Genomic DNA, 96,947 nt, shown 5'->3' with positions numbered 1-96,947 from the left:
CTGGGAGCCCACTAAGCCGACCACAACCGCCCGAGCGGCTTGACAGCATCATTGAGACTCCCTTCACGGACTCAGTGGGCGCGCAGCAGCGGCTGGGTGGAGCAGCGGAACGCGCCACCGAACAGTCGGGAGACCGAGAAGTCGAGATATTCGACGGTGATGCCACGGGCCTGCAATGCGGTGCCGACATCGGTGAATTCGGCGTCGAGGATGTAGGTCTGGGGATCGATGGGAAGGCCATTGGTGGCCATCGCGGCCGCCTGGTCCTCGCTGACCTCGATCTGTTCCCAGCCCCGTAAGACTTCCGGAAGCCCGGAGGGCAGCCGTTCCGGGCAGGCGATCAGCAGCCCCTCCCGCACGAGTCCGATCGCGCAGTCCAGGTGCAGGACGTGTTCGGGCAGATCAACGGGCGTCACGGTGTAGCCGAAGGGTTCGAGGTACTTCGACAGCCAGGCAACGCCGAGGTCGTTGGTGGCCATGCCGGAGTGTCCGACGAAGACATGCGAACCCAGTACCAGCACGTCGCCGCCCTCGAGGAATGGGCCCGGACCGGGGTGACCCAGCGGCGATTTCGCCGGTTGCAGCAGCGACACGTACTTCGCGGGAGTCGGCATCACTCGTTCGAGCAGCAGGTCGCGGGAGGTCAGCACTTCCATCCGCCGGTGCGGGAACTGCAGTACCCCTTCGATGACGTGGTCACCGACGGTGAACCAGGGATCACGGACGAAGAAGTTGGCGTAGCCGCCACGATCGGACGCGGCCTTCTCATCCTCGTTGAACAAGCGCGGACGCAGTACCTCCACCCCGTACCGGGTCAGTACCGCGGCGAGTGCGTCACGTTCGGCTTCCCACGCCTTCTGCTGAGCGGGGTAGACCTCGCCGAAGTCCTTGCCCCACACGGCCTCGAGGATTTCCACCGCGCTCTCTTCGACCGGCATCGAATGGCCCAGAATCGCCGCCTCGGCAGGCGCGCGGAATTCGCTCTGGGAGACAACCACGGTCCGTAGCGGGGCGAACTCACTCTCGACGTACACGCGAGAATTCTGTGCAGTCATGGATGTGAACGATAACGCAGAACAGAAGCCGATCGAATCGTCTGAGGGGACTATGTCACCGACCGAAATATGGCGATCACCGGCCGAAAGCAACGACAGCCTTAATTGTCTGGCCGATTTTGTGATGCACTCTCCACCGTCGGCAGACCTTTCCGTTACCGACGCCGGATGTCTACTTTTGGCAACCGGAGTCACCGCCGCCCGCACCGTGAACGTCCGCGCCGCCGCGGAACGGCTCGAACTCGACGATTTTGGCGTCCTCGAACCTGACAAGATCGCCGATCGGCTGCGTGCCCATGGGTCGACTCATACCCGACTCTGCGATACCTGATTACGTCCGACCCCGGTCACGAAGGTTTGATTTGCATCAAACGCACGATAATGCCGGGACCCGCGCGATTCGAACGCAGGTCAGTGGTCCTGGTTGTTGGTCGCTGCTCCAGACGATAGGGGAGCGGTTCGCGACTTTGCTTGGCCTGCCATCGGCCCGGAATGTCGGGATGTAATGGGAACCGCAGTGCCATTTTGAGTGCCATTTTGCGGCCGGAATGGTGGGAATCCGGGGGTTTCGGCTGGAATGGGTGGGAGGCGTTGGGATGGCGAAATGCCAGGTCAGAATAGATAGAACCCCCAAGATCGCCAGGTTAGCGGCCGATTTTGGGGGTTCTACGAAATGATGAAAAAGGACTAGCTATTTCTGCAGTTCAGGGCGTCGCGGACTGCTGGAACGGGCCGAAAAATGTAAGTTTGGCCGGATCCAGTAGTTCCATGACCGCGGCGTTGTCGACTGCCGCCATGCGGCGAATGCCCTGGTGGATGTAGTGCCGCTGGGCCATCGACTTGTTGCCGTCCATATGTCTTAGCTGAGCGCTGACGCGTTCATCGTCACCCGTCGCCGTTACGACGTGGGTGGCCACTGTGTCTGGATGGTCCGACAAGCGAAATGTCTTGAACTCACTCCGATTTCGCACGGCATAGACGGCCATGCGGGCGTTGGACATGCTTACCCATGCCCCTGCGGCGCTCCTGGGACCCTGAAGGACTGGCAAGGTATCGACGGCGGGGGATGCTTTTTCCTTCTCGGCATCCAGCTCGGTTGCGAGCCAGTCGGGCAGCACGAGTCTGTACTCGTTGCCGCTCTTCCTCCCGGCGGAAGCTTCACTATGAGCACACCCTGTATGCACCCGACCACATCGCCCTCCAGCATGGGCCTTCCGATCAGGCGGTCTGGTTTCTCCTGGCCGGACTCCTGAGCGTCATGGTTGCTGTGCTGTGGTTCGTTGCCGGGGTCCCTGCCACTGACGTTGATCGGAGTGGGTTTCTGGAGTCTGCAATTGCTGCTGGTACTACTCCCCGCGAGCCGTGAATACGTCGCCGAGCTCACCAACGCCTCGAATCAGCGTCCTCGAGGAGGGACTCGACCAGATCGTGCGACAGATCCGCAACATCCACCGTCGATTTCCTCTGCTGCTACCGCTGGCCGGGCCCTCAACGACCGAGGCGGTCGGCTAGGTTGCGAAATGTGCTGCTACCTATCGTTCCTTGGATGGCTCATGCTCTCGTCTGCCGGTGCGTTGCGAAGTCGCAGTTGGGCAGGAACCCTTGCGTTACATGGGAATTCGGCGCACTCCGTTCGTTCTGATCTCGCGCGCAAGCGGACTGGCGCTTGACACTGCTCACCACACAGTTTCTGGGCCACGTCCGATCCTGTGGCCGCCACACGCATACCGCCACCAGCAATGGCTGCTCAAGCCGTGCAAGCACAAGGGCGAGGTGGTCATCGTCTCGGCGGCGAATGGTCTTGCGGGTTCATCATCCAGTCGGTTCACTCCGAGCTCTGCCTTGCAGCCGATGAGAGCTTCCAAGACCATGCCAAAGAACACTGGTCGCCGTACTTGGCAGGACGCCATCCGCAGTCCGCGCAGGAATGGCTCGTTGCGCTGCCGTTCGGCGATCGGGAGCGGTTTGCCTAGGCTGACCTGCAACTATCAAGTCACCATGGCATCGTGTTGTTGTCAATAGCGGGGCCTCAGCGGATTCTCAGCGCGGTTTGGGCAGGCTCGCGTGCATGGAATCGATAACCGACGATCTGGTGTGGTTGTTGCTGGACGACGCGACCGGGGAACCGGCGGATTTCCGGGTTGATAGCGCTGCTGGCGTCGGTCGACGCGCTGGCCCTACAGGTCCCTGGCATTGCAGCTACGGAGATCGAGGCACTGGGTGTGCGGTTTCTGGCTTGCCGGAGTGACTGCCAGGACTTGACGCGACAGGTGCGTGAAGCGATTTGCCATGATTACGCTCGGTCGTTCTGTGGCGCAGCGTAACGGTGCGACGGATTCCGGCGCAGGCATCGGGTCACGGTCGAGGTGATGGGCGGTCGTTCGTGAGTTGCTGGTCGTCAAACTACCTGTAGCAGAACCTATTTGAAAAACTATGCTCCGCTACGCGGGTGACTGGAGGACCGACTGGTTTCGCTGAGAGTTCTCTCAGGAACCTGGGTTGGCAATGGCTCCGGAACGGCACCCGAGAATCTCGTTGAAAACGATGGCTACCAGGAGCTTTCCGTCAGGAGGGGGCGATGATCGATGGGGGAGAGGATTGCCGTGCATCGTTCGATCACTGTCCACGGCCGGGGCTCAGCGCGCCACGTTGCTCTGCTGGACAGTGTTGTGTAGCTTCGGTTTTGAGTTGTCAGGGCAAGGTACGCCTGACTGGAGGGGGCACTGTGGTTGGGGATATTGCCGATCTGTTGGTTCGTTCCCGAGAGTTGCTGGATTCGGCGCTCTCCAGGATGGATGCTCCGGTCGGCGACGCCGACCAGACCGCGGATATCGAGAAGGTGACGCCTCGGGAGAACTGGGGTGAGACGCTGCAGCAAAGCCTTCGGGGGGTCCAGGAGGAGGTGACGATCGCGATCTCGGATCCGATCCGCGCGCGTCGAGAGTATCTCGCCGGGGATGCTCTGATCCGGGAGTTGATCGATGACGGTAAGCGGGTGCGGGTTCTCGCTTCGTCGCGTTACGCAGATGAACACGATCTGGAGGAACTGCTGCACGACTACTCGTTCAGTGATCGAATCCGAGTCACCCACGCCAAGTTCCACAACACCATGGTCATCGACAACCGTCTCGCGGTGGTGTGGACGCATCTGGACGGACAGGCCCAGGCATACTTCGCCAGTGAATTCACCCTGATGGGCGCCATTCAACAGTTCGTCACGCAGACCTGGGAGACCGCCCTGCCGTTGCGAGACCATGTCGCCCTGCGTCAGCGCGGGTTCGATGAGATGGGCATCGCGGTCTTGCGCTTCCTGAACGCCGGCGTCACCGACGAGGTTGCGGCGCGCCGACTTTCAGTGTCGACGCGCACCTATCGTCGCTATATAGCCGACATCATGATCCGTTTGAACGCCACGACTCGCTTCCAACTCGGCTCTCGCTCCGCCGAGCTCGGTCTACTCACGCATGAGGATCGCGCGGATGCCTGAAAGTGGTTGTGAGCTACTGGCCAGGCATCCGCGCGAACCTGTTTACCGCGGTGAGCGCCTCAGTTCGGCGTTCTCCGCGGCGTGCTTCTTGGCGGCGGGGTAGTTGGCCTTGCCGCTGGGTTGGCGCATCATCTGCTCGACGATCCAGTAGCCGCGCGGTGCCTTGTATCCGGCGACTTTGGTGCGGACATGCCCGTCGAGGGCGGCGAGGTCGAGCTCGACCTCGCCGCGCGGCTGTACCAATGCCGCGACCGAGTTGCCGAAACGCTCATCCTTGACGCCGATCACCAACGCGTCGAAGACATCCGGATGCGATTTGAGCGCGCCCTCGACCTCTTCCGGGAAGACCTTCTCGCCACCGGTGTTGATGCACTCCGATCCCCGCCCGAGCAGGGTGACGGTGCCGTCGTCCTCGTAGCGTGCGTAGTCGCCGGGCACTACGTACCGGGTTCCGTCCACCTCGACGAAGATCGTCTTCGTTTTCTCTGGATCCTTGTAGTAACCGAGGGGCACATGCCCCTTGCGTGCCATCCGGCCGACCGCACCGGCTTTGGGCTGTACCAGCTTGCCGTCGTCGTCGATGAGCACGGTCTGCGCGTTGTACTTCACTCGCGGTCCTTGAGAATGATCGGAATCCTTGGTGACCACGGCCAGACCAGTGCTGCCGCTCTCCGAGGATCCGATCACATCGGTGATGAACAGCTTTGGGAAGAGCTCGAGGTACTGCTCCTTGAGCGACTGCGAGAACAACGCGGCATGGCTGCTGAACGCCCACAATGACGACACGTCGTAACTGTTCCCACGGTAGGCGTCCAACAGTGGCTTGGCCATGGCGTCGCCGACCACGGTGAGCACGTTGACCTGCTCCCGCTCTACCGTCTTCCACACCTCGTTGGCGTCGAACTGTGGCACGAACACGACAGTGCCGCCGGAGTTCAGCGTGAGGAACGCCGCCCACTGCGCAGCTCCATGGATCAACGGTGAAAGTGGTGCCATCACAATGCCGTTCGGCGCGGACTTGGCGTTGTTGGCCAATTCCCATTCGTCAGCGACGTATTCGCCGGTGACATGGTTGATGCCACCGCCGAGCGTGCGCCACACGTCCTCATGGGTCCACATGACGCCCTTGGGGAACCCCGTCGTGCCACCGGTGTAGAGGATGTAGAGGTCATCGGACCGGCGTTCGTCGAAGTCGCGGGCAATGGACTGCCCGGCACGCGCCTGGTCGTAGGAGATGCCGTTGTAGCGCGTGTAATCCCCGTCGGTGCCGTCCTCGACCACGATGATGTCGGTCAGCTGCGGGGTTGTCGGCGCGACCTCGGCGACGATATCGGTGTACGCGCGCTCGTGGACCAGGGCCTTCAGGTCGGCGTTGTCGACGATGTAGCGGACTTCCTCGGACACATACCGGTAGTTGACGCTCACCGATACCGCCCGCAGTTTGTAGGCGGCGAGCATCGTTTCGAGTGCCTCGATGGAGTTACGCGAGTACACCCCGACGTGGTCGCCCTTACCGATGCCCCGTGATGACAGGTGATGCGCGAGCTGGTTTGCGCGCTCGTCGAGTTCCCGGTAGGTCACCCGGCGATCACCGCAGATGACGGCGGTGCGGTCGGGAACCGCGTCTACCGCGTGTTCGAAGAGGTCTGCAACGTTGAAAGCCATGCGACACAAACTAGAACCGGTTTCAGTGTGTGACAACGAAAGTTCTTGCCGACCATTGGCAAAAAGCTGACAGCAGTCGGCTGGGCTCAGTACGGCGTCAGTACGGCGTCGCCGTGCTCGCCTGCGAACCGTTTGGCCCACGCGTAGTTCGCCTTGCCGGTAGCGTGCCGCTGTACATCGGCTACCAGCCAATAGCCGCGAGGAGCCTTGTATCCGGCGATCGTCTGGCGGATGTGCGCGTCCAGCGCGGTGATATCGATCGCGTCGCTTGTCCGCGGCTGCACGACAGCGCCGACACGCTGTCCATACCGCTCGTCAGGGAGCCCGATCACCAGGGCGTCGAACACATGCGGATGTGATTTGAGCGCTCCCTCTACCTCTTCCGGAAACACCTTCTCCCCACCGGTATTGATGCACTCGGATCCGCGCCCGAGCAGCGTTACTGTGCCGTCCGACTCGTAGCGCGCATAGTCGCCGGCGACCACGTAGCGCGTGCCGTCGAGTTCGAGGAAGATGCTCGCGCTCTTGACGGGGTCGTTGTAGTACCCGAGCGGAAGGTGCCCGGTCCGTGCCACCCGACCGATGACACCTGGTGCGGGCGACAGCCTTTCGCCGTCCTCGTCGATGAGGATCGCCTGGTCGATGAAGTTGACCCGCGGGCCCTGTGAATGGTCGGAGTCCGCGGTCACCCTGCCGACTCCGGTGAGCCCGCTTTCCGAGGAGCCGATGGCGTCGGTGATGGCCAATCCGGGCAGTGTGGAGAGGAACTCTTGCTTCACCGACTGTGAGAACAAGGCCGCGTGGCTGTTCAAGATGCGCAGCGAGGACGCGTCATAGTCGCCGCCGCGATAGGCGTCGAGCAGCGGCCGGCCCATGGCATCGCCGGTGATCGCCATCGCCGCAATCCGATGCTGTTGCACAAGATTCCAGATTCGATCGGGCTCGAAGGCGGGTGTGAGGACGACGGTGTTGCCGTTGAACAAGGCTCCGAGTACGGACCATTGCGCGGCGCCGTGAATCAGTGGCGAGATGGTCAGCCGAACGACGCCGGTGCCGACGGCGGCACGCTCGGATTGCTGCCATTCGTCGGCAGCGTATTCGCCTGTGGCGAAGTCGATTCCGCCTCCGAAGACTCGCCAGACATCGTCGTGCCGCCACATCACACCCTTCGGGAATCCAGTAGTGCCGCCGGTGTAGACGATGTAGACGTCGTCTGGGCGGCGCGGCGCGAAGTCGCGCCCGGTCGGCTGTTCGGCTATCGCCTGCTCGTAATCGGTTCCGCTGTAGGGGATGTCGGTGCCATCCTCGATCACTACGGTGTGCCGAAGCCGCGGGGTCGTTGCTCTTGCGGCGGCTACCTTCTCGCTGTACTCCCGTTCGTGCACCAGCACGTTGAGATCCGCGTTGTCGAACAGGTATCGCACTTCTTCGACGACGTAGCGGTAGTTGACGGCGACCGACACCGCCCGCACCTTGTAGGTCGCGAGCATCGTTACGACTGTCTCGATCCGGTTCCGGGCGTAGATGCCGACGTGGTCTCCGGGCCTGATTCCGTTGGCTGCCAGGTGCTTTGCCAATCGGTTGGCTTGCTCATCCAGCTCACGGTAGGTGAGTTGGCGATCCTCGCAAATGAGAGCGATCCGCTCCGGCACAGCGTCCGCGGTGTGTTCGAAGAGGTCAGCGACGTTCAATACCATGGCCGCAACGTAGACCGCCCTGTCTGGGCGGAACAACGGGTTGTCAGCAACCGGACTCACGGGCTCGTGAACTTGGCAACTTCTGACCAACCCCTGACCTTGCCTCCAAACTGGAACCGGTTCTAGGGTTGGAGGCACACGGGAGGAGGGGGAAAATTTCAATTCGCAGATTCCCAATGCAGCCTTATCCGGCCAGTTGGTATCGCGTTGCGGACTCGATCGACGTGGTGCCAGAGAGCATAAATAGACTGCACTACTTGGGGCGGGATCTGATCGCTTATCGGACGCTCTCGGGGCGAGCGGTCGTCGCCGACGCTCACTGTCCGCACCTAGGTGCCGACCTTGCCGACGGTCGACTCGAGAACGGTGACCTGATCTGTCCTTTCCACGCTTGGCGTTTCGGTGAGTCCGGCCGCTGTGTGAATATTCCGTACTCGGAGAAGATCCCGGTCGCCGCGACGCTGCGCGCATATCCGGTGCGCGAGTTCGATGGTGTGATCACGATCTATTGGGATGAAACCGGGCGTGCACCTACATGGGAGCCACAGGGATTCGCGGACGAAGGTCAATCAACCTGGACGCCGTTCGCGCGCAAGATGTGGCGGATCAGCACTCATATTCAGGACATCGTAGAGAACGTGCCGGACGCAGCGCACCAAGCTGTCATTCACAATGCGGTCGGGATACCGACCTTCGAGTTCGAGGTCGCCGAGCATCGGATTTCCGGTGTGACGACCGGTACTTATGCTTTTCCGGGCGGCCCGCCCGCAGGTGTGCAGGTCACGGGCCATTTCGAGAATCTCGGATTGGGCGTGACCAACATTCGGCTTGTCGATCGAAGTGGCGACGTCGAGCTGCACCGTCAGCTCCAGCTGTGTCGCACCCCGGTCGCTGGTGACCTGGTGGAGGCTACTATCGCCCAGCGGACGAGGGGATTCGGTGACCCAGAGGCTGACGCGGCGATGAACTCCAAGATCGTGCATGCCACGTGGGAGGATTTCGAGCGCGATATCCCGATCTGGGAGAAGAAGATCTACCGGGCACTCCCGAGTCGGCTTGAATTCAATCGCGGTGAACGGGCAAGTGCACTGTGCGACGGCGAAGGTGTGATCGTTCAGTTCCGGCATTGGTCGCGGCAGTTCTACACGAACCACGATTGTGGTGTCTGAGGGGCAGACAGTGTGCTCGGAACGAAAATCGGTGATTCTCGAACTGTTCGGCGATCGTGACTGGTTCGCAGGCGTGGGCAAGAAGCTGGCGGTAGTCGACCTGTGTCTGCCTGATCTACGTGCCCTGCGGCGAAGGCTACGTGATCGTCGACTCGAGTGGAGTGAGTTAATCGAGAAATGGCCTGACCACGCAACGAACGCCGCACGCACGGGTGGACGGCAGTTTCGCATCTTTCTCCTCACGAGGATCGACGCGAATTCCTGACCTGGCGAACCGATTAATCATCCCGACCACAGAAAATGAATATGGCATTCTTCGAGCGAACCGCCGACGGGTTCGATCCCCTTCCACATGCTGCCAGCCAGTGGTCGACGCAGACGATCAACGGCGCCGCTGTCGCCGGCCTGGCCGCCTATGCGGTCGAGACCGAGCACGGCGAATCCGGCCTGGTCCCTGCACGATTCACCATCGATCTGTTCCGGCAGCCACTGTTCCGCACCCTCACGGTGCGCACACTCCGAATCCGTGACGGCCGCACCCTGCGGGTCGCCGACGTCTGGGTCGAACAGGACGACAAGCCCGTCGCCCGCGCGACCCTGGTGTCTGCGCGACCGACCGCGCAACCGCTGGGAGCCAGATGGACACCGCAGCCTCTGCCGAAATATCCGCGGACGGAAGAGTTTCCACCGCTCGCCGAACCGGGCGGCTACTGGGGCAGCGACGCCCATCCGTCGGGCTGGAGCCGCAGTATGGCCGATCATCAGAATGCGAGCCGCAAGCGGCTCTGGATTCATCAGACCGATGTTCTGGCCGATGAACCGTCCTCGCCCTTCGTGCGGGCGGCGTCGGTCGGCGAACTCACCAATACCCTCGCCAGCTGGGGCGATCGCGGCATCGGGTTTATCAACCACGATTTCACGATGTTGTTGTCGCGCAACCCGATCGGCGCCGAGATCGGAATCGAGGCCGACAATCACACCTCCGACCACGGCATGGCCGCCGGTGCCGCCACGCTCTACGACCGCGAGGGCCGGTTCGGGCTGTGCGTGGTAAGTGCCGTCGCCCACGCGATGGCGGGGCTGGACCTGTCCGAATTCATCGAAAACGAGCACTGGAGCGGAACCCGTGACGGGACAGCCGCATCCGATATCACAGAGACGAGGTAAGGCAATGATCGAAATACAGCAATGGAGCCGCGACCGCATCACTGCGGTGGTCGTCGAGGAGTTCAAAACCTTCGCCGCCATGGTGCGAGGCCTGTCCGAAACCGATCTCACGGCCCGTACCAACTGCGACGGATGGTCGGTGCACCACGTCATCGGCCACATCATCGGATCGGGAGCCGACATCGTGGACAACGCCATCGGCAGCCGCACCCCGGACGAGCAGGCGAATGCCTACCTGGGACTCGAGGCCGATGTCGCGGCCGATATGCTCGACGGCATCGCCGAACGGATGGGTGAGCATCTGAGCTCGCTTCCCGACGCAGTGTGGCAAGGTGGCGTCGAAGGCGTTCCCGGACAGACCTTTTCGCTCGGCGTTCTAACGCTCGCGCATGAACTGACTGTTCACACAGACGATATCGACACCGCATTGGGGCGCAACACGATCGCCGATCAGCGGTGGAAGCTCTGCGCCCAATGGCTGGTTGTCGAACTCGGCCGACTTGAATTCGAGCCCCTCAGCCTCGAGTTGACCGGTCTGCCTCGCTACATCGTGAACGGTGGCGGCGGTCCGGTGATCGCCACCGATCCGGTCACTTTCGTCCGCGCCGCGACCGGTCGCAGCGAATCTGCCGCTGTCGGCGTTGATTTCGATCTGAATATCTATGGCCGCGACCGCCGTCACATCGGAGTCTGAGATGGAAGCCGACACCTGTCCACGCGTCGAACGCGGCATCTCCCCGGCTGGCGACCCAGCCTGGATTGTGCGCGACTACGCGACCATCAAAAGGCTGCTCACCGACTCACGCATCAATCGCTTCCCGGATCCGGCGGTCGTCGACCCGCCGCGCTTCACGATGGCCGAGATCTTGCAGTTCAAACAGGTCAACCCCGACGCGCCACCGCCGCCGGACGATCTGGTCCGGCGCATGGTCGCTACGTCCTTTTCGCCTCGTCGAATGCGCGCGATCGAACCAGCTGTCAATGCCATCACGCGCGAACTCATCGCGGACATGCTCCGCGTGGGCCCGCCGACGGACATCCGCACCGCGCTGGCCGAACCGCTGTCATCCCACGTGATCAGCGAACTGCTCGGCATCCCCGCCGAGGCACGGGCCGCAGTGCGCGAATGGTCCGACGCCTCGGTCGATCTGGCCGACCGGGCCCGGTCCGTGCGGGCAGATCGGGAGCTCAAGGCGTTCATGAACGACCTGGTCGAGGCCAAGGCGCGGCAGCCAGGCGAGGACATCCTCTCGGACATGGTGCGATTCAGCGCGGACGAACCGCAGTTGGCGGGGCGGGACCTGGTCATCGGAATGGCCGCGGGGCTGCGCTTCGCGGGCCAGATCAATACCGTCACGCTCATCGACCGCGGTCTGTATTTGTTGCTGACCAACCCAATCGAGCGCGCGGCACTCACCGACCCGAAAACACTCGACCGGGTTGTCGAGGAGATCCTGCGATTCCCGCACCCGGTGCAGCGTCGCATCGCAGGTGTGCCTCGCTATGCCCGAGCCGATATCTCGCTGGGCGACATTGTGATCGGTGACGGAGACCTCGTGATCCTGGAACTCGACGACGCGAACCTGGATCCGAGCGTGTTCGTCGAGGCGGAGTCGTTCCGTCCCGAGCGTAACGACAACCCTCACCTGTCGTTCGGTTACGGCCCGCACTACTGTGTCGGCGCGTCCCTGGCGCGCATGGAGCTGAAGTCCGTGTTCGGCAACATCTTCCAACTGCTGCCCGACCTTCGCATCGACGGCGACCCCGGTGCACTGGAACCGCGCCGCCACCAACTTTCCGGCGGTGTCATGGCACTGCCAGTCACTTGGACGCAGGGATAGGGTGCCATGTCCGAATGCCCGATATTCCACTATCCCTCCGATACCGCGCGCAGCCTCGAACTGGACCCGGTTCTCGTCACCGTGGCCGAGGCTGGCGGCATCGCGAAACTGCAACTCCCACACGGTGATCCGTGTTGGGTAGTGACCGGCTGGGCCGATACCCGGACTGTCTACTCGAGCAAAGCCTTCACTCGCGTCGGGATGGCAGACGAGGCCGCGCCACGGCTGACCGCCGGGCTGTTGCTGTCCGGCGCCATCGGCGGCCAGGAGGACGCGGTCCACGTCAAACTGCGCCGGGCCATTCAACGAGAACTGACTGCCGAACGCCTGGCAGGGTTGCGCACACGCGCCGAGGCAATAATGGCCGAGCTGCTCGAGGCTATGACCCTGTCTGCCGGTGGCGACTACGTCTCCATGGTGGCCAAACCCTTTGCGATGCGGGTGCTCTGCGAACTGCTCGGCGTGCCGGACCAAGACCGCGACCAGTTGGTCGCCTGGGTATCGGCACTGCTCACCGGCGCCGCCGAGGGCACCGACCCCGACACCATCGGCACCGCCGCCAAGGATGCCGGACGGTACATCGTCACCATGATCCGCGAACGTCGTGTCACACCCGGTCCAGATCTGGTCTCCGCGTTCGCGGCCCGTTCGGACGAGCTCGATACCCGTGAAGTTGCGACCATTGTCTTCGCGCTGGTGATGGGCGGCTTCGAGACGACTGCACACATGCTGAGCAAACTGGTGCTCCGGCTGTTGCAACGCCCGGACTTGGCGCGTGCGTTGCGCGAAAGCCCGGAGTTATTGCCGTCGGCAACCGAAGAACTCCTGCGCACTACCGCGATCGCGGGCGGTGAAGGAATTCCCTGGCGGGTGCGTGAACCCATCATCCTCGCCGGTGTGACCATGATGCCGGGCGAGTACGTGCTGCCCGCCGTCGGGGCCGCGAACTTCGACCCCACGGTCTTCGCTGACCCGGACGAAATTCATCTGGACCGAAACGGAAAGACGCACTTGACATTCGGTCATGCTGCTCACTTCTGCATCGGCTCGCAGATCGCCCGCATGGAACTCGAGGTCGGACTGGGTGCGCTCCTGCGCGTCTGCCCGGAGGCCTCACTGGCCATCGCCCACGAGGACGTCGCCTGGCACAGCACGTCAGCAGTGTGGGAGTTGGCCGAGTTGCCACTGAAGCTCACCCGCGTCGAGGAACCGGCGCTATGAAAACTCGGAGGATTGAAGATGGCCATTCGGTCGTTGGGCTACATGCGGATTCAGGCGACAGACGTCGAAGCATGGCGAGAGTACGCCTTGAAGGTGCTCGGAGTGGTCGAAGGTAAGGGGCTCGATCCCAGTGCCCTTTACCTCCGCATCGATGAATTCCCGCACCGCCTGGTGATCGTTCCCGGAGAGTCCGATGTTCTGCTGCTGTCGGGGTGGGAAGTCGCGACCGCCGCGGAGCTGCAGGAGATTCGGGATCGCCTCAACGTGCACGGCGTGAAGTATGTCGAGGGCACACCCGACGAGCTTGCGGAGCGAAAGGTCGAGGAACTCATCCGGTTTGATGATCCCTCGGGTGGCGTCCATGAGGTCTTCCACGGCATCGCTCTGGTGCACACCCGCGCGGTGAGCCCGTACGGTCACAGGTTCGTGACCGGCGAGCAGGGGCTGGGCCACGTAGTGCTCACCACCGATGACGATGCTGCTGCATTGGTGTTCTGGCGGGATGTTCTCGGATTCCGGCTACGAGACTCCATGCGGGTGCCTGCGGTCATGGTTGGCGGCGGTTCTGGGGATCCCGATGTCTGGCTGCGTTTCCTCGGCACGAACCCGCGCCACCACAGCGTCGCATTCATGCCGTATCCGCCCGCGGCGCCTTCCGGCATCGTTCACCTGATGCTCGAGGTGGAGAACTCCGACGATGTCGGTCTCTGCCTGAACCGTGCCCGGAAGCGGAATGTCAAGATGTCGGCCTCCATCGGCCGCCACGTAAACGACAACATGCTGTCCTTCTACATGAAGACCCCCGGCGGTTTCGATATCGAGTTCGGTTGCGAGGGATTGGAAGTCGATGACACTACCTACACTCCGCGAGAATCGACTCGAGCATCTGTCTGGGGGCACGACTTCATGATCGGGTTGACAGAGAACTGAAAGCGGCTGGACGGTCGGTCGCATCGGCCACGATTCGCCCAATGTCGTTCGATCGCGGTCGTTTGTAAGAAGCGTGTAGCCAATCCGCGCCTGCTCCGACGGAGCAGGCGCGGATTTGTCTTCCGGCGAGATGTTCAACTGTGGATAGTCCGCATTTGAGCAGGCTTCTGAGGGATGCGTGACGCGCTGCTATGGCGTTCGGGAGGGGCGGCCTGGATGGCCGCAAGGAAATGTTTCAGCGATGCTGCGTCATGTGAAATATGTTGCAACAGAATGTATTATGGCGCTTTCATGTGATCTCGAGAGACTTGACCGGAGTTGTGCTGCGTTCTACCGTTCTGTTCGGATCAAGGTCGATCCGAGGCAGTGAGCGTGTGCTGAGGGTGGGGATATGAACCAAATGGAAAAATCGTCTTTGGAATTGGGTACAAACGGCGGCGGCAAGAACTTACGGACAGAATTCGGCGAACTCGGCCAGCCGGCGAGAATATCCATCGAGATGCTGCGCGTAGCGGACTCTCCGCGACTCGACGGCGTAAACATGGACCACGTCCAGCGCCTGGCCTCCATCGATGCGACGCTACCCGCCATAATCGTGCACCGATGTTCCATGTCAGTAATCGATGGAGTCCATCGGCTGGAAGCAGCGAAGCTCCGCGGAGACAACTCGATTCTCGCGGTATTCTTCGATGGACCGGACACTGATGCCTTCGCGATCGCTGTCATGGCGAATGTCGCGCACGGACTACCCCTGACGACGGCAGATCGGCGCGCAGCAGCGATACGCTTGTTGATATCGCATCCCGATCGATCCGATCGGATCCTGGCCAAACACTCGGGGTTGTCAGCGAAAACAATCTCGACTTTGCGTGCTCAGATGACTGCGGACCTGCCGCAATCCGATCGACGGCTGGGAAGCGATGGCAAGCTGAGACCGGTCGACGCGACCTTGGGTAGAACTCGGGCAGCCGAACTGCTCCGGGAAAATCCAACAGCCTCGCTGCGAGAGGTCTCGCGGGCCTGCGGTATCTCGCCAGCCACGGTCAGGGATGTTCGTGTTCGGCTGGAACAGGGAGATGATCCCGTACCGATCCGTACGCCGCGTTCGCCGGGTATGGCCGACGGCCTCTTCGATACCGAGAACGTCCGTACGTTGCCGTCGGTGAATTTGTTGGACTCATTGCGCAGGGATCCATCTCTGCGCCAGACCGATGCAGGCCGGACATTGCTGCGGTTGCTCAGCTGGCAGGAGCTGGAGCCAGACGTTCGGGAGCGGCTGCTGCTCAGCGTACCGCCGCACTGCCGCGGCATGGTTGCGCGGGCCGCGCGTGAATGCGCGGTGAGCTGGCAGATATTCGCGACAAAACTGGTCGAAAACCATGACGCAGCGATCGCATGACGTCACACGAGGAAGTGGAAATAGTGATTCCTGATCAGACCGCCGAGGACCGCCCGCTGCGGGTTGCTATTATCGGCGCCGGTCCGGCTGGCATCTACGCCGCGGATGCCCTGATGAAGTCGGAGACTCCGGTCAGTATCGACTTGTTCGAAAAGATGCCGGCACCCTTCGGTTTGATTCGCTACGGCGTGGCACCGGACCATCCGCGGATCAAGGGCATCATCACCGCGCTACACCGCGTCCTGGACAAGCCTCAGGTTCGGCTGCTGGGAAACATCGATTACGGCGTGGATATCACGTTGGACGACTTGCGCAGGTTCTACGACGCGATCATCTTCTCGACCGGTGCTGACACCGATCGGGCTCTCTCGATTCCCGGTATCGAGCTGGACGGAAGCTATGGTGCTGCGGAGTTCGTGTCTTGGTATGACGGGCATCCGGATGTGCCGCGCGGGTGGCCATTGGGGGCCGAGAAGGTGGCTGTGCTGGGTGTCGGCAATGTCGCTCTGGACGTGGCGAGGGTACTGGCCAAGACCGCGGAGGATCTGCTGCCGACCGAGATTCCGGAGAACGTGTACGAAGGGCTACGCCGAAACAAGGCCGTCGAGGTACATGTATTCGGCCGTCGTGGCCCCGCACAGGCCAAGTTCACCCCGGTGGAACTGCGCGAGTTGGATCACTGTAAGACGATCGAGGTCGTCGTGGATCCTGCCGATATCGACTACGACGAGGCGTCCGAGGCGGCGCGGCGCAGCTCCAAAATCGTCGACATGGTGGCTGGCACCATCCAGGACTGGGCGATCCGGGATGTCGGCGATCGGCCGCACAAGATCTTCCTGCACTTCTTCGAGAATCCCCATGAAGTACTCGGCGACGATGGCAAGGTTGTCGGGTTGCGCACCGAGCGGACCACCCTGGATGGCACCGGAAATGTAAGGGGGACTGGCATTTTCAACGACTGGGAGGTGCAGGCGGTCTATCGTGCCGTCGGCTACCGGTCCCAGAACCTTGACAAGCTCCCGTTCGACGACCATGGCGGTGTGGTGCCCAACGAGGCAGGCCGGGTGCTGATGGATGACACTGTGGCCGACCCGGCGTACCGGTTCATGCCCGCCACGTACGTGACCGGCTGGATCAAACGCGGACCGGTCGGGCTGATCGGCCACACGAAGGGGGATGCGAATGAAACTGTGGCGTGCCTGCTGGCCGACCGACCCGGATTCACCCCTGCGGCGGAGCCCACGCCGAGCGCGATTGTCGACTTCCTCGAGGCCAAGGGCATACCGTTCACCACTTGGGAAGGCTGGTATCGGCTCGACGCCCACGAGCGTGCGCTGGGGGAATCCCAGGGCCGTGAGCGCGTCAAAGTCGTTGAACGCCGCGACATGCTAGCTGCCAGTGAACCAGCCTAGACATAGTGCGCGCGCTGTTGAAGGCACAGCGGATTTCGACATGAAACAATAATTCGTCCTCACGGGTAGGCGCATGGGAGATTCCCATGCGCCTACCGGCGTTATTGGCACGAGTGGTGTGCAATCTGGGCTATGGAAAAGCTCTGATATTCCTCATAGGATCTAGCTCAGGTCCCAATTGACGTGACCGATTATAAAATCTCCGTGAAGGAAAATTATGACTACAGCCATGTCAAAAAATGGCGTTGCCACCCACGTTGATAGGGAAATACCGAAGGTGCCGATTCGGGACTTCGGCTGGTTGCGTGCGGCCAGGAAGCAGTTCGGCGGCGAAGTTCTCGAGAAAATGTTCGACCGCTATGGCGATACCTTCATGATGACGGTTCCGCCCGGTCTCGATCCCATGGCAGGGCTCCGCCGGATCGTCTTCTTCCGCGACCCGTCCGTCGTCAAACAGCTCTTCACGGCCAGCGAAGAGGACATCGACCTCGAGACCGGGAATACATTTCTCGAGTTCATCCAGGGCGACCGGGCGCTCGTGACGCTGAGCGGACAGGAGCATCGGCGAGTTCGGAAGCCTCTGGTGCCGCGGATGCGCGGTGGCGAACTGACGATCTGGGCGGAGGACATCGAAGCCCGTTCACGGCAGTTGGCACAGTCGTGGATCGGAGCTGGCACCTTCCATCTCAAGACACCGTTCACCGACCTCACGCTCGAGACGATCCTGCAGATGGTTGTCGCACCGGAGCCCGGCGTGCGGGATGTATGGAAGCACACCGTCCACAATCTGCTCGAGACCTGCACCTCGGACGGGTTCATGCTGCGCTACTTCCTGCGACGCGTCGGCGGGCTGGCCACGTGGCGGTCGGCCCACAAGGTGCGCAGAATCAGCGATTCGTTGATCTACAACGAGATTTCGCGGCGTCGCTCCGAAGGCATGGTCGAACGGATGGACCTGCTGGATCTATTGATGCGGGTCGACGGCGCGACCGACCAGGACATCCGGGACCAGCTGATCTCGCTGGTGATCGCGGGCCACGATACGACGGCCAACCTGCTGACGTGGACGGTCGATTTCATGCTGCGAAACCCGGAGGTCATGGCCAAGGTAGTCACCGAGGCCCGCACCCCGGGCGGTGGCGACACCTACCTCGAGGCTGTGATCAACGAGAGCCTTCGTATGCACGCGGTCGTCCCGTTCGTACTCCGCGTGACCCGAAAGCCGTACCAACTCGGTGAGTTCGTGATTCCCGCCAACACGTTGATCGTTCCGATCATCACCAGCATCCATCACCGGCCGGAGCTCTATCCGGAACCTGAGAAGTTCAAGCCGGAACGCTTTCTCGGAGCCAAACCCGGGACATACGAGTTCATTCCGTTCGGTGGCGGGCCGCACCGGTGTTTGGGTGATCGGCTGGCGTTCTTCCAAGCCAAGATCGCTCTCCAGACCATCCTGCGCGAGGTCGACCTGCACTACGAGTCGGGCCGACCGGACACCAGCGGCGTAACCCTCAACATCTTCAACGACATTCACGTTTCAGCGACCCGGCGGTAAGGGGAGATAGCCATGACTGCAATGCCTGTCGATTTGAACCTGTTCGGCATGCTCACCCCGGTGGCACCGGGGGAGACGTTCGGGCCTTTCGTCGCGACGATGCGACGGCTGCAGGATCTCGCCGTCTCGGTCGACGCGCCCGACAGAATTCTCGAAAGCGCAATGGCACATGCCAACTCGATGATCGAGGTCCTCGAGCCCTACGAGGCACCAGAAGGAGTCGGACCCGCGGGCCGGGCGCACGAGCTTCCAGGTCGCGGTCTGTTGTTGCTGCCCGACTGGAATATCGAACGTGTGACGGCCGGTGGAATCCAGATGAGCGGAGTGCTGCGGCGCTACCACCTGGGATTGTTCGGTATCGCTCACGGCGGAATCATTCCGCTGATGTTCGACGAGTACCTCGCCGCCGCGCTGTCGACGTCCGGGTATCCGCCGCACCGCACCGCATACCTGAACGTGAACTTCCGCAGGCCCGCCCCGATCGGAGCTCAGCTCAAGGTCGATGCGACAGTCGATCGTGTCGAAGGCCGAAAGTGCTGGGGTAGTGCGCGTTTGACAGATTCGGACGGCATCCTCCTGGCCGAGGCCGATGCACTTTTTATTTCTCTCGTGCCGAAGTAAGGCCGAGTTTTCACCAGGAAACACCAGACCCTGATGACCCCGGGCGCCACCGTCGTCGCTCTGCCATCGGGGAATCACGATGTCGAGCAGTTCGGCCCCGGTGCCGAACTGCTCGACATCAACCGCCATCCGATATTTCATGAACTGCCAGTGAGGATGTAGAAGTGGTCGTTAGCAGCAAGGTCGAGCAGGTGTCGGCCGGAGTCCAAGAGCTTTTGCCCGCCTTCAGGGAACGAGCCCAAGATACCGAGGATATGCGGAGCATCCCGGATGTGTCGATGAAGATGCTCGCGGAGACCGGATTCTTCAAGCTGATGCAGCCCAAGCGTTATGGCGGGCTCGAAGCGGACCCGGTGGCGTTCTACACAGCAGTCCGGGACATCTCCTCGGCGTGCGGGTCGACCGGATGGGTCGCGGGAATCCTGGGCGTTCACCCTTGGGTCGTGGCGCTGTTCGATGACAGGGCACAACAAGAGGTGTGGGGCGAGGACACCGACGTCCGGATCGCCTCGTCGTTCGCGCCGATGGGCAAGTCCGAAAAGGTGGCCGGCGGGTACCGGCTGTCCGGCCGATGGAAGTACTCGTCCGGTGCCGATCACTGCACCTGGGTGTTGTTGGGCGGCCCGGCATTCCACGAGGGTAAGCCAGTCGACTTCTGCACGTATCTGGTCCCGGTCAGCGACTACAAGATCGTCGATGTGTGGGACACCGTCGGTCTCCGGGGGACCGGATCGAATGACATTGTGGTTGAGGACGTCTTCGTTCCGGAGCATCGTGCGGTCAGTTTTGCGGCCATGGGTCGATGCGAGGTGCCTGGCCAGGCCGTCAACGAGGGACCGCTGTACCGGATGCCGTTCGGATCGGTACAACCGATGGTCATCGGCACACCGGCTGTAGGGATGGCACTGGGAGCCTATGACGCCCATGTCGAGTATCAGCGCCAGCGGGTGCGTGATGCGTATCTGGGCGAACGGTCGATCGAGGATCCGTTCGCCATGGTGCGCATCGCCGAGGCTGCGACAGAGATCGACGCCGCTTGGCTCCAACTGACAGGCAATATCGGTCAGATATGGGACCTCGCGCAACGGAGCGCGCCGATTCCCCTGGAACTGCGCATGAAGCATCGCCGTGACCAGGTGCGGGCCACGGAGCGCGCCATTTTCGCGATCGATCGGCTGTTCAACAACTCCGGTGCTCATGTGCTGAGGCAGGGCAACCCGATCCAGCGATTCTGGCGTGATGTGCATGCTGCCCGTGCCCACGCGGCCAACGATCCAGAGCGGGTCTACAAGGCTTACGGTGCAGTCGAATTCGGAACCTACGACGGCAGCGGAATCTTCTGACGCCTCGCCACCTGAGTCACGACGCCACTGGCCCGGGAAAGCTGGGCATTACCGGCTGCGCCGCGCGCAGCCGGTGAGCGCGTTCTCCCGGAACCAACATGGTTGAGCGGGGAGGTGGCGATTGTGCCCTGAGCTCAAGTAGTGGGGAGGGCTCTAACCCGGTGCGCGATCTGTTCTACCAAGCACTTGGCGGCATCTTCCGAGACGATGCCACGGTGGTAAACGACATCCAGATTGAGTTGGCCCCCCGGGCTGGTGGCGAAGATCGCGGGGTGCGGGACCGGGCTCGTCACGATGAAGCGAGTGTTCTCGAAAGCGAGACCTTCGGGTGCCTGCGGCAATTCGAGGCGGCCGAGGTTCGACAGGCTGATGGAGTTCGTACGCCACGTGTCGGAAACGCCATTTGCTGTGGCCCGCTGCGGTGCTCGAGCGGCGATTGCCTTGGCCAGTCCCTCCTGGATCGCACCGGCGTAGCAACGCAAGTCGGGATCAGGCGGCGTTTGCAGAACGACGCTCCAAGCGGCTACGCAGCAGAGCTCGGCGTCTGGAGCCAAGGGCGGATCGATTCTGGTGCGCAGATCGATTGGATAGCCGATTCCCAACGGAATCGGATGCGCCGAATCGAATGAATTCCGTAGCGCAGCCAGTGTCACCGCGCTCAGTAGGCTGTTTACCGAGACACTCCACGCCAGCGCGAGCGACTCGAGTCGGCTTGTCTCGACACGACCGAATCTGAGGTTCTTTATCTCGAATCCCGCCCTTTCCGAATGGGTTTCAGGTTCAGGTGGAGACAGGCGCATGACATCAGTCGAGGGGGCTGAGCATTCGGCGACGCCATCGCCGCGGAAGTGCTCCAGTCGATGCTCTAACGGCAATTCGAAGTGTGACCGCGAGTTTCGCCGCGGTGGCGTGCCTGATGCCACCAGCGTGTAATAGTGGGCGAGCTTATGCAGGAGTGTGACCGCTAGCCGCCCGTCGGCGAGGGCATGATGTACGGCGACGATGATCATGCAGGAATCACTGTCTCGCACGAGGACTGCCTGTGCGACCGAATCACCGACCTTCCAGGCTCGGTGCACGATTGCACTGAGCGTGCCCGCCTCCGCAGCGAGTTCTGTTGGTGGCGGGGCCACGTCGTCGATCGCAACGACGTAGTCGGCATCTTCGTTGATAATCCGGCTGCGTAGCAGCGGATACTCCGCGGCTAGAAGGTCCCACGCACTCGTGAGCGCCCCTGGTTCGACGATGCCTCGCGCTTCCATGACCGCGAAGATCGGACTGGTGCCGGAGCGGACGGTCGCAGACTCTCCGTGGGTCAGAGGACGCCGAAGCGCGGACATGAGAACTCCTGATGGGATGTTGGTATGCGGGACACGCGATTCGGCCCGGACCAACCGTAGTGGCCTGCGGCGGCACACCCCGGGGACGTCACCGATTGGGAAACAAGTTGCCATTCTTCGTCTCATGATGTCCGGTAACTGTCAGCATGTCCCATTGTCAGGTATGGGAACGCGTTCTAATTTTGTAGATGTGGATACAACCTATGAAGCCACGAGACGCGAAGTGGTCACGGACTCCGGTGTTTTGCGCTATCACGAGGCGGGTGACGGGCCACCGCTGTTGATGTTGCACGGTTCCGGGATCGGGGTGAGTGGTTGGCGGAATTACCGGGGTAGCTTGGCGGCGTTCGCCAAGGAGTATCACTGCTACGTTCTGGAATTCCCCGGGTTCGGGGTCAGTGATCCCGTCGAGGGTAATCCGGTATGGACCGCACTGGATTCGGTGCTGCGCTTCATGGACGATCTGGGCATCGAATCCGCTGCCGTCATCGGGAATTCGCTGGGTGGGGTGGTTGGGTTGAACCTGGCGATTCATCACCCGAGCCGTGTCGACAAGCTCGTCTGTATCGGTGGGATCGGGCCCAATCTCTTCACTCAGCCCCTCAGTGAGGGATCTCAGATCTTGCAGGATTTCACCGAGCAGCCGACCCGGGAGAACCTGCTCCGCTGGCTGCGGTGCATGGCATACAGTCCCGAGATCCTCACCGAGGAGTTGATCGAGGAGCGCTGGCAGACGGCGCTGGATCCGGCTGCGCTGGAATCGATCAAAGCGATGTACGGCAAGGAGGCTTTCGCGGCCCGCCAGCGTCTGCTGACCGACACAGACCGGCCACCGTACTGGGCAATGATGCACAAGGTCGTGTGCCCCACGCTGCTCGCCTGGGGTCGCGATGACCGCCAGACCCCGCTCGATATGGCCTTGCTGCCTATGCGCAGCATCCCGAACGCCGAGCTGCACGTGTTTCCGAATTGCGGTCACTGGATCATGCTCGAAGCCAAGGAGGCGTTCGAACGGATCACCTTGGAGTTCCTGCAACGCTAGCTAATTGGGTTGGCAGCTCGGTCTGAAGCGAACGTGACTGGCCCGGTCGAGGGATCGGGTTGGTTCGTCGGAACGTGTGCTGATCGCCGAGCGGGAGTCCCTCATCACTCACGCTCGGCGACCAACTGGCAACTATATTAGGGTAACCAAACTAAACATCAACGCTGTTGCAGCGCAACGTGTTCGAGATCCATTGAACGTGTTGGTGATGTCTTCGAAGCGGCGGTGAGTATGGGATGCGCCGGGCCTTGCGCGGTGATGTAGACACGGTCGTTGACGGCAGGCGGAGTGCTCTCGGCGCTGGTGTAGACGATCAACGGTGATGGCAAGGCGTTGTCTTCGGCCGCGAGTTCGATACGGTGGTCGCCGCCGCGGAAGGTCGCGCGAGTGACGCGGCAGGGCAGGGATCTGGCAACCGCGTGGGTGTGGATCTGCAGTTGGTGCGGGCGTATCGGCCTGCAGGGTAAGGAAGTTGGCCTCGCCGAGGGTGCGCGCGACGTCGACACCCTCCGGCGCGACCACAGAGGTGATGTGGGCCTCACTTGCGGCCGGTGTCTGCGTAGATCACATCGACCATCCGCGCGCATCCGCGGAGGCATGGATGCGAGAAATCCGATCACGTAGTGGGTCATGGTCGCACTCCGGTGAATTCGCTGTAGACCGGGCGGGTGATGGCGATGCGGCCTCGGGTCGTGCAGCGTCAGCGAGCCGGACCCTGCGGGTTCGTGAAGCCACCGGGTGGCGAATCCGGTTGTCAGCGTGGGAGGAAACCGCTGAGCAAGAGCTCGGCGACGTGTTCTCCGATCGTGTGCGGATCGGTGTGCCGGCTTCGCGCGAATCGCAGTGTCAACCGGAGTGTGCCCACGATGGCCTGGGGAAACAGTTCCGACGGGAGGTCCGCGCGCAGCCTTCCTTCACGTTGGGATCGTTCGACCAGGTCCAGGATCGTTCGCTGCAAGCTGCGGGTGGCCGGCGGTGGGGTCGGCCGACGGGCGCTCGAGGGCAGTGGTTGCAGATCGGTGCCGACCAGCAGCAGTGGGTAGCGGGTGGCGACGGCGGCCATTTCGATGATCAACTCGCGCAGCGCTCGCACCGGATCTTCCGCTGCGGGATCGAGTGCGAGCCGTGTTTCGGTGGCGGCGGTTTCGAAGATGGCGCGCCGCAACGCATCTCGGTTCGGATAACGCCGGTACACGGTGAGCCGGACCACTCCGGCCTCGTCGGCGATGCGCTGGATGGTGGCGTGTGGATCCTCCGCCAGCACCCGGGCTGCCGCTTCCAGGATCAGCCGATCGTTGCGTTGTGCATCGGATCGGTGGTTGCGTTGGCGCACCCGCTTAAGTGTTACACATGCAGCACAATTAAGAATCTACCGTCGAACTATGAACGTCATTCCCACAGGTGAGACCGGCATCGTGGTCTTCAATGTCTTCACCGTCCGTCCTGGCAATCAGCAAGCGCTGATCGACTGCATCACTGCCGACGCCGATATCTCCGATATCCCGGGCCTGCTCGGCATGCGGTTGCTGCGCAGCATCGACGGCACTCACGTGATCAACCACATGTGTTGGGAGAGCGAAGAAGCCATGCACGATGCTTTGAACAATGATCCGCGGATCGCCGACACCCGCCGCCGGGTAGGGCAATTGATCGAAGGCGCACAACCCATCCGGTGTGAGGTTGCCGCGATCCTGAAGTAGTTCGCTACCCGGGCGATAGCCCCAACGCCCACTCATGCCTGCGGCCTCACGCGGTCATCGCAACACTTCCTCGAATGCTTCTGATGGTGTGCGGAATCCGAGGGTTTATCGAGGCCGTTCGTTAAGTTCGTCGGCGATGGCATCCAGATCGGCTTGGCTGTGGGGCACGACGCGATCGAGGGTGAATCCGGCGCTGTCGAGCAGCCGGCGGAACTCCTCTTCGGTGCGTTCCATTGTGCGCCCTGCGATGTGGCGCGCCGCACCGTCACCGCGTAGCCGGACGGCCCCGATTTGTCGGGGCTCCCATCACTGCGGTACATCGCCGTACCGTTCGGTGCGTGTCGGGGTCGGTGAGGGGAGAACGAAGATGACCGTTCGAATTCGTTGCTGCACAGCACTTGTGGCAGGACTGATCGCGCTGATATCCATGGTCGTGGCAGCAGTGCCGGCGTCGGCGGATATGGCCGTACCGCTACCCGGTGACGACCCGTTCTACCGCGGTCCCGATGGTTGGCAGACCAGTGCGCCCGGTGCTGTATTACAAACGCGCACAATATCTCTCGCTCCGACCGGTGTGCAGCTACCGGTAGCGGCCACCCAGCTGCTGTACGCCACGACCGATCAGTTCGGGAAACCTGACGCTACTGTCGCCACGGTGATCCGACCGCCCTCTGCGTCCGGCCCACTTCGAATGGTCTCCTACCAGACTGCCTACGATTCACTGAGCGCCGGCTGTGATCCGTCCTACGCACTGCGGGGAGGCGGTGAAGGTGCACCGCAGGACGCGGTGATCATCGCCGGATACCTGGCGGCCGGGCTGACGGTTGTCGTGTCCGACTACGAGGGAAGCAAACTCGCCTACGGAGCCGGACGTCTGTCGGGTAATGCCACGTTGGACGGTATCCGCGCCGCTCTCCATGTGCTCGGCGCTCCTGCCGCGACGCCCGTGGGGATGTCCGGCTTCTCCGGGGGATCCATCGCCACCGAGTTCGCCGCGGAACTCGCTCCGACCTACGCACCCGAATTGAACGTCGTCGGCGTCGCCGCGGGTGGCATGCCCGTCGATATGGCCGCGACCATCGACTATGTCGATGGCAGCCCGGATTGGGCGCTGGTCCTGCCCTACGTCATGCAGGGTGCCGCCCGCGGATTCGACCTCGACTTGAACCCTTACCTCTCCGATTACGGTCGCGACGTCATGGCCCAGATCGCCGACCACTGCGTCAGCAACGGACCGCACTTTCCCGGACTGCGCATGTCCCAACTGCTGCGCCCCCAATACCAGGATTACCGTGCGATCCCTGGTTTCTCCCGCATCCTGACCGAGAACCGTATGGGTGACACCGGCACTCCCAGCGCACCCATGCTGTTCGGTGCGGGCAACGCCGACGGGACCGGCGACGGCGTCATCGTCGCCGCGGGCGAACGCACGCTTGCCACTGAGTACTGCCATCGCGGCGTCTCGGTCGAGTACAAGGAATACCCGGGCAGCAATCACCTGCTCGCAGGTGTTCTGTTCGTTCCCGCCGCACAGGCATTCCTCATGGACCGCTTCTCCGGCACCGGCCCGGACTCAACTCATTCCTGCGCCGCGTCGGCGTAGCAGGTGGTGTCGGTGGGCGGGAGGGTTCCGGTGCTGAGGTAGGCGTTGATGGTGGTGTCGACGCAGGTGCTCAGGTCGGGGCGGAAGGTCATGTGGATGCGGACGTTCTGCAAGGTGACCAGGCGGGATGCCGTCAGGTGCTGGTGCAGGCGAACGCCGTGGGCGTAGGGGGTGCGGGCGTCGCCGGTGGCTTGCAGGATCAGTGCGGGGACGGAATTCCTTACGAGAGTGGCCGGTTCGGCCGGGGCGGGCCAGAATCCGCAGGGCTGGATGTTGTTCGCGAGCGTTCCGAAGACCGGCTGGGTGGTGCGGGTGGCGGCGATATTGGCCGCGTACCAGGCGGGGTCGGTGGGCGCGGGGGCGTCGCCGCAGGCGATCTGGGCGAGGGTGGAGTTCTCCTCGGATTGCAGGACCTGCAGGGTGCCGCGCAGGCGTGGCGAGCGGGCGGCCACCGGCGGACCGCCTGCGGCGTCGGCGATTTCGCGGACGATGTCGGCGAGCGGCTGGTTGCGGCGAGCGTCGGTCAGCAGATTGTGCAGCAGGAACGGGAGCCAGTGATCGTCGATCGGGAAGCTCTCGATGACGATCGGGCGGCGGGCCGCGGCCGCAAGCAGATCGACCACCGTCGCGCGCACGTCGGTCGCGGTGGCTCCGAAGTGATACGTATCGTCCTTCGCCGCAGCCCAATTCGCCCAGTCGTCGAGCGCCCGCTCATCGGCATCGCCCCAATCCTGAACGAGCCCTTCCCAATATCGATCCGGATCGATCGCGCTGTCGAGGACGATCCGGTCGCTGCGCTGCGGGAACATCTGGGTGAAGACCTCACCGAGATAGGTCCCGTATGAGGTGCCGTAGTAGCTGATCTTCTCCTCGCCCAAAGCGATTCGAACAATGTCCATGTCACGGGCGGTGTTCCGGGTGGTGAGCTGACGCACCTTCTCCGGATCGCCGGAGACACAGCCCGTCGCCATGCGTGCGGCCTGCCCGGTTTCGCGCGCGAACCCCTGCGGATCGATACCCGCGGAGTGAATCATTTCTCCCACCGGCCACCCACACCGCGGAGTCCGCCCCGACCGACCGACCCCGCGCGGATCCATCCCGATCAGATCGAAGCGCGCCCGTACCTCGGGCGAAAGCACATCTCCGAGCAAATCGACACTGTCCAACCCCTCCGCGCCGGGACCGCCCGGATTGGACAGCAGCACACCGACCCGCTTGCCCGGATCGGTCGCCTTCACCCGAGAAATCGCGACCCGCACAGTGCGCCCGTCGAGCCGCTGGTAGTCCAATGGCACCAGCACATCGGCACATTCAGCCCCGGCCGCATCCAAATCCGCTGCACCGCAAGCCTTCCACCGCAAGCTCTGATGAAAGAACCGTGCCCCCGGATCAACCTGCGACCCAGCCACCACCAGCATCGACAAGGCCACCGCCACCAGCACCAAACACCGAACCACCCTCGCAGACAACCCGATCCCTCTCGCCACGCCGCTACTGCACGGTAACCGACCGCACCCGAGCGACCGTATGGCGGCGATCACAGCTTGAACAGCCGTGGTTTTCCTTGGCGTGACGAGATCGTGGTGGCGGCCATCGATGACCTCACCGCGCGAGGAGCTCATCGACTGAGATACCGATCGGTCTGCTGAAAGTGCCTGCCATTGCACCGTATTCGGCACCGTGGGACAGCGGTCAGGGCATGTTGTCTGGTGCGAATTTGGTGTAGCATTGGTGCTACCAGGCAACAAGGGGTAGGCCGTAATGCACTGGTTCTCCTCTTCCCCGCGGGGTGAGAGAGGGCAGCCAAGCGACTTGCCGCTGACCGTGTGATGCCTTGTAGGCGGCGAAGAACCGTCGGGTATCACCTTCTCTCCCAAGTAAATTGGGAAGGAAGTTCTGGTGCAAGAGGACCGGCTTGCGCGTGGTCGCGCGTACATCAGGTTCGAAGACGGGAGAGATTTGGAGGTTGGCCTTTCGGCCTCCAGTGTCTCGGGCTTCATGCGGGTGCTCTCCCTGGTATTGGTGGCCCTGGTGCCGCCAGTACTTGTTGGCGTGTGCTGCTACTTCGCGTTGCCGGTGTGGGCCGTGTTGGTGGTCTGCGGTATCGGGATCGCTGCAGTAGTGCTGCTGACATTGGTGTTCGTGTGGAAGCCGGACTCGTAGATCCAGCGAGTGTCGGTGACTATGCGTTCGTGAAAGTCCGTTCTCCGGACGACTTCGGGGGAGGGGGCGCGCGGAGAACGGACTGATCGGTTGCGGTAGCTAGCTCGAGAAGGAAGAGAGGGCGATTCGGGTGAGTTCGTCGAGGAAGTCGGGTGGGAAGTCCTCTCCGGATCGGTTGACGATCACTCCTATGCCCAGCACGGCCCAGATCGTCGACGCGATCTCCGCGCAGACAAACCTCTCGAAGTCCGAAATCTTCAACATCGGCATCGATGTCCTGGCGTTTGTGAAGTCCGTTCTTGATAAGGGCGGGCGGATCGGCGTCCAGTCGAAGGGGTCCGAGACGTTCGAGCCGATCCAGATGATCATTCCGGGTATCACCTCTCACGTCGATCCCTTGTAGAAACGTCGACCACCTGCCGTTTCTGGTCGAGCGGCGGCGGCAGCGGCGAGTGATCGGGATCGCGTTGCTCCACAGCATTTCGGAGTCGGTGCGCGGCCAGCAGCGTCCCCCGGGAGGTGTTGAGGAGGTCGGTGAGTGCGGCGGGGACGAGGGTCAACGTTCGGGCGATCAGGACGAAGGTGCCGACGCCGGTGAGGATCTCAGTGGTCATGGACACCACAGTCGAGGCGGAGGCCGTTCGGGCACATCACGATTGGTGAAGCCGAGGCAAACGCCTGGCAGAGACGGGTGCCGAGGAATATCCTCCGAACGAAACCGAACCCCTGAAAAGAGGCGACCGTGGTCGACGTTGCCTCGGTCCGTACCCCGGAAGATCTGCGGGCCGCCCTGAAATCGTTGCTGGCCTCGAAGCATCTCAGCTACGACGCGGTGGTGCGGAAAGCCGGTGGCCGAGTCGGCAAAACGACCCTCAGCGACATCCTCGGTGGGAGGACGGGCCTTCCTCGGTGGGACACCCTCCGCGAAGTCCTGGCGGTATGCGAGGTGACGGGCGCTCAACTTGACGCCTGGGAGACCGCGCATCGGCTGGCGGGTGATGGCGGAATCGGTGTGCCGCTCGAGACGATCACGAACCCGTTTGCGCTGGAAGTCCATGAACCGATCACCGTGACTACCGTGGCCGATGTCGCCGCGCTTCCGACATACGTGCATCGGCAGCACGATAAGACGCTTGCCGAGCTGGTGGACCGGGCAGTCAACGGCCACAGCGCCATTGCGGTCTTTGTCGCGGGATCCTCGGCGGGTAAGACACGAGCGCTCTGGGAGGGCCTGAAGCCGCTGCGGTTGGCGGGCGGTTGGCGGTTGTGGCATCCGGTCAGCCCGACACGGCCCGAAGCGCTCGACCAGTTGGATCGGGTCCGCCCCAGGACGGTGCTGTGGCTGAACGAAACTCAGCGATACCTGACAGAGGACCAGGGCGATCGAGTAGCCACGGCATTGGACACACTGCTCGGTGACACGACACGAGCACCGGTTCTGATCGTGGGCACCCTGTGGCCTGCCGACTTTCAAAGATTGTGTCGTGACCCGGCCGCCGCGACGACGAAACTCCTGAAGCGCAATGCGATCGAGGTGCCGACCGCCTTCGCGGGTACCGAACTCGATGCCGTGCGAGAAGCAGCGAGCGAAGACCCGCGCCTGGCGATGGCGGTCGAGCATGCCGAAGACGATCAGATCACTCAGTATCTCGCCGGTGGTCCCGAACTGATCCATCGCTACCGATTCCCTGGATCGCCCGCGACCAGAGCGGTCATCGACGTCGCGATGGACGCGATCAGGCTCGGCCATCGGAATCAGCTGCCCTACCGGCTGCTCCGAGACGCCGCGCCTTACTATTTGGCCGGGGTTGACCGTGACAGTCTGGATCCGGGGTGGTTCGACGACACACTGGTCGAAACATCGAGACCATGCAAAGGTGTTCGTGGCCCGATCACGCGGATCAGTTCTCCGGCTGTACCGAGCCGAGACGACCACGATCCCGATGCCGGATCCTTCCAGCTGGCGGACTTCTTGGACCACCATGGACGTACCGACCGCGCGGAAGTAGTTCCCCCGCTCGGCTTTTGGGAGGTGCTCGCCCACCTGGCGGATCGCCGGGATCTGGTCAGTTTGGGTGAGCAGGCGCAAAAATTGGGTCTCTATCGGATCGCGGCGCAACTCTGGAAGAACGCCGCGGCTGGAAGCAATACGCAAGCGGCGACGCTCCTGGTCCGATACCTGCCGGATTCGGATCACGAGGAATCGCGGATGGCGACGTGGGTCCTGGACCATGCTGCTCTCGTCGACCCGCACTTCGCCGACTCGCTTCTCCGACAGCTGTGGCTCCGGGGTGCTACCGAGCCGGCTCGCAAACTTGCCTGGCGGATCGTGAATACGATTCCATTGACGGATACCTACGACTTGGCTCGTCTGTCCGCCGTTCTCATCGAAGTGGGAGCGATCAGGCAATCGAGACGATTCGCCGGTCGGGTATCAGCCGAATGCCTCCCAGCGGATGTCGACGACACAGTCGGTCTGCTGCACGCGCTGCAGAGAATGGGCGCGGTCCGCCAGGCTCGAAAGCTCGCGCGACGCGTGGTGCCCGGGCTATCCCCGGCCGCACCATCCGATAATGCCGATCTGTTGCGCGAATTGCGGAAGCTCGGAATGACCAGAGCGGCAATGATATTCACGCGACGGGCTTCCTCCGAATTCAATGGGGCGGGCGCTGGTGAACTGAAGAAACTGCTCGAGGAGGTCCGAAAGCTGGGTGCGGTTGCCGAGTATCGCGATCTCGTCGACCACGCTGCGACCACGGTTAGCTTCGATGATGTAGACAGCACCGCGGATTTGCTGATGGAACTGGGGCTGTGGAGGGAGATCGACCAGAATGTCGACCTCGCAACTCGAGCCGTCGAAGCGCTGACCGAACAAGGGTTGGAGGGTGCTGCGGCAGCGCTGCGATGTGTGCGTGAAATGGGGGGCTCGTTCGAGGAGGGTTCTGGTGTGATGGCGTTCATCGACCAACAGCGTTTCGGCGACGCGGACGCGGCGGCCACACTCTTGGCGGAACTGCGAAAGTTCGGTGGTATCGCCGACTATCACCAGCTCGCCGAGCGAGCCACTACCGAAGTCGTGGTCAACAGCGGAGAGGTGATATTGCAAGCCGCGCAGATCATTCAGCAGGCTGGCGGCGAGGTTGACGAGTACAGAGAGCTGTTACGTGAGGCCGCCGCGAATGAATTGCCCGACGAAACCACCTCCGGGGTCATTCGGTTGCTGGAGAACTTGCGGGAGGCAGGTGAGCGGGAGCGCTACCAGGAGCTCGCGCAACGCGCTGCGGCCACGAACCCGCTGACAGCGGGGTACAAAGTCGGCCGTTTGCTCCATGAGCTGAAGCGATCGGGTGCGGTCGACCAGTACCAGCTGTTGGTGCACCGCGCCGTCACTGGTATTCGCATGGAGAACATTACGAATGTGACGTGGTTGCTGGAGGCGCTTCGCGAATTGGGTGAGCTCAACCAATACGACGTGCTGGCGCAGCGTGCTGTAGGCGGTATCGAACTCGACGATCCGAAGAATCTGAGCAAGTTGCTTCGTGAACTCCGCGAATGCGGCTCGAATCAACGGTATGCCGAGCTGGCTCGACGAGTCGCCGCGGCGATGGCTCTGCCCCATGTGTACAGCGTCGCACTCGTGCTGGATGAGCTGCGCCTCGGCGGCGCCGACGAGTACGTGGAGGAACTCCAGAAGCGTGTTCAGGCAACCGGATTGAAGATGGGTGCGGTGGCCTCCGGCTATCGGGCCCTGAGTGCGGATGACGATTGGTACGGCCGCGAACCGGACGGTAGCGCCGCAGAACCCTGGTCGTGGCGGGACCTGTCGTAATCGTGGGCCGCTGAGCCGACGAAGCATTCACGGAAGTGGTGAGGCGCGACGAGCACCTGGAGCGCAAGCTCCATCGGTCGGCGGCGGTTACAGCTGTTCGCCCTGTTCGCGGCGGCGGTCGAGGTCTTGTTGGCGGGCTTGTTCCTGGCGGCGGGCTTCGGCGCGTTGTTGTTCGGCGCGTTCGCGGAGGCCGCGGAGGAAGGCTTCGTCGGCTGCGGGGTCTTGGGGGACGTAGCGGCCGGGGCGGTCGTATTCGCTGTAGCTGGTGGTCGAGCGGGGGCCGTAGGACTCGCGGATGGGGCGGCCGAGGATCAGCCACAGTAGGGCGCCGAGGGTGGGGATGAAGATGACGATCAGGAGCCAGAGGCCCTTGGGGAGGTGGCGGATGCCGGTTTCAGGGCTGGTGATGATGTCGATGAGGCAGTACACCCACAGCCCCAGCGTGATCAGTCCTACTAACGCATACGGCATCCGCATCCCCCTCGTGATTGGGTCGATCCCTCGACCGCTGGCTCCCCACTGTGGCCGGAAAAGGCCTGGACACGCACCCTATCAACACTCATAAGCGCTGGTCGATGTGATTGCTGCCGCTCGGTGGCCGGAGCGATCAGATGATCGGGCGGCCGTTCACGGTGGTGGGTGGGATCGGTTCGCGGACGTCCCAGTGTTCGGCGATGAGGCCTTCGGCGATGCGGTAGATGTCGACGACGGCGGTGCCGGGGTCGTCGGGGCCGGTGCTGTAGTGGCTGTGGGCGAAGACCAGGTCGCCTTCGGCGGCCACCCGGTGGACTTCGAAGCGAAAGTCGGGCGCGGCGCGGTGCATGGTTTCGACCACTTCCATGAGTCCGGCTCGGCCGTCGGGCATGACGGGGCTGTGCTGGATCAGGTCTTCGGCCACGAAGCGGGGTACGAGGTCGGCGCGGCCTTGGTTCCAGACCTGTTCGAGGTAGTCGGTGACCAGTGTTGACGGCATGACGGTCCTTATCGTTGCGCGGGGAGGAAAGCGTCGAGGGCGTCGGCCACCAGATCGGGCTGTTCCAAGGTCTGCTGATGCGGGGTGTCGGGCAGCAGTTGGAAGGTGGAGCCGGGGATGCGGTCGGCGATGCCGGACATGATCTCCGGGGTGCAGGAAGCGTCCTTCTCGCCGGAGAGGATCAGCACCGGCTTGCCGAAGTCGGCGAGCTTGCCTTGAACATCCATGTCTGCGAACGCATTCCAGGCGGCGACCCAGTCGTCGGCGGCGAAGCGCAGGATGCGTTCGCGGGCGTAGCGCACGCCCCAGGTGTTGGCGGCCAGCGCCGCGGGGGTGAACCAGCGGGTCAGGGTCGGCTCCAATTGTGCCGGGATGCCGTCGATTTCGGCGGAGCGGGCGCGGATCCGGAAGGCGTCGGTGAACGGGTAGTCGGTGGTGCCGAGCAGGGCCAGCGAATCGACCCGGTCCGGGTTCTGCACGGCCAGCGTCTGGGCGACGCCGCCGCCCATGGAAAGCCCGACCACGTGCGCGGTGTCGAGGCCCAGATTGTCCATGAGGGCGAGCACGTCATCGGCCATGGTGGTCATGGTGAAGGGCTTGGGCGACCCGGCCGCCGCACCGTGCCCGCGCAGGTTGTAGGCGAACACCCGCCGTCCGACCGCGAGGCGATCCATGACGGGTTCCCACATGCGCCAATCGATTCCGAACGATCCGGACAGAATCACCGCCGGACCGACTTCACCGGCCGAGGCGACCAGCGTCTCATGATCGCTGGCCCGTACCCGCCGCATCACCGGTGGCCGCACGCCCACCACCTGGTCGATCACCTCCAGCGCGTGCAGCGCCCGAGGAAACCCCACATACGCCGACGCATGCTCGGCCAGCGCGCGCAATTCCGAGGGATGCCACCCGTGCCCCAGCGCCGCCCGCACATGCCCGGCCAGCTTGTCGTCCGCACCCCCGATGGCCGCGATCATTGCCACCGTGGCGAATTCGCGATCGCCCCGGGCCAGTTCCGGCCGAGCCAACGGCCCCGCGAACACCGATTCGATCATGGTCTCGTACATCTCCGGCGAAGCCGCCCGCACCGCGGCCAGCCTCTCGCCCGGCTCGCCGCCGATCAATGCCCGATACTCCCGAACGCCCAATTCCTGACGATCCATCCGACGATCCCTTCCTGCAGAGCGACGCGACCTGCATCGCGACAACGTCATCGATGCTAGGAAGGGATGGATCGCGAGCTGAGAGACAATTCCCGCCAGCCGAGGACGATCGGCGCCACCGGACCGGCCGCCGCGCCGACGGCCTGTGCCGACCGACCGGTCAGTGGCTGCGCTCGTAAGTGCTGTCGGGCTTGGGGATTCGCTGATAGTCGGTGACGGTGAAGGTGGGTGTCTCGTCGGAGTCGGCCTGGGCGCTGCCGGGTACGACGGTGCCGCGGACCTCCAGCCAGGCGTCGTCCTCGATGGCCTCGGGCATCCCGGCCAGGTGGACCAGGACGTAGCGGGCATCCGCGACACAGCAGGTGATCACCACCCGCGCCAGATCGAACTCGGTCCCCGGAGCGTGACTCTGTTCGAGATCCTTGGGCCGGATGACGAATCCGCGCAGGGTCACCTCACGCCCGTCCAGCGAATGGCTGGAGTCCAGCAGCGCCCGATCGACGAGATCGACGACGGTCACCACCGGCGCGTCCCCGGCGGGCAGCGGCGGGAACGGATACTGCTTGGGCTCGTCGACGGCCGGATCATGCGAAACCGCCTGCACCGGTGAGGTTGTCGCGGCCGCGTCCGCCCCCAGGGCGGGCGGCACGATGAACATCAACGCGGCGACCGGGGCCAGCAGCAGCCATTGCGCCCGGCCGCGCCCGTGCTCATGGTCGTGGTCGTCGTGAACCGCCGTGCCGCGCCGGATGTCCCGCACGATGGCGATCAGCCCGAGCGCCACGAATCCGATGCCGCTGATCAGCAGGTACGGGTACAGGCTCGGCTTCACGTACCGCAGATAGGTGCCGTCGAGCGTGATCCACAGCACCGCCGCGCCGATCAGCAACAACAGCAGGTTCTGGGTCTCCCGTTTCATCGCGCCCCTCCCAGCCAGACGAATCCCGCGATTGTCCCGCAGACGAGCGCCACCACGAAAGTCAAGGGCGCGAAGCGAATCGCGAACTGCCGTCCGAACGCGCCGGCCTGCATGGCGAAGAGTTTCACGTCGACGGCCGGTCCCACCACCAGGAAGACCAGCCGCGGCAGCAGCGGCAGCGCCGACATGCTCGACGCGACGAACGCGTCGGCCTCCGAGCATAGTGCGAGCACGATCGCCAGCACCGCCATCACCAGAATCGCGACCGCCATCTGCCCGGACAGATGTTGGTACCAGGCCGGGGGCACCAGCACGTGCAGTGCGGCGGCCGCGGCCGCACCCAGCACCAGAAAAGCGGCGGCCTGCAACAGATCATGCCGCGCGGTCTCGCTGAAGACCTCCCACCGGGTACGCCCGGTCGCGCAATGATCATGGCTCGCCGCGCGCGGCAGCAGCCACGCCGGACGCCCGATCCGCGACCAGATGAACCCCATGGTGAACGCGGTCGCGAGCGAACCGGTGAAGCGCGCCGCCACCATTCCCGGTTCGCCCGGAAATGCCACGGCGGTCGCGATCAGCACCACCGGATTGATGGCGGGCGCGGACAGCATGAAGGCCAGCGCCACCGACCCCGGCGCGCCCTGCTCGGTCAGCCGCCGTGCCACCGGGACCACGCCGCATTCACACCCGGGCAAGGCCATGCCGGCCAGCCCGGCCACACCGATGGCCGCGGTCTCATTGCGCGGCAGTACCTTTCGCAGCAAGGCCGGGGATACGAAAGCGGCGATCGCCCCGCTGACCGTGACGCCCAACGCGAGGAACGGCACCGCCTGGACGAACACACCGGAGAAAATCGTGATGGCGGTCTGTAGTCGCGCCGACGAACCCACCGCGCGCACCATGGGCCCGTGCAGGGCCACGCCGAGAATCACAAGCGCGGCGAGAATATAGGTGGACGACACCCGGACACGGACCGAGTTCAGAGTGTTCTGCGCCAGCATGCCCACATCCTGACAGGACATGCTCGCGACTTCCCTGTGAACTCGTGTCCGCGCGCCCGGCTCAATCGCTCTCGCGTGCAGCCGTTTCGATCTTCACGCGGTGACTGCCATGCTCAGTGCTCGTCGTAGTGACCGTCGTGGCTAGCGTGCCGGTGCCCGTCGTGGATGTAGTCGACGTGGTCGCCATGGGGGACGGCGGCATGGCCGCAGCCCTCCCCGTGCGTGTGGTCGTGATTGTCGTGCGCGGCGTGCCCGGACGGTTCGCACTCGTCGTAGTGGCCGTCGTAGGCGCGGTGGAGATGACCGTCGTGCACGTAGTCGGTGTGCCCGTTGTGTGGAACAGCTACATGTCCGCAACCCTCGCCGTGGGTGTGGCCGTGCTCGGTGTGCGCCTCGTGCTGGGGTGTCGTCATGATCTTCGTTCCTCTCTCGTGTCCCTCGCGGTGCGCCCTTCCGGCGCTTTCATTTTCACATCCTAATGTGCGCACCTTTTTGTGTATGCGCTGGTAGATAGCTAGATGCCGTTCGTCGTGATGCACTCGGCGACTTGCCGATTCGACTGGATGCCCGGTTCGTGGCCCGCTTGGTAGGCGGTCGATCGGCCTGCTACGTTGATGACAATGATTTTCGGTTTCAAGATCTGTTGAGGGTTGCAAGATGGCTGGTCTGGTATTCAGCAAACGTGTGATGACGGCGGCCGCGTGTGCGGTGGCGCTCGTCGGGGTGGTGGCGGGGTGTAGTTCGACGAAGTCATCGGACGCCTCGGGCGGCAAGCTCGAAGTGGTGGCGACGATCAATGCGTGGGGCAGCATCGCGGCGCAGCTCGGTGGTGACAAGGTGCACGAGACGAGCATCATCACCAATCCCGACACCGACCCGCACGCCTACGAGTCGACGCCCGCCGACGCGCGGACGGTCGCGGGCGCGAAGGTGTTCATCGCCAATGGAATCGGGTACGACGCTTGGGCGGACAAGCTGCTGGCGGCCAACCCGGGCAAGGATCGCGTAGAGCTCACCGTGGGCAAGGAACTCGGGATTGCCGAGGACGGGAACCCACACCAGTGGTACTCGCCGGACTCGGTGACCAAGATCGTGGATGCGATCACCGCCGACTACAAGAAGGCCGATCCGGCCGATGCCGCGTACTTCGACGATCAGCGCACCAAGTTCGTCGGCACCGCGCTGAGCAAGTACAAGGGGCTGATCGCCGATATCAAGGCCAAGTACGCGGGCACCCCGGTGGGTGCCAGTGAGTCGATCTTCTCGCCGCTCTCGGATGCGTTGGGGCTGAAGCTCATTACTCCCGCGGAGTTCCTGAAGGCGATCAGCGAGGGCACCGATCCCGCGCCCGCGGACAAGGCGCTCATCGATCAGCAGATCGCCACCAAGGCGATGAAGGTCTACGTCTACAACAGCCAGAACAGCACCCCGGACGTGCAGGCCCAGGTGGACGCGGCCAAGAAGCAAGGCATCGAGATCAGCACGGTGACCGAGACGCTCGCCCCGGCCGACGCCGCCTTCCAGGACTGGCAGTCGGATCAGCTGCAGGCGTTGGAAGACGCGTTGCACAAGGCGACCGGCAAGTAGATGACCAGCGTGAAGGCGCGGGCCGCGACGGATTCCGTCGCGGTTCCGCGGCCCTCCGCCCAGGAGTCCGTGGTCCTTATGAGGGGGATCGCGGCCATCGTCGGCGGCAGGCGGATCTGGTCGGACGTCTCGTTGGACGTCGCGCCCGGCGAATTCGTGGCGGTGCTCGGACCCAATGGCGCCGGGAAATCCACCCTGCTGAAGGCGATTCTGGGTCTGGTGCCCACCGCCGGCACCATCGAGGTGCTCGGCGGCAGGTCCGGTCGGCGCAATGCCGATATCGGCTATCTGCCGCAGCGCCGGGCCTTCGACGCGGGCGTGCGCATCCGCGGTGTCGACATCGTGCGCCTGGGTCTGGACGGGACGCGCTGGGGGACACCGCTGCCGCTGGTGTCGAGAATCGTTGCGCCACAACGATTCGCCGACGCGCGGCGGCAGGTGCGGGAGGTGATCGAGCTGGTCGGCGCGAGTGCCTACGCGCACCGGCCGATCGGACAGTGCTCCGGCGGTGAGCAGCAGCGGCTGTTGATCGCGCAGGCGCTGATCCGCAAGCCGCGGCTGTTGCTGCTCGACGAACCGCTCGACAGTCTCGATGTTCCCAGTCAGGCCGGTATCAGCGCGCTGGTCCGCGACATCTGCCGGCGGGAGGGCATCGCGGTGATCATGGTTGCCCACGATGTGAATCCGATTCTGCCGTACCTGGATCGGCTGGTGTACGTCGCGCGCGGCAGCGCGGTGAGCGGCACCCCCGAGGAGGTGATCACCGGCGGGAAGCTCTCCGCGCTCTACGGCATGCGCATCGAGGTACTGCGCGACAGCACCGGGCGCATGGTGGTCGTGGGCCAGCCGGACGTGCCCGCCGGGCATCTGCCCACCGATTCCGATGGGGGACAAGCCCGATGAACCCCGTAGCGACCTGGAATCTGCTGCAGGATCTGCGCGAGATGCTGTCGTATCCGTTCATGGTCAATGCCGTGCGCGCGGGCAGCATTGTCGCGGTGGTGGCCGGAGCGGCGGGCTGGATGATGGTGTTGCGGCGCGAGAGTTTCGCCGGGCACACCCTGGCCCTGGTCGGGTTCCCGGGCGCGGCGGCGGCCACCTATCTCGGAATCGCCGCCGGCTACGGGTATTTCGGCGCGTGCGTCGGCGCCGCGCTGGTGATCGCCGCCATGCAGCGGGCGGTGCGCACCGGTGGCGGCCGGGAGCAGTCGGCGGTGATCGGCATCGTGCAGGCGTTCGCGCTGGCGGCCGGAATGCTGTTCGTGAGCCTGTACAAAGGGTTTCTCTCGGGCCTGACCAACCTGCTGTTCGGGACCATTGCCGGTGTCACCGAGGAGCAGGTCGTGGTGCTGCTGATCGCCGCGGTGCCGTGCCTGGTGGTGCTGGCGCTGTTGGGGCGGCCGCTGCTGTGGGCGTCCATCGATCCGGAAACGGCGGCCGCACAGGGGATTCCGGTGCGGATCGTGGCCGCCGCGTTCACGGTGCTGCTGGGTGTCGCCGCGGCGGGCACCAGCCAGGTCACCGGAAGTCTGCTCGTTTTCGCGCTGCTGGTGGCCCCGGCCGCGGCCGCGCATCAGCTCACCGATCGGCCGGGGCGCGGGATCATGGTGTCGATCGCCATCGCGCTCGTAGTCACCTGGGCGGGAATGGGATTCGCGTTCTTCTCCCCGTATCCGATCGGATTCTGGGTCAGCAGTTTCGCTTTCGGGTGCTACCTGGTCAGCCTGACGTGGCGCAAATGGCGGTTTGCCGCATGAGCACATTGACCGGCATGCTGTCGCATCCGTTTCTCGTCTACGCCCTCGCGGCAGGCACCGTCATGGCCGTATTGTGCGGTCTGACAGGGCATTTCCTGGTGCAGCGCGGTGAGGTCTTCGCCGGTGACGCGCTGGGTCACGTCGCCTACACCGGGGCGATGGCGGCACTGGCGGCGGGGATGAACCCGCGGCTGGGGCTGTTCGCGGCGACCATCGTGGCCGGGCTGGTCCTCGGCACCGGCGGGATCCGCGGCGGCACCGACGATGTCGCGATCGGGTCCTTCTTCTCCTGGGTACTGGGTCTGGGCGTGCTGTTCCTGACCTACTACACCACCCACCGCAGCGGCGGGAACGGCAGCGCGAACGTGAACGTGTTGTTCGGCAGCATCTTCGGGATCACGGCCGCGACGGCCACCGGTTCGGTGCTCATCGGTGTCGGTGCCGTCCTGCTCCTGTTGCTCATCGCACGGCCGCTGCTGTTTGCCACCATCGATCCGGATGTCGCCCGAGCCTCGGGCGTGCCGGTACGGATGCTGGGCGCGGTTTTCCTGGCCCTGGTCGGCGCCACGGTCGCCGAGGCCACCCCGCTGGTCGGCTCCGTGGTCGTGCTCGGATTGCTCGCCGCCCCGGCGGCGGCCGCGGCCCGGCTCACCGTCCGCCCGTGGCACGCCTTCTGGCTCTCGGCCGGGCTGGCCATCCTGGCGGTCTGGGCAGGCATCACCCTGTCCTACGAAATCCCCTCCGCCCCGGCCAGTTTCACCATCACAGCCTGCGCTGCGGCCTGCTACCTGTCCGCCTTCCTGCTCGGCTTGCGTCCGAGGGGTCACCGGACCCGGCTGCGGCACGGCGTTGGTTGATCATCCAAGGGCGGGGTCGGAGGTTCGGATTCGGCGGTGGTGGTGGGTGGGGTAGGGCCGGGCTGTACTGGGCGAATGGATCTGAACACGATCGAGCGGTGGCGGTCTGCGCGCACCCGGGAAGATCTGGTGCTGGGGCCGGGGGAGGCGTTCCTCGGGGGCGGTACCTGGTTGTATTCCGAACCGCAGGTGCACACCACCGGACTGGTGGATCTGGGCACGATGGGGTGGCGGTCGATCGAGGAGACGGCCGAGGGGCTGCGGATCGGGGCGACCTGCACGGTTGCCGAGCTGTCGCGGATCAAGCGGCGGGAGGGGTGGGCGGCGCATCCGATCTTCTTTCAGGCGGCGACCGCATTGCTGGCTTCGTTCAAGATCTGGAACATGATGACGGTCGGGGGGAATATCGCCCGGTCGTATGCGGCGGCGTCGATGGTGTCGCTGGCGGCCGCGTTGGACGCGACCGCGTTGGTCTGGACCGCGAGCGGTCAGTACTCGATGCCGGTCGCCGAGCTGCCCACCGGCAATGGGACCAGTCTGTTGCGGCGCGGAGATGTGGTGCGCTGCATCGACATTCCCGATCACGCGCTGCGCGCCCACACCGGTTTCCGCAAGATCGCACTGGCCGAGATCGGGCGTAGTGCAGCGGTGCTCACCGGCCGGGTGGACGAGTCCGGTGCCGCGGTGTTCACCATCACGGCCGCGACCGAACGTCCGGTGGTGCTGCGCTATCGCGCCCTGCCGTCGGCCGCCGAACTGCGCGCCGACAGCCGCCATGCCGACGGCTATTACACCGATCCGCTGGGCTCCGCCGACTGGCGTCGCGGTGTCAGCGGAGTGCTGCTCGAGGAAATCCGACAGGAACTGCTGCCATGGAGCTGAACATCAACGGCGAGTCGTGCACCGCCGAACCCCGTGCGGGGCAGTGCCTGCGCACCTTCCTGCGCGATCAGGGGCACTTCGAGGTCAAGAAGGGGTGCGACGCGGGCGATTGCGGTGCCTGCGCGGTGCTGGTCGACGGTAAGCCGGTGCATTCGTGCATCTATCCGGCGCAGCGGATCGAGGGGCGCAAGGTCACCACGGTCTCCGGCTTGGGCACGCCGGAGAACCTGCATCCGATGCAGCAGGCGTTCGTCGACAACTTCGCCTTCCAATGTGGTTTCTGCACAGCCGGAATGATCGTCACCGCCTCCACCCTGGAAGAGGATCAGCTGGATGACATGCACCGGCTGATGAAGGGCAGCCTGTGCCGCTGCACCGGGTACCGGTCGATCCGGCAGGCGATCCGCCAGGGCGTCCGCGACAGCGCCGGGTGCGGAGAACACGACGGCGCCGGGTGCGACCACACGCCGGACCGTGTCGTGCCGAGCGCCGGGGCGTCCGGGGTCAAGACGTCGGTGCATCCACCGGCGGCGAAGCGGGTGGTCACCGGCACCGAGCCGTACACCTTCGACGTGAATGTCCCTGACGCACTGCATATTCGCGTGTTGAGCTCCCCGCACGCGCACGCGCGCATCCTCACCATCGACACCCGCCAGGCCGAGCGCCTGCCCGGCGTCGCCTTGGTGCTCGACCACCGCAATGTGCCGACGATGCGCTATTCCACCGGCCAGCACGAACGCCGCACCGACGACCCGCACGACACGCTCATCTTCGACGATGTCGTGCGCTTCCGCGGCCAGCGCATCGCGGCGGTCGCGGCGACTTCGGCGGCCGTCGCCGAAAAGGCTTGCCGCCTCATCAAAGTGACCTACGAGGTGCTCCCGTCGGTGCACGACCCCGAGCTCGCCCGCACCCCGGGTGCGCCGCTGGTGCACCCGGAGTTGCTCGACACCGATCAGCCCGCCGACGAACTCCCCCTGGATCCGGCGCGAAATGTGGTGGCCGCCATCCACGATGGCATGGGCGGCGACATCGAGCAGGCCCTGGCCGACTCCGCGGTGACGGTCTCGGGCGAATGGCGCACCCAGCGGGTCTCGCACATGCAGCTCGAAACCCACGGCAGCATAGGGTGGTTGGACGAGGACGGGCGTTTGGAGATCCGCACCAGCTCCCAGGTGCCCTTCCTGACCCGTCGCACCCTGTGCCGCCTGCTGAAACTTCCCGAGGATCGGGTGCGGGTGTTCACCAAGCGGGTGGGCGGCGGTTTCGGCGGCAAACAGGAGATGCTGACCGAGGATCTGGTCGCGCTCGTGGTCCTGCGCACCCGCAAGCCCGCGATCTACGAGATGAGCCGCCCCGACGAATTCGCGCGCACCTCCGTCCGTCACCCGTTCCGGGTGCAGGTCCGGCTCGGCGCCGACCGCGGTGGGCGGCTCACCGCGATCGCGCTGAACGTGCTGTCCGACACCGGCGCCTACGCCAATCACGGTCCCGGCGTGATGTTCCACGCCTGCGCGGAATCGCTGAGCGTCTACCGCGCACCGGCGAAGCGCGTCGATGCCGAGACGGTCTACACCAACAATCTGCCCTCTGGCGCCTTCCGCGGTTACGGTCTGGGCCAGGTGATCCTGGGCATCGAGTCGGCCATGGACGAACTGGCCGTCGCCCTGGACATGGACCCGTTCGAGCTGCGACGGCTCAATATCGTCGGCGACGGCGACCCCCTCATCGAGGCGCACCCCGCCGACGCGGGCCTGGTTTACGGCAGCTACGGCCTGGATCAATGCCTGGATCTGGTGCAGCGCGGCCTGTCTCGCGGCAACGGGGTGCCCGATCCGGAGGGCCCGCACTGGCGGGTGGGCGAGGGGATGGCCATCGCCATGATCGCGACCATGGCCCCGTTCGGTCACGTCTCGAAGACCACCTTGTCGGTCTCGCCGGACGGCACCTACACCGCGGCTGTGGGCACCTGCGAATTCGGCAACGGCACCACCACAGTCCACACCCAGATCATCGCCAGCGACATGTCCACCGAACCGGGCCGGGTGGTGCTGACCAACGGCGACACCGACGGCGCGGTCTACGACACCGGCGCTTTCGCATCGGCGGGAATCACGGTGGCGGGCAAGGCTTTGCACGCCGCCGCGATCGCGCTGCGGCAACTGCTGCTCGGTGTCGCATCCGAGCTCACGGGAACCGCGGCAGCCGACTGCGCGATGTTCGCCGACGGAATCCACACTCCCGCACGGATCGTCGACTTCGCCGAGGCCATTGCGGCCTGCCCGGAGTCGAATCGCAACGGCGACAGGGCGTTCGCGCGCGGCGACGAGCTGGGCGAGTTCCGTTCGCTGGCCTGGAACGTGCACGGCTTCCGCGTCGCCGTCGACACCCGCACCGGCGCGGTCCGCATCCTGCAATCGGTGCACGCCGCCGACGCGGGCACCGTCCTGAACCCCGAGCAATGCCGCGGCCAGGTGGAAGGCGGCATCGCCCAGGCACTCGGCACCGCCATGTACGAGGAAGTCATGGTCGACGAGCAGGGCCACCTGCTCACTCCGGTCCTGCGCGCCTACCGGATTCCCCAAATGAACGACGTCCCCGAAACCGAGATCCACTTCGCCCAAACCTTCGACGAGCTCGGCCCATTCGGCGCGAAGTCGATGAGCGAAAGCCCCTACAACCCGGTCCCGGCGGCCCTGGGCAATGCCATCCGCCGCGCAGTCGGCACCCGTCCTTGCGAGACTCCCTTCTCCCGCGACCGAATCTGGCGTCTACTCAACGCCTTCGAAGACGTCCCGGCCTGGGCGCGGTCCGTGCAGGTGGTGGTCAACGAGCCTGCCCGGACGCCCGTCGGCGTCCGCTAGCCGACGATTCAGCCGTCGATGGTGCGGTAGGTACGCGCGACCAAAGCCGATCTCAGATACCACAATCCCGTGGTCTGGCAGGGGTCGAAGCCGGTGAGTTGGGTGATGCGTTTGAGGCGGTAGTCGATGGTGTTGGTGTGTACGTGCAGGATTCGGGCCGTGCGTTGGCGGTTGAGGTTGTTGCTGATGTGGAGTTGCAATGTCTGCAGCAGTTCGGGGCTTTCGTCGAGGGGGTCCAGGAGGGTGTCGAGGTGGTCGCGGCCGGGGCCGGGGCGGGTGAGCTGGAATTCGAGTGACAGATCGTCGAAGCGGTACAGGCGGTCCTCGAGCTCGAGTCGCAGCACCATGTCGAGCAGTTCGTGCACCTGATCGGTGGCACCCGGAATCTGTTGGGGCGCAGCCTGGGTCACGGTCGCGGTGATGGGGACCTGGGCGGCGCGGGCGAGATGGGCGACGAGGGCGTCGAGTTCGTCGTCGTGCAGCGCGTCGGCCGGGATGAGGATGGTGCCGCCGTCGACGCTGAGCAGTGACAGCGCCTGCCTCGGATACCGCGAGGCCAGCTCGGCCTGGATCCGGCGCAGTTTGCGCCGCGCCACGACCTGCCCGTCGACCACCGGGCTGTGTTCGTCGGGATGCGGTGGAATCGCCACGGCCAGTACACGATACGAGTCCGCGATCTCGATCCCGCATTCCCGGGCCATGGTGGAGGTGCTGTGCCCGCCGAGCAGGGCCGAGGTGAGCGTGTGCACGGCGGTGTGATGCTCGCTGACCACCGCCCGCAGTTCGCGCACATACGACACCGACACCGCCGTGGTCATCCGATCCAGCAGCTCGACAACGAGTTTGGCGCCGTCGACAATATTGTCGTAGTCCGTCGCCGTCCAGCCGTGGGTGGCGTCCTTGCGGGTGAAATTGCCAGTGGCCCTGGTCATTACGAGATCGAGGCCGAGCTTGAACCCCTCGTGGATGGCATGGTGGATGGTATCGATCGGGATGCCTTCGCGGGCCCACCCCGCGGCGGCGTTCTCGAGCCGTTTGGTCTTCTCGGGGATGTCGCGGCCGTCGAGCATGCTCGAGGCCAGCTCCAGGCAGGTGCGGGTGATCATGGTGACGTCACCGCGCAGCGCGTCGCCGGGCAGCGTCGCACACGGCACCACGGTCTCCACGAAATGGCCGACCATGCGCCGGGACAGCTCGCGCGCGTCCTTCAGCGCCGTCGACAGCGGCGTGCCCGCCACAGCCAGCTCCGATCGAGTCGAATCGATGATCACCATCAAGAACTCCCTTCCGCCCCGATGAGGTATTCGATCCGAAGCTATCGATCACTCGATTCGCGCGGGCGGACACGCGATTACTGCGTGAATAGTCAGCAAATCGGATGGGCCCCGTCCTGTGACACCTCACAGCCGGTGAGGGCGGCTTCCAGCTGTGGCCAGGACCGATGCAGATCCTGCTGCCAGTACCCCCACGAGTGGGTGCCGGTGGGCCGGAAGTCGAAGGTCGCCGCGACCGCGGACTGCCGCAGGCGTTCCTGCAGTCGGCGGGTGCAGTCGTCGGCCAAGGTCTCGAGCGGCGAACCGAACAGCAGCTGCCAGGTCAGCTGGATCAGGTCGCCGTGCGCCGCGTCGGCGGTGTCGAGGGGCCCGGGCAGTCCGCTGCCGGTGGAGATGTAGATGGCGGTGCCGCGCAGGCGATCGGCGTGCAGGGCCGGGTCCATCGCGGCCCATTCCGGATCGCCGGGCGGACCCCACATGTTCGCGGCGTTCCCGGCCTGCCGCGCGACCACCGCGGTGACGAAGGCCTGCCCGAGCGGATCGCTGGTCGGCACACAGCCGCTGTAGGAGGCGATGGCGCGGTAGAGCCCGGGCCTGGACTCGGCCAGCTGGAAGACCGCCGTCCCGGCCATCGAGATCCCCGCGATGGCGTTGCTGCCGTTGCCGTTCAAGGCCGTATCCACGATCGGCGGCAGTTCCCGGGTCAGGAAGGTGGTCCAGCGCGGCCGTCCGAGGATCGGGTCGGCGGCGCGCCAATCGGTGAAATAGCTGCCCGCGCCGCCGATCGGGATCACCACATTGACCTGCTTGTCCGCGAAGAATCCCGCGACATCGGTTTCGTCGTACCAACTCCCGCCGACGCCACCGTTCGCGCCGTTGAGCAGATAGAGCGTGGGCGCCGGGCGGCCGGGATCGGCGGCGCGCAGCACGCGGGCCTTGATCACCGTGTTCATCGCGGCCGAATACACGTACATGTCGGAGGTATCGCCCTGCTGTGTGTCGATGTGGTCGAGATGGGAGCCGTCGGCATCGGTCGGCGTGGGTTCGGCGGTCGCCACGGTCGCGGCGCTCGCGAGCGTCAGAACGAGAAACAATGCGGCGACAAACCAGGATCGGCGGCCGGGGCGTGGGGATGCGGGCATGGGGTTCCTCCGGGTCCTCGGTTACGCGCCGCGTTCGGAAAGCACTGTGGTGGAGGTAGATTCGAGCGGCCGGTGCAGCACGGTCTCCATCGGTGGGCGGTCGGCGGGGCCGATGGCGCTGAGGTCACGCCGCCACGCCGAGCCGTCGAGCGTGAACTGGGGGAGGGGAGCGCCGGAGTCCGCGACGCCGAGGCGGTCGAGCAGCGTGGCGATGACCTGACGGCTCATGGCCGCCAATTCGTGGGTCGGTCGATTGCGGTGGATGCGGGTGCCGAGTTCCACTTCCGCGATCGCGTCCAGGCCGTGGCGTCGCCAGCAGTCGAGCAGGATGCCGATCTCCACGCCGTAGCCGGGAGCGAAGGGGATGGCGGTCAAAAGTCCTCGGGTCGCGGCGTATTCGCCGCCGAGGGGCTGCGCGAGCTCGGCCAGCGGCGGCGCGAGCGCGGCCAGCAAGGGGCGCGCCACCAGTTGCGTGACGCGGCCGCCGCCGTCCAGATCGTAGGTCGCCTCGGCGCGCAGCGGGCGGCGGTAGATGCCCTTGACCAGCCGCAGTCCCTCGTCGAACAGCAGTGGCGCGACGAGTGCGGGCACCAGCCGCGGGGTGGGCGCGACGAGGTCGGAGTCGATGAACACGATCAGATCGCCCTCGGCCACCGCCAGTGCGCGCCACAGCACTTCGCCCTTGCCGGGGCGTGGCGCGACCCCGGGCAGCGCCTCCTCCCGGGTGTAGACCGTCGCACCGGCGGCGTGGGCGCGCTCCCGGGTGTGATCGGTCGAACCGGAGTCGATCACCAGCAGCTCGTCGACCAGACCGCCCAGCAGCGGCCGGATCGATTCGACGACACCGGCGACGGTGTCCTCCTCGTTCAAGGCGGGAAGCACCACAGAGATCCGGTGATCGCCCTTGCGCCGGGCGAGTTCTGCTGTCGTCCAAGGGTGTTCGAATCGCATGGAGTCGGTGGCGGGGGTCATCGAGGGCTCCTGTCGTCGGTGTGGGCGGTGCTCACAGACCGGGATCGAACGTGTCGGTGGTCAACTCGGTCCAGAGGGCGGGCCAGGGTCGCGTCGGGTGGTCGCAGCGCCAGATGGTGACCCGGCGGTCGATGCCGGGAAAACCGAGCGGGTCGTCGAGGCGGGTGATCGGGTACGCGGACGAGAACGACCGGCGCACAGGGAGTTCCGATGCTCCGGCCGTCACGTACAGCGCGCTGGTCGCGGTCTCGGGTGGCGTCGCGAATATCGAGAAGCCCCGGTTGGGGCTGTAGACGGGTAGCGGAGCCGTGGGGAGTATGTCGAGAGCCGCTGCCTGCCAGTAGTTTTGAGTGATCACGACGGTGTGGATTCGTTGCTCGGGTGGCAACGTCCGGTACGCCGCGTCGACGGCGGCGATCAGATGGTCCCAGCCGCTGGTCCCGAACACACGCAGGCGCGAGGACAGTTCGGCCCGGGTATCGGTCGGGTGGTGTAGCTGCGAGCCGGTCAAGGGCAGCGCGCACACCACGACGATGGCCAGTACGGCGGACACTGCCGCACCGGCGACGAGCGCACCGCTGGTCACACGCGAACGTGCGGCCCGATCCGCGAGATATGTTGCCCCGGCGGCGAACAGGACGGGAAAGTACGCGGTCGCATAGTACGGTCGACCGTCCGTCGCCACCACGAACACGAGGTCCACCGCGACCGCGACAGCAACGAACCGGTAAGCGCGCCAACGAGCAACGGTGACCAGTGCCCAGCACCCGGTGAGCGCCACCGGAATGCCGAGCAGCCCGGCGAGCTGGACGAACTGAAGCGGCAACCCGGCCACCCCGCCGGTGGCGAGGCGCTGTTCCGCGCCGATGACCGCGCCCATCGCGAGTTGTGGCCAGCCGTGCCGATATTGCCACCACAGGCTCGGGGCCGCCGACAGCGCGATGACCCCGAGACCGACCCAGGCCGCGGGTCGCCGCACCAGCGTCCGCGGTCCGGCGGTGAGAAATCCGATGCCGAGCCCCACCAGCAGCACCGCGACCAGCAGCTTGACCTGAATGTCGAGCGCCACAACCACGGCCGCGGCGATCAGCATTCGGTCGCGGCCGGTGCGTACCCAGCGAATGAGCAGCCAGATCGCGGCCGCGGACAACGAGGTGTCGAAGGCGAAGGTCGACAGCGAGGCGGTCTGCACGATCAGGAACGGGCAGGTGGCGTAGGTCAGGGCCGCAGCGATCTGAGCGTTGCGGCCCCCTCCGAGTTCGCGCGCGGTGGCCGCCGTCGTGACGATGGCCGCGATCCCCGCCACGATCGCGGCGATTCGCAATACCGGCAGTGAACCCGGCGCAAGCAACTCCGCGGTGCGGGCCAGTGCCGGAACCAGCGGGCCTTGATCGACGTATCCGGCGGCGAGATGCCGTCCGGCCGACAGGAAATACAGTTCATCGCCGAAATAGTCGTAGCGCGCGCACCGCGCGAGCAGCGCCACCGCGGCGACGGCGGCGATCGACAGCGTCGGAACCGTGGCAAATCCGTTGTCCGCCCGCGTCATCGCGGCTCACCGGGTTGACGTGGCATGGCCAGGGTCAGCGCGCCCACGGCGAGGGCCAGTCCCGAGAGCACCCACAGCAACGTGCCGCACGCCGCGAGGTAGGTGTGCGCCGTGGCAGGCGAGACTGCGCCGAGCCGGGCGAAGAACAGCGAACCCAGCAGCGCCGAACCGATCGCGCTGCCGAGCTGTTGCACAGTCGGCACCAGCCCCGAGGCCGAATCGCCGACCGTGGTGGTCAACCGCGAGGTCAGCAGCGCGGGCAGCGGAGCGGCGAACCATCCCATGCCCGCCCCGGCCAGGAAGACCGGTCCGCCGAGGGTATGCGTGTCGATCCCCGCCCGGACCGGGTCGAGCGTCGACGCGATCCAGGCCAGTGACAGGCCGAACAGCACGACACCGAGGGTCAGGGCCCGAGCCCCGGTGCGGGCCACCAGAATCGGTGCGGTGACCGCCGCGGGTACCGCGCCCAGTACGAAGGGCGCCATGAGTTCCGCCGTCCGCAGCGCGGTCAGGCCCAGCCCGGTTTGGGCCGTCACCGACACGATGAGCAGGAACGCGGTGAAGATGCCGTAGAAGACCATCATCGCCACCGCCCCGACGACGAAGCCGCGGTCGGCGAAGACGGCGGGGGACACCAGCCCGGTTCCCGACCCGCGCAGCCGCCATCCGAACCAAACCAGTGCCGCCAGGCCGACCACGATCATGGCGAAAAGCACCGGGGGCCAGCCTTGTTCGCGTCCCACCGTCGTCGGGTAGAGCACGAGGAGCAGGCCCGTCGCCGACAGGAGTACGCCGGGGATGTCCAGGCGTCCGGGCGCGTGCGCCGCGCCGACGTGCAGGTAGCGGTGGGCCAGTGCGCAGGCCACCACCCCGATCGGTGCGTTGACCAGGAAGATCGCATGCCAGCCCAGTCCGAAAGGGTTGGCGGCGATGAGCATTCCGCCCGCCAACGGTCCGGCGAGACCGGCCGATCCGGCCACCGCGCCGTAGATGCCGAACGCGAGCACCCGTCGTCCCGGAGCGAAACTCGCGTTGACGATGGCCACGGTCTGGGCGGCCAGTCCGGCCGCGGCCAGCCCCTGCGCCAGCCGACCGGCGATGAGCGCGGTCACGTCCTCGACGCAGCCGCACCACAGCGACGCGGCGACGAAACCGGCCATCGAGACCAGGAAAACGATTCGGCGACCGTGGATCTCGCCGAGCCGTGCCGCGGTCAGCAGCGCACACGCGAAGGTCACGCTGTACCCGGCGACGACCAGCAACTGCGCCGAGCCGGGTGCGCGCAGATCCCGGGCCAGCACGGGCAGTGCCGTATTGACGATGGTCAGGTCCAGCATCTGCATGAAGACCGCCAGCAGACACGCCGCCAGGGCTCCCCAGGCCGCGGCGGGCGGCACGGCCCGAACGCTGGTGCCGTCGGCCGAGATCGGCGCGATCATCGCGGTGCATCGGCCGTAATCGAGGTGCACACGGCGACCAGGGTTTTGACGTACCGCTCGATCGACGCGTGCGCCTCGGGTGTATCCGGGAACAGCAGGCTCAAGGTCGTCACGTCGGGGAATCGGTTCACCCAGAGGTAGACCGCACCGGCGGCGGCATTGCTGCCGAACATGCCGCCCTTGATCTTGTCGAACATCTCGACACCGGGGATCTTGCGCACGTCGACGTAGGAGAGCATGGTCGCTGCCCACCCCGGGTCGGTGCGGATACCGGGCTCTCCGGCAACCACTTCCAGCACGCGATGCGGCGACACGTGGGTGAGGTCCTTGGCCGCGTCGCAGGCCCGGTGCGCCTTGACGACCAGCTCGGCGAACGAATCCTGTGCCGCGAGATCGAAGGCGATCGGCACCAGATTCGTGTACCAGCCGATCGACGTCTGCTCCGCCGCGATGTCGCGGGTATTGACCGGGGTCAGCGCGAAATACCGTTCCTGCTCGGCCGATTCGCGGCCGGTCAGCGCCAGCGCCGCGAACAATCCGGCCAGGAACCGCCCACCCGCCGCGGTGCACGCGTCCTCGAACCGGTCGGCGGCGGCCGCGTCGAACAGCGGGAGCGTGAGCTGCGCGCCGGAGTGGTATCCGGACCCGCCCGAGGTGCCGAGATCTACCGGCAGCGACGGCATTTCGCCGTCGTTGCGGCGCAGCAGCTCCACCCAGGTCCGCACCGGGGCGGAGTCGGGGCGCAGCTGGGCGTTGCGGGCTCGCTCGCGGGTGCAATACCGGAGATGACTGCCCGTGGGCGCGAGTTCGAGTGTCCCGCCGGACAATTCGCTCCCATACAGCATGAGCAGATCGGTACAGGTGAGCGCCTGGGCGACGCCATCGGTGTGCAGATGATCGACGGCGGCATAGACGGTGAACGAGCGCTCGTGCTCGATCACGCCGAAACCGAAGCAGTCCCAATGCAATGCGTCCGGCGTCGTCGCCTGCACCTTCGCGCGGATCTCGGCGCTGGTGTCCAGCTGCCCGTAATCGCGTGCGACCACGTCGATCGCCTCGGCGGCGACCGTGCGCCGCACCACGGATCCGTCGGGCTCGTGGGTGAACCAGCTCGCGAACGTATCGTGCCGCCGCAGGAAGCGGACGATGGCCCGCGTCATGGCCGCCGGGTCCGGCCGCTCGGGCAGCTCGAAAACGATCATGCACAGCCGCGAGGCGCGCCGGCCCGCACCCACATTGCGCAGCGTGGCCCGCAGATACTGCTCCTGCTGATAGGACGGCGGCGCGGGATGCGGTGGTGCGGCCAGCATGGCCGCGTGCGACCGCGGCGCGAGGGTCCAGCCGGTGACCCGGCCGGGCGCCGGATGCCAATCGTCGAAAAGGCCGAAGTCGACCACGAATGCCTCGATTCACAGCGGGTGTCCCGGAGCACGCTCGTTCCGGAGCCCGTAGTCAACGACACCGCGCCGACCCGGCACAGCGGGGATCGCGGAAGTCTGTGAACAATCCCAGGACTCGCTTCGGCCCACCTGCCGCGCGGGCGGCGACTGCCCGAAGACCCTTGCCGCTCAGCCGAGTTCGTCCCTACCCTGCCCGAGCGAAGGTCGATCTCGGGAGCGCACATGACGGAATACCCTGGGCAGCAGCGCTGGCGCGCGGGGCTGTGTCGTGCCGTCGCGGTACTGGTGATGGTGTGGGCGCTGCCCGCGGTCGCGGGAGCAACGGCAGCCAGCGGGCCGGGGCCGGTCTCGCTGGCCGACCTGCAGGCCGACGCGCGTCCGGCCGACGACGGCTCCCATCTCGTCGACGCTGCCGACGCCGCGGGCGGCATGGTCGACCTGCGCGTGTACTCGGCGGCCATGGACACCGTCATCACGACGAAAGTCCTTCGCGCACCGGATGGTTCGGCGCCCGCGCCGGTGCTGTATCTGCTGAACGGGGCCAATGGCGGCCTCGATCGCAGCAGCTGGTTCGAGCAGACGGATATCGCAGATTTCTTTGCCGACAAGCAGGTCACCGTCGCGATTCCCCTTGGCGGGCGCGGCAGCTACTTCACCGACTGGCGCGCCGACGACCCGATCCTGGGCCGCCAGCGCTGGACCACCTTTCTGACCCGGGAGTTGCCACCGATCATCGACTCGGCGCTGCACGGGTCGGGAGCCGATGCCATCGCGGGGATTTCGATGGCGGGCACCTCTGTCTTCCAACTCGCGCTGGCCGCACCCGGCCGCTACCGGGCCATCGGTTCCTACAGCGGCTGCGCGAGCACGAGTGATCTCCAAGGCCAGGCCATCGTGAGCGCCGTCGTCGCCCGCTGGGCAGGCAACGTCCTCAATATGTGGGGCCCACTCGACGACCCCGCATGGCGTGCGGCCGACCCGTACCTGCAGGCAGACCGCCTGCGTGGCACCGCGATCTACGTCTCCACCGGAACCGGGCTACCGGGCCCCCTCGACACCCCCGACGGCCCCGGCATTCGCGGCGATGCGTCGAAACTGCTCGGCCAGCTGACATCCGGCGTCGTCCTCGAAGCCATCACCCACCAATGCGCCCTCGCCCTACAGGCCCGTCTCAGCGCACTCGACGTCCCCGCCACCTTCGACCTGCGACCGCTCGGCACCCACTCCTGGGGTTACTGGCAACAGGACCTCCACAACTCCTGGCCACTCTTCGCGCACGCCCTCGAAAACTGACTCCCGGTTACGAATCCGCAATTTCGGACGGGATCAGGCGTGCTCTCCGCAGCCTCGGACCCGAACGATGATCGCCGCCGAATCTGCGTATTCGTCCTGTTCAGCATGTGTTTCGGCGCACGGTTCAATACCGGCTGTCCGGGATTTTTTGGCGTAGGGTCGGCGCCATGCGATTGAGCACCCGTAACCAACTGGATGGAACTGTCACCGCGATCACCCTGGGCGAGGCCATGGCCGTCGTCCGCGTCCGCCTCAACGGCGGCGACGAGGTGACCTCGTCGATCACCCGCGCAGCGGCGGAGGATCTCGGCCTCGCCGAAGGGTCGGCGGTCAAGGTCCTCGTCAAGTCCACCGAGGTCACCCTCGGCGTCGAGTAACCCAACAGCAATCCGTCGCCGTGCCCACCGAACCCGGTAGGCACGGCGTCGCTGTTTTCCGCCCCGCGACCGGCTCGTTCTGAGTCGGCGGCGACTCATTTCGGTTGGGCGGCACCGAGATCGACGACGCGGAGGTCGACGAGGTTGTTGACGTAACGGCCGCCCTTGGCATCGCCGGGGACTACCAGGCGGCCGTTGCCGGGGTTGTCGATGCAGGGCCGGTACCGGTCGTCGATGAGCATGCGGAGATTGCCGTCATCGCGAGTCCGGCGATTATGGTCACTGCCAGCCGACGCACGTTGGTCATGGTGTGGAGCCTATCTTCCGGTAGTGGATGGCCCACCACACCTCTGCGCCGATGTGGGCGCGGCGTAGGTCGCAGGCGGTGAGGTGTTCGAAGCGGCCTATGCGGTAGCGAACGGTGTTGGGGTGCACGATGAGTCGTTGGGCGGTGGGCTCGATGCGGAGGCCGGTGTCGAGGTAGCACTCGACGGTTTGGGTGAGGATGGTGGCGGCTTCGCCGTGGCCGAGGGGGGTGAGGTAGCGGCGGGAGAGTTCGGCGCCGAGGTCGGGGTCGGCGAGGACGGCGGGGAGGAGGCCGAGGTCGTCGAAATCGCGCGGGCCGGTGTGGCCGAAGGTGTGGGCGGTGGTGAGGGTGCGGCTGGCCAGGCGGAAGGAATGGTCGAGGTGTTCGGGGCGGGTGGGTGGGCCGAAGCCGATCGGGAACGATAGGGCGAGAAGGGGTTTGCGGTCGGTGAGTCCGGCGAGGTCGCCGTCGACGGTGGTGAGGGCGAAGGGGCGCAGGTGGCGGACCAGGTCGGCGGGGAAGAGGTCGGCGCTGGCGTGGGTGCGGAAGGCGCGGTAGTCGCGGTCGACGTCGAGGCCGTAGGCGGGGGCGCGTTGGCGGAGGTCGGTGGCGGTGAGCGTGCCGAGCAGGAGGGCGCGGGTGAAGTCGGCGCGATCCTGCCGATCGCGGCCCGCGCGTTCGAGTTCCACCTCCCGGTGACCGGTGGAGAACGCCAGAATGGCGCTGTCGACGAGGTCGAGCGTCTCCCTGGTGAGTTCGAGTAGCAGGCGGTCGTCGGCCCCGGAATCTGGTGCGACACTGCCGAATTCGTCGAGCAGTCGGCGGATCGACATGCGCCAGGCGCGCAGCACGCCCTCCAGGGAGATGCGCTGGTGCGCCCGCAGCCGCCCGTACTCGGCGAAGGCCGCCACTTCCGCCGCGCTCGGGTCCCGTGTCTCGCTCAGCGCGTCCAGGAGGTGTTGCAGCATCGCGGTGGTGGTGGGAATGAGGTCCGCCGGGTCCGTGCCCTCATAGTCGGGGATCTCCGCGACAGCCTGGCGCGCGATGTCGTCGGCCAGTCGGGCGCGATCCGCGCGGACCCGCTCGAGCAGCTGCTGTCGAGGCGAAGGGAGGCGGGTACGCGATGTCATCTCGTCCACGACGATACGACGCCGGTTTGGAGAAGCCAACAAACCCGGTGCCGCGGAGTTCGGAGCGCATTCCATGGCCTGGGGGAATGCCAGCCACGAGACTCATCGGGTGTAACCCACGCCACCCTGTTCGTAGATCGGCACAAGGACTCCCATGTACCTCACCCAGGGCCTGCACCGAGCCGTGCAGCAGCACCCCGACGGCGTCATGACCATCTGCGGTGCGCGCACCCGCACCTTCGCCGAGGTCGCCGATCGCGTCGCGCGCCTGGCCGGGGCGCTGCGCGCGGCCGGTGTCGGCGACGGCGATCGGGTGGCCATCCTGGCGTTGAACTCCGACCGCTACAGCGAGTACCTGCTGGCGGTGCCGTGGGCGGATGCGGTGCTGAACCCGATCAACATTCGCTGGAGCCCCGCCGAAATCGCCTACTCCCTGGTGGATTCCGATACCGCCGTCCTGCTGGTGGACGATGCGTTCGCGCCCATGCTGCCCGCGATCCGCGCGGCCACGCCGAACCTGCGCACCGTGATCCACTGTGGTGACGGCCCGGTCCCCGACGGCATGCTGTCCTACGAGGAACTGGTGTCCACGACGCCGCTGATCCCCGATGCCCGACGCGGCGGAGAGCAACTGGCGGGCATCTTCTACACCGGCGGCACCACCGGACATCCCAAGGGCGTCATGCTCAGTCACGCGAATCTGGCGGTGTCGGCCCTGGGCGCGACATCGAGCGGATTCCTGTTCGAGCCCGGTCAGTGTTTCCTGCACGCCGCACCCATGTTCCACCTGGCCGACCTCGCGGGCTGGTACGGCCAACTGCTGCTGGGCAATACCCACGTGATGATCCCGGCATTCGATCCCGTCGCGACCATGCGGGCGATCGCGGCGCACGCGGTCAACCAGACCGTGCTGGTGCCGGTGATGATCCAGATGCTCGTCGATCACCCCGAGATTGCCGAGCACGACCTGTCGAGTCTGCGCATGATCATGTACGGCGCGTCCCCGATTCCCGCGGCCGTACTGGAGCGGGCCATGAAAGTCTTTCCGGCAGCGGGCTTCTGCCAGGCGTACGGCATGACCGAGCTCGCCCCGGTCGCCACCCTGCTCAGCCCGGCCGATCACCTGGCCGGGCGGCTGCGTTCGGCGGGGCGCGCGGTACCGCACGCCGAGGTACGCGTCGTCGACGCGGACGGCGAGGAGGTCGCACCCGGTTCGGTCGGTGAGATCGTGGTGCGCGGCGGGCACGTGATGCTCGGGTACTGGAACCGTCCGGCGGAGACCGCGGCGACCGTCCGCTCCGGCTGGATGCACACCGGCGACGGCGGCTACCTCGACGAGCAGGGCTACCTCTACATCGTCGACCGGGTGAAGGACATGATCGTCAGCGGCGGCGAGAACGTGTATTCGGCCGAGGTGGAGAACGCGCTCGCCGCGCATCCCGCGGTCGCGGCCTGCGCGGTCATCGGTGTGCCCGACCAGGATTGGGGCGAACGGGTGCACGCGGTGCTCGTCTGCCACCCCGGGCACACGGTCGCGCTGGGGGAGATCCGCGACCACGTGAAGGAGCGCATCGCCGGTTACAAGGCCCCGCGCAGCCTCGAGGTCGTCGATGCCCTGCCGGTGTCGGGTGCGGGCAAGATCCTCAAACGTGAACTCCGCAAGCAGTATTGGGGCGACAGCGACCGTCAGGTGCACTGACGCCAACTTTTTGTCTCTTGCTTCCGCTATATCTAAAGACATATCTTTGGAGCCGTGAGTCCACGACGTTCCGACTTCGGACCGGGACCGGCCGTGGGGCGGTTCTTCGGCCCGGGGGAGTTGCGCCTGGCGCTGCTGGCCTTGATCGCCGAGCAGCCCGGGCACGGCTACGAACTGATGTCGCGGTTGGAGGATCGCTGCGCGGGGGTCTACCGGCCCAGCGCGGGAGCGGTGTACCCGACCCTGCAGCAGCTCGAGGACGAGGGCCTGGTCGAACTCGAAATCGTCAGCAGCCGCAAGGTTTTCCACGCCACCCAGGCGGGGCACGGCGAGGTCGAGACGCAGGGCGAGCAGCTGGACCGGATCTGGGCGCGGGCCACCGAGCGCGGTGAATGGGGCGCGTTCCGCGACCCCTACGCCGCCGAGATCGCCGGTCCCGCACTGCGTCTGTTCAAGACCGCGGTCAAGGCGATCGTGCACTCACACGGTGATCCGCAGGTGATCGGGGAGGTGCGTGAGGTGCTGGTCAAGGCCACCCGGGAGTTGGCGCAACTCGCCGTCGACGTGCAGCACCAGCATCGCGAGCAGCACCGACAACAACGTCGGCAACGCGGCCGACGCCCGAAGTGACCGTTGCCCGGCACTCCCGAAGTTCGAAGGTATTCCCATGGCGCACATCGACAATTCCGCCACCTCCCCCGCTCCCGCCCGCGGCCTGCAGGGCCGCGTCCTCGACCGATTCTTCCGCACCGGCGAAGTCCTCGAGACCGAGCGCGTCGCCGCCCGCATGACCCGCGTCCGCATCGGCGTCGCCGACACCCGCGGCCTGGCCTGCCTGCCGGGCCAGCAGATCCGCATCGCCACCGGCGACCCGTCCGCGGACTGGCTGCTGTCGCGCATCGGCGATCTGCGCACCTATTCGGTGTGGGATCACGACCCCGAGGCGGGCTGGCTGGACCTGTGCCTGCTCGATCACGGCGACGGCCCCGGCGCACGCTGGGGCCGCACCGTCACCCCGGGTCAGCTGGTCCAATTCCGGCCTCCGGAGGGGTCTTTCATCCTGCACCCGAACGCCGACTACCACCTGTTCGCGGGTGAGGAGACCGCCGCGGTCGCCTTCGGCGCCATGTTGCGCGCGATCCCGGCCGAGGTGCCCGTCTTCGGTGCGATCGAAACCGCCACGCCCGAGGACCGCCTGCCGCTGCCGCGCCACACTGAGCTGTCACACCCGTTGCGCGGCAACGCTTCTGCCGCATCCTCGGCAACCCTACTGGCCGCCGTTACCGACTTGAACCTGCCCGACCGGCCCGGCATCGCCTATCTGGCCGGCGAGGCGCGCACCATCCAGTTCATCACCAAATACCTGATGCGCGAACGCAACTGGCCGCGCCGCTCGATCGTCACGAAGCCGTTCTGGACGCCGGGCAAACGCGGCATGGAGTAACGGCCGCTAGGTGCTGACCGGGCTGCCGCGCTTACCCAGCACCCGCTGCACGAGGTGCAGGATCTCCTCGAGTTGAGCGCGGTACACCAGCCGCAGCACACCGACACCGACGGCGAGCGCGAATACCGTTCCTGCACACAGGATCGCGAAGTTGTGGCCGTGCAGCACCAGCGCGACCGCCGCGTATGCGGCGGCCACCCAGCAGGCAATGTGTAGGCCGGGGATCAGCAGCGCGAATTGTTCGCGTGCGCCCACCCCGGCCGCTCGCCGCCGCACCAGCCACTCGACCGGGACCAGGGCCACGGTCGCGGCGCTGTAGCCGATGGCGACGCCCAGTGGGCCGAACGGTAGACCCGCCACGATGCCGCCGATCGAGACCACCGTGCACAGGATCGCGTAGTGCAACTGCAGCTTCGCGTAGCCCAGGCCCAGCATCACCGGGATCGTGGACGGCTGGTAGATCGCCTGCAGCGCACCGGCCATCGCCAGCACCCGGATGATGGGAATGGCGGGTGCCCAGGCGGATCCGAAGACGAGCTGGATGAGCTGGGGCGCGGCAATGGCGACCAGCGCCATACCGGGCAGGGCGAGCAGCGCCATGAACCGGGTCGCCCGCGCCAGTTCCGCGCGCAGGGCGGGGAGATCGTCGGCGAGCCGGGCGAACAGCGGGAACAGCACCGAGCCGATGCTCTGCACACCCAACTGGACCGGCAACAGCAGCAGCCGGTAGGCCAGCGCGTAGAACGCCAGCGACTGTGCGCCCTGGAAGCGGCCGATGAGCAGGTTGTCGGCATTGCGGGCGAGCGAATTGAGCAGTACCGCACCGGCGAACGCGCGCCAGGAGAACCCGGCGATCTCGCGCAGTCGCCCCAGCCGCAGGTTCGGCCACGAGCCCGCGGCCGCGATCAGCATGACCGCGATGACCACATCGGTGGTGACGAGCTGGGCCACCAGCGCCCAGTAGGTGCCGCCCGCGAGCACCACCGCGAGTCCGACCGCGCCGCCGAGCAGGGCGGAGGTGATGTCGGCGATGCCGTTCTTGCGGAACTCCATCTCGCGCCACAACATCGCGCGGGGCGTGATCGACGCGGCCCGCACGATCAGGCTGGGGGCGATCGCGATCAGCACCCACTTCAGGTCCGGGGTGTGCATGAACGCCGCCCAGGCCGGCGCGACGGCGACGGTGATGACGGCCAGGACCGCGCCGACGCCGATATTGATCGTCATCGTCGCACCGGGCATGTACCGGTCGAGCGTCGGCCGCTGGATCAACGCGCTGGCGAAACCCTGGTCCAGCAGCAGACTCAGGATGCCCAGGTACACCGTGGCCTGTGCGACGATGCCGAACGCGTCCGGCCCGATCAGGCGCGCCAGCAGCACCGTGAACCCGGTGCGCGCGATCTCGCGCCCCACCATCGACACACTGCTCCAGCGCACGCCCGAAGACAGGCCCTTGTCTCCAGTGGGCGAGTTCACGTCGGCCGCAGGCGGTTTCGTGTCGGGCACGGGTGATTCGATGTCGGGTACCGGCGGTTCGACATCGGGGAGGGGTGTCTGCACGGCGGCCACCGTCGTTCTCTCGTCGGGCGGAGGCGGGGTGCCGTCCGGCGCGGGTGGTCGTCGCCACGGCACGGCGAGCCTGCCCGGCCCCGGCAGCGGAATCGAATAGGTCGACCACAGCAGCGCGAAGCCGATGAAGAACAGCAGCGTCGCCTGCTGGTAGTAGAAGAGGTCGAAGGTGGTGCTGGACATCAGGATCGCGGCCACCACCGCGCCGAGCACGTACGCCTGCTCGCGTTCGCGGGCGGTGCGCGCCGCGCGCAGGCTGGCCGATATCCCGAAGATCGCGCCGCCGCTGAGCACGATCATGGCGGCGATCCCGACCGCCCCGCCCTGCACGACCGTCTGCAGCCATTCGTTGTCCAGCAGATGCGGCTGCCCGCCGAGCCCGAGCCCGAAATACGGGTGGTCGTGGAAGATCTGCGAGACCCCCGCGTAATCCTCGGTGCGGTGCTTGATGCTCGGATCGTCGGCGGACCCGATGATGGTCCGCCACAGCGCGTCCACGACGGTCGGGAAGATGACGATGTACGCGCCGATCGCGATCACCAGCGCGACGAGGGCGGTCACGATGACGCGGACCCGGAAGAAGAACATATAGAGCAGCAGCGCGACGGCCAGCGAGATCACCCCGGATCGGGAGACCGCCGCGGGCATGGCCGCCAGCCCGAGCAGTGCGCCCAGCCCCGCGAGGATCCGCACGCCGGTGCGTCGGGCATTGCGCGCGAAGTAGATTCCCAGCGGCACCGCCGCCACCGCCAGCACCGAGAATTCGATGGCGTGCTGTGCGGTGCCGATGACGCGTTTGGCGCCGATGCGTTCGGTGAGGGTGAGGTCCTCGGCATTGACGATGAAACCCGGTGGCTTGAACAGGAACCGGAGGTCCAGCGAGCTGACGCCCTGCAGCAGCCCGACCGCGCATTCGAAGGAGAGCCCGATCAGCAGCGCGCCGAGTACGAAATCGCGGTCCCGGCTGGTCTTTATCCTGGTGAACACATACAGCGCGGCACCCATATTGGCGACCAGGGCGATGATGGCGCGGGCCTTGGCCGCCTGGATCAGGGGGTCGTCGATGTGCAGCAGCCCGAGCCCGTAGATCATCACCCAGGTGAAGAAGTAGGCGAGCAACACCACCACACCGGGATTGAACCGCCGTTCGCGCCCCTCGCGGCGGTTGGCCAGGAAGCCCAGCACGACGAGCCCGAACAGCATGACCGCGAGCACCTTGGCCGGTGCGCCATTGCTTTTCAGGGGTCCGCCGGGAATGACATAGGCCGGGAGCACCGGGATCAGCACGCACAGGACGGCCAGCGTCCACGGTTTCGCTTCCTGCCGCCGCTCACCGACGCCGGATCGTGCGGCGACGACTTCGGCGGTACTCACATCGACGTCGCAGCCCGGTTGTTGGTGGACACCGGTTCACCCGTGCCGATCGGGCCCGGCGCTTCGGGGTGGCGGCGCTTGCGCCCCAGGCGAGCGAGCGCCACATCGAGCAGGACGGCAACCAGGATGGACAGGCCGACCCCGCCACCGACCACCGAAATGGTCGAGCGGGTGCGCGACGGCAGCGCCGCGACGGGAGTGCTGGGCGGTTGCACGGTGAACGACGAGACCATCTGATCCTCGGGCACCTGGGCGTTCTGCTGCAGCGCGTGCAGCGTCGTATCCGCCTGTGCCGTCACGAGTTCCAAGGTCTTGGCGGTGGCCTGCGGGTCGGTGGAGGTCTCCTCGAGCATGACCAGCGGGATCTGCGGGGAGCCGGTGACGGTGGGGAAGATGCGGGCGACGTAGTTGGGTTGACCGCCCCCGGCGACGACCTTGTCGACGACCGCGGGCTGGCGCAGGCCCAGCGCCGCGAGGTTGGCCAGCAGCGTTGCGCCGCCGACGTCCAGCAGGCCGTTGCGGCGCACCGGCTCGCCGGCGGGGGCGGTGTCGATGCGGTAACTCGGTGGGGCGAAACCGATGACGGCATTGGCGTAGTAGACCGGCTTGGCCGCGGCGTAGGTGTGCTTGCCGTAGAGCAGGCACAGCACCAGCAACGGCAGGATCACGTACCAGCGGCGGGCACACGAGCGCGCGACATCGAACAAATCCACGTCAACTTCCCCCTTCGAACATCGCGAAGCCGACCCGAAGGCCGAACCTACACGACACCACGTCATCCTTCAGTTCGATTGTGTTTCCACGCATTTGCCACCACGATGCCCGGCGCCGGGACCGCCGCCGATCGCAGTTGCGCGACCGCCTCGCGCACCGCGCGCCGGTGCGTCGCGCCGAGCGCCACCAGCAGGATCACACCGTCCGCGAACTCTCCATACACCGATGCCGACACGCTTTTCGTTACCGGTGGCGCGGCGAGCAGCACATGGGTGTGGTCGGTGCGCGCGGGCTCGATCAACTCCTTCGCCTGGACCGGATCGGTGCTGTCACCGGTGAGGATCACCGGCTGCCCGCCGTGCCGTTCGATGGTGCGGCTCAGATTGCGCACCACCGTCTCCACATCGGCTTCGCCTGCGGCACTGGCGATCACCCAGACCGCGGGGGCCGGGGTCAGCTCCTCGAGGTGGGCCCGCAGCCCCCGATAGGCGAGGAATTCCTGCTCCGAGGGCGCGTCCACCGGGGTCACCGTGCCGAGCACCGGGACACCCGTCGTCGCGATGTGCGCGGTGCTGCGCAGGATCGGATCGGTGCGACCGCGAATCCACACCGCCACCAGGCCGAGCAGCAGTCCGGCCAGCAGGCCGAGCCCGCCGAGCGCGAGTTGACCGGGGATCCGGCTGCCGGGGGTGCTCGCGGCGGTCACCACCTTCGTGTGCACCTGCTGCTTGTCCTCGCCGGTCGGCGTTTCGAGAGCGTCTGCGTAGGAGATGAATTCGGTGCCGAGAGTGGCCGCGATGCGGTGGGCGCGGTCGGCGGACGCATCGGTCACCGCGACATCGATGATGGCCGTCTTCGGCGGCACCACGGTCGCACTGATCTCGCGCGTCAGGTCGTGGGCCGATTCCGGCAGTCCGAGTTTATCGACGATGCGCTGGGCGACCGCGTCGGTGCTCAGCAGTGCCACGTAGGTGGTGACGCGGCCGTTGACGACGGTGTCGTTCTCGTAGGCCGAGGCCGTGGTCGAGCCCTCGATCGTCACCAACAGCTGGGTTGTCGAGACGTAGCGCGGCGGGCTCAGCACGGCCAAACCGATGCCCGCGGCGGCGACGATTACGGCGACCGCGCCGAAAGTCGCCCAGTACCTGCCCAATTGGGCAACGAATTGGTTCAGTTTCACCTGTTCGCCTCGTCTTCGGTAGCGGGTTCCGATGCGGTGCCGGCTTCTGATTCGGTGTCGGGTTCCAGTAGTCGCCGGGCCACGGCCGCACCGGCGCCGAGCATCGCGCCTACCAGTGCGGCCGCGGCGACCACGGCGTAAATCGGTGCGCCCCAGGCGACTTCGCGCTCCGGGTGGCTCGGTTCGTTGACGACCACCAGTTCGGCGCGCGGCACCTGACTGCCGGGCACGGTCTCGAGCGTGCGGACCAGCGCGGCGTAGTCGGTGAGGAAGACCTTGGCGGTGCGGCTGGTCTCGTCGGCGGTGGGGCCGGTGACGGCGACGTCGATCAGCACGGTTCCGGACCGGCTGGACGCGGAGATGCGTTGGGCGAAGCGGACCGGATCGGTTGCCAGCGAGAGATCGCCGACCACCACGGCGGCCAGATCCGGGCTGCTGGCCAGTGCGGAGTAGGTGCGGCCGCGCGCCTTCGCGTAGGAATCCCCGCCGTCGATCACCCGGCTCACATCGCCCGGCGTCCGGATGAAAACGGTTGCCTGCGTCCGGTAGACCGGCGGCCGCACCAGCAGGAACACCGTGGTGGCCGCCAGGGTCGCCAGGATGCCCCACACTACCCAGCGCCAGCGCCGCCGTAGTAGGACCCCGTACTCCAGGAGCGCCGCGGGTGCTTGCGGGACAGTGGAATTCATCGTGCCGCCGCCAATCCTTCGGTGGTGAGGCTGTCGACCAAGGCGGCGGCGATGCGCAGGTTGCCGTCCGCGTTGGGGTGCATGCCGTCCGTGCCGACCAGGGCGGCGGTGTCACTGCCGGAGAAGGAGACGAGCGGATCGATCACCGAGACACCGGCCATGGTCGGTTCCCGTTTCAGACGCTCGAAGAAGTCGTCGTCGAATCCGAGATCGTCGGCGGGGGTACGCAGGAAACGTGGTCGCACGAGCACGATCTTGGCCGCGGGCCAGGCATTGTGCGCGTCGTAGACCGTGCCGCGGATCGCGCTGTACACGTCGTCGAGCGGTGCGAACTTGTCATTGCGGCCGCCGTCGAGCAGGACGATGTTCGGGGCGGCGGTGTGTGCCAGGTGTCCGACCCGTTCGTCGAACGAGGTCGAGTCGCCGAGATAGTCGACGTGGAATCGATTGGCCTGCCCGCCGCTGATGTACCCGGTGCCGGGCATGGCGGCCAGGTCGCAGACCCACGCCAGACGGACCGCCGCCTGGCAGGCGTAGGACATCTCGGCGAGCATGCTTGCGCCCGTGTAGGAGTCACCGATGAACAAGGCGGTCGGTCCGGTCTGTGCGGGCACGGCGAGCCGCACCGGGGTGCTCTCGCGGTGCCCGGTCGGCTCGGCCCGCAGGGCGAAGACGAGCCCGACTACGATCACGATCGCGAGCAGCGCCGCCGCCAGGTCGGCTGGCTTCGGCCTGATCATCGGGCTGCCTCGGCGTAGATCTCGCGCAGTGCGTCGCCGATGCGGGTCATGCCCAATTCCGCTGCCACGGCCAGCCTCCCGCGTTCACCCATCGCCTGTGCCCGGTCGCGATCGGTGAGCAGGGCGCCGACCGCCGCCGCGAGCGGACCCGGTGCGGGTGTGGTCACGATGCCGCTGCCGGTCCGCTCGACCAGCGGCGCCAGGCCGCAGTCGGGTGAAATCACCACCGGCACACCGACCGACATCGCCTCCAGCACCGCCATCGGGTACGGCTCGCGCACGGACGGCAGCACGAAGACGGCGGCCGCGGCCATTCGCTCGGGCACACGGGCCGGCTCCAGCGGACCGATCCAGCGCAGCCGGGGGTCGGTGCCCAGCGCGGCCCGTACCGCCGGGCCTTCCCCCTCGTCGGAGCCTGCCAGGGTGAAGGTGGCATCGGTTCCATTGGCGAGCAACGTCTTTGCCATCTCGACGAACGTGACCGGTTGTTTACGCGCGTGCAGGCGGGCCGCGAAGAGCACCTCGGGGGTGGCGGCCGCGGTCGCGGGCGGGTAGGTGGGCACGCCATTGTCCAGCTGCATCAGCCGCAGCCCCGGCCCGCCGACGGCACTGAGCTCGTCGTGCTCGTTCGGAGTGAGGAAGCAGACGGCGCGGGCATCCCGCAGAACCTTGCGGGTCCACCCGGCATCCAAGGGGACAGCGAGCGGATGCGAGCTCGGCGCGATCATCCCGTGCGGCTGCACGATATAGGGCCTACCCATGCGCCGGACCTGCACGGCCGCGGGCAAGGTGACCAGATCGCGACCGAGGTGGATGTGCACGACGTCGAATTCGCGGCCGTGTCGGCGCACCCACCGCCACAGGCCGGGCGCTCCCAATCCGGCGAAACCCGTTGCGGGAACCAGGGTTCGGGCCGGGAACAGTCGCACCGGTACCTCATCGATCATCGTCGGCACGGTGTGATACCCGCGCTCGGCGGCCGCGACGGTCACCTCGTCCCCGCGCGCGAGCAATTCCCTCGCCTGATTGAACGCCACTCGCACCGGCCCGCCGTAGGCGCCCTCCGGTGAGACCAGGGTGACCAGGTGCAGGATGCGCATCAGCGTGGCGTCACCACGGACGGTGGTGGCCGCACCATCGAATACGGTGGCACGTCGGCGCTGACCAGCGCGGTGGCCCCGACCACCGAATGCGCGCCGATGGTGACGCCGCGCAGGATCGTGGCTCGCGCGCACACCCACGCCCCGTCCTCGACGACGATCGGCCCGTTGTCGAACGCGAAGGTCGGCGACCGGCGGTCGTGACTGCCGGTGCACAGGTAAGCCTGTTGAGAGACACAGACATTCGATCCGAGCGTGATCGGCTCCAGGTTGTAGAGTTCGGCTCCGGTCCCGATCCAGGAGTCGTTTCCGACGGTCAATTTCCACGGCCATTGCACGCTCACCCGATGCCTGATCAGCACTCCCGTACCAATATTCGCGCCGAAGAGCCGAAGGATCGCCACCCGCAGCCGATTCGGGCACCACACCTGGGTGAAGATCAGCGTCGATACCGCCACCCACAACACCTGTGCGAGCAGGCCACGCCCCTTGTCATAGGAGTGTCCCCGCCGCGCTGCCAGAGATCGCCCCGGTCCGGCATCGCTCATGTACACCTTCCCCTGGCGACCGCCTCCCCCAGCGTGATCAATGTACCGTTATCTTCCAACAGGACGCCAGTCGTTCGTTGCTACAAGGGGATTGACGCTTCAAGGGGACCAAGTGACCGATCTGCGGTTCACGCCGGAACATACGTCCGCTCCGCCGCGATGGCGGTCCGCCTCGGGGCTCGCGTTGATTGTCGTGGGGGCGACCAGTGGGATGCAGGTCGCGAACTTCACGGTGACGGGACTGTCGATCATCTGCCTGCTGGTCGTGCCCGGATTCGCGTTGATGTCGCACCGTGGTGCGGATCTGGTGCCGATCGTGGTCGCCGCGCTGGCGTGGCTGTCGTTCCTTACTTCGTGTCTGGTCAACCACGTGAGCATCCTGTGGCCGAACGCGCTGGCGGTCCCGGCATTCGCGCTCTATGTCATCGGTTTCGCGGTCCTCACCTCACGTTCGATCGACGCGCTCGCGGCGCTGCTCGCCGGAATCGCCGTGGGCAGCATCGGATTCTTCCTGTTCAAGGGGATCGAACTGACCAACACCGGCCGCTTCCTGGATCTGTGGAAGTACGGGATCGCGCATGCGGTGACGGTGGTGGTGGTCTACGCGTTGATTCGATTGCGGGCCCGGCCGATGGTGATCTTCGGTGCGCTCGCCGCGCTCGCGCTGGCGAGCCTGGGGCTGAATTTCCGTTCGCACGCGCTGGTGTGCATCGTGGCGGCAGTGTGGCTGGCGACCCGGCATGTGTTCGGCGCGCGGATCGGGCGGGGCTGGTCACTGGCCGGGGTCACCGGGTTCGGGCTGGTGTTCGCGTACGTCATGCCGATCGCGGCGCGGGCGGGGTTGTTCGGACCAGCCTTGCAGCGCAAGACGGTCGAGCAGGATGCGACGCATCTACCGTTGCTGCTGGCCGGGCGGACCGAACCGCCGATGACGCTGTCGGCCATCGCCGAGCGCCCGCTGCTGGGCTGGGGGAGCGCCCAGCATCTGACGCCCGAGTTGTATGCGCGGGCAGAGCATCTCGCCATCCGGATCGGCTTCGCGCCGACCTTCCCGTTCGATCTGTACTGGCGGCTGCCGGTGTTCGACTACTCCGCGTTCCATTCGATTCTGCTCGGCACCTGGGCCGAGGGCGGGGTGGTGGCGGCGTTGCTGCCGCTGATGATCCTGGTGGCGTGTGCTGGGGTGTTCTGGAACAACGACCGCCTGGGTCGGTGGGCTCCGCTGTTCGTCGTGGTTGCGCTGCAAGGAATCTGGGACCTGTTCTATGCGCCGTGGACCTACGGCATGGTTCCCGAGCTTGCCTGTCTGGTGCTCGCGTACTTCGCGATCCACTTCCGAAAGACAGCGTGAACCCCGCCGTCAGCGCGGTCGTGCCGACCGTCGGGCGGGCTTCGTTGCGCCGCGCGGTGGAATCGGCGTTGAGCCAGACCCGGCCGGTCGCGGAGGTGGTGGTGGTCGCCGCCGAGGGGCTTGCGCTGGACCTGCCCTCCGATCCTCGGATCACGGTGGTGCGCACGGCCGGTCGCGTCGGCGCCGGAACCGCCCGACAGGCCGGCATCGACGCCGCCGAGGGCAGCGTGATCGCCCTGCTCGACGACGATGACGAATGGCTGCCGGAGAAGCTGCGCTCGCAGCTCGACGCGGTTCGGGTCGAGGCCGTTGCTGGAGATGACTGGATCTGTTCCTCGCGGATCACCGTGGCGGGCCCGGGCGATCGCCGCCGGGTCTGGCCGCGCCGGGTGATCGCACCCGGAGAATCGGTGGCCCGCTACCTGTTCCGATTCACCTCGCTGCGGGTCGGCGATGCAGTCCTACAGACGTCGACGCTGTGCTTTCCGATCGGACTCGCCCAGGCCGTCGGCTGGGACACCGAGACGGTGCACGACGAACCGACCTGGCTGTTGGCGGTGCAACGGGCACTGCCCCTGGTGCGCCTGATCCAACTGCCCGCCGTGCTCGGCACCTATCACGTCGGGGCCGAATCGGTTTCGCAGTCCAGCGCCGACCGGGTGGACGATTACATCGCCTGGGGACTCGAGTACCTGCGTGACGAGTCACCCCGCATCCGCGGCGACTACCTGTGTACGAGCCCGGTCAGCGCCGCCGTCGCGGCCGGTTCGATCACCGGGGTCGGCCGTGCCCTGCGGGCGGCCCTGCGCCACGGGCGCCCCGGCCCGTTCGCGCTGGCCTACGCCGTGCTCAACGGCGTCCGGATCCTGTTGCGCCGATGACCGATCCGACCCGGCTCGCGCCGCACGAACGCCGGGCCCTGCTGCGCAGCTCCCTCTACCGCATCGCGGGCACTCCGATCGTCGCGCTGCTGGGCCTGGCGAACACCGCGATCATCGTGCGGCAGACCGGCGCGGCGGTCTTCGGCCTGGTGTCGCTGATCGCCACGGTGACCCTGCTGTTCCCGTTCGCGGACCTCGGTATCGGCGCGACGGTGTTGAGCGCGAGCGCTGAACTGGATCGGGATCCACAGGCCGCCGACGTCATTCGCCGCGCCTATCGGGTGTTGTTCGGAGTGGCCGCGGGTTTGGTCGCCGCCGCGCTCCTGGTCATGGCGACCGGTCGGTGGGCAACGCTGACCGGATTCTCCTCCGGACCGCAGGACGGCTGGGCGATCACCCTCGCGGCAATGCTTTTCGCCCTCACCATCCCGGCCGGGCTCGGCGTACGCATTCTCATCGGCGTCGACCGCAACGAACTCGCGACGCTGGTGCTGATGAGCTGTCCGGCCTTCGCCTTGCTGACGACGCTGACGTTGTGGGCCGCCGGGGTCAGCCCCATCTGGTACTGCGTCTCGGCGCTGGTCGGCGTGCTGGCCGGGCAGGGCGTCGGCACCGTTGCGGCGCTGCGGCTCTCGGGTCTGGGCCGCTCGGCGTTTGCCGCGGTCGAGGGCCGCGGGACCCGGCTGCTCGCGGGAAGCCTGTGGCTGTTCGTCGTCGGGGTCGGCCTCCCCGCCGGATTGCAGACCGGCCGGTTGCTGCTGTCGCATCTCTCGACCCCGGCGGAGCTGTCCCGCTACGCCCTGACCGCCCAGATCTACGGCGTGGCCTGGTCGGTGATCTCCACCGCGGGCCTGGCGTACTGGCCGGTATTCGTGAAACGCCGTGGCGCATCGGCGGAAACGGTCCGCATCTGGTGGCGCCTCACCGGGATCTTCGTCGGGATCGCCGCGCTGGGTGCGGCCGCACTGGGCGCGCTGGGACCGTGGGCGGCCTCGATCCTGTCCGGCGGTCGCATCGACGTGTCCTTCGAACTGGCGCTGGCCTTCGGCGCGCTGCTCGTGGTCCAGAGCGCGCACCTCCCGGCGAACGTTCTGCTGACCCGGCCGAACGAGGCGCGCTGGCAAGCGGGTTGGACGGTGGCGATGGCCGCCCTCAGCATCGGGCTCGGGATCGTGGTCGCCGCGCGCTTCGGCGCGGTGGGCGTGGTCGCCGCGGCCGCGCTCGGCACCCTGCTTGCCCAGGTGATTCCGGATCTGGCGTGGGTGCCTAGGCTGGTGCGTCGCCGCGCGGTCGAGCGGTGAGCTCGGTGGCCAGCGGCGCGACCATGGTCACCCCGGCGGGCACATCGTGGATGACCGTCGCATTGGCTCCCACGGTCGCCCCGTCGTGCACTGTGATCGGCCCGAGCACCACGGCACCCGCGCCCACGCGCACCCGATCACCCAGCGTCGGACGGCCCTTCGCGTCGTGCCCGATCGATACCTGCTGATTGATCCAGCACTCACTGCCGATGGACTCCGCGGTCACTATGGTGCCGACCCCGTGCTGGATGAACAACGCCGGACCGATCCGGTCGGCCTCCAGGGTCAGCGTCGGCATCGGCCGATAGCAGGCCCGCAACAGCAGGCGCAGCACGGGGGAGCGGCCGCGCAGCCGATAGTGCACGAGCGTGCGGAATTCCGGCAGGGCCGCCGCGAGATAGGCAAAGCGCGAGTATTCGTCCAGCACCAGCAGTTTCGGTGCATCGATGCAGCGCACCCACCACGCGATATCGGCGCGCACCTCGTCGATCGAGGCGACGCCGCGCCACAGCGGATACACCAGCACCCGGGCGACCCGCAGTCGCAACGCCCACTGCTCCGAAGCCATGCCGGTCATCCTAGGTGGCGGGTGTCGCCGGGGCGGGTGTCAGCAGCCGCTCTGCAGCGCCGCCCGCGCGTATCCGACCGTCTGGTACCCGAATTCGTAGATCCAGCGGTACCAGGTGATCTTCTCCGGGCTCTCGATCATCACCAGATTCCCGTCGAAGCACTGCTCGAGGATGTAGCGCGCCCGGGAGATGTGCGGCCGGAAGGTCACCACGATGACCGTCTTCCAGCCGTGCTCGGCGGCCAGGCTGCGCAATTGGCGCGCTTCGCCTTTGGTGGTCGGCGGATCCGGCACGAAGCAGATGAGCTGGAAGGTTTGCGGGGTCTTGCAGACGTCGGTGAGCCATTCGTCGCGGGTGCCGTAGGGGTTCGAGATCACCACGTTCGGTGCCCAGCCCGCGCCCCCGAGCGACAGTCCGTACGGATACCGGTGAAAGCCTTCCCCGCCGAGGACGAAGATCGCGTCCGCATGCCGCAGCCGATCGATCTGCGGATAGGCATAGATCGGCAGCCCGGCTCCGGCGGTGGTCCCGATCAGCAAACCGACCGCCACGACTATCCAGAGCAGTCGCGGCCTCCGCGCAAAGGCGCGGGGCCGCCTCCTCGCCGGGGCTACGGCGGTGTCCTCGTCCTGGGCTGTCATGCGGGGGTTGGCATCCCTCGTGTCGGTCCGGATTCGTCGGGGCCAGTCTACGTTTCCCGCACGACCTGCCCGGTCCGCGGCCGTACCGGCCAGCTTTGCCGGGCCCGGTGAAAAAACACGCCGTGACGGTGGGATGTGCGTAACGGCGGGGGAGGGGCGGGCGACAGCAGGAGTAACTCCATCGGCGGGGATGGAGTTCGGCTCCCCTGGGGCCCAGTCCTTTTCGTCCTGGTCCGGCAGTCCTTGCACGGGACTGCGCGGTCCTGGGCGAGGATTGCACCGCGAACCTTCGATGGGACGCATCAAATATGTTGGCATACAGAAGTTTTCGCGATCTACAGAGATTCTCCGGCCTGCGGGTGGAACATGGACCTGCGGCGGGGGAAACCGATAATATTCGGCGCGGGTGTCCAACGGGGGAGCGCCGACAACTTGGCAATTTGGCGTGGGGACGGAGCGCGGATGGCCTTCCAGCTTGACCGGATTCGGATCCGGGGGTCCGCGCGTGAATGGCGCTCCGACCGCGAGAGATGGCAGGCCGAATACGGTCGCCGCGTCAGGGTGGGCGAGGCGCTGGTGCTGGTCGCCGCCGTCGTTGCGGCACAACTGATCCGGTTCGGCGGCATCGACAAGAACGCACAACTGACCGCTTGGTCCGGCAATGCCTCCATCGGATACTCGATCATCTCGCTGCTGTTGGCGCTGGGCTGGTTCAGCTTCCTGGTGGGCGGCAATACCGGTTCGCCGGGCTCGCTCGGCACCGGGCTGGAGGAGTATCGGCAGGTCACCTCGGCGACCCTGCGACTATTCGGTGTCATCGCGATCGTCTCGCTGCTGCTGCGCCTGGACTTCGCGCGGGGCTATCTGGCGATCGCCCTGCCCTTCGGGCTGTTCGGTCTGCTCGCCAATCGGGTCGTGTGGCGGCGCTACGCCGCCACACAACGCCGAAAAGGCCGCTGTCGCACCGCGGTTCTGGTGGTCGGCGGCCCCGACGCGGCCCGCGAGATGATGACCTGCTTCGCCCGCGATCCCGCGATCGGCTACGCGGTCGTCGGCGTCTACAGCCCCTACGACAAGGAACACGAAGGCGAGAGCGAACTTCCGGACGTGCCGTTCATCGCCGGCTGGGCGATGACCGTGCTGGAGGCGGTGCGCGAGACCAATACCGACATCGTGGCCGTCTCGGCGACCGAGCATCTCGGCACCCGCGGCATCAATGATCTGGTGTGGCAGCTGGCCCCGCTGGGCGTGGACGTGGTGGTGACGCCCGGTCTCGTCGATGTGGCCGACCAACGCATGTCGATCCGCCCGATCGGCAATCTGCCGCTGCTGCACATCGCGAAACCGCAGTACGGCCGGTCACGGTCGTTCGTGCGCGCCCTGTTCGACCTGACCTTCGCGATGTTTGCGCTGCTGCTGGTCTCCCCGGTCATGGTCGTCGCCGCGGTGGCGATCAAGCTCGACAGCCGCGGCCCGATCTTCTACCGCTCCGAGCGTATCGGCCTGGACGGCGTGCCGTTCCGGATGATCAAGTTCCGCAGCATGTTCCAGGACGCCGACCGCCGCCGCGCCGCGCTGCTGGCGCAGAACGAGGGCGCGGGCCCGCTGTTCAAGATGCGCGAGGATCCGCGGGTGACCGGCGTCGGGCGCATCCTGCGGCGCTACAGCCTCGACGAACTGCCCCAGTTCATCAATGTGATTCGACGTGAGATGAGTGTGGTCGGGCCGCGCCCGCCGCTGCCCAGCGAGGTCGAACAGTACGACGGCAAGGTGCGGCGACGGCTGCTGGTCAAGCCCGGCGTGACCGGGCTGTGGCAGGTGTCCGGGCGCTCGGATCTGTCCTGGGACGAGTCGGTTCGGCTCGATCTGTCGTACGTCGAGAACTGGTCGATGGTGCAGGACCTGCTGATCATCGCCAAGACGATCACGGCGGTGACCCGCAGTGACGGTGCCTACTGATGGAGGAAAGCGCATGACCCAGTCCGTTGCCGAGACGACATCGGGACTGCGGGTGGGTGATCTGGTCGAGGTCCGCAGTGCGGCCGAGATCATGGCCACCCTGGATGAGCGCGGCGAGCTGGACAATCTGCCCTTCATGCCGGAAATGCTGGAGTTCTGCGGGCAGCAGTTGACCGTCCACAAGGTCGCCAACAAGGTCTGCGATCCCTACGGGCGCACCGGCATGCATCGGATGACCGAGACCGTTCATCTCACCGGCGCTCGATGCGGCGGCTCCGCGCACGGCGGCTGCCAGACCGCCTGCAGCCTCTACTGGAAACAGGCGTGGCTCAAGCGGGTAGAGCCGGGCACACCACCGACTCCGGCGAACGGCACCCGCATCGATCTGACCGTGCTCGAGGTCAACACGCGTAAGCCACCCCTCGAGAGTGGCAAGGAGCGCTACTCCTGCCAGTCGACCGAGATGATGCGCGCGGCTCCCACCTGCCTGCCGTTCCGCGATGTGCGGCAGTACGTCGAGGACGTCCAGGTCGGCAACGCCACCGTGTGGATGTCCCTGCAGGCGTTCTTCTTTGCCATGTTCAACCGGCTGCAGGCGGTGAGCAAGCGGGTGCTGCCGGCGAGACTCCAGTTCCGTGGGGGTACGGAATGGGGCTTCGTGCGTGGTCGCGCGGTCGGGAAAACCCCGGTGGCACACCTGGATCTGCAACCCGGTGAACTGGTGCGCATCAAGTCCAAGGAGCAGATCGAACTCACCCTCAACGAGCACCGGCTCAATCGCGGCATGGGCTTCGAGGAGGAGGCCGCCCGCTTCTGCGGACGCACCGCCCGGGTCCAGGCGCGCATCACCCGGTGCCTGGACGAGACCACCGGCGAACTGGTGATCATGAAGACTCCGGCCATCGTGCTCGAGAACGTGTTCTGCGAGGGCGTCTACCACGCCAACTGCCCGCGCGAGTATGTCTCGTTCTGGCGCGAAATATGGCTCGAGCGAGTCTGATTGCTCGATACCACCGTGCACCACCCGAGTTGGGAGGGAACTCACTTGCGCGACTCACACACCCTGGTCACCGTCGGGCTGCCGGTTCGCAATGGGGCGGAACGGATTCCGGACGTCGTGAAGTCCGTGCTGGCCCAGGACCACGAGAATCTGGAACTGCTGATCTCCGACAATGCCTCGACCGACGCCACCGAGGAGGTCTGCCGGGCGCTCGCGGCCGAGGACAGCCGAATCGTGTACCGCCGCAACGCGGTCAACGTGGGCCTGATGGGCAACTTCGTCGCCGCCATGGACGCGGCGACGGGCACCTATTTCCGGTGGATCGGCGACGACGATTGGCTGGAGCCGAACTATCTGTCCCGATGTCTCGAGGTGTTCGACGCCGACCCGGACCTGCTCCTGGTGACGACCCAGCTGGACTACGTCGGTCCGGACGGCGAACACCAGTCCGCGGTATACGACGGCACAGCGTTGGGCTCGGCGGATCCGGCGGTCCGTTTCACCGAGATGCTGCGTCTGCTCAATGAGAGCTTCCTGCTGATCGATCCGTTGTACGCGGTGTTTCGGCACGAACCGGCCAATCGCATCGTGCGCCGCAACATGTTGCGCGAGGACGAGGTGTACGCCGGGAAGCTGGCGCTGGCCGGACGCTGGGGGCACGTGCCCGAGGTGCTCGGCGGACGGCATTGGCAGCACGATCGACAGTCGGTGATGGCCCGCAAGCTCGATGTCCCGAGTTGGCAGGCGCACCTGTCCACCACCCTGCAGTGCCGCGAATGGCTGCTGTGGATAGCCGAATCCGATCTCACCCCGCAGCAGCGGTGGCAGGCCCGGCAGGCCGTCGCCGGGCTGTACGCGAAACGGCAGCGGATCACCGCCGAGCGCGGCATGCGCAAGCTGTCCCGGCTGCTCGGCTCGAGCCCGGCCACCAGCGGGTAGTGCGGTGGGTAGGGTTGCGCCGCCGGTGACCACCCTGAATCGGTCGACGCGCCGATGGGTGTCCGGGCCGCTAATGTCGGATTCCGTGTCGAGTGCAACGGTCAAGGTCGTGATTCTGGGGATCAACTATGCCCCCGAGCCGACCGGGATCGCGCCGTACACAACGGGTCTCGCGGTCGGCCTGGCCGCGCGCGGGCACGAGGTGCGGGTGCTGACCGGCGTCACGCACTACCCGGCCTGGGAGCGCGCCGCCGAGCGCGACGCCTTCCGCACCGAGGCCGATACGGACGGGGTGCGACTGCGTCGGCTCAATCATCACGTGCCGCGCGACGGGCGTGGATTCGGCCGTGCCGCAATGGAAGTCACCTTCGGGGTGCAGGCGGTGACGACGCGGTGGCAGCAGCCGGACGTGGTCGTGTGCATCACGCCGCCGCTGCTCGCCACCGCGATGGCGGTGGCCCGGGCGCGGCTGACGCCCGGCGCTCCGGCGGTCGGGGTACTCGTGCACGACCTCTACAGCCGGGGTGTGGTGGAGACCGGGGCGCTGCCGCGGCCCGCCGCACGGCTGGTGCGCAGACTGGAGTCCACCGCCTTCCGGCATGCCGACGGTGTCGCGGTGATTCACGACGGGCTGCGCGGGGATCTGGTGCGGGAGCTGGGCGTCGAGCGTGAGCGTATCCGGGTCATTCGTAACTGGAACCATGTCTCGTCGCCGGATCCGCTGGCCAGTGCGGCATTCCGGGCGGCGCGGGGGTGGTCCGAGGACGAGATCGTCGTGCTGCACGCCGGGAACATGGGTACCAAGCAAGGCTTGGAGAACGTTGTCGCAGCGGCGGAATTGGCGGCGCGGCAAGCACTTCCGGTTCGTTTCGTCCTACTCGGCGACGGTAATCAGCGCCGGCGGATCGAGGCTGCGGGCGCGGGGCTGCCCACGCTCGAGATTCTGCCGCCGGTGAGCGAGGCGGAGTTCCCGTCCGCTCTGGGCGCGGCGGACGTGCTGCTGGTCAACGAGCTGCCCGGCGTGGCGCAGATGGCCGTGCCCAGCAAGCTGACCTCGTATTTCACCTCGGGCAAGCCGATTCTCGCCGCCGCGGAGGCGTCCGGGTACACCGCGCAGGAGATGACCGCCTCGGGGGCGGGGGTCATCGTGCCGGGCGGTCGCCCGGAGCTGTTGCTCGCCGAAGCGGTCCGCATCGGCGCGGACCCGGTACTGGGGGCCGAGTTCGGCGCGGCCGGACGGCGATACGCGAAGGCCCTGTTGAAGGCCGATGCCGCACTCGACAGCTACGAGGAGTGGATAATCGAGTTGGCTCGCGCGAGGGGGAGGGGGGCCCGATGACCAAACGCGCGTTGATCACCGGTATTACCGGACAGGATGGTTCGTATCTAGCCGAGTTCTTGCTGGGCAAGGGGTACGAGGTGCACGGGATCATCCGGCGCGCTTCGACCTTCAATACCCGGCGCATCGACCATCTGTACGTAGACCCGCACGATCCGGACGCGCGGCTGTTCACGCATTACGGGGAGTTGAACGACAGCGCCCGGCTCGCGACGCTGATCCGGCGCATCGAGCCGGACGAGATCTATCATCTTGCCGCGCAATCGCATGTCCGGGTCAGCTTCGACGAGCCCGAATACACCTCGGAGACAACCGGTTTGGGGACCATCCGGATTTTGGAGGCGATTCGCCAGATCGGACTGGACTGCCGGTTCTATCAGGCGTCGAGCTCGGAGATGTTCGGTTCCTCGCCGCCACCGCAGAACGAGTCGACGCCGCTGCATCCGCGCTCGCCCTACGGCACGGCCAAGATGTTCGCCTACTGGACGGCCCGCAACTACCGCGAGGCGTATGGGATGTACACCGTCAACGGGATCCTGTTCAATCACGAATCACCGCGTCGCGGAGAGACTTTCGTGACCCGCAAGATCACCCGCGCGGTCGCGCGGATCGCCGCCGGGCTCGACGAGCACCTCTGGATGGGCAATGTCGACACCGTCCGCGACTGGGGGTACGCGCCGGAGTACGTCGAGGGCATGTGGCGCATGCTGCAGGCCGACGAGCCCGACGACTATGTACTCGCGACCGGTACCGGGTATTCAGTGCGGGAGTTCTTGGAGCTGTCCTTCGATCGGGCCGGGCTCGACTGGGAACGGCATGTCCGCTTCGACGATCGGTATCTGCGGCCCGCCGAGGTGGAGGCGATGATCGGCGACGCGTCGAAGGCGAAGGCCACCTTCGGCTGGGATCCGCAGGTGCGGGCCCCGGAGTTGGCGCGGCTCATGGTCGATGCCGATATCGAACTGTTGAAAACCGAGGCGCAAGTATGGATCGATCGCCCCGATCTCGTGGCCTGGCGTCAACCGCGGTAGTCGGCCTGATGGTCGAGGAACCAGTGGTAGGTGGCCTTGAGCCCGTCCGGCAGGGAGACCGCGGGCGGGCCCCAGCCCAGGCCCGTGAGCAGCGAGACGTCCAGCAGCTTGCGGTAAGTACCGTCCGGTCGCGTTGTGTCCCAGCGGATTTCGCCGCGATACCCGGCGATGCCCGCGATCGTGGTCGCCAACTGGGCCACGGTGGTCTCCTGACCGGTGCCCACATTGACTGGGCTGTCGCTGTCGTAATGATCGAGCAGGAACAGGCAGGCATCGGCGAGGTCGTCGGCGTGGATGAACTCCCGCAACGGTTGTCCCGTGCCCCAGCAGTCCACGAACGGCGCTTGTTCGCGGGCGGCCTCGTGGAAGCGGCGGATCAGACCGGGGACGACATGGCTGGCGGAACGATGGAAGTTGTCGCGGGGTCCGTAGACATTGGTGGGCAGTGCGCTGATGTACGGCAGGCCGTATTGCCGACGGATAGCGGTAACCTGTGTGATGCCAGCGAGTTTCGCGACGGCATAGCCTTCGTTGGTGATCTCCAACGGTCCGGTGAACAGCGCATCCTCCCGAATCGGCACGGGGGCTTCGCGCGGGTAGATGCAGCTCGATCCCAGGAACAAGAAGCGTTGCACGCCATTTGCCACCGCGGCGTCGAGCAAATTGACCTGAATGCGCAGATTGTCGGAGATGAATTCGGCGGGCCGCGACGCATTCGCCACGATCCCGCCCACCCGCGCGGCGGCGTCGATCACCACATCCGGCCTTGTCGCAGCGAAGAATTCGGCGGTGGCGGCCGCGTCCCGCAGGTCGAGTTCGGTCGAATCGCGCCCGACGAGATCGGTGAAACCCGCGGCCCGCAGCCGTCGCATCAATGCCGATCCCACCAGCCCGCGATGGCCCGCGACATACACTCGCGATGCGCGCGAGAGGGGCCCGCCATTCCAGTGCATGCACGCCATTGTGGCAGAGGCGGCGGGCTCGAGTCGGGATGCGCCGGAGGCCCGGATCGATATACTCCCTGTCGTACGGTCAGGCCGAAATCTCTTGGAAGGCAATCGGTCAGATGAACGAATGCTCACCGCCCTGGCCGCGGATGCTCGTCGGACACGTGCCCGTAGACCTCCTCGATCGCGATGCCGCACTGAAGCTCATCTTCGCCGCGCTGTCGGACTCCGATCCCCTCGCGGTGGTATCCGCCAATCTCGACCACATCCATCATTTCGCCGACGATGCCGCCTGGGACGAACGCACGCCCGTGACCGCGTCGGCCGGGGGACTGCGCTGGCTCACCCTGCTCGACGGCATGCCGCTGGTGCGGACCGCCAATGCCCGCAGCGGACGCAGCTGGCCGAAACTGTCGGGCAGCGACCTGATTACGCCCATTCTCGAGCATGCCGCGACGGCGCGGGCGCGGGTGGGGTTCCTCGGCGGCAGCACCGAGACCCACGAACTGCTGCTGCCCGCGCTGGCCGAGCAGTTCCCGCGGCTCGAGGTCGCGGGGACATGGGCTCCCGAGCGGGCCGAACTGACCGATCGCGGTGCGTCCGAAGCGATTGCCGGGCAGATCAAGGCCGCCGCGGCCGACATCCTCGTGGTCGGGCTCGGCAAGCCGCGCCAGGAGCGATGGATCGCCGAGTACGGGACCTTGACTGGCGCACCGGTGCAGCTCGCGTTCGGGGCGGTCGTCGACTTCCTCGCCAACCGGATCTCGCGGGTGCCGGAACGCGTCAGCAACGCGGGCGGCGAATGGGCGTGGCGGCTCATGCTGGAGCCGCGGCGGCTGGCCCGGCGCTACCTCGTGCAAGGACCGCCCGCATTGCTGCGGCTGAAGCGTTCGGCCGTGGTGCACGAGGCCGCGCCAGCGTCTGCGTGACGAGGCACCGTGAAGTGGGACGAGGCGGCGCTGATGAGGTTGCGGACTGCGGTCGCGCCCACGGCGGGCGGGGTGATGTGGTGCGGGGCGAGGCAGCGCGACCGCATGATCTCGGGCAAGGCGGCACGAACCCGGGGCGGGGCGGCATGAACCGGGACGGGGCAACATGATCCGGGGGGACGCGGAGGTTCCCGTGCGCGCGCCGGGACGGGCGTACCTGCCCGCGGCGGGTGCGTTCGTGGTCGTGGTGGGGCTCGCGGCGATCGTCGCCGCCACCGGGGTGGTCGTCACCGCCGGTGGCAATGATCAGCGGGCGTTTCACTGGCCGTCGGTCGAGCAGCTGCGCCACTCTTTCCCGCATCTGGATCTCGTCGGGCTGAACACGGCGACCGGTCCGCTTTATCATCTCGTGGTCGCGGCGATCTCGGGTCCGCTCGGGCTCGGTGAGCACGGCACTCAGATTGTCGGTGCGCTGTTCGCGGGATGTCTTGCCGCGCTGGCAGTTTGGCAGGCTCGGTCGCTGCCGACCTGGTATCTGCGCGGGCTCGCCGTCGCGCCGCTGCTGCTGTCGGCGTACTTCTGGCAGTCGGCGCTGTGGATGCTCACCGACGACGCGGCGCTGGTTTTCGCGCTGGCGGCGACGGGTCTGATGATCGCTGCCCCGACGACCCGGCGGCAGGTCGCGATCGGGCTGCTCGTGGCTGCGGCGATCGCGACGCGCCAGACCTTCGTCTGGCTACTGGTCCCGGCGGTGCTGTCGTGCGTGGATCCGGTACGGCCGCGCGATGATCCGAAGTCGGCGCTGCGGGGTGCGGTGCTGGTCGCCGTTCCCGGGGTCGTGGTGCTCGGCTGGCTGATCTTGTTGTGGGGTGGGCTGACACCGCCCGCCATGCGGCAATTCAATGCCGCGAATCCGAGTTGGACGGCCATTGCGTTCACCTTCGCGGTGGCGGCGATCTTTGCGGTGCCGGTACTGGTGGCCACGACATCGTTCGCGGTCGTGCGGGAGCATCTGGTGGCCGGGGTCGTGACGGGTCTGATCGTCGCGGCTCCTGCGCTCGTCTTCCGCAGCGCGGCAACGAAATTCCCCGATGACTCGCGGCGCGGCGGAGTGTTGTGGACGGTCGTCGGGCAGCTTCCGGACGTGGCCGGGCGTTCGCCGGTACTGGCCGTCGCCGCGTTTGTCGGCGGATTTGCTTGCACCGCACTGTTCTTCGTGCTCGAGCGCCGTAGCGCCGTGATCATCGCGGCCGCGCTGATCGCGCTGGCGGTGGTGACCGCGCCGGGCTCGCAGCTCTATCAGAAGTACGCCGAGTTGCCGATCGCCATGCTCGCCGTGCTGGTGATCGCCGAGCTCGCCCGAACCCGGGCGCCCGTGCGGATCTGGCCGCTGGCCGGGCTCGCCGCATTCCAACTGGTGGCGACGGCGGGCATCGTCGGCGTGCCGGTCCTGCGGGCGGTGGGTGGCTGAGTGCGGATCTCTCGAGTCACCGCGATAGCGTCCCTCGCGTTCAGTATCGCGCTGGTGCTGGCCGGGTGCGCCGGGCCGGACGACACCGCGCCGGGCTCCTGCACGGCCACCAATATCACCGCCGCCACCTGCGCGCCGCCGCCGACGCCCGCGGTGCCGGGCAAGAACTGGAAGCTGATCTTCGACGAGCGGTTCGACGGATCCGACTACGACCACACGAAACTGACGCCCTGCTTCGACTGGAACTACGGCGGCTGCACCAGCAGCTTCAACTCCGGTCGGGAAACGTATCGGCCCGAGCAGGTCCGGGTCGGCGGCGGATACGCGAAACTCGTTGCGGAGCCGCTGGATCCGCCGTCGCCGGATCCGGCCTGCTACCAGCAGGTGTGCACCTACAAGAGCGGACTGCTCTCCACCGCGCGGCCCGATGCCCGCAAGGACAAATACCTGTTCTCCTTCACCTACGGGTATACCGAAGCGCGGGTGAAGTTCCCGGCGATCCCGGGCTTCTTCACCGCGTTCTGGATGCTGCCGACCAACCCGCAGTACGACTACCGCAGCGAGATCGACATCGTCGAGGCGCTCGGCGGCAGCCCGCAGAACATCTACATGACCTACGCCTACGCCGGACGCCAGAAGTCCTACCGCGTCAACACCACCTCCAGCGACAATGGGGCCTGCCCGGTGCGCGACTACTCCCAAGACTGGGTGCGCTTCGGCCTGGACTGGGAACCCGATCACATCGCCTGGTACATCAACGGCGTGCGCTGCGGCGAGTTCACCGACGCGAGCTCGATCGAGAACGGGCCGATGCAGCTGATTCTCAATATGACCGTCGACAACGACTGGGAGCGCAACGAGGGGTCGGTGCTCGCCAACCAGCGTGAGTCGGCGGAACTGGATGTCGACTACCTGCGGGTGTTTCAACAGCAGTAGGGGGAAACGTGAGCTCGAGCGAGCAGGCCGCCACGGTCGCGATCATCATCGTGACCTACAACAGTGCGACGGACATTCCGTTGCTGCTCAACGATTTACGGTCCGAAGCCCGTGATATCGAGCTGCGGGTCGTGGTGGTCGACAACGAATCGGCCGATGGCACAGCCGAAGTCGTGCGCGGGTATCCCGAGGTCGTATTCGTGCCCTCGGGTGGGAATCTCGGATACGCGGGTGGGATCAATGTCGGGCTCGCGCATATCGGCAGTTGTGCCGCGGTCCTGATCCTGAACCCGGATCTGCGGGTACGGCCCGGTGGCATCGCACGAATGGTGGCCACGCTCGACTCCGACGAGCGGATCGGGGCCGTGGTGCCGTTGATCATGAACACCGAAGGGCACCCGCACATCTCGCTGTCCCGGGAGCCGTCGGTGACCCGAGCCTTCGGCGACGCGCTGCTCGGCAGCCGCGCCTGGCTGGACCGCCCGGCCTGGCTGTCCGAATTCGACTATCGCCCAGCCAGTTACGGGCAAGCCCACGATGTCGACTGGGCGACCGGCGCGTGCCTGCTGGTACGCGGCTCACTGGTCGCGGAACTCGGCGAGTGGAACGAAGAGTTCTTCCTCTACTCCGAGGAAACCGAGTATTTTCGCCGAATCCGCTCGAGCGGCCATGTGGCGCGCTTCGACCCGGCCGCCGTGGTCGAACACCGCCTCGGCGGTTCGGGAACGTCCCCGGCACTGGCGACCCTGTTGGAAGTCAACCGAGTCCGCTACATCGAGAAGCACCACAACCGTTGGTACGCAACACTGTTTCGCGCAATGGTCGCCCTGGCGGCCTTGCTGCGCTCCTACGATGGCGACCATCGCCGGACCCTGTCGGTCGTGCTGGACCGGGAGCTGTGGGAAACTCTGCCTAAGGCAACGAAACCGTCTGTAGCGGAACCACTCTCGGGCCCGCTGTCTCGTGGTGCGGTCATCGTCCCCGCCTACGACGAGGCCGCCGTCATCGAGCGAACCCTGCGCCCCCTCGGCGCCGCCGCCGCAGCAGGCTACTTCGAGCTGATCGTCGTAGCCAACGGCTGCACCGACGACACCGCCGCTCGAGCCCGAACTATCCCTGGCGTCCAGGTCGTCGAGCTCCCGATCGGCTCGAAACCGTTGGCACTCAACACCGGTGACGAGGTCGCCACCCTCTGGCCCCGCCTCTACCTCGACGCCGACATCGGCATCACCGCCCCCACCGTCCTCGCCGTCCTCGACCGCTTGAACGACGGCGACATCCTCGCCGCCCGCCCCACCTTCCGCTACGACTCCGCCGCCGCAACCGCCATAGTGCGCAGCTACTACCGCGCCCGCCGCACAATGTCCGCCCACCACAACGCCCTCTGGTGGGCAGGCGTCTTCGGCCTAACCGCCGAAGCCCACAAACGCTTCGGCACCTTCCCCGACGTAACCGGCGACGACATGTTCGTCGACACCCAGTTCTCCGACGCCGAAAAGACCGTAGTCCCAACCGAACCCACAGTCTGGACAACGCCAACTGACCTCCCGGGTCTCCTCACCGTCCTCACCCGTCACCACCGAGGCAACACCGAACTCCTCGAACGGAATCCGCAGCAGACCCCGAAAACCGGTTCGACGACTGCCATCTCGATTCTGCGCACCATCACCGGCCCCCGCTCCGCCCTCGACGCCGCCGTCTACCTCGCCGTAGCAATCACCGCGAGACGCCGAGCCGCCCACAGCACCACCCGCTGGGAACGAGACACCACCAGCCGCTCCACGCCATAACCCCAGCCAAACCACCGTTTTGGTAATCCGCCCCCACCCATGTACTGTTCTGTTCACCCGACGCGGGGTGGAGCAGCTCGGTAGCTCGCTGGGCTCATAACCCAGAGGTCGCAGGTTCAAATCCTGTCCCCGCTACTACGAAAGGCGGTCCTGGCCAATAGGTTCCAGGACCGCCTTTCAATCTTTGTCGAGGTCGATGTAGCCCGACGGAGCCTCGGATCGGCGCTGATTCTTGATCTCCCGCCTCGACGCGCTGACCGGATCGGTCAGCGCGGCATGCGGCAGTTGCGGATGTTCGGTCGGCCGCAGCTCGCTGGTCCGAACCACCTGAGCAGGCAGACTATTCGAGTGACCTTTCGATTGCTGCCCAGCACCGGGCTTGTCCTCCCGGCGAACGCAGGCGTCCTGCGATTCGGCATGACCGAGCATTCGGCGCAGTGGACGGCGTCGACTCTGGCGGACATCCATGTCGGCGGGTGGATGTGCGGAACACACTGGACCTTCTTCTTCGTCCACCACGGCATTCTGGTCACGGCCTACTCCTGCACCGCGTGCGCCGAGCAGACCTTGGGACACTTGATCATCGAGCGGGAGTACGGCCTGGACCGAGCCGCCGACATTCCGGTCGCCTTCGGCGACTACGACCTCTTCGGCTACCCGATCCACGAACTGGCCGAGGCTCTCAGCCCGCCGGACCGCAAGCTCCTACTGCCCGCGGACGTCAACCTCCAAAGCACGCACTACCTGTCCGCCGTACACCTCGATACCTGCAAAGGGGACCGCGCGGACGCCCGCAGAACTCAGACTCACACCGCCAGTTGACTTCCGACGTGCCACGCTGACCGCTCCCGACAGAGCGGTATGCGGCATTTCCGGATGTGGGCCAGGTTGCGTGATCGTCTCCGTTTGCGCTCAGTGTGGTTGTCGCGGAATGGTTTCACGTTGCATGGAGGTGGCCGTGAGCCTCGTGGTCATGGCAGCCGGAGGATCAGTTTGCCGCCGGCCCGGCCGGACAGGCTCAGTGCCGCAGCCGTGCGCCAGTCCTCCAATGGGAAGGTGCGGGCGACCGGCACCGTGAACTTGCCGTCAGCGGCCAACCTGGCGTAGTCGCCCAGCACCTCGCCCGGGTCGTGGATGGCGTTGTCGCTGAACTGGGTTCGCGCGCCCAGTTCGTGAGCCGCGGCGAAGTCGGTGACGGTCAGCGCGTCTGCTGGTTTGCCGACGGTTCGGATGACCTCGGGCAGGCAGTTGCTCACCGGTGCGGTGTCCAGGGCGAGGTCGACGCGGCCGTCGGACAGCTCCAGGACCCGCTCGGCCATGCCCGCGCCGTAGTCGGTGATCTGGGCGCCCAATGCGCGCAACGCATCGGCGTAGGTCTTGCCCGCGGAGGCGATGACCCGGGCGCCTCGTCGCAACGCCATCTGCACTGCGGCGTATCCGACGGTGGTTCCCGCGCCGTTGACGAATACCGTGATGCCGTCGGCTGATTCGGGAACACCGAGACCGGCCAGGCCGTGATGAGCCGTCTCGACCGCCATCGGCAGCGCGGCGGCGGCAATCGGGTCGAGGGTCGGTGGGCGCGGGAACCAGCGGTCCAGAACTGCGTGGTCGGACGCACCGGCCGTGGCACCCCGAAACGGGGCCGGGCCGAGAATCGGGTCGCCGACCTCGACACCGGTGACGCGGGAGCCGATGGCATCGACGATGCCGGACACCTCGAGTCCGATACCGCGGGGAAGGGTGTCTGCGAACAGGCCGTTGCACAGTGCCCAGTCGGCGGGGTTCAGCCCGCAGGCCTGGACGGCGATGCGGATCTGACCCTGACCCGGCGTGGGAAGGTCGGCTTCGTCGAGCCGTACGACGTCGAGGGGTGACCCGTATTCGTGAAAGCGAAGGGTGCGCATGAAGCCTCCTGACTAGTGACAGCAGATGCTGTCATCACTCACGGTAGCTGACGACAGCATCTGCTGTCACTATGCTGAGGGGATGGCACGATGGGAAGGCAATACGCGCGCTCGCCTGGAGCGCGCGGCACTGGACCTGTTCGCCGAACAGGGTTACGACCGCACGACGGTCGCGCAGATCGCCAAGCGCGCGGGCCTCACCGAACGGTCCTTCTATCGCTGGTTCCCCGACAAGCGCGAGGTGCTCTTCGGCGGCGAGGAGCTCGAGCAGTGCTTCGTCGCCGCCATCGAGGCGGCACCCGAGGGCGCGGATGCGCTGACCATGCTGATGGCCGCGTTCGCCAAGGCACCCGAGGTGATCCGCCCCCGCGAGTTCCTGCGGGAGCGATCCGCGGTCATCGCCGCCAATCCGCCCCTGCTCGAACGCGAACTGATCAAACTCTCCGCCCTCTCGGAAGCCCTGACCGCCGCCCTCGAGCGCCGCGGTATCGAGCCCCGAACCGCACGCCTGGCCACCGACGCGGGCCTGGCCATCCTCCGCCAGACCGGCCGACGGTGGATGTCCGACGAAAATGCCGACCACACCCAACTTCTGGCCGACAGCGCCGCGGACCTACTCGCCATCCTCACCACAAACACACCGAACGCCCCGACTCACAGGAAGGGGCGCCACAGTTGATCGCTGCTCGCGACCAAACGTCTCCCACGCTCGATCAGGGTCGCGTACAGCTGACCTCAGACCGACACCGTCACTTGATCTCCCGCCCGCCGCGCTGGCCGGTTCGGTCAGCACGCCACGCGGCAGTTCCGGATCCTCGGACACTGGCCGACCGCCGCCGATCCCACACCCTCCCCAGCAATACCGAAGTCGTAATCACCAGCACCAGAAGATATCTCGTCGCCGAGTGGCACATCCTGGAGATGTTCGGCTGGTTTGTCCTCCATTTTGTGCCACTCGACATTCGGCAATGCAGGACGTTCCGCCGGCCTCGGGTCGCAACGGCCGCTTGATTTTCGCGAGTGTCACGCTGGCCGCTTGGGTCAGCGCGATCTGCGGCTACCTGGAGCGGATATCGACGCGGCCTTGCTGCTGTCTCAATAGTCATGGGACCACGGGGGTTCGCAACCAGGGCGACCAGTCCCCTTCGGGATCGGTCGTTTGCCCCACCTCGATCAGATAGCCGTCCGGATCGCGTATGTAACAACGAATCTCGTACCGGTGCTGTTTCGGCGGCGTCAGGAATTGGGCGCCCCGGGCGCTCCATTCGGCGTAAACCGCGTGGATGTCCTCGACCCGGAGATTGAGGAAGCTGCTGACTCGGTCAGGATCGGGTGGCGTCTCCAAGACAACCGACGGTTTGTCGTCGGTCGGACCTCCGCCCACGTTGATGATGACAAAAATGTTGGCCAATGCCACGTAGATGGGCCCTCCAGAGAAGACCACTCTGCCGCCGAGTACTTCGGTGTAGAAATGCTGGGAGCGCTCGACATCGTCCGAGACGATGAAGTGAGCCGCCACAATTCCGGGTCCGGTCTGTATTGGTTCGACCAACTCGGCACCTCCACTGGTTGGGCCTCACATCCCGCCTGCCGGGGGACCGAAGCCGCTGCTGCGATCCCAGCGATTCTCGCTTGTTCCGCCCCACCGCCATCGGCCTGACATTGCCTTCCCACGGCGCTCGGGCCCATGTGTGGCACAGCTCTGGCCCAACTGCCACAGTGATCATCCCACGATGTCAGCTCCGACCGGCCGCGATCGGCTGAACCACGATGGCAGCGACCGACCCAGCGGCACCGCTCCAGGGAGGCGTACCGCATTCGGCATACTGATGCGTTCGCCGACAGGCGCTGCGGCCGTCCCGTTCTACCGACTCGAGGCGAATCTGTCAGTGAATCGGTCATTTTGGGCAAACATCTTGTTCCGTCGCACGTCGCGGAGCTGCTGGTGCACCGCTTTTACCGACGCAAGTATGCGGCGGGCGGTTTAGAGTTTGCTGGATAGAGCAGGGTTGCAAGCGGGCTCGGGACCGCTCCGCTGAACGAAACGGTGTGTAGGTGGAGTACTTTCTCTTCGGGCCGATGCGCGTGCGGGCCGGGGGCGCGGAGATTGCGCTGGGCGGGCCGAAGCAGCGGGCGGTACTGGCGATGTTGCTGCTGGCGCGGGGCGGGGTAGTTCGATTCGATCAGCTGTCGGATGGGCTTTGGGGCGAACATCCGCCGGCGAAGGCGCTGGCGTCGCTGCGAGCCTATGTGGCGAATCTGCGGCGCCTGCTCGATCCCGGCGATGCCGCTCGGCCGCAGTTGACCGTGCGTTCGTCGGGCTATCAGCTCGACATCGGCGGCGAGTTCGTCGACATCCACCGGTTCGAGGAACTGGTCGGATCCGGGCGGCGTTCGCTGGACGGTGGTGACGCCCGGACCGCCGACGAGGTGTTGACCCGCGCGGCACGGCTGTGGACCGGGAACCCCCTCGTGGAGTTCGCCGGATGGTCCTTCGCCGATCCGGCGATCGAACGGTTGGCGGGGTTGCGCAGGGCGGCGGTGGAGGCCGGTTTCGATGCGGCACTGAGTGTGGGCCGGTTTGCGGAGGTGATACCCGCGATCGAGGTGGCGATCACGGAATCTCCTGTGCACGAACGGTTGTGGGTACAGCTGATGACCGCGCTGGCCCGATCCGGGCGGCGCGCCGAGGCCCTGCAAGCCTACGATCGGGTCCGCGAGGTCCTGGACCATGAGCTGGGGATCGGGCCCGGCGACGAGTTGCGACGGCTGTTCCGGGAATTGTGCGAAGACGGTGCGGAAGCGGCCGCGGATCCGCCGATCATCCTCGGGCAGGCGCGGCCGTTGCCGCCGCGGCCGAACCTGATCGGCAGAACCGCGGAGCTGACCTGGCTGGCGGAGATGGCGGAGGCGGCCCGGCAAGGCCGCGGTGGCCTGATGGTGCTGACCGGCGAGAGCGGCATCGGCAAGACCACCCTCGCCACGACGATGACCGATCACGCCCGCGGTTTGGGCACCACCGTCGCCTGGGCGACCCACCCCGACGGCGTCCAGAAGCCGTTGCTGTGGGGTTGGATTCAACTGTTGCGCGAATTGGGCGAGCACCTCGGTGCCGCGCCGCGCGCGGCCGTGTGCGGCGCGGCACCGGAACTGATCACCCTGGTGCCCGAATGGCCGGAATGGGCTCGATCGTCGACCGTGCCCCGGCAGTTCGACTCGCAGTTCGCGGTCGTCGACGGAATCGTCCGGGCCGTCCGGGAATTCGCGAGTGCGGGGCCGCTGCTGCTGGTGCTCGATGACGCGCACCGTGCCGACCGCGCGACGTTCGATGTGCTGGGTCTGCTCGCCGACCGTCTGCATCGGCTACCGGTACTGGTCCTGGTGGCCTGGCCGACCGGAGTGCCCGCGGCCGCCGTGCACGAGGAACATCGGCGGCTGACCGAGCGCACCGACATCTCGACGATCGACCTCGGCGGCTTGGACGACGAGGCGGTCGCCGCACTGGTCGCGCACCATTCGGGCGCACGGCCCGGCGCTCCGGTCGTGCGGGCGATCCAGCGCCGCTGCGGCGGAAATCCGTTCTTCGTCCGTGAAGTCGTGCGACTGATGGCAACCCGCGGACCGCTCGACGGGCCCGACCCGGCATGGGACGCGGATGCGGTGCCGCATGCGGTGACCGGGGTCATCCGCCGACGCATGGCGGGACTGGATCCGGAGACCCGGACGGTGCTGAGCACCGCGGCCGTGCTCGGCGCCGAGTTCGACGTGGCGACCGTCGCCGCAGTGCGGGAGCTGTCCACCATGATCGTTCGCGGCTGCCTGGAGATCGCCCGGCAGGCGGGCATGATCGACGAATCCGCCGGGCGGCCGGGCTGGTTCAGGTTCACCCACGGCCTGACCCGCGACTGCGTCACCGCTCAGTTGACCTCGGGCGAGCGGGCCGGGCTGCATGCGGCGATCGCCGTCGCCGGGGCGGATGCCGCCGGGCGTCGCTCCTATGAGGCGGCGATCGCGACCGCCGATCATGCGTGGCGAGCCGGTGAGGTCTTGGAGGTGGCGACGGCGCTGGCGATCACCGATGCCGCGATGGCCGCGGCGGCCGATCGGTCGGCCTACGCCGACATCGAGATCCTGGCACAGCGCGCACTGCAAATATGCAGCCGATTGCCTTGGGAGCCTGCGCGATTCGACCGCGAGACCACGCTGTGGCTGCGACTTGCCACGGTCTGGCAGGTGCTCAAGGGGCTCGGACATGCCGATACCCGGATGGCGATCGATCGGGCGCTGGAACCCGGTGGGCAACCGGGCGGGAACCAGATCCTGGTCATCGCCATGCAGGTCGGGCTGATCACCACACAGGGGCGCTATCGGGAAGCCGCGGTCATCGTGGAGGGTCTCGTCGAACGGTATGCCACGGGCGAGGATCGGACCGCAGGCTGGTTCGGGCATTACACGCGTGCGGTGATCCGCTGCATGCGTGGGGATTTCGAGGCCTCGATGACCGATATCGACCTCGTGCTCGCGATGCCACCGCTCCCCGGAGCGGGTCGGCTCATCCCCCGGGTGGACGTACGGCTGTACTCGACCGCGGCACTGATCTTCGCGCTGCGCGGCGACAAGGATCGGGCGTGGCGGGTGGCGCACGAAGGAATCGCGGTGGGCGTGGACTCCGGTGACCTGTACAGCACCGCCATCGTGCGGCTGACCCTGTTGTGGATCAATGCGATTCACGGTGTCGTCGCGGGAACCGCCCAGCTGGCCGACGAATTCGCCACCGAGATGTCGGAGCTGACCTTGGCGCAGATGGCGGCCGCCGCGCGGCTCATCGGCGCCTGGGCGCGGGCGCTCGGGCCGGATCGCCTCGACACCGCCGACGACGCGCACGCCGCCTACGAGGTCTGCACCGAGGACGGCACCCGGATCATGGCGCCGCTGTATCTGTTGCTGCTCGCCGACATCGAGGTCGCGCGCGGGAATCGGAATGCCGCGCGCGAACTGCTGCACCGCGCGGAACTGCAGATCGACGCGTCCGGTGAACACGTCTGGGATCCGCTGGTGTCGGAACGCTTGCGCAGTCTCGGGGAGCGGTCGGCGGCACCGCAGCACATCGACGGCCGCCGCGACCGTGGGGCGTGAACGTCGCGTTCAGTCCGCGTTGACGACGACCAGCCTCCGGCGGACTCGTTCGGGCATCGTGGAGAATCCCTTGTAGTAGATCCGGGCGATCAGCGACCATTCCAGCGACGAGTGCACCGCGGCCGCCGAAGGGGCGGCATCCGCTGGAACGGGCACCTCGAACGGTATGCGCACCGGAGTACGCTCGGCCATGGGAATGCGCTGACCGAGTTTGACGATCGGCGCAGTCTGCGACTCACCCCCTCCCGGATTTCGCTCGAGCGGATGCGACAGCCGCTTGCGCTCCAGATACACCGCGATGTCGGCGTCGGGCCGATCGGCGGTCGGAATGACCGTCAGCAGTCCCGTCACCGGCTCGCCCGCCCGCACGACCGCGGAATCGACCGCGATCTCGATCTCGGAGGCGTCGCCGAGCATCCGTTCGACAGCGGGTGGCGGGGCCGGTTGGCCCGCCTTACCGACCGCGACCTGAAAGACGCAGCGCGCATCCATATTTCGCCGAGACCGGATCAGGTGAGCGTGACACTCCCAGCGGGCCAAGGCCGGCGAAGACGCGGGCGACCAGGAAGGAATGCGGATCTCCTGATCGACGGCCCGGAATAGACCTTCCGGCACCGCAATCGGCACGCTGAGCGCCGAAACCCAGTCCGAGGTGTCGCGTTCTCCGCCGTAGTTGGTGCCCACCTCGCCCATCAGCGACAACGTATCCGAGACCGCCCCGGCCGCCGAGTCCGCGCGACCGGCCCACCGATAGGAGTAGAAGTTGGTGTAGCCCAACTCTATTCGCGCCTCGTCCACTCGGTCGATCGGCCCATCCGCGACGACCCGGACGGTGATCGTGTCGCCGGGACGGACGATGCCCGGGCTCACCTCGCAGCGGATCGGATTTCGACGCCAGAGCATGGATTCACTTCCGTTGGCTGGCCGCGTACGCCGCGGGATCGGACTTCTTCATGTGGTTTCGCACCGGCCACAACAGCAGCCAGAACGTCCCGTACAACGCTCCGAACGTGAGACCGGAAGCGATCACCACGAACACCCATGCGGGATAGATCAGGATCAAGCAGAACTGGAGGAACTGCTTGATGACGATCGGATACTCCTCGGCCTGCGACAGCAGAAACCGAGGACTCGCCGCCGCCCGGAACTGTCCGAACAGCGAAGTCTTCGCCTCTGCGTCCTGTTGGGCCGCACTGACATCGCGACCCCGCTCTTGCCGGGTTCGGCCGCGCGGCGGCGGCGGTGGCTCGGTCGACACGATCGCTCCCATCAGTTGTCGCGGAGCGGACGGCCCTGCGTGTCGGGCACTTTGCCGGTCAGCATCATGACCCCGTCGATCAGGGGCCAGAGTCCACCGAGCCCGCAGGTGAGCCAGGTGACCGCGATCTGGGCGACGCCGATCCGGGTGTAGCCCAGATAGAACCGGCCGACACCGAAACTGCCCAGCAGAATTCCGAGCAGGCCCGCGACGAGTTTCGTCTTGTCCGAATACGGTTGCCCCTGCGGGTCACGTCCGTAGGGCGCCGCCGGATCGACGCCGTGCGGGGGAACCGTTGCGGGCGAGCCATACTGGGGCGCTCCATACTGCGGAGGCAAGGGCTGCTGTCCGCCCGGCTGGATCATGCCCGGATCAGCCTGGGGTTCATAGGGATTGGTCATTTCAAGTCTCCTGAGGTCAGTTCTTCGGGTTGTCGTCGACTTTGATGTCGAACTTCGTGTGGTCACCCTCGACGCTGGTGACCGTCACGTGTACGTCGTAGCTGCTGCCCTGGTCGGTGAGCGTGCACGTCAGCGTGGCGTCCTTGCGGGCGGGCAGGTTGGCCGGGCAATCGACCTTCTCGGGCTTGCGGCCGACCTGATCGGCCAGCTTGCCGCTGATCTCGTTCGCGACATCCTTCTTGTCGACGGCGCGGTCCGTGGAGCAACCCGCCAAGGCGAGCGCCATGAGGGCGAGCGCAGCGGTCATGGTGCGAGACATCGGGTTTCGCCTCTCGTTGCTCACGCCGTGATGGCGATCTGCTTGTCGATGTCCTCGATCGCGGCCTGCAGCACGTCGGCCTGCTGTTGCGAACCGGTGGCGTTGAGTTGCAGCACGAACAGTCCACTGCGGCCGGCGATGACGACGGTCTCCTGCGCGGACACCACCTCGACACCGTTGAGGTTGTAGGTTCCCGCGATGCGGTAGGCCGGGAACCCGGAGACGACAGCCGTCACGCCGCCGTTGCCGACCTGGCCGTATCCCGGCAGGTTCTTCACCTCGCCACCGGCGTAGTCGATGAGCTTCTGCGGGTCGGCTTTTCCGTCGAGCCGCGACAACAACGCGATGATGTTCGGGGTGTACGCGGCGGCATCCTCGGGCCCGGTGTAAACGATGGCGCCGAGCGCGTAGTCGGGAGTGTCGTCGCCCGCGCTGACCCATCCGGTGGGATAGGGAAGCACCACCTGCGGGACACCCGCATCGCCATTGTGTACGGCGGTTTCGACGATGTTCTGATCGGTGATGTAATCGGCGATCGTTTTATTCGGGCCCGCAGTCGCTTTCGCCGTTGTCTGCGGCGCCAACTTGCTCTTGGAGGTCACCGCCGTCGTGGTGGTCGTCGACTTCACGGAAGTCGTCGAGGCGGGCGTCGCGGTGTCCTTGCTGCTGGAACACCCCGTCAATGTCACGGCGATCGCCAATGCCGCGACTGCGGTCGTCATGGCGGCACGCTGCTGATTCCTCATGGTTCTGTTCCCTCAATACGTTCGGAGTGTTCGAGCGAGAAAACGCTAAGCGGGGACGATTGGAAATCCGTTGGAGCGAAATTGGAAATGGATCCAATCCGACTCCAAAGAGATTTCGTTAGATTCCCGCCGTATTTTCCGGTTCCGATCGAAGGATGAGTCATGGCCCGGTCGCCAATTTCAGGAATCCTGGCCATGAGTGTGGCCACTGCACTCGCGCTGGCGGCCACGGCCTGCGGCTCCGGTTCGCAGTCCACCACCACAACGACGCCGGCAGCGCCGACCGCCACGATCCATGGCGACGCCGCGGACCCGGTGAACAAGATTGCCGCACAGGCGGTTGCGGATCTGCAGCGGTACTGGGCCGACCAGTTCCCGAAGGTGTACGGCGGCGACTACAAGCCGGTAACCGGCGGATTCTATGCCGTGCGGCCATCGACCGGGCCGCTGCCGCCGTGTGCGGCCGCAGCGGACGATATCGCCGGAAACGCCTTCTACTGCCCTAAGGCGGACGTGGTGGCGTGGGATGCCGAAGGACTGCTGCCGAGTCTGCGAAAGAACTACGGCGACTTCGTGATTCCGGTAGTACTGGCCCACGAATGGGGACATGCGATCCAGGCGCGGGCGAAGTTCTCCGGTATCACCGTGACCAAGGAGATCCAGGCCGACTGCTTCGCCGGTGCCTGGGTCGCCGACGTCGCCGCGGGCCACAGCTCGTTCACGGTGAGCGCCGGGGACATCGACCGAGCACTCGCCGGATTTCTTTCCCTGCGCGACGAACCCGGAACCGATAAGACCGATGCCTCCGCGCACGGCAGCGGGTTCGACCGGGTCAACTCGTTCCAAACCGGGTTCGACGGCGGGCCCGCCGCCTGCAAGGCCTACAAGGACGGCGACCCGGCGGTGATCGAGCTGCCGTTCCGGTCGGCCCAGGACGCGGCCAACGGCGGCAACGCACCGTACGAGCAGGTGCTGTCGCTGGCCCCCGCCGATCTCGAGGACTACTGGCACGCGCTGTATCCCGAATTGACCGGTAAACCCTGGCACTCGCTCCGCCAGGTCCAGGGCTTCGATCCACGCAATCCACCGGCGTGCGGCGGCTCGCCGACCAAGGGTTACAGCCTGTTCTATTGCGTCCCTGACGATTACATCGGCTACGACGGCGTCGACGCCATGCCGCAGTTCTACACCGACGGCGGAGATTTCGCGGTTGCGACCCTGCTGGCCACTCAATACGGGTTCGCCGCCGAAAGCCGAGCGGGAGACAACACCGACGACAAGACCGCGTCACTGCGCGCGGACTGCTTCGCCGGCGGCTGGAGCGCCAGCGTCCTCTTGGAAAACCGCCCGACCAGCACAATCCGAATGTCTCCCGGCGACCTGGACAAGGCACTGACCGCGCTGCTGGTATTCCACGGCGACGGCGATGCCGACCGCCAGGGCACGGGCTACCAGCGAGTCGAGGCCTTCCGCACCGGCCTACTCAACGGCGCAAACGCCTGCACCACTCCAGATCTCGCAACGAAGTAACGCCGCTGGCCGCTTCCGCCGGCGCGGGACGCGATCAGCAGCGGCTTTCGCGCGCCGACTGACACCCGTGGCAATTCCTCGGTGTCAGCCCCAATCACGTTCAGCAATGGCTAGGGTCCTGCATCGTGAAGATGGCTCCGCTACTGCCGCTGCTTGCCATGCTCGTCGTAGTGTCGGGATGCTCGGCAGCGGGCGACCAACCAGCAGTGTTGTCCGCATGGACCGTCCCGGTCAGCGCTACCGCGCCAACTCACCCGGCCACCGTGGCGAGCGAGCCCGGCCATCGGATCTTCCGCGCCGAGGACAACCCGACTGCCGCGAACAACTTCGTCGCCGCGTTGAAACGCCTTGGCGATCCGCATGTTCTCCAAGACGAAGCCACCGCCATCCATATCGGTGGGCAGATCTGCACGGACCTCGATGAGGGGAACTCCGCCGATCAGGTTGTTGCCCAATGGGAGCCGCCCTTGACCACCGAGTGGGCCGCGAAGTACGTCTTCCTGGCTGTAGGCAATCTCTGTCAGGACAACGCCCCCAAACTGCCTTCCTTCTAACGGTCGTCAGCACACTTATCGGCAGCATCCTCGACCTCTACGATCACCCGCCCGCGGTCTTCTCTCTCCCGCCGTCGCTGGATCAGTCGCGGTAGGATTCGATGATCTCGACCACCTTGCCGTCGGCAATGCGGAGTCCTGCGATCGGATTCGACACACCCCAGCGGTCGGCCTGGGCCTTCATCGCGATTACCGTGCAGTCCGCAGCCGCGACCTGGAGACCGCACATCGTGGAGTAGGGCCGTGCGGTGACGGTGACGTTCTTCGCCAGTGGTGCGGTCTGGATGCGGCCGCACGGCACCACCTTTGCCGCGGTGGGTGAACGGGTCAGGCTGTAGCTCAGGACACCGGTGTCCGAGAGCCCGAACAGCGCCACCGTCGGTTTTCCCGGATCGGCAGACCGTTCGCACATCGAATCCGGTGTGTCCGTTCCGGTCGGCGGCTTCGCCCACCAATCATGGGAAACCCCACAGCCTTCGGCTCCCAACAGAGCGAGGACCACTAGAGCTGCGGCCCACAACGCGCCCCGGGCTGAAGCAGTGATGACGACCTCCCCGTGGTTCGCGGCCTCGTTCGGCCGCTCCGGCAGGGTAGACCGCCGATGATCGAAGCCGCGTGCCGCCAATTCCATGGGCAAATGAGTTATCCACGGCCGCTGACCTATCCCCGCAATCTCGGCATCGACAGCCCCGACCAACCATCCATACGCGGCGCGACTGCAAGAGGCGCGATGATCCCGGTGGCGAGAACCGGTCACAACCGCGAACCAGGCTGCGCGGCGCGGCGGAAGATCAACGGGCAGCGCTGGTCGAAGCCAGGCGAATGACCGCTCTACTGCGAGGTGGTGAGAGCTCGAGCCAGCCGGTCGGCGGCCTGGATCAGCCGGTCCGGATCGCGGTTTTGTCGACCCCACAGGGCTTCTCTGACTGCTCCGACCTGGGTCCACCGGCGTACTCTGTCGGGGTCGAGGTTGGCGGCGGCGCAGTAGATGTCGAGGTATCGCGTTACCTCTGTCGCAAAATTCGGCGACGTGTACAGCTGCTCGTGCCGGGGGCTGAAGATGACATAGAGCGCGTCGTGTGCTGGATCTCCCACCTTGACCTTGGGGTCGATCGCCAGCCAGGACTCGCGATCGGAAGCCAGAATATTGGCGTCGTGCAGGTCTGCGTGCACCAGCATTTCGGGTTGGTCCGGGCCGAGTTCACGCAATGTGGCCCTCGCGGCGTCGAGCACTCTCTTTGGCAGAGGATTACCGAATTCGCCTGCCGTGGTGAAGATTTCATGCTCCCAGCGCTCGATCTGCTCGGACAGTCGCGGCAGTCCGGCCGGGGCGGGTACGGCCAGCCTGCGTGTGAGCTCCCCCTGAATGGTGAGGGCTTCCTCGGGATCTGTCACCGAGGCCAACGTCCGTTGCGATGCTTGCTCCAACAACATCGCGAAGCGGTCGTCATCACGCGCGAACAACCGAACCGCGCCTCGCCCGTCCCATGCCGCGTACGCATCCGCGCCATGGACGTTGTCCGCGTGAGGGAATGACACCTTGATCACCGCGGGCGGGAGGTCGTGGCGGTGCACCGGCACCACGACTCCGACCTGACCGTGCATCACCGGTCCCGTCGGAGTGCATGACCATCGTCCCAGAAGCTCCTCCAGCAACCCGGGCAAGGTCGCAACCCAGGCGCGCCCGCGCTCACCCTCGTTGGCGAACTTGATCTGCGCAAAAGCATCTGGGATCTCGATCACCACCCTATGAGACACCCGAACGCACCATAATGCCTGTGGTTTCAATAGGTCAGCGCAACAATGGTTTTGTTCAGGCGAAACAGGTGATGC

The 96,947-nt window shown here is 66.1% G+C and carries 92 protein-coding genes, 1 tRNA gene and 1 pseudogene; 50 read left to right on the top strand and 44 right to left on the bottom strand.

Annotation, left to right across the window (positions count from 1 at the left end; genetic code table 11):
* Window positions 1–71 precede the first annotated feature (71 nt).
* Window positions 72–1,034 carry a dimethylarginine dimethylaminohydrolase family protein gene (locus ACYVN4_RS44495; protein ID WP_460730248.1) on the bottom strand — a complete coding sequence of 321 codons (963 nt, stop codon included), beginning with the start codon at window positions 1,032–1,034 and terminating at the stop codon, window positions 72–74.
* A 19-nt stretch (window positions 1,035–1,053) separates the two neighbouring features.
* Here ACYVN4_RS44495 and ACYVN4_RS44490 point away from each other — a divergent pair, with 19 nt between their 5' ends.
* Window positions 1,054–1,386, top strand: coding sequence for a hypothetical protein (locus ACYVN4_RS44490; protein ID WP_460730246.1), 333 nt, complete (start codon window positions 1,054–1,056; stop codon window positions 1,384–1,386).
* Window positions 1,387–1,759: 373 nt separating this feature from the next.
* On the opposite strand, the gene ACYVN4_RS44485 is transcribed toward ACYVN4_RS44490, so the two are convergent.
* Window positions 1,760–2,173 carry a hypothetical protein gene (locus ACYVN4_RS44485; protein ID WP_460730244.1) on the bottom strand — a complete coding sequence of 138 codons (414 nt, stop codon included), beginning with the start codon at window positions 2,171–2,173 and terminating at the stop codon, window positions 1,760–1,762.
* Window positions 2,174–2,794: 621 nt separating this feature from the next.
* Between ACYVN4_RS44485 and ACYVN4_RS44480 the strand changes: the two genes are divergently transcribed.
* Together ACYVN4_RS44480 and ACYVN4_RS44475 are read left to right on the top strand one after the other, a co-directional pair.
* The gene (locus ACYVN4_RS44480) at window positions 2,795–3,028 is read left to right on the top strand and encodes a hypothetical protein (RefSeq protein WP_460730242.1); all 234 of its coding nucleotides are present in this window, start codon (window positions 2,795–2,797) and stop codon (window positions 3,026–3,028) included.
* A 605-nt stretch (window positions 3,029–3,633) separates the two neighbouring features.
* Window positions 3,634–4,542, top strand: a complete 909-nt coding sequence (locus ACYVN4_RS44475) for a hypothetical protein (RefSeq protein WP_460730240.1) — start codon at window positions 3,634–3,636, stop codon at window positions 4,540–4,542.
* Window positions 4,543–4,584: 42 nt separating this feature from the next.
* On the opposite strand, the gene ACYVN4_RS44470 is transcribed toward ACYVN4_RS44475, so the two are convergent.
* Together ACYVN4_RS44470 and ACYVN4_RS44465 are read right to left on the bottom strand one after the other, a co-directional pair.
* Window positions 4,585–6,207 (bottom strand): acyl-CoA synthetase, encoded by a 1,623-nt coding sequence (locus ACYVN4_RS44470; protein WP_460730238.1) that lies wholly within the window; start codon window positions 6,205–6,207, stop codon window positions 4,585–4,587.
* Window positions 6,208–6,293: 86 nt separating this feature from the next.
* On the bottom strand, window positions 6,294–8,066 hold the full coding sequence (locus tag ACYVN4_RS44465) for an acyl-CoA synthetase (RefSeq protein ID WP_460730236.1): 1,773 nt from the start codon (window positions 8,064–8,066) through the stop codon (window positions 6,294–6,296).
* A gap of 14 nt (window positions 8,067–8,080) precedes the next feature.
* Between ACYVN4_RS44465 and ACYVN4_RS44460 the strand changes: the two genes are divergently transcribed.
* From ACYVN4_RS44460 to hsaA, 11 genes are all read left to right on the top strand, one after another.
* Window positions 8,081–9,073 (top strand): Rieske 2Fe-2S domain-containing protein, encoded by a 993-nt coding sequence (locus ACYVN4_RS44460; protein WP_460730234.1) that lies wholly within the window; start codon window positions 8,081–8,083, stop codon window positions 9,071–9,073.
* A gap of 306 nt (window positions 9,074–9,379) precedes the next feature.
* On the top strand, window positions 9,380–10,240 hold the full coding sequence (locus tag ACYVN4_RS44455) for an acyl-CoA thioesterase domain-containing protein (protein ID WP_460730232.1): 861 nt from the start codon (window positions 9,380–9,382) through the stop codon (window positions 10,238–10,240).
* 4 nt (window positions 10,241–10,244) lie between these two features.
* Window positions 10,245–10,934, top strand: a complete 690-nt coding sequence (locus tag ACYVN4_RS44450; RefSeq protein WP_460730230.1) for a maleylpyruvate isomerase family mycothiol-dependent enzyme — start codon at window positions 10,245–10,247, stop codon at window positions 10,932–10,934.
* A gap of 1 nt (window position 10,935) precedes the next feature.
* Window positions 10,936–12,081 carry a cytochrome P450 gene (locus tag ACYVN4_RS44445; RefSeq protein WP_460730228.1) on the top strand — a complete coding sequence of 382 codons (1,146 nt, stop codon included), beginning with the start codon at window positions 10,936–10,938 and terminating at the stop codon, window positions 12,079–12,081.
* 6 nt (window positions 12,082–12,087) lie between these two features.
* Complete coding sequence (locus tag ACYVN4_RS44440) at window positions 12,088–13,302, top strand: cytochrome P450 (protein ID WP_460730226.1); 1,215 nt, start codon at window positions 12,088–12,090, stop codon at window positions 13,300–13,302.
* Window positions 13,303–13,320: 18 nt separating this feature from the next.
* On the top strand, window positions 13,321–14,232 hold the full coding sequence (gene hsaC / locus ACYVN4_RS44435) for an iron-dependent extradiol dioxygenase HsaC (protein ID WP_460730224.1): 912 nt from the start codon (window positions 13,321–13,323) through the stop codon (window positions 14,230–14,232).
* 391 nt (window positions 14,233–14,623) lie between these two features.
* Window positions 14,624–15,631 carry a hypothetical protein gene (locus ACYVN4_RS44430; protein ID WP_460730222.1) on the top strand — a complete coding sequence of 336 codons (1,008 nt, stop codon included), beginning with the start codon at window positions 14,624–14,626 and terminating at the stop codon, window positions 15,629–15,631.
* Window positions 15,628–17,043 (top strand): FAD-dependent oxidoreductase, encoded by a 1,416-nt coding sequence (locus ACYVN4_RS44425; protein WP_460730220.1) that lies wholly within the window; start codon window positions 15,628–15,630, stop codon window positions 17,041–17,043. The genes ACYVN4_RS44430 and ACYVN4_RS44425 overlap by 4 nt, the downstream gene beginning before the upstream one ends.
* 277 nt (window positions 17,044–17,320) lie before the next feature.
* Complete coding sequence (locus ACYVN4_RS44420) at window positions 17,321–18,598, top strand: cytochrome P450 (protein ID WP_460730218.1); 1,278 nt, start codon at window positions 17,321–17,323, stop codon at window positions 18,596–18,598.
* A 48-nt stretch (window positions 18,599–18,646) separates the two neighbouring features.
* Window positions 18,647–19,219, top strand: a complete 573-nt coding sequence (locus ACYVN4_RS44415; RefSeq protein WP_460730216.1) for a PaaI family thioesterase — start codon at window positions 18,647–18,649, stop codon at window positions 19,217–19,219.
* 164 nt (window positions 19,220–19,383) lie between these two features.
* Window positions 19,384–20,562, top strand: a complete 1,179-nt coding sequence (hsaA, locus tag ACYVN4_RS44410; protein ID WP_460730214.1) for a 3-hydroxy-9,10-secoandrosta-1,3,5(10)-triene-9,17-dione monooxygenase oxygenase subunit — start codon at window positions 19,384–19,386, stop codon at window positions 20,560–20,562.
* 134 nt (window positions 20,563–20,696) lie between these two features.
* On the opposite strand, the gene ACYVN4_RS44405 is transcribed toward hsaA, so the two are convergent.
* Complete coding sequence (locus ACYVN4_RS44405; RefSeq protein ID WP_460730212.1) at window positions 20,697–21,902, bottom strand: phthiocerol/phthiodiolone dimycocerosyl transferase family protein; 1,206 nt, start codon at window positions 21,900–21,902, stop codon at window positions 20,697–20,699.
* Window positions 21,903–22,092: 190 nt separating this feature from the next.
* Between ACYVN4_RS44405 and ACYVN4_RS44400 the strand changes: the two genes are divergently transcribed.
* The gene (locus ACYVN4_RS44400) at window positions 22,093–22,944 is read left to right on the top strand and encodes an alpha/beta fold hydrolase (protein WP_460730254.1); all 852 of its coding nucleotides are present in this window, start codon (window positions 22,093–22,095) and stop codon (window positions 22,942–22,944) included.
* Between the two features lie 158 nt (window positions 22,945–23,102).
* On the opposite strand, the gene ACYVN4_RS44395 is transcribed toward ACYVN4_RS44400, so the two are convergent.
* The gene (locus ACYVN4_RS44395; protein WP_460730252.1) at window positions 23,103–23,531 is read right to left on the bottom strand and encodes a TOBE domain-containing protein; all 429 of its coding nucleotides are present in this window, start codon (window positions 23,529–23,531) and stop codon (window positions 23,103–23,105) included.
* Window positions 23,532–23,698: 167 nt separating this feature from the next.
* Window positions 23,699–24,277 carry a TetR/AcrR family transcriptional regulator gene (locus tag ACYVN4_RS44390; protein ID WP_460730210.1) on the bottom strand — a complete coding sequence of 193 codons (579 nt, stop codon included), beginning with the start codon at window positions 24,275–24,277 and terminating at the stop codon, window positions 23,699–23,701.
* Between the two features lie 49 nt (window positions 24,278–24,326).
* On the opposite strand from ACYVN4_RS44390, the gene ACYVN4_RS44385 reads away from it, so the two are divergent.
* On the top strand, window positions 24,327–24,644 hold the full coding sequence (locus ACYVN4_RS44385; RefSeq protein WP_460730208.1) for an antibiotic biosynthesis monooxygenase family protein: 318 nt from the start codon (window positions 24,327–24,329) through the stop codon (window positions 24,642–24,644).
* Window positions 24,645–24,749: 105 nt separating this feature from the next.
* Here the strand turns inward: ACYVN4_RS44385 and ACYVN4_RS44380 are convergent, their stop codons facing one another.
* On the bottom strand, window positions 24,750–24,878 hold the full coding sequence (locus ACYVN4_RS44380) for a hypothetical protein (protein ID WP_460730206.1): 129 nt from the start codon (window positions 24,876–24,878) through the stop codon (window positions 24,750–24,752).
* Between the two features lie 421 nt (window positions 24,879–25,299).
* Here ACYVN4_RS44380 and ACYVN4_RS44375 point away from each other — a divergent pair, with 421 nt between their 5' ends.
* Complete coding sequence (locus ACYVN4_RS44375; protein WP_460730204.1) at window positions 25,300–26,247, top strand: lipase family protein; 948 nt, start codon at window positions 25,300–25,302, stop codon at window positions 26,245–26,247.
* Here ACYVN4_RS44375 and ACYVN4_RS44370 read toward each other — a convergent pair.
* Window positions 26,223–27,548 carry an alpha/beta fold hydrolase gene (locus ACYVN4_RS44370; RefSeq protein ID WP_460730202.1) on the bottom strand — a complete coding sequence of 442 codons (1,326 nt, stop codon included), beginning with the start codon at window positions 27,546–27,548 and terminating at the stop codon, window positions 26,223–26,225. The genes ACYVN4_RS44375 and ACYVN4_RS44370 overlap by 25 nt on opposite strands.
* Before the next feature lie 598 nt (window positions 27,549–28,146).
* On the opposite strand from ACYVN4_RS44370, the gene ACYVN4_RS44365 reads away from it, so the two are divergent.
* Window positions 28,147–28,410: a hypothetical protein gene (locus ACYVN4_RS44365; RefSeq protein WP_460730200.1), complete on the top strand. Its 264-nt coding sequence runs from the start codon at window positions 28,147–28,149 to the stop codon at window positions 28,408–28,410.
* Between the two features lie 190 nt (window positions 28,411–28,600).
* Window positions 28,601–28,813 carry a hypothetical protein gene (locus ACYVN4_RS44360; RefSeq protein ID WP_460730198.1) on the top strand — a complete coding sequence of 71 codons (213 nt, stop codon included), beginning with the start codon at window positions 28,601–28,603 and terminating at the stop codon, window positions 28,811–28,813.
* Here the strand turns inward: ACYVN4_RS44360 and ACYVN4_RS44355 are convergent.
* On the bottom strand, window positions 28,788–29,024 hold the full coding sequence (locus ACYVN4_RS44355; RefSeq protein ID WP_460730196.1) for a hypothetical protein: 237 nt from the start codon (window positions 29,022–29,024) through the stop codon (window positions 28,788–28,790). The genes ACYVN4_RS44360 and ACYVN4_RS44355 overlap by 26 nt on opposite strands.
* Before the next feature lie 128 nt (window positions 29,025–29,152).
* Here ACYVN4_RS44355 and ACYVN4_RS44350 point away from each other — a divergent pair, with 128 nt between their 5' ends.
* Entirely contained in the window at window positions 29,153–32,239 is a 3,087-nt protein-coding gene (locus ACYVN4_RS44350) for a helix-turn-helix domain-containing protein (RefSeq protein WP_460730194.1), read from the top strand.
* Between the two features lie 87 nt (window positions 32,240–32,326).
* Here the strand turns inward: ACYVN4_RS44350 and ACYVN4_RS44345 are convergent, their stop codons facing one another.
* The 6 genes from ACYVN4_RS44345 to ACYVN4_RS44320 form a co-directional block, all read right to left on the bottom strand.
* Entirely contained in the window at window positions 32,327–32,710 is a 384-nt protein-coding gene (locus ACYVN4_RS44345; RefSeq protein WP_460730192.1) for a PLD nuclease N-terminal domain-containing protein, read from the bottom strand.
* Window positions 32,711–32,846: 136 nt separating this feature from the next.
* Window positions 32,847–33,212 (bottom strand): nuclear transport factor 2 family protein, encoded by a 366-nt coding sequence (locus ACYVN4_RS44340; protein WP_460730190.1) that lies wholly within the window; start codon window positions 33,210–33,212, stop codon window positions 32,847–32,849.
* An 8-nt stretch (window positions 33,213–33,220) separates the two neighbouring features.
* Window positions 33,221–34,375 carry an alpha/beta hydrolase gene (locus ACYVN4_RS44335; RefSeq protein WP_460730188.1) on the bottom strand — a complete coding sequence of 385 codons (1,155 nt, stop codon included), beginning with the start codon at window positions 34,373–34,375 and terminating at the stop codon, window positions 33,221–33,223.
* Between the two features lie 160 nt (window positions 34,376–34,535).
* On the bottom strand, window positions 34,536–35,294 hold the full coding sequence (locus ACYVN4_RS44330; RefSeq protein WP_460730186.1) for a TIGR03943 family putative permease subunit: 759 nt from the start codon (window positions 35,292–35,294) through the stop codon (window positions 34,536–34,538).
* Window positions 35,291–36,316, bottom strand: a complete 1,026-nt coding sequence (locus tag ACYVN4_RS44325) for a permease (protein WP_460730184.1) — start codon at window positions 36,314–36,316, stop codon at window positions 35,291–35,293. Before ACYVN4_RS44325 ends, ACYVN4_RS44330 begins: the two co-directional genes overlap by 4 nt.
* Window positions 36,317–36,408: 92 nt before the next feature.
* The gene (locus ACYVN4_RS44320) at window positions 36,409–36,708 is read right to left on the bottom strand and encodes a hypothetical protein (protein ID WP_460730182.1); all 300 of its coding nucleotides are present in this window, start codon (window positions 36,706–36,708) and stop codon (window positions 36,409–36,411) included.
* A gap of 244 nt (window positions 36,709–36,952) precedes the next feature.
* Between ACYVN4_RS44320 and ACYVN4_RS44315 the strand changes: the two genes are divergently transcribed.
* From ACYVN4_RS44315 to ACYVN4_RS44290, 6 genes are all read left to right on the top strand, one after another.
* Window positions 36,953–37,882 (top strand): metal ABC transporter solute-binding protein, Zn/Mn family, encoded by a 930-nt coding sequence (locus ACYVN4_RS44315; RefSeq protein WP_460730180.1) that lies wholly within the window; start codon window positions 36,953–36,955, stop codon window positions 37,880–37,882.
* On the top strand, window positions 37,883–38,785 hold the full coding sequence (locus ACYVN4_RS44310; RefSeq protein WP_460730178.1) for a metal ABC transporter ATP-binding protein: 903 nt from the start codon (window positions 37,883–37,885) through the stop codon (window positions 38,783–38,785).
* A complete protein-coding gene (locus ACYVN4_RS44305) occupies window positions 38,782–39,639 on the top strand; it encodes a metal ABC transporter permease (protein ID WP_460730176.1) in 858 nt (285 codons plus the stop codon). Before ACYVN4_RS44310 ends, ACYVN4_RS44305 begins: the two co-directional genes overlap by 4 nt.
* Window positions 39,636–40,496, top strand: coding sequence for a metal ABC transporter permease (locus ACYVN4_RS44300; protein ID WP_460730174.1), 861 nt, complete (start codon window positions 39,636–39,638; stop codon window positions 40,494–40,496). The genes ACYVN4_RS44305 and ACYVN4_RS44300 overlap by 4 nt, the downstream gene beginning before the upstream one ends.
* 75 nt (window positions 40,497–40,571) lie before the next feature.
* Window positions 40,572–41,378, top strand: a complete 807-nt coding sequence (locus ACYVN4_RS44295; protein ID WP_460730172.1) for an FAD binding domain-containing protein — start codon at window positions 40,572–40,574, stop codon at window positions 41,376–41,378.
* On the top strand, window positions 41,369–44,242 hold the full coding sequence (locus tag ACYVN4_RS44290) for a molybdopterin-dependent oxidoreductase (RefSeq protein ID WP_460730170.1): 2,874 nt from the start codon (window positions 41,369–41,371) through the stop codon (window positions 44,240–44,242). Before ACYVN4_RS44295 ends, ACYVN4_RS44290 begins: the two co-directional genes overlap by 10 nt.
* Window positions 44,243–44,250: 8 nt before the next feature.
* Here ACYVN4_RS44290 and ACYVN4_RS44285 read toward each other — a convergent pair whose 3' ends face one another.
* From ACYVN4_RS44285 to ACYVN4_RS44260, 6 genes are all read right to left on the bottom strand, one after another.
* Complete coding sequence (locus ACYVN4_RS44285) at window positions 44,251–45,516, bottom strand: PucR family transcriptional regulator (protein WP_460730168.1); 1,266 nt, start codon at window positions 45,514–45,516, stop codon at window positions 44,251–44,253.
* A gap of 92 nt (window positions 45,517–45,608) precedes the next feature.
* Entirely contained in the window at window positions 45,609–46,658 is a 1,050-nt protein-coding gene (locus tag ACYVN4_RS44280) for an alpha/beta hydrolase (RefSeq protein ID WP_460730166.1), read from the bottom strand.
* 21 nt (window positions 46,659–46,679) lie between these two features.
* A complete protein-coding gene (locus ACYVN4_RS44275) occupies window positions 46,680–47,630 on the bottom strand; it encodes a glucosyl-3-phosphoglycerate synthase (RefSeq protein ID WP_460730164.1) in 951 nt (316 codons plus the stop codon).
* Window positions 47,631–47,661: 31 nt separating this feature from the next.
* Window positions 47,662–49,179, bottom strand: a complete 1,518-nt coding sequence (locus ACYVN4_RS44270) for a glycosyltransferase family 39 protein (RefSeq protein ID WP_460730162.1) — start codon at window positions 49,177–49,179, stop codon at window positions 47,662–47,664.
* Entirely contained in the window at window positions 49,176–50,618 is a 1,443-nt protein-coding gene (locus ACYVN4_RS44265) for an MFS transporter (protein ID WP_460730160.1), read from the bottom strand. Before ACYVN4_RS44265 ends, ACYVN4_RS44270 begins: the two co-directional genes overlap by 4 nt.
* Window positions 50,615–52,015 (bottom strand): condensation domain-containing protein, encoded by a 1,401-nt coding sequence (locus ACYVN4_RS44260; RefSeq protein WP_460730158.1) that lies wholly within the window; start codon window positions 52,013–52,015, stop codon window positions 50,615–50,617. The genes ACYVN4_RS44265 and ACYVN4_RS44260 overlap by 4 nt, the downstream gene beginning before the upstream one ends.
* A gap of 225 nt (window positions 52,016–52,240) precedes the next feature.
* Here ACYVN4_RS44260 and ACYVN4_RS44255 point away from each other — a divergent pair, with 225 nt between their 5' ends.
* Both ACYVN4_RS44255 and ACYVN4_RS44250 read left to right on the top strand, forming a co-directional pair.
* The gene (locus tag ACYVN4_RS44255) at window positions 52,241–53,311 is read left to right on the top strand and encodes an alpha/beta hydrolase (RefSeq protein WP_460730156.1); all 1,071 of its coding nucleotides are present in this window, start codon (window positions 52,241–52,243) and stop codon (window positions 53,309–53,311) included.
* A 167-nt stretch (window positions 53,312–53,478) separates the two neighbouring features.
* Window positions 53,479–53,688 (top strand): TOBE domain-containing protein, encoded by a 210-nt coding sequence (locus ACYVN4_RS44250; RefSeq protein ID WP_460730154.1) that lies wholly within the window; start codon window positions 53,479–53,481, stop codon window positions 53,686–53,688.
* 95 nt (window positions 53,689–53,783) lie between these two features.
* Here the strand turns inward: ACYVN4_RS44250 and ACYVN4_RS44245 are convergent, their stop codons facing one another.
* Together ACYVN4_RS44245 and ACYVN4_RS44240 are read right to left on the bottom strand one after the other, a co-directional pair.
* Window positions 53,784–53,930 carry a hypothetical protein gene (locus ACYVN4_RS44245; protein ID WP_460730152.1) on the bottom strand — a complete coding sequence of 49 codons (147 nt, stop codon included), beginning with the start codon at window positions 53,928–53,930 and terminating at the stop codon, window positions 53,784–53,786.
* Between the two features lie 61 nt (window positions 53,931–53,991).
* Complete coding sequence (locus ACYVN4_RS44240; RefSeq protein WP_460730150.1) at window positions 53,992–55,125, bottom strand: PucR family transcriptional regulator; 1,134 nt, start codon at window positions 55,123–55,125, stop codon at window positions 53,992–53,994.
* A gap of 154 nt (window positions 55,126–55,279) precedes the next feature.
* Here ACYVN4_RS44240 and ACYVN4_RS44235 point away from each other — a divergent pair, with 154 nt between their 5' ends.
* The 3 genes from ACYVN4_RS44235 to ACYVN4_RS44225 are packed head-to-tail and all read left to right on the top strand — an operon-like array spanning window position 55,280 to window position 58,268.
* A complete protein-coding gene (locus ACYVN4_RS44235; protein ID WP_460730148.1) occupies window positions 55,280–56,824 on the top strand; it encodes an acyl-CoA synthetase in 1,545 nt (514 codons plus the stop codon).
* A gap of 54 nt (window positions 56,825–56,878) precedes the next feature.
* Entirely contained in the window at window positions 56,879–57,454 is a 576-nt protein-coding gene (locus ACYVN4_RS44230; protein WP_460730146.1) for a PadR family transcriptional regulator, read from the top strand.
* A 37-nt stretch (window positions 57,455–57,491) separates the two neighbouring features.
* On the top strand, window positions 57,492–58,268 hold the full coding sequence (locus tag ACYVN4_RS44225; RefSeq protein WP_460730144.1) for a siderophore-interacting protein: 777 nt from the start codon (window positions 57,492–57,494) through the stop codon (window positions 58,266–58,268).
* A gap of 6 nt (window positions 58,269–58,274) precedes the next feature.
* Here ACYVN4_RS44225 and ACYVN4_RS44220 read toward each other — a convergent pair whose 3' ends face one another.
* The 7 genes from ACYVN4_RS44220 to ACYVN4_RS44190 form a co-directional block, all read right to left on the bottom strand.
* On the bottom strand, window positions 58,275–61,211 hold the full coding sequence (locus ACYVN4_RS44220; protein ID WP_460730143.1) for an oligosaccharide flippase family protein: 2,937 nt from the start codon (window positions 61,209–61,211) through the stop codon (window positions 58,275–58,277).
* Entirely contained in the window at window positions 61,208–61,924 is a 717-nt protein-coding gene (locus tag ACYVN4_RS44215; protein WP_460730141.1) for a hypothetical protein, read from the bottom strand. The genes ACYVN4_RS44220 and ACYVN4_RS44215 overlap by 4 nt, the downstream gene beginning before the upstream one ends.
* Window positions 61,925–61,986: 62 nt before the next feature.
* Window positions 61,987–63,105 (bottom strand): YveK family protein, encoded by a 1,119-nt coding sequence (locus tag ACYVN4_RS44210; RefSeq protein ID WP_460730139.1) that lies wholly within the window; start codon window positions 63,103–63,105, stop codon window positions 61,987–61,989.
* Entirely contained in the window at window positions 63,102–63,794 is a 693-nt protein-coding gene (locus ACYVN4_RS44205; RefSeq protein WP_460730137.1) for a YveK family protein, read from the bottom strand. Before ACYVN4_RS44205 ends, ACYVN4_RS44210 begins: the two co-directional genes overlap by 4 nt.
* A complete protein-coding gene (locus tag ACYVN4_RS44200) occupies window positions 63,791–64,534 on the bottom strand; it encodes an SGNH/GDSL hydrolase family protein (RefSeq protein ID WP_460730135.1) in 744 nt (247 codons plus the stop codon). Before ACYVN4_RS44200 ends, ACYVN4_RS44205 begins: the two co-directional genes overlap by 4 nt.
* Window positions 64,531–65,634 (bottom strand): glycosyltransferase, encoded by a 1,104-nt coding sequence (locus ACYVN4_RS44195; protein ID WP_460730133.1) that lies wholly within the window; start codon window positions 65,632–65,634, stop codon window positions 64,531–64,533. The genes ACYVN4_RS44200 and ACYVN4_RS44195 overlap by 4 nt, the downstream gene beginning before the upstream one ends.
* Window positions 65,634–66,182 (bottom strand): DapH/DapD/GlmU-related protein, encoded by a 549-nt coding sequence (locus ACYVN4_RS44190; protein WP_460730131.1) that lies wholly within the window; start codon window positions 66,180–66,182, stop codon window positions 65,634–65,636. Before ACYVN4_RS44190 ends, ACYVN4_RS44195 begins: the two co-directional genes overlap by 1 nt.
* A 112-nt stretch (window positions 66,183–66,294) precedes the next feature.
* Between ACYVN4_RS44190 and ACYVN4_RS44185 the strand changes: the two genes are divergently transcribed.
* Genes ACYVN4_RS44185 through ACYVN4_RS44175 form a run of 3 tightly spaced genes read left to right on the top strand, consistent with a single transcriptional unit; the run spans window position 66,295 to window position 69,715 of the window.
* Window positions 66,295–67,533: a hypothetical protein gene (locus ACYVN4_RS44185; RefSeq protein ID WP_460730129.1), complete on the top strand. Its 1,239-nt coding sequence runs from the start codon at window positions 66,295–66,297 to the stop codon at window positions 67,531–67,533.
* Complete coding sequence (locus ACYVN4_RS44180) at window positions 67,530–68,414, top strand: glycosyltransferase family 2 protein (protein ID WP_460730127.1); 885 nt, start codon at window positions 67,530–67,532, stop codon at window positions 68,412–68,414. The genes ACYVN4_RS44185 and ACYVN4_RS44180 overlap by 4 nt, the downstream gene beginning before the upstream one ends.
* Window positions 68,411–69,715 carry a lipopolysaccharide biosynthesis protein gene (locus ACYVN4_RS44175; protein WP_460730125.1) on the top strand — a complete coding sequence of 435 codons (1,305 nt, stop codon included), beginning with the start codon at window positions 68,411–68,413 and terminating at the stop codon, window positions 69,713–69,715. The genes ACYVN4_RS44180 and ACYVN4_RS44175 overlap by 4 nt, the downstream gene beginning before the upstream one ends.
* On the opposite strand, the gene ACYVN4_RS44170 is transcribed toward ACYVN4_RS44175, so the two are convergent.
* Together ACYVN4_RS44170 and ACYVN4_RS44165 are read right to left on the bottom strand one after the other, a co-directional pair.
* Window positions 69,681–70,283 carry an LbetaH domain-containing protein gene (locus tag ACYVN4_RS44170; protein ID WP_460730123.1) on the bottom strand — a complete coding sequence of 201 codons (603 nt, stop codon included), beginning with the start codon at window positions 70,281–70,283 and terminating at the stop codon, window positions 69,681–69,683. The two genes, ACYVN4_RS44175 and ACYVN4_RS44170, sit on opposite strands and share 35 nt — an antisense overlap.
* A 39-nt stretch (window positions 70,284–70,322) precedes the next feature.
* Window positions 70,323–70,925: a YdcF family protein gene (locus tag ACYVN4_RS44165; protein ID WP_460730121.1), complete on the bottom strand. Its 603-nt coding sequence runs from the start codon at window positions 70,923–70,925 to the stop codon at window positions 70,323–70,325.
* Window positions 70,926–71,387: 462 nt separating this feature from the next.
* Here ACYVN4_RS44165 and ACYVN4_RS44160 point away from each other — a divergent pair, with 462 nt between their 5' ends.
* From ACYVN4_RS44160 to gmd, 5 genes are all read left to right on the top strand, one after another.
* Window positions 71,388–72,884, top strand: coding sequence for a sugar transferase (locus tag ACYVN4_RS44160; protein ID WP_460730119.1), 1,497 nt, complete (start codon window positions 71,388–71,390; stop codon window positions 72,882–72,884).
* A gap of 13 nt (window positions 72,885–72,897) precedes the next feature.
* The gene (locus ACYVN4_RS44155; protein ID WP_460730117.1) at window positions 72,898–73,884 is read left to right on the top strand and encodes a hypothetical protein; all 987 of its coding nucleotides are present in this window, start codon (window positions 72,898–72,900) and stop codon (window positions 73,882–73,884) included.
* A gap of 45 nt (window positions 73,885–73,929) precedes the next feature.
* A complete protein-coding gene (locus ACYVN4_RS44150) occupies window positions 73,930–74,823 on the top strand; it encodes a glycosyltransferase family 2 protein (protein WP_460730115.1) in 894 nt (297 codons plus the stop codon).
* 85 nt (window positions 74,824–74,908) lie between these two features.
* Window positions 74,909–76,162, top strand: coding sequence for a glycosyltransferase family 4 protein (locus ACYVN4_RS44145; RefSeq protein ID WP_460730113.1), 1,254 nt, complete (start codon window positions 74,909–74,911; stop codon window positions 76,160–76,162).
* Window positions 76,159–77,193, top strand: coding sequence for a GDP-mannose 4,6-dehydratase (gene gmd, locus ACYVN4_RS44140; RefSeq protein WP_460730111.1), 1,035 nt, complete (start codon window positions 76,159–76,161; stop codon window positions 77,191–77,193). The genes ACYVN4_RS44145 and gmd overlap by 4 nt, the downstream gene beginning before the upstream one ends.
* On the opposite strand, the gene ACYVN4_RS44135 is transcribed toward gmd, so the two are convergent.
* Window positions 77,181–78,146 (bottom strand): GDP-L-fucose synthase family protein, encoded by a 966-nt coding sequence (locus ACYVN4_RS44135; protein ID WP_460730109.1) that lies wholly within the window; start codon window positions 78,144–78,146, stop codon window positions 77,181–77,183. The two genes, gmd and ACYVN4_RS44135, sit on opposite strands and share 13 nt — an antisense overlap.
* Window positions 78,147–78,304: 158 nt before the next feature.
* Between ACYVN4_RS44135 and ACYVN4_RS44130 the strand changes: the two genes are divergently transcribed.
* The 5 genes from ACYVN4_RS44130 to ACYVN4_RS44110 all read left to right on the top strand — a co-directional run bounded on the left by ACYVN4_RS44130 (window position 78,305) and on the right by ACYVN4_RS44110 (window position 83,401).
* Window positions 78,305–79,069, top strand: coding sequence for a WecB/TagA/CpsF family glycosyltransferase (locus ACYVN4_RS44130; RefSeq protein WP_460730107.1), 765 nt, complete (start codon window positions 78,305–78,307; stop codon window positions 79,067–79,069).
* A gap of 193 nt (window positions 79,070–79,262) precedes the next feature.
* Complete coding sequence (locus ACYVN4_RS44125) at window positions 79,263–80,540, top strand: hypothetical protein (protein ID WP_460730105.1); 1,278 nt, start codon at window positions 79,263–79,265, stop codon at window positions 80,538–80,540.
* Window positions 80,541–81,476: a glycoside hydrolase family 16 protein gene (locus ACYVN4_RS44120; protein ID WP_460730103.1), complete on the top strand. Its 936-nt coding sequence runs from the start codon at window positions 80,541–80,543 to the stop codon at window positions 81,474–81,476.
* A gap of 8 nt (window positions 81,477–81,484) precedes the next feature.
* Complete coding sequence (locus tag ACYVN4_RS44115; RefSeq protein ID WP_460730101.1) at window positions 81,485–83,266, top strand: glycosyltransferase; 1,782 nt, start codon at window positions 81,485–81,487, stop codon at window positions 83,264–83,266.
* 61 nt (window positions 83,267–83,327) lie between these two features.
* A tRNA-Met gene (locus ACYVN4_RS44110) sits at window positions 83,328–83,401 on the top strand.
* A gap of 42 nt (window positions 83,402–83,443) precedes the next feature.
* Here ACYVN4_RS44110 and ACYVN4_RS44105 read toward each other — a convergent pair.
* Window positions 83,444–83,593, bottom strand: a complete 150-nt coding sequence (locus ACYVN4_RS44105; RefSeq protein WP_460730099.1) for a hypothetical protein — start codon at window positions 83,591–83,593, stop codon at window positions 83,444–83,446.
* A 21-nt stretch (window positions 83,594–83,614) separates the two neighbouring features.
* On the opposite strand from ACYVN4_RS44105, the gene ACYVN4_RS44100 reads away from it, so the two are divergent.
* On the top strand, window positions 83,615–84,088 hold the full coding sequence (locus ACYVN4_RS44100; RefSeq protein ID WP_460730097.1) for a hypothetical protein: 474 nt from the start codon (window positions 83,615–83,617) through the stop codon (window positions 84,086–84,088).
* 149 nt (window positions 84,089–84,237) lie between these two features.
* Here ACYVN4_RS44100 and ACYVN4_RS44095 read toward each other — a convergent pair whose 3' ends face one another.
* Window positions 84,238–85,170: an NADP-dependent oxidoreductase gene (locus ACYVN4_RS44095; protein ID WP_460730096.1), complete on the bottom strand. Its 933-nt coding sequence runs from the start codon at window positions 85,168–85,170 to the stop codon at window positions 84,238–84,240.
* A gap of 82 nt (window positions 85,171–85,252) precedes the next feature.
* Between ACYVN4_RS44095 and ACYVN4_RS44090 the strand changes: the two genes are divergently transcribed.
* Window positions 85,253–85,849: a TetR/AcrR family transcriptional regulator gene (locus tag ACYVN4_RS44090; protein ID WP_460730094.1), complete on the top strand. Its 597-nt coding sequence runs from the start codon at window positions 85,253–85,255 to the stop codon at window positions 85,847–85,849.
* Window positions 85,850–86,272: 423 nt separating this feature from the next.
* Here ACYVN4_RS44090 and ACYVN4_RS44085 read toward each other — a convergent pair whose 3' ends face one another.
* A complete protein-coding gene (locus tag ACYVN4_RS44085) occupies window positions 86,273–86,722 on the bottom strand; it encodes a VOC family protein (RefSeq protein ID WP_460730092.1) in 450 nt (149 codons plus the stop codon).
* Between the two features lie 503 nt (window positions 86,723–87,225).
* Here ACYVN4_RS44085 and ACYVN4_RS44080 point away from each other — a divergent pair.
* Complete coding sequence (locus tag ACYVN4_RS44080) at window positions 87,226–90,306, top strand: BTAD domain-containing putative transcriptional regulator (protein ID WP_460730090.1); 3,081 nt, start codon at window positions 87,226–87,228, stop codon at window positions 90,304–90,306.
* A 9-nt stretch (window positions 90,307–90,315) separates the two neighbouring features.
* Here the strand turns inward: ACYVN4_RS44080 and ACYVN4_RS44075 are convergent, their stop codons facing one another.
* The 5 genes and pseudogenes from ACYVN4_RS44075 to ACYVN4_RS44055 form a co-directional block, all read right to left on the bottom strand.
* Window positions 90,316–91,209 (bottom strand): hypothetical protein, encoded by an 894-nt coding sequence (locus tag ACYVN4_RS44075; protein ID WP_460730088.1) that lies wholly within the window; start codon window positions 91,207–91,209, stop codon window positions 90,316–90,318.
* Window positions 91,210–91,213: 4 nt separating this feature from the next.
* Window positions 91,214–91,564: a hypothetical protein gene (locus ACYVN4_RS44070; RefSeq protein WP_460730086.1), complete on the bottom strand. Its 351-nt coding sequence runs from the start codon at window positions 91,562–91,564 to the stop codon at window positions 91,214–91,216.
* Window positions 91,565–91,575: 11 nt separating this feature from the next.
* A pseudogene (locus ACYVN4_RS44065) lies at window positions 91,576–91,953 on the bottom strand (TM2 domain-containing protein); the annotation flags it as partial.
* Between the two features lie 28 nt (window positions 91,954–91,981).
* Window positions 91,982–92,284: a DUF4333 domain-containing protein gene (locus ACYVN4_RS44060; RefSeq protein ID WP_460730084.1), complete on the bottom strand. Its 303-nt coding sequence runs from the start codon at window positions 92,282–92,284 to the stop codon at window positions 91,982–91,984.
* A gap of 20 nt (window positions 92,285–92,304) precedes the next feature.
* On the bottom strand, window positions 92,305–93,006 hold the full coding sequence (locus ACYVN4_RS44055) for an LpqN/LpqT family lipoprotein (protein ID WP_460730082.1): 702 nt from the start codon (window positions 93,004–93,006) through the stop codon (window positions 92,305–92,307).
* A 219-nt stretch (window positions 93,007–93,225) separates the two neighbouring features.
* Between ACYVN4_RS44055 and ACYVN4_RS44050 the strand changes: the two genes are divergently transcribed.
* Both ACYVN4_RS44050 and ACYVN4_RS44045 read left to right on the top strand, forming a co-directional pair.
* Window positions 93,226–94,560 (top strand): neutral zinc metallopeptidase, encoded by a 1,335-nt coding sequence (locus ACYVN4_RS44050; protein WP_460730080.1) that lies wholly within the window; start codon window positions 93,226–93,228, stop codon window positions 94,558–94,560.
* A gap of 131 nt (window positions 94,561–94,691) precedes the next feature.
* Window positions 94,692–95,114: a DUF732 domain-containing protein gene (locus ACYVN4_RS44045; RefSeq protein ID WP_460730250.1), complete on the top strand. Its 423-nt coding sequence runs from the start codon at window positions 94,692–94,694 to the stop codon at window positions 95,112–95,114.
* A gap of 82 nt (window positions 95,115–95,196) precedes the next feature.
* Here the strand turns inward: ACYVN4_RS44045 and ACYVN4_RS44040 are convergent, their stop codons facing one another.
* Window positions 95,197–95,526, bottom strand: a complete 330-nt coding sequence (locus ACYVN4_RS44040; protein WP_460730078.1) for a hypothetical protein — start codon at window positions 95,524–95,526, stop codon at window positions 95,197–95,199.
* A gap of 189 nt (window positions 95,527–95,715) precedes the next feature.
* On the opposite strand from ACYVN4_RS44040, the gene ACYVN4_RS44035 reads away from it, so the two are divergent.
* The gene (locus ACYVN4_RS44035) at window positions 95,716–95,940 is read left to right on the top strand and encodes a hypothetical protein (protein ID WP_460730076.1); all 225 of its coding nucleotides are present in this window, start codon (window positions 95,716–95,718) and stop codon (window positions 95,938–95,940) included.
* 5 nt (window positions 95,941–95,945) lie between these two features.
* Here the strand turns inward: ACYVN4_RS44035 and ACYVN4_RS44030 are convergent, their stop codons facing one another.
* On the bottom strand, window positions 95,946–96,860 hold the full coding sequence (locus ACYVN4_RS44030) for an aminoglycoside phosphotransferase family protein (protein ID WP_460730074.1): 915 nt from the start codon (window positions 96,858–96,860) through the stop codon (window positions 95,946–95,948).
* Window positions 96,861–96,947 lie beyond the last annotated feature (87 nt).

Source organism: Nocardia heshunensis, from assembly GCF_054782115.1.
This window is presented reverse-complemented; position numbering and strand designations above follow the sequence as displayed.

What these genes read in the sequence shown, in the direction of transcription:
- ACYVN4_RS44325 (WP_460730184.1), bottom strand. Translation starts at nt 36,316, where the DNA reads ATGTCCTGTCAGGATGTGGGCATGCTGGCGCAGAACACTCTGAACTCG.
- ACYVN4_RS44255 (WP_460730156.1), top strand. Translation starts at nt 52,241, where the DNA reads ATGACGGAATACCCTGGGCAGCAGCGCTGGCGCGCGGGGCTGTGTCGT.
- ACYVN4_RS44430 (WP_460730222.1), top strand. Translation starts at nt 14,624, where the DNA reads ATGAACCAAATGGAAAAATCGTCTTTGGAATTGGGTACAAACGGCGGC.
- ACYVN4_RS44175 (WP_460730125.1), top strand. Translation starts at nt 68,411, where the DNA reads ATGACCGATCCGACCCGGCTCGCGCCGCACGAACGCCGGGCCCTGCTG.
- hsaC (WP_460730224.1), top strand. Translation starts at nt 13,321, where the DNA reads ATGGCCATTCGGTCGTTGGGCTACATGCGGATTCAGGCGACAGACGTC.
- ACYVN4_RS44305 (WP_460730176.1), top strand. Translation starts at nt 38,782, where the DNA reads ATGAACCCCGTAGCGACCTGGAATCTGCTGCAGGATCTGCGCGAGATG.
- ACYVN4_RS44405 (WP_460730212.1), bottom strand. Translation starts at nt 21,902, where the DNA reads ATGTCCGCGCTTCGGCGTCCTCTGACCCACGGAGAGTCTGCGACCGTC.
- gmd (WP_460730111.1), top strand. Translation starts at nt 76,159, where the DNA reads ATGACCAAACGCGCGTTGATCACCGGTATTACCGGACAGGATGGTTCG.
- ACYVN4_RS44445 (WP_460730228.1), top strand. Translation starts at nt 10,936, where the DNA reads ATGGAAGCCGACACCTGTCCACGCGTCGAACGCGGCATCTCCCCGGCT.
- ACYVN4_RS44240 (WP_460730150.1), bottom strand. Translation starts at nt 55,125, where the DNA reads ATGACATCGCGTACCCGCCTCCCTTCGCCTCGACAGCAGCTGCTCGAG.
- ACYVN4_RS44200 (WP_460730135.1), bottom strand. Translation starts at nt 64,534, where the DNA reads ATGATCAGGCCGAAGCCAGCCGACCTGGCGGCGGCGCTGCTCGCGATC.
- ACYVN4_RS44045 (WP_460730250.1), top strand. Translation starts at nt 94,692, where the DNA reads ATGGCTCCGCTACTGCCGCTGCTTGCCATGCTCGTCGTAGTGTCGGGA.
- ACYVN4_RS44330 (WP_460730186.1), bottom strand. Translation starts at nt 35,294, where the DNA reads ATGAAACGGGAGACCCAGAACCTGCTGTTGTTGCTGATCGGCGCGGCG.
- ACYVN4_RS44440 (WP_460730226.1), top strand. Translation starts at nt 12,088, where the DNA reads ATGTCCGAATGCCCGATATTCCACTATCCCTCCGATACCGCGCGCAGC.
- ACYVN4_RS44190 (WP_460730131.1), bottom strand. Translation starts at nt 66,182, where the DNA reads ATGAGCGATGCCGGACCGGGGCGATCTCTGGCAGCGCGGCGGGGACAC.
- ACYVN4_RS44160 (WP_460730119.1), top strand. Translation starts at nt 71,388, where the DNA reads ATGGCCTTCCAGCTTGACCGGATTCGGATCCGGGGGTCCGCGCGTGAA.
- ACYVN4_RS44090 (WP_460730094.1), top strand. Translation starts at nt 85,253, where the DNA reads ATGGCACGATGGGAAGGCAATACGCGCGCTCGCCTGGAGCGCGCGGCA.
- ACYVN4_RS44040 (WP_460730078.1), bottom strand. Translation starts at nt 95,526, where the DNA reads ATGTGCGAACGGTCTGCCGATCCGGGAAAACCGACGGTGGCGCTGTTC.
- ACYVN4_RS44275 (WP_460730164.1), bottom strand. Translation starts at nt 47,630, where the DNA reads ATGACCCCCGCCACCGACTCCATGCGATTCGAACACCCTTGGACGACA.
- ACYVN4_RS44170 (WP_460730123.1), bottom strand. Translation starts at nt 70,283, where the DNA reads ATGGCTTCGGAGCAGTGGGCGTTGCGACTGCGGGTCGCCCGGGTGCTG.
- ACYVN4_RS44135 (WP_460730109.1), bottom strand. Translation starts at nt 78,146, where the DNA reads ATGCACTGGAATGGCGGGCCCCTCTCGCGCGCATCGCGAGTGTATGTC.
- ACYVN4_RS44490 (WP_460730246.1), top strand. Translation starts at nt 1,054, where the DNA reads ATGGATGTGAACGATAACGCAGAACAGAAGCCGATCGAATCGTCTGAG.
- ACYVN4_RS44415 (WP_460730216.1), top strand. Translation starts at nt 18,647, where the DNA reads ATGCTCACCCCGGTGGCACCGGGGGAGACGTTCGGGCCTTTCGTCGCG.
- ACYVN4_RS44450 (WP_460730230.1), top strand. Translation starts at nt 10,245, where the DNA reads ATGATCGAAATACAGCAATGGAGCCGCGACCGCATCACTGCGGTGGTC.
- ACYVN4_RS44300 (WP_460730174.1), top strand. Translation starts at nt 39,636, where the DNA reads ATGAGCACATTGACCGGCATGCTGTCGCATCCGTTTCTCGTCTACGCC.
- ACYVN4_RS44320 (WP_460730182.1), bottom strand. Translation starts at nt 36,708, where the DNA reads ATGACGACACCCCAGCACGAGGCGCACACCGAGCACGGCCACACCCAC.
- ACYVN4_RS44265 (WP_460730160.1), bottom strand. Translation starts at nt 50,618, where the DNA reads ATGATCGCGCCGATCTCGGCCGACGGCACCAGCGTTCGGGCCGTGCCG.
- ACYVN4_RS44355 (WP_460730196.1), bottom strand. Translation starts at nt 29,024, where the DNA reads ATGACCACTGAGATCCTCACCGGCGTCGGCACCTTCGTCCTGATCGCC.
- ACYVN4_RS44385 (WP_460730208.1), top strand. Translation starts at nt 24,327, where the DNA reads ATGAACGTCATTCCCACAGGTGAGACCGGCATCGTGGTCTTCAATGTC.
- ACYVN4_RS44245 (WP_460730152.1), bottom strand. Translation starts at nt 53,930, where the DNA reads ATGCTCATCGACGACCGGTACCGGCCCTGCATCGACAACCCCGGCAAC.
- ACYVN4_RS44335 (WP_460730188.1), bottom strand. Translation starts at nt 34,375, where the DNA reads ATGGATCGTCAGGAATTGGGCGTTCGGGAGTATCGGGCATTGATCGGC.
- ACYVN4_RS44345 (WP_460730192.1), bottom strand. Translation starts at nt 32,710, where the DNA reads ATGCCGTATGCGTTAGTAGGACTGATCACGCTGGGGCTGTGGGTGTAC.
- ACYVN4_RS44095 (WP_460730096.1), bottom strand. Translation starts at nt 85,170, where the DNA reads ATGCGCACCCTTCGCTTTCACGAATACGGGTCACCCCTCGACGTCGTA.
- ACYVN4_RS44290 (WP_460730170.1), top strand. Translation starts at nt 41,369, where the DNA reads ATGGAGCTGAACATCAACGGCGAGTCGTGCACCGCCGAACCCCGTGCG.
- ACYVN4_RS44270 (WP_460730162.1), bottom strand. Translation starts at nt 49,179, where the DNA reads ATGACGCGGGCGGACAACGGATTTGCCACGGTTCCGACGCTGTCGATC.
- ACYVN4_RS44195 (WP_460730133.1), bottom strand. Translation starts at nt 65,634, where the DNA reads ATGCGCATCCTGCACCTGGTCACCCTGGTCTCACCGGAGGGCGCCTAC.
- ACYVN4_RS44460 (WP_460730234.1), top strand. Translation starts at nt 8,081, where the DNA reads ATGCAGCCTTATCCGGCCAGTTGGTATCGCGTTGCGGACTCGATCGAC.
- ACYVN4_RS44280 (WP_460730166.1), bottom strand. Translation starts at nt 46,658, where the DNA reads ATGCCCGCATCCCCACGCCCCGGCCGCCGATCCTGGTTTGTCGCCGCA.
- ACYVN4_RS44380 (WP_460730206.1), bottom strand. Translation starts at nt 24,878, where the DNA reads ATGGAACGCACCGAAGAGGAGTTCCGCCGGCTGCTCGACAGCGCCGGA.
- ACYVN4_RS44285 (WP_460730168.1), bottom strand. Translation starts at nt 45,516, where the DNA reads ATGGTGATCATCGATTCGACTCGATCGGAGCTGGCTGTGGCGGGCACG.
- ACYVN4_RS44480 (WP_460730242.1), top strand. Translation starts at nt 2,795, where the DNA reads ATGGCTGCTCAAGCCGTGCAAGCACAAGGGCGAGGTGGTCATCGTCTC.
- ACYVN4_RS44315 (WP_460730180.1), top strand. Translation starts at nt 36,953, where the DNA reads ATGGCTGGTCTGGTATTCAGCAAACGTGTGATGACGGCGGCCGCGTGT.
- ACYVN4_RS44395 (WP_460730252.1), bottom strand. Translation starts at nt 23,531, where the DNA reads ATGCGCGCGGATGGTCGATGTGATCTACGCAGACACCGGCCGCAAGTG.
- ACYVN4_RS44075 (WP_460730088.1), bottom strand. Translation starts at nt 91,209, where the DNA reads ATGCTCTGGCGTCGAAATCCGATCCGCTGCGAGGTGAGCCCGGGCATC.
- ACYVN4_RS44205 (WP_460730137.1), bottom strand. Translation starts at nt 63,794, where the DNA reads ATGAATTCCACTGTCCCGCAAGCACCCGCGGCGCTCCTGGAGTACGGG.
- ACYVN4_RS44250 (WP_460730154.1), top strand. Translation starts at nt 53,479, where the DNA reads ATGCGATTGAGCACCCGTAACCAACTGGATGGAACTGTCACCGCGATC.
- ACYVN4_RS44235 (WP_460730148.1), top strand. Translation starts at nt 55,280, where the DNA reads ATGTACCTCACCCAGGGCCTGCACCGAGCCGTGCAGCAGCACCCCGAC.
- ACYVN4_RS44455 (WP_460730232.1), top strand. Translation starts at nt 9,380, where the DNA reads ATGGCATTCTTCGAGCGAACCGCCGACGGGTTCGATCCCCTTCCACAT.
- ACYVN4_RS44475 (WP_460730240.1), top strand. Translation starts at nt 3,634, where the DNA reads ATGATCGATGGGGGAGAGGATTGCCGTGCATCGTTCGATCACTGTCCA.
- ACYVN4_RS44225 (WP_460730144.1), top strand. Translation starts at nt 57,492, where the DNA reads ATGGCGCACATCGACAATTCCGCCACCTCCCCCGCTCCCGCCCGCGGC.
- ACYVN4_RS44060 (WP_460730084.1), bottom strand. Translation starts at nt 92,284, where the DNA reads ATGTCTCGCACCATGACCGCTGCGCTCGCCCTCATGGCGCTCGCCTTG.
- ACYVN4_RS44050 (WP_460730080.1), top strand. Translation starts at nt 93,226, where the DNA reads ATGAGTGTGGCCACTGCACTCGCGCTGGCGGCCACGGCCTGCGGCTCC.
- ACYVN4_RS44035 (WP_460730076.1), top strand. Translation starts at nt 95,716, where the DNA reads ATGATCGAAGCCGCGTGCCGCCAATTCCATGGGCAAATGAGTTATCCA.
- ACYVN4_RS44310 (WP_460730178.1), top strand. Translation starts at nt 37,883, where the DNA reads ATGACCAGCGTGAAGGCGCGGGCCGCGACGGATTCCGTCGCGGTTCCG.
- ACYVN4_RS44360 (WP_460730198.1), top strand. Translation starts at nt 28,601, where the DNA reads ATGCCCAGCACGGCCCAGATCGTCGACGCGATCTCCGCGCAGACAAAC.
- ACYVN4_RS44425 (WP_460730220.1), top strand. Translation starts at nt 15,628, where the DNA reads ATGACGTCACACGAGGAAGTGGAAATAGTGATTCCTGATCAGACCGCC.
- ACYVN4_RS44295 (WP_460730172.1), top strand. Translation starts at nt 40,572, where the DNA reads ATGGATCTGAACACGATCGAGCGGTGGCGGTCTGCGCGCACCCGGGAA.
- ACYVN4_RS44155 (WP_460730117.1), top strand. Translation starts at nt 72,898, where the DNA reads ATGACCCAGTCCGTTGCCGAGACGACATCGGGACTGCGGGTGGGTGAT.
- ACYVN4_RS44165 (WP_460730121.1), bottom strand. Translation starts at nt 70,925, where the DNA reads ATGACAGCCCAGGACGAGGACACCGCCGTAGCCCCGGCGAGGAGGCGG.
- ACYVN4_RS44340 (WP_460730190.1), bottom strand. Translation starts at nt 33,212, where the DNA reads ATGCCGTCAACACTGGTCACCGACTACCTCGAACAGGTCTGGAACCAA.
- ACYVN4_RS44055 (WP_460730082.1), bottom strand. Translation starts at nt 93,006, where the DNA reads ATGACGACCGCAGTCGCGGCATTGGCGATCGCCGTGACATTGACGGGG.
- ACYVN4_RS44470 (WP_460730238.1), bottom strand. Translation starts at nt 6,207, where the DNA reads ATGGCTTTCAACGTTGCAGACCTCTTCGAACACGCGGTAGACGCGGTT.